The following is a 110,795-nucleotide window of genomic DNA, read 5'->3' as shown; positions in this document are numbered from 1 at the left end:
GTTCGGCTTCGGCGTGCTGATCGATTGCCACTCGATGCCGGGCAATGTCCGTGTTGCCGGCAGCAATGCGCGGCCGGATTTCATCATCGGCGATCGCTACGGCACCAGCGCCTCCGCGGACCTGTCGCGTGCCGCTGTCGCGATATTCGAAGAAATGGGCTTCACCGCGATCCGCAACAAACCTTATGCCGGCGGCTTCATCACCGAACATTACGGTCGCCCGTCGCGTGGGCTGCATGCACTGCAGATCGAAGTGAACCGGTCGATCTATGTCGACGAAATCACGCTGGAGAAGCGTGCCGATTTTGCCCTGGTTGCGGGCGCAATCACCGCCTTCATGCGGCAGATGGCGGTCTACGTGGCACAGTTCGCGACCGACTCCGCGCTCGCTGCCGAGTAAGCCTTCCGGATTGCCAAAAAAAGACCGCCTCGCGGCGGTCCAAGTCTAGGGAGGAAACACCCAAGGAGGGCATTTACAGTCAGAAGACTGTGAGCAAACGCTACTATTGCGGTGCACAATTGTCAATCAAAATTTTGCAGTGCAAAATTATTGTGCAGCCGGCTAAAGGCTGCCGCTCTCGTTTGCAACTCGCTGCAATTCCGCTATGAAAAGCGCCATTCGCGCGCCACAGATGGATTTCGCCATGTTGCCTGACCGTTCGTTCTTCAATCGTCTGGCCGAAGCCGCCAAGGCCGAAACGCTGCCGCGTTTCCGTTCTGGCCTCGACGTCACCAACAAGCTGTCGAGCGGCTTCGATCCGGTCACCGAGGGCGACAGGGCGGCGGAAGTCGCCATTCGCGCGCTGATCGAGGAGCACTTTCCCGATCACGGCATTCTCGGCGAGGAGCACGGCAATGTCGGTCTCGACCGTGAGTATGTCTGGGTTATCGATCCGATCGATGGCACGCGCGCCTTTATATCAGGCGTGCCCGTCTGGGGCACGCTGATCGGATTGCAGAGAAACGGTCGTGCGGTCATGGGCATGATCGAGCAGCCGTTTACCGGCGAGCGCTACTTCGCCGATGCGAACGGTTCCATCTACAGCGGTCCGGAGGGAGAGCGCCGACTGCAGGTTCGTGATTGCGGCACTTTGGGGAACGCCATTCTTTTCACCACCTCGCCGCATCTCTTCGCAGGCGCAGAGATGGAGAAATATCGGGAGATCGAGAGCCAGGTGAGGCTCTTCCGATATGGTACAGATTGCTATGCCTATGCGCTGCTTGCCGCGGGTCACGTCGATCTGGTGATTGAAAACAGCCTGAAGCCTTACGATGTCGGCGGCATCATTCCGGTCATCGAGAACGCCGGCGGGATCATCACGACCTGGGATGGCGGGCGTCCGGAAAATGGCGGCTCGATTATCGCCGCCGGCAGCCGCGCCGTCTACGAAGAGGCGATAGCAATCCTCGGACGGTAGATCGATCGGGATTTGTCGCGGTCTCGCGGATTGAGACCGGGCTACGTACCGAACCCTTCGACTTCCTCGACGGCTTCCGCGTCGCTGCCGGGAATGAAAGCGTGGAAAGCCGCAAGGGCGGCCTGGCGGTAGACATCGCGCTCCTGCAGCACCTCATGCCGCGCGCCGTTGATCGGCACGAACTGCGCAGCGCGAAAATAGCGTGAGATGCGCTCCTGCGCGATGTAGGGAACGATGGCATCGCGCGTCGGCGCGATGACCACCGTCGGAATGGTGATCGAGAACAGATGGCTCGGAGACGTGACGCGGTCAATCGTCCGGAAGGAGTCGTGCAGCCAGCGCGCAGTCGGCGGCCCCAGCGTCAATTCCGGATGAGCTGTAGCCACGGCAACGTTGCGCTCGAAGCGAGCTTCATCCGAGGTGAGGGGATTGTCGCGGAACGGCAGTTCCTTGAGCTTGCGTGCAAGCGGAAAGTTGCCGAGCCCGAGCGAACAGGCAAACCCGGAAAGCGCGCGGATGGTACCTTCCGATGCTGCTTGGCCGGAGAGGCCGATGAAGGGTGCAGTCAGCACCATCCGCTCGATGCGCGTCGAGAGGTAGGGCGCGGCGGATAGCGCAATCAGCGCTCCGGTCGAATGCGCCAGGATGAAGAACGGCAGACGAGTATCCGGCAGGACGATCTTCTCGAGGAACGTATCGAGGTCGTGTTCGTAGTCGATGAAGCGGCGGACATGGCCGTACGGACCCTTCTTCAGCACCCGGTCGGAGCCACCCTGACCGCGCAGATCGAAGGTTGCGACCCAAAGGCCCTGGGCTGTCAGGTCGCGGATGGTTTCGAAATACTTCTCGATAAATTCGTTTCGGCCCTGGAGAAGGACGACGGTGCCTTTCGCCACTGCTGCATTGGAGCGAAAAACGGCATAGCGCAGCCGAAGGCCGTCATGGGTTTCGAAGTAGCCTTCGGTGCGGTTTTCGGGTGCCGGGTTTTCGGGGGTCGAAAAAAGGACCTGTTCCATGGTCGACCAATCGTGTCCTTCGCGGATTTGCCTGTCGAGTAAAGCGGATAGGCGATTGCCCTGTCAAATCAAAGAAAAATGCACCTATACACCGGGCCTTTTCCAGGCTGAACGATTCAGTTTTTTGCAACATCCTTCGCTGCCATTATGCCTTGCCTACTCCCTTTTCGGTAGGGCCTAGCTCTATTCTGCGAAGTTCAATGCAATGCAACTTATTGTAACATAGGCGGGTATTACTCTTTTCAAAAGGACGCCCGCATGTCATCCACGGAAGATCCGAAGCTGCCACGCAATACCGCGCGCAGACATTTTCTAGGTGTTGCCGCTGCCGCCGGTGCGCGGCTCGCTGGTGTTGCGGCTTTGGCGACGGCAGCTTCCAAGTCTCCCGCGAGTGCAATGGGGCGGCGCTGGGGGCGTGGTCACTCTGGTGGAGGCGGGAATGGCTCCGGCGGACAGGGAGGCTCCGGTGGAGGCGGCGGTGGCGGCGGAGCACAGTGCTTCCTGCGTGGGACGGCGATCCTCACTGATTGCGGCGAAAAGCCTGTCGAGGATCTGCGCGTCGGCGATAACGTTGCCCTTCCGGACGGGAGCGCCCGCCCGGTCAAATGGGTCGGCCGCCAGGTCTTCAAGAAGAGCGGTGCGCGCTGGCATGAAGGCGTCGTGCCGATCCGCGTTTCCCGCCACGCGCTGGATAGCCGCACACCACATTCCGATCTCTACCTGTCGCCAGGCCATGCGCTGTTTCTGAATGGCGTGCTGATCCGCGTGAGGGATCTCGTCAACGGCACGACAATCGCGCCGATCGTTCCTGCCGATGACACCTCGATCGAGTATTATGCTGTCCTGCTCAGTACCCACGAGGTCATTCTTGCCGAAGGTGCTTCGGCCGAGACCTTCCATCCGTCGGAGAGCAATTACGAGAACTTCTCCAATTTTGCGGAGTACAAGCGCCTCTATGCCGAGGAGCGCACCGTGATGACATCCTACGCGCCCGTGGTGGGCGAGGAAGGTGGTTGGAAGCATCTGAAGGCGCTTCTTCAGCTTGGCGCTTCGCCTCTAGTGCCGATGTGCGATCCGTTCGGGGACGCCTGCGAGGCGATCAATACGCGAGCCAAAGAGCTATCGGTCTGACAGGCTGCAAGCTTCCTCGTCTTCGAGTTAGACCGCAAAAAAGACCGGCATGCGAAACTTGAGGGTTCCGCGATGCCGGCCGGAGATCGGGCTGAAGACGAAGGGACGATACACTCCAGCCATCGGGCCAGTGTCACCCGATGGCACTATTGCTATTCCTCCTGTCATGAACGGCTTCCGAACTGCATGTTCATATGCCGTTCACGCAAGGTAAGTTCGCTCTTCAGGCGAGGGGCTTGAACTCCACAAAAACCATCCCCACATCATTTCTGCAGGCGCCAAACGGGCCTGCTAAACCGTCCCGAAGCTGCCGAACAAGGGGTTTCAGGGGCAATTATCGCAAACACGTCGCTTCCTCAGGAGGACACCATGCGTCACGTAGACTTCTCTCCCCTTTATCGTTCCACCGTCGGTTTCGACCGCCTCTTCACCATGCTCGACAGCCTCGGTCAGCCTGACCAGGGCCAGACCTATCCGCCCTACAACATCGAGCGTACCGGCGAAAACACTTACCGCATTACCATGGCCGTTGCCGGTTTCGACGAGACCGAAATTTCCATCGAGTCGCAGGCCCACGCTCTGACCGTCAAGGGCGAGAAGAGCGAAGAAAAGGCTGAAGGTAGCGAGTTCCTTTATCGTGGCATCGCCAAGCGCGCCTTCGAGCGCCGCTTCCAGCTTGCCGACCACGTCGAGGTCACTGCCGCTTCGCTGAAGAACGGTCTGCTCCACATCGACCTGCTTCGCAGCATTCCGGAAGCCATGAAGCCGCGCAAGATCGCGATTGCGGCTGAGCCGGTGAGCGCGCCGAAGGCCATCGAGGCGCAGGTCGCCAAATAATCGGTCCTCCCAAGACCAATCCTGCAGGCGGCGCTCATCCGAGCGCCGCTTTTTTATTGGCCAACGTCAGGCGGGGCTTGCTGCTTCTTCGGCTTCTTCTTCGGTGATCCGGTGCGCGGCCTTTGCCGCATATTTCTGCGCGATCACGGCGCAGACCATCAGCTGTATCTGGTGGAACAGCATCAGCGGCAGCACGATCGCGCCGATCGATTGACCGGCGAAGATCACGCTCGCCATCGGCGCGCCGCTGGCGAGGCTCTTTTTCGAGCCGCAGAAGGTGATGGTGATCTCGTCGGCCTTGTTGAAGCCCAGCAAACGGCTCCCGTACATGGTGAAACAGAGCACGAAGGCGAGCAGAGCGGTGTCGGCGACGATAACCGCCGCGATGTCGCCGATCGAGAAGGTGTGCCACAATCCCTCGACGACGGCCGTGCTGAAGGCGAGATAGACGACCATCAGGATCGAGCCCCGGTCGACAGGCATCAACAGCTTCTTCTTTGCGCGGATCCAGCCGCCGATCCAAGGCTCCAGCACCTGGCCGACGACGAAGGGCAGCAACAGCTGCAAGAGGATCTGCTGCAGCGCATCCCAGGAGAAGCCGCCATGGCCGCCGACGGAAAACAGCAGGCCGACCAGCAGCGGCGTCAGGAACATGCCAAAGATGTTCGATGCCGAGGCCGAGCAAATAGCGGCCGGGACATTGCCGCCAGCCATAGAGGTGAAGGCGATCGAGGATTGCACCGTCGATGGCAGGACGCTGAGGTACAGGAGCCCGAGGTAGAGCGGCTTCGGCAAGATCCAATCAGGCACGAAACCGAGACCGAGGCCAAGGATCGGGAAGAGGCCGAACGTCGTCAGCAGGATAACGAGGTGGAGCCGCCAGTGCAGAAGACCGGCGATCACCACATCGCGGGAGAGGCGGGCACCATGCAGGAAGAAGAGGAGGGCGATGGCCAGGTTCGTCGCGATCCCGAAGTAGCCGGCGAAGGCCCCTCTCGCCGGTAACAGCGAGGCAAGGACGACCGTGCAAACCAATAGGGTTGTGAAGCTATCGGGCAGAAAGCGGCGCATGACGAATACTCTTCGTGAGCAGTGGATCATCTGTCTTTCTTCCATTATGATACAGGATGCAACGAATAACAGTTATCGTGTTTCTGGATTAACATGCTGGATCTTACGCAACTGCGTAGTTTTGTTGCCGTCGAACAGATGGGAAGCTTCACGCTTGCCGCGGAGCGGCTTGGCCTCGGACAGTCGACGGTCAGCCAGCATATCCAGCGGCTCGAAAGCGCCGTGGGCCGGCGTCTGCTGGCGCGTGACACCCATAAGGTCCTGTTGACCACCGACGGCGAGGCGCTGCTTAGCCATGCCCGGGCGATGCTGGCGATCGAGGCACAGGTCCACTCCCAATTCAGAGGGCAGAAGCTGCGCGGGAATCTTCGGCTCGGTGTGTCGGAAGATTTCGTGACCAGTCAGCTTCCGGCCGTACTCGAGGATTTCGTGCGTTCGCACCCCTCAGTCGATCTGGAGTTGACGGTGGCGCTCTCCGGTACACTCTACGAGATGCAGGACAATGGCGAGATCGACCTGGTGTTGGCGAAGCGCCGGCTGGGCGACGCCCACGGGCGTCTGGTCTACCGCGAGCCGCTCGTCTGGCTGGCGCGTGATCCGGAGCACGTGTTGGGCGCCGGGCCGCTGCCATTGATCGCCTTCCCGCCGCCGAGCGTGACGCGCAGCATTGCGCTCGAGGCGCTGGGCCGCACCCAAACCGCCTGGCGCATCGTCTGCACCTGCGGCAGCCTGAGCGGCCTGACTGCGGCGGCGCGGGCGGGCATGGGGGTGCTGGTACAGCCGCGAAGCATGGCGCCGTCCGGGTTGAAGGAAATCGGCAAAGGCAGGCTGCCCATGCTTGAGGATGTAGAGTTCGTGCTGGTGCCGCGCAAAGGAGCGGACCAGGCACTGGTGTCAGCGCTATCGGACGATATTCTCGGCAAGGTGCGTAGTCTTCGCACCAACGCATGACAGAAAGAAGCCGGTTGGCTGCCGAACAAACCGTTGGAAGCCGGTTTCACGACCTGTCTAGCGAGATCAGCGCCCCGTCACGTGGCGTTGAAACCGTCGTGGTAGCTGACTTTACCTGCGGGCGTGGGGCCGTCGAACACTAAGCGCATGAAATATTCGGGCGGAGCCGCCTCAAAGATCAGGTTGGCGTCATTCTGAAAGCCGAAGCGGGTGTAGTAGCCGGGATCGCCGAGAACGACGCAACCCTTGGCGCCGATATCTGTGAGCCGCGCCAGGCCGTCGCGAATGAGCTTTCCGCCAATGCCCTCGCCCTGGCGGTCGGGCATCACCGAAACCGGCCCAAGTCCATACCAGCCCATGTCTTCATCATCGATCGTAACGGGCGAGAAGGCGACATGTCCGATGACGGCAGCGTCTTCGACAGCGACGAGCGAGATTGTCAAAGCGTTCGCTTTGCGGAGTGCGTCAACGATCTCGGCTTCTGTTTGACTGCTGTACTCGATCTGCGCGAAGGCCACTTTGGTCAGCTGGCGGATCGCCACAATGTCGCTAGGCTGTTCAGGACGGATCTTCATCGGTATTTCTCGCTTTCCGGTATCAGGGCGCAGTCCGAGATAGCGCGGTTTTGGCGTGGCAGCCAGTGGGCCGATATTCAGTACCGCACACGCCAGGGCGATCTGAAGGGCGCAAGTTTCGATCGTACTCCCGCATAAAAGTTAATGGGCTGCTTACCATTTTAAGGCGCTCTCAACCCTGTAGCTTAGTCATCTGGTCAGGTTCGGCGCCTAGTCTCCCAATTCCCATGGTCGATCTTCGGGGCAAGGAGAACGGACCGATGACGTATGGCGTACTCTTCGTATCCGGGCTGGTTGCCTGTGTGATGCTGATTGTCGTGGCGGGACACGACGCGAAAACGACGGATAGCGGCAAGCCGCAATCCGCCGTGACGGGCCATCAGAATTGAGTCCGGGAATTCAGCCTGCAAGGCAGCCAAGGAAGCCGTCGACGTCCGCCTCTTCAGTCGCGAAGCTGGTGACGAGCCGGATCAGGGTTTGATCCGGGCCGACTAGCTGGGGTGTCGCCGGCGGAACCGGCCATGCATAGAACTTCGCGCCTTTTTCCTCTGCCCGTTTCGCAGCGCTTTTCGGAATGATGGCAAAGACTTCGTTGGCCGAGGTCGGCCAGGCAAGCCGTGACCCGTTGCTTGCCGTGATGCCGGCGCGCAGGCGATCGGACATGCCGTTTGCATGGCGAGCCAGATCGAGCCAGAGATCGTTCTCGAAATAGGCATCGAACTGGGCCGCGATGAAGCGGGACTTCGAGAACAGCTGGGCGGCGCGCTTGCGGATGAACGGCATTTCCCTCGCTTTCTCCGGATTGAAGAACACGATCGCTTCCGCGCACCAGCATCCATTCTTCGTGGCGCCGAAGGAGAGCATGTCTATGCCGCGCTTCCACGTCATCTCCGCCGGGCTGACGCCGAGGGAGACGAGGGCATTGGCAAAGCGTGCGCCGTCCATATGGAGAGGCAGCTTGTCTTTCTGGGCGATCTCGGCGATCTCATCGATTTCGGCGAGGGAATAGACGGTACCGGCCTCGGTTGCCTGGGTGATCGTAATCGCCGTTGCCCGGCCGTGTTGCACGGCCGTCTGTGGGAAGGCTGCGATCTTCTCCTTGAGCTTTTCCGGGTCGATCTTTCCCTCGGCGCCTGGAACGCCAAGCAGACGGGCGCCGCTGAAGAAGTCGGGGGCGCCGCATTCGTCGGCAATCACATGCGCCTCGGAATGACAGAAGGTGATGCCGCCTGGCCGTTGAACGCTCGCGAGCGAAAGCGAGTTCGCTGCCGTGCCGGTGCCAACGAAAAGCACTGCAACGTCGCGTTCGAAGACTTCCGCAAAGCGGCGCTCGACACGGCGGTCGAGATCACTTGCGCCATAGGCTGCGGCAAAGCCGTCGGACTCCCTGAGCAGACGTTCGGCGATGGATCGATGGGCGCCTGCCCAGTTGTCGGATGCAAAATACATGGATGGGGACCGCTTGGGATGTGGTGGGAGATCAGGTTCGGGCGGCGACATTACGCCAACATGTCGGCTGGTCAAAGGGCCGGCGCGGAATCCATCACAAAAATTGACTTCAGCAATCAATAAACAAAATGATGCTGAGTAGCGTAATTTTCTATCGCAAAAAACGATTCTGCTGGCAATATTCGGTCGCGAGGCGCCGATTTTTTGATTTTACCGTCTTGCATGGACCATATGTTTCTGGCATAGATCGAGTGAATTAGGACAGGGTTGCTGTCCTATTTGGCCGCGATGGCCGAGGAGATGCCAAAAAACCTTACACTTGTAGGGTTTCACGCTATAGTTCTCCAAAATACGGGCGAATGCCCGTGTGCGGAGGCGGAATGGCAGGCGCAGGAGCGCAACGGCTGCTTTCCCTGGAGAGCCTGCCGCCGGCGACCGGATCTTCGATTAATGCAACAGCGCTGTCACGCGCCGAACCTAGGATCAGGGACGGTGCGGGGCAAAGAGCCGCCGCAGCCCCCGCGGGCTCTGACAGGAGGGAAAGATGACGAAGACGCCATCCACGGGTTTTGACCAGTTCGCAGCAGCAACGACGCGCGCGACGGCCAATGCGCGTAAATTCGCCTCCGGTTTGCCGCGAAAACAGGGCCTCTACGATCCGCGCAACGAGCACGATGCCTGCGGCGTCGGCTTTGTCGCCCACATGAAGGGTCAGAAGTCGCACCAGATCGTCAAGGACGGTCTCTTCATTCTCGAGAACCTGACGCACCGTGGTGCTGTCGGCGCCGATCCGCTGATGGGCGATGGCGCCGGTATTCTCGTCCAGATCCCAGACCGCTTCTTCCGCGAGGAAATGGCCAAGCAGGGCATTACCCTTCCAAAGGCGGGTGAGTATGGCGTCGGTCATATCTTCATGCCGCGCGACGAAAAGCAGATCGCGCATTTCAAGAAGGTGATGCAGGACGTCATCTCCGAAGAGGGCCAGGTTCTCATCGGCTTCCGCGACGTGCCCGTCGACAACACGTCGCTGTCGAAGGCGCCCGATATCGCCGCTACCGAACCGCATCACTGTCAGATATTCATCGGCGCCGGCGACGATGCCGCGACCACCGATGAATTCGAACGCCGCCTGTTTACGCTGCGCAAGGTGATTTCCAACCGCATCTACGACGAATTCGACGGTGAGGAGAGCCACTTCTACCCGGTGTCGCTGTCGTCAGCGACGATTGTCTACAAGGGCATGTTCCTGGCCTACCAGGTCGGCGCTTACTACAAGGACCTGTCGGACCCGCGGTTCGAGAGCGCGGTCGCCCTCGTGCATCAGCGCTTCTCGACCAACACCTTCCCGTCTTGGAAGTTGGCGCATCCTTATCGCATGGTCGCCCACAACGGCGAAATCAACACGCTGCGCTCCAACGTCAACTGGATGGCGGCGCGCCAGGCATCGGTTTCCTCGCCGCTCTTCGGCGACGACATCTCCAAGCTTTGGCCGATCTCCTATGAAGGCCAATCGGACACGGCCTGCTTCGACAACGCGCTCGAGTTCCTCGTGCGCGGCGGCTATTCCATGGCGCATGCCGTGATGATGTTGATCCCGGAAGCCTGGGCCGGCAACCAGTCGATGTCGAAGGAGCGCAAGGCGTTCTACGAATATCACGCTGCCCTGATGGAGCCGTGGGACGGCCCGGCGGCTGTCGCATTCACCGACGGCAAGCAGATCGGCGCGACGCTTGACCGCAACGGCTTGCGTCCGGCCCGCTATCTCGTCACATCTGATGATCGCGTCATCCTCGCGTCGGAAGCCGGCACGCTGCCGGTGGCCGAAGAGGACATCGTCAAGAAGTGGCGCCTGCAGCCGGGCAAGATGCTGCTGATCGACATGGAAAAGGGCAAGATCATCTCCGACGAGGAGTTGAAGACCGAGCTTGCGACCAAGCATCCGTATGGACAGTGGCTCGATCGCACGCAGTTGATCCTGGAAGAGCTGAAGCCGGTGGAGCCGCGCGCGCTGCGCCGCGACGTGTCGCTGCTCAACCGCCAGCAGGCTTTCGGCTACACCACCGAAGACACCAAGATCCTGATGTCGCCGATGGCGACGACAGGACAGGAAGCTGTCGGCTCGATGGGCACGGATACGCCGATCTCGGCGATGTCCGAAAAGTCGAAGCTGCTCTACACCTACTTCAAGCAGAACTTCGCGCAGGTCACCAACCCGCCGATCGACCCGATTCGCGAAGAGCTCGTCATGAGCCTCGTTTCGTTCATCGGTCCGCGTCCGAACATTCTCGACCACACCGGCATGGCGAACGCCAAGCGCCTGGAAGTGCGTCAACCGATCCTGACCAACGGCGATCTCGAAAAGATCCGCTCGATCGGTCACACGGAAGACCGCTTCGACACCAAGACGCTCGACTTCACCTACGACGTCGAGCGTGGCGCCGAAGGCATGCCGGAGATGCTCGATCGCCTCTGCGAGCGCGCGGAAGCGGCGGTCAAGGGCGGCTACAACATCATCGTTCTCTCCGACCGCCAGATCGGGCCTGATCGTATCGCGATCCCGGCGCTGCTCGCGACCGCAGCCGTCCACCATCACCTGATCCGCAAGGGCCTGCGCACCTCGGTCGGGCTCGTCGTCGAGACCGGCGAGCCGCGCGAAGTGCATCACTTCTGCCTGCTCGCGGGCTATGGCGCCGAAGCGATCAACCCTTACCTTGCCTTCGACACGCTGCTCGATATGCATGCAAAGGGCGAGTTCCCGAAGGAAGTGGACGCGTCTGAAGTCGTCTATCGCTACATCAAGGCGGTCGGTAAGGGCATCCTCAAGGTCATGTCGAAGATGGGCATCTCGACCTATCAATCCTATTGCGGCGGCCAGATCTTCGATGCGATCGGCCTGCAGCAGGAACTGGTCGACAAGTATTTCTTCGGCACTGCGACGATGATCGAAGGCGTCGATCTCAAGGCGATCGCCGAAGAGACCGTTGCCCGTCACAACTCTGCCTTCGGCAAGGACCCGCTGCTGGCGACCACGCTCGATATCGGTGGTGAGTATGCCTACCGCATGCGCGGCGAAAGCCATGCCTGGACGCCGGATGCGGTGGCCACGCTGCAGCACGCCGTTCGCGGCAATGCTGAGGACCGCTACCGCGAGTTCGCCGAGATGGTGAACACCTCGGCGCTGCGCATGAACACGATCCGTGGCCTCTTCAACATCAAGAGCGCCGATCAGCTGGGCCGCAAGCCGGTTTCGGTCGACGACGTGGAGCCTGCCGCCGAGATCGTCAAGCGCTTCTCGACCGGCGCCATGTCCTTCGGCTCGATCAGCCGCGAGGCGCATACGACCCTGGCGATCGCGATGAACAAGATCGGCGGCAAGTCCAACACCGGCGAGGGCGGCGAAGAAAGCGACCGCTACATGCCGCTGCCAGACGGTTCGTCCAACCCGGAACGCTCGGCGATCAAGCAGATCGCATCGGGACGCTTCGGTGTGACGACCGAGTATCTCGTCAACGCCGATATGCTGCAGATCAAGGTCGCGCAGGGCGCCAAGCCCGGCGAAGGCGGCCAACTGCCCGGCCACAAGGTCGATGCAACGGTTGCCAAGACCCGTCACTCGACGCCGGGTGTCGGCCTGATCTCGCCGCCGCCGCACCACGACATCTACTCGATCGAAGATCTGGCGCAGCTGATCTACGACCTGAAGAACGTCAACCCGACGTCCGACGTGTCGGTCAAGCTCGTCTCGGAAGTCGGCGTCGGTACGGTTGCCGCCGGCGTTGCCAAGGCGCGCGCCGACCACATCACGGTCTCCGGTTTCGACGGCGGCACCGGCGCATCGCCGCTGACCTCGCTGAAGCACGCGGGTTCTCCGTGGGAAATCGGCCTTGCCGAGACGCAGCAGACGCTGGTGCTTAATGGCCTGCGTTCGCGCATCGCGCTACAGGTCGATGGTGGCCTGAAGACCGGCCGCGACGTCATCATCGGTGCGCTTCTCGGTGCCGACGAGTTCGGCTTCGCGACCGCGCCACTGATCGCCGCCGGCTGCATCATGATGCGCAAGTGCCACCTGAACACCTGTCCTGTCGGCGTTGCCACGCAGGATCCGGTTCTGCGCAAGCGCTTCAAGGGCACGCCGGAGCACGTCGTCAACTACTTCTTCTTCGTCGCCAACGAAGTGCGCGAGATCCTCGCCTCGCTCGGCTTCACCAGGCTCGATGACATCATCGGTGCTTCGGAGCTGCTCGAGAAGGACGAGATGCTGGCGCACTGGAAGTCCAAGGGTCTCGACTTCAGCCGCATCTTCCACAAGGTCGAAGCGCCGAAGGAAGCCACCTACTGGACGACGCGCCAGAAGCACCCGATCGACGACATTCTCGATCGCAAGCTGATCGCGGAAGCCGAGCCGGCACTTGCTTCGAAGACGCCTGTATCCTTCGAGGCCGATATCAAGAACGTCGACCGTTCGGCGGGCGCGATGCTGTCGGGTGAAGTTGCCAAGCGCTATAACCACCGTGGCCTCAAGGACGATACGATCAACGTGACGCTCAAAGGCACGGCCGGCCAGTCGTTCGGCGCCTTCCTGGCACGCGGCATCACCTTCAACCTGATCGGTGATGGCAACGACTATGTCGGCAAGGGCCTTTCGGGCGGCAAGATCATCGTGCGTCCTCCGGAGAATTCGAAGATCGTGGCCGAAGAGTCGATCATCGTCGGCAACACCGTTCTCTACGGTGCGACCGAGGGTGAGTGCTACTTCCGCGGTGTCGCGGGCGAGCGCTTCGCGGTCCGCAACTCGGGTGCGATCGCCATCGTCGAAGGCGTGGGCGACCACGGCTGCGAATACATGACGGGCGGTGTCGTTGTCGTTCTCGGCCAAACGGGTCGTAACTTCGCGGCCGGCATGTCCGGTGGCGTTGCCTACGTGCTCGATGAGGCCGGCGATTTCGCCAAGCGCTGCAACATGGCGATGGTCGAGCTCGAGCCGGTGCCGGAGGAAGACGACATGCTCGAGAAGCTGCATCATCACGGCGGCGACCTCATGCACAAGGGACGCGTCGACGTCTCCGGTGACATGACGCGCCACGACGAGGAGCGGCTCTACCAGCTGATCTCCAACCATCTGCACTACACGGGCTCCACCCGCGCCATGCAGATCCTGGACAACTGGGCCGACTACCGTCCGAAGTTCCGCAAGGTCATGCCGGTCGAGTACCGCCGTGCCCTGGAAGAGATGGAACGCGCCCGCATGGGAATTGCGGCGGAGTAATGCTCTTGAATCGCTAGGTCTACAGCTGCTCAGACGAGGGGCACAGAGATACCGGAAAGGACGCTGATGAAAAATCGATGGTCACTATTCCACCTCTTTATATCTCTGTGCCTCGCCGTCGCAGTTTTCGCCGGGACTTCATACCTCAGCGGTGACCTGAAAACGGAATTTATAGCCCTGGGTGCGGTCATGGGACTCGCCTACTGGTACTGGGGACCTCTGGGTCTTGGGCTTTGAGATGATGAGGGACGAAAATATGGGTAAGGTCACAGGGTTTCTGGAAATCGACCGGCAGGTGGCGAAGTATCAGCCTGCGTCGGATCGCATTCGGCATTTCCGCGAATTCACGATCCCGATGTCGGACCAGGAAGTACAGAAACAGGCCGCGCGCTGCATGGACTGTGGCATCCCGTATTGCCACGGTCCGACCGGTTGTCCGGTGCATAACCAGATTCCTGATTGGAACGATCTCGTCTACAACAACAACTGGGAAGCGGCGATCCAGAACCTGCATTCCACGAACAACTTCCCGGAGTTCACCGGCCGCGTCTGCCCGGCGCCCTGCGAGGAAGCCTGCACCCTGAACCTCGAAGACACGCCGGTTGCGATCAAGACCGTCGAACAGGCGATCGCTGACAAGGCCTACGAGCTCGGCTTCATCCGGCCGCAGCCGGCCACGATTCACACCGGCAAGAAGGTTGCGATCATTGGTTCCGGCCCTGCCGGCATGGCGGCTGCACAGCAGCTCGGTCGTGCAGGTCACGAGGTTCACCTCTACGAGCGCGAATCGAAGCCCGGCGGCCTGCTGCGCTACGGTATCCCCGACTTCAAGATGGAGAAGAACTTCATCGATCGCCGTGTCGAGCAGATGAAGGGCGAGGGCGTCACCTTCCACTGTGGCGTCAATGTCGGCGTCGACGTGAAGGTCGAGCAGCTGCTCGCCGACTACGACGCGGTGCTCTATTGCGGTGGTTCGGAAACGCCGCGCGAAGCGGGCATTCCCGGCATCGAGTTTTCCGGTGTCCACGATGCGATGCCGTACCTCGTACAGCAGAACAAGCGCGTCGGCCGCGAAAACATCGACAGCGTCGGCTGGGCGTCCGATCCGATCCTGGCAGGCGCCAAGCATGTCGTCGTCGTCGGCGGCGGCGATACCGCGTCGGACTGCGTCGGCACGGCGTTCCGTCAGGGCGCAGTGAAGGTCACGCAGCTCGACATCCGCCCGCAGCCGCCGGAGAAGGAAGACAAGCTCGCTGTCTGGCCGTTCTGGGCGACCAAGATGCGCACCTCGTCCTCGCAGGCCGAAGGCGCGATCCGGGAGTTCCAGGTCGCGACGCTCGAGTTCGTCGGCGAAGACGGCGTCCTGACCGGCGTCAAGTGCTGCGAAGTTGATGAGCGCCGCAAGCCGATCGCCGGCACGGAGTTCATCATCAAGGCCGATCTCGCCTTCATCGCGATCGGTTTCAGCGGCCCATTCAAGGACAGCGTGCTGAAGGAGCTCGACGGCAAGCTCACGCTCAACACCGACCGCCGCGGCTCGACCAACGTCGTTGCCAACGATAAGGACTACAAGACCTCGGTTGACAAGTTCTGGACGGCGGGCGACGTGCGCCGCGGCCAGTCGCTGGTGGTCTGGGCGATCCGCGAGGGCCGCCAGGCCGCGCGCTCCATCGACGAAGCGCTGATGGGTTCGACGGTTCTGCCGCGGTAAGCTACATAGTTGATGGTTGGATTTAGGGCCGCTTTGAGCGGCCCTTTTTCGTCGCATCCGGACCGGATTCAGCCGGCGCTTCCGCTGCAGTTGAGCTGCGTCAGGCGTCCGGACTATTTGATGGTGACCTGAGCCGTGGGCTTCATTGGTGCCATGCGGTAGTCATCAACGCGGCCCGCGGGGGGAGCCGCCATCTCGCCGTCCTGAACCAGTAGATCGCGTGGTGACTTGGTGGCGCTGACCGGGAAGGCTCTGCCGCCAAGAAGTTCCGCGCCGCCGTCCAGGTTGGGGTCGGAGAGGCTGATCGGTTCGGTGCGGCCGGGCATTGCCACGGCGTCGATCGCCGGTGCGTTGCCTGTGTCAAGGCGAACGAGGTCCGGGCTTGCCTGCACCCCGAGAATGCGGCGCACAGGCTTCTCGACATAGAAGGCAAGCTTGCGCCGGCCGGCCTCGGTGAGGTTGATACCGTCCGAAGTGCGCAGTCGCACCTGCTGGCCATTGATGTCGGACCCGGTGACGATAAACTCGCCGCCTTCGCTGACGAAACCGTCCCAGATATCGACAAACTCGCCGCCGACCCCCTCCATCTGCTTGCGGAACAGCTGGTTCAGCTGCACGGCATCGGCGGTCATCGCCGGCGAATCGAAGGCCGGCAGGCCGACCCAGAGCAACGGGATCTTGCGGCTGGTGACCTGCTGGCCGAAGGCTACGACGCGCCGCTGATATTCGGCATACCAACCATCGGTCCTGAACTTCTCCTTGCCGATATCCGTCACCATCTGCTGACGGTCATTCGCGCCGAGCATGACGATGACCATGGCGGGCTTTGCCTCGTCCATGAGCTTTGTCAGCTGTTGCGGCCAGTCATAGTAGTCGTCTCGGACCAGACCGGAGGCGACGTTGCTGTGTGTCTCGACGACGACGCCGGGCGAATCCTTGAAAGCGGCGTCCATGCCGACGCCGAGACCGCCAGCAAGAAAATCGCCGACGACGAGAATCTTCTGGGCATTGGCAAGCTTCTCGACGACCTTTTCCTCAACGACGGCGGGAGCGGCGGGACGGGGAGCTGCAGCCGCTTTCGGCGCTGCGGCCTTCTTCCTCGGCGCAGGCTGTCGCTGTGGCGCGTTCTGAGACGGCGCCTGCTGCGGCGGATACTCCTGGATGTAGCGGCGACCGAGGAAGAAATCGAGAATCGAGCGGCGATAGTAATAGCGCTCCTGGGCGTCGGCGACCTGCACCGGGAGAGCGCTGAAGAAAACCACCAGCGTCGCGGTGCCGATCGCACCCCAGCGGAGCGTTACCCGGTTTGCTCGTTTACGCATAATCAGCAGCCTCGCATCTGCCGGTATTCTGGCATGGAGCGGGAACTCGCGTCCACACCCCAAAATGCATGTTGCTGATTATTCCGTCTACTTGCGAAGCGCGTTGAGCAGCGGCAGCGATGGCTCGCCATCCTGCTGCATTCCCATGCGTGCCTGGACCGCCGCGATTGCGGCCTTGGATCCGCTGCCGAAGTTCCCGTCGACCTCGCCGTCGTAATAGCCGAGCGTCTTCAGGCGCGTCTGCAATTCGAACTTTTGCTTCATATCAAGCGTACCGTCCGGTCGCGGCCAGGGCTGTTTCATGCCACCGTAGCCGGCTATCTCATCAGCCAGCAGTCCAACCGCGATGGCGTAGCTGTCCGAGGCGTTATAGTTCTTGATGGTGAAGAAGTTGGCTGTCATCAGGAAGCCTGGGCCGTTTGGTCCGGCAGGCATTTTTAGCACGGCGTTGCTGCCGCCGTCACGGAAGCTCTTGCCGTTCGGGCGGGTCAGGCCAAGGGAGGCCCACTGTGCCAGCGTATGGGTCTTCCCAGCCTGCTTGCGTGCAGCGGGGGGTACTACGACCTCATATCCCCAGGTCTTGCCCGCGTCCCAGCCGTTCTTCCTCAGCAGGTTGGCAGATGTCGCCAGGGCATCCGGCACGGAGTTCCAGATATCGCGGTGACCGTTACCGTCGGCATCGACCGCGTATAGCAGGTAGCTCGTCGGAATGAACTGGGTGTGGCCCATCGCACCCGCCCAGGAACCGGTCATGCCATCCGGCGAGATATCGCCGTTCTGCAGAATCTTCAGCGCTGCAATCAGCTGCTTCTTGGCGAATTTCGCCCGCCGTTCGTCGGCGTAGGCGAGCGTCGCGAGCGCCCGCGGCACGTAGTGCAGGCGGTCATCCTTGTCGAGAACCGCACCATAGTTGGACTCCATCGACCAAATTGCGAGGAGAATCGTCTTGTCGACGCCGAACTGGCGCTGAACTGAATTCAGTGTCGAGGCGTATTTGACCGCCATCTGACGACCGATCTGAACCGTGTACGGATTTACACGGGAATCAACATAGTCCCAGATTTTCGTCGTGAATTCAGGCTGATAGGCCGCCTTTTCAAGGACCGTCGGGTCCGGATCGCTGACGCCTGCGAAGGCTTTGCGATAGGTTGCCTTGCTGATGCCATTTTGAGCGGCTGTTTGATAGAAGTCCGCGATCCACTTCTGGAACCGCTGATCGGCTTTCGCGTTGAGCGGAGCCAGACCGGCGGACGCGGTCACGATGAGTGCTAGAGCAAGACCACGAAGGGAGTTTCTGTGATTTTGAGTCATCGGCGGTCATCCGTCCTTTCGTTTCAGGCACAGCAGAGCGCGAGGTTCCGCTCAGGCCTGAGACTACCTGAACGAAGTCAACAAATTCTTTACCATGACCTAGGAACGCAGTCACCATTTGCAAAACCGTAGCAAATCTCATCTAGTCCAATCAAAATTGCCTTTTATTTCAAGCGATGAAATCATCGCAGGAGGATTGTGTGGCAGAGCATAAAAAAGTTCGCAAAGCTGTATTTCCGGTTGCGGGTCTCGGGACTCGCTTTCTCCCGGCCACGAAAGCCGTGCCGAAGGAAATGCTGACTGTCGTCGACAAACCGATCATTCAGTATGTGGTCGACGAAGCACTGGAAGCGGGCATCGAGCATTTCGTTTTCGTCACCGGCCGTAACAAGCACATCATCGAAGATTACTTCGATATCCACTTCGAGCTCGAGCAGACCCTGCGCGAGCGCAGCAAGCAGGCGGAAATGACGCTGCTTGCCGGCCAGCTTCCCAAGGCTGGTACGGTCAGCTTCACCCGCCAGCAGGAGCCGCTTGGTCTCGGCCACGCCGTCTGGTGCGCCCGCGAGATCGTCGGCAACGAGCCGTTCGCGCTGCTATTGCCCGACATGATCATGAAGAGCGAAGGCAAGGGCTGCATGAAGGGCATGATCGATCTTTATGCCCAGAGCGGCGGCAACATCATCGCCGTCGAGGAGTGCGCCCCCGATCAGGCTCACAAGTACGGTATCGTCGGTGTCGGCGACGCGGTCGGCGAGGGCTTCCGCATCACCAGCATGGTCGAGAAGCCGGCCAAGGGCACCGCTCCGTCGAACTACTTCATCAACGGTCGCTACATCCTGCAGCCTGAGGTGTTCAAGATCCTGGAAACCCAGGAACGCGGCGCCGGCAACGAAATCCAGCTGACCGATGGCATGTTGAAGCTCCTCAAGGATCAGACCTTCGCGGGCTATCACTTCCGCGGCACGACTTACGACTGCGGCGCCAAGGACGGCTTCATCCTGGCGAACGTGGCCTTCGCGCTGGAACGCGCGGATATTCGCCCGACGGTCGAAAGCGGCTTCAAGGAACTGCTGAAGGGCCTCTGAAGCAGGCCGCCGACTGAACGAACTGGATCCGCCTCCAAGCCTCCCACTTGGAGGCGGATTTCGTTTCAGCGCTTGAGTTTGAGGCCGACGCCGGCCCGCCACTGCTCGGAGTCGCTGCTCGTCTTGCGTGACGTCAGCTCGTAGCCGATGGTGCTGGTCAGATCGAGATATCGGTTGATGTTCCAGGTCAGGCCGGCACTCGTGGTGTAGACAGTTTCATCACTGGTCGGGCTGTCCGAAGGATAGTCGCGATAGGTAATGCCGCCAAGCACGGTGCCCGTCAGATTGTCTCGCAACTGATGCGTGACGCCCGTCGTCAAGGCATGGGATATGTAGCCGGATTCTCCGGCGGTCGTCGACGGGTTGATGCTGGTCAGCAGGCCGATGTTAACGTCGGTACCCCTCAGCGGCGACCACAGCAGTTGTGCGTCCACAACGGCTGTGTCGATGTCCGAGAGGCGGTCGTCGTCGAAGGTCGCAGTCTCATAGCCGATTCCAACCTCGCCGCGAAGTTTTTCGCCCATGTCGAGTTCGACACCGACCTTGGCGCCATAGCTGTCCCCCGAACGGCGGAAGCCGGCGGAGTCAACACTCTGGTCATAGACCGTCTTGCCGACATTGGCCTCGACAAACGGGATCAAGGCCGGGGACAGCTCATAGCCGATGCGGCCGCGGATCGTGCCGTTGGTCTCGTTGCGATCGCTGAGGGAAACCGTGGTGCCGTCCGCCAAGGTGGCGTCGGAGTAAATCGTGCGGACCAGATCGATGCCGGTGCTGCCACGCAGAATGCCGAAGTCGCGCTCGATCGAGGCGCCGGTGCTGAATTCCTGGACATCGGATTGCTTGTCGGCGTTCTGCAGGGCATTCGGATCATCTGTGTCTTCGCGGTAGAAATGGTAGCCACCGATTATGTGGGCTGTCGTGTCCTGCGGAAGGTCGAGGCGCAGATCACCGTTGATCCTGAAATCCGGCTGCTCCTCGCCTTCGCCGCTGACGTTCTTTTGCCAAGCGCCGTCGGTGGTCACCAAAAGCTGATGCAACGCCCAGTCCGAAGTCAGCGTCGCGTGCATGTCTGTTTCGAGAAACGCACGCGTCTGCTTGGTGCCGGCGTCTTTCTGGGTCTCGGTGTTGATGCTCTGGGTAACGGTCGGACGCAGCACGAAGGTGCCGATGTGGATGCCGGGCGTTTCCTCGGTTGCCGGGTTGGGTTCCGGTTTGCGGCTTGGCAGCCGCTCGTCGAGCGGCGCCTCGCGCGTGTTCAGGCGTATCATGTCCTCGTCGAGAATTGCGCCGGTGGTTTCATCGCTCGGCTTCTGATCGCCAGCTGCAATGGGGGCGGCGTTTGCTCCTGACGTCGGACTTTCGGCTACCGCCGGGATGGCGGTCGGTCCTTCAGGGATATCGCTTTCATCTTCCGCCGCCTTGGTAACCGGTGCATTGGACGAGCGTATCGCGCTGTTGGAGACCGGCGTCGACTGGGCAAATGCGGGTTGAGACGCGGAGACGGCGCCAACAGTCAGAGCTATGGATACGGCAAAGCCCGCCGCGCGGAGCGGCGTGTGACTGCTCGTATCCTTCCAATGGCCCATGTCTATCCTGGCATGCTTCGAAGCGTTACCCGAACGTAAAGGCTTGTGGTTAACCATTCGTTGCGCCGGTATGCCCTGCGGATCAGCCAATGGACTCAGCCGGTGAAAACCGCTAACGCAGTGCCATGACCAAAAGAGCGATAAATGTCATTGAAAACGGTGTCCTGGAGTCCGCCAGACGGACGATCGATACCGAGAGGCGGGCGCTTGAAGCATTGGAGCGCGCATTTGACGATGCTCTTGCGGACTCCTTCATGCGCGCAGTCGAGACGATCACCGGGATCGCCGGTCGTGTCATCGTTACCGGCGTCGGCAAAAGCGGCCATATCGGTGTGAAGATCGCTGCGACGCTGGCGTCAACAGGCACGCCCGCGTTCTTCGTCCACGCTGCAGAGGCCAATCACGGCGATCTCGGCATGATCGGCACGACTGATGTCGTGCTTGCCCTCTCCAAGGGCGGAGAGAGCGCTGAGCTTCGCAGCATCATCGCCTATACGCGCCGGTTTTCGATTCCGCTGATTGCGGTCACTTGCTCTGAGAAATCGTCGCTCGCCGCCGCCTCGGACATCATTCTTTTGATGCCGAACGAAGAGGAAGCCTGTCCGCATGGACTTGCGCCGACGACGTCGACGCTGATGCAGCTTGCCATGGGTGATGCGCTTGCCATTGCATTGCTCGAGGCACGGGGCTTCACGGCGCGCGATTTCCATGTGTTCCATCCGGGCGGAAAACTCGGCGCGAGCCTCAGCCATGTCGCTGATATCATGCACACGGGCGATCGTGTCCCGCTGGTGGCGAGGGGAACGCCGGTGCCGGTGGCGATCTCGACCTTGTCTCGCAAGCATTTCGGCTGCGTAGGCATTCTCGACGAAAACGAGCGCCTTTGCGGCATCATCACGGAAGGCGATCTGGCGCGTAATCTAACGCGCAACCTCTCCGAACTGGTGGTCGACGACATCATGACGCGGACGCCGAAGACAGTGAAGGCGACCGTGCTGGCGACGGCTGCTCTTGCAATGCTGAACCAGCACAGCATCGGTGCGCTGATCGTCGTCGATGATGACAATCGCCCGATCGGGCTCGTGCACTTCCACGATCTGCTGCGGATCGGCGTGGCCTGATCAGGCCGGCTCCACGGTCAGATCGCGGCCGCTGCTCGCCACGACCTTTACCCTGGTGCCGACTGGCAGATCGGGGCCGCTGACGCGCCAGACCGTATCGTCAAGGCGAATGCGTCCGCGCCCCTCGCGAATTGGCTCTGCCAAAGTCGCCGTGCGCCCGACGAGGCTTTCTGCCCGCTGATTGAGGAAAGGCTGGTCGGTCTCGCCATGCTGCAGGGTCAGCTTTCGGCCGATGAAAGTTGTCGCGACGGCAAGCAGCGCAAACAGGATGGCCTGAACCTGCCAGAACCAGAAGCTGTTATCCCAGAACAGCAGCGACAGAATGCCGACGATCAAGGCGGCAAGGCCGATCCAGATGAGGAAGAAGCCCGGCGCGACCAATTCTGCGGCCAACAGGATCAGGCCGGCGATCCACCAACTCCAGGGTCCGAGTTCCGCGACAAGGGCGGCGATCATGGCTCAACGCTCCGTTGGCGGGTTGAAAGGGTTGACGGCCGGAGCAGTACGCGGCGCTGACTGCGGGCGCGGCGCAGGCGGGGTCGGGTTATCGCCGAAGACCTCCTTGGCAATCGCGCCGATACCGCCAAGCGATCCGATAAGGGAAGACGCCTCCATCGGCATCAGCACGACCTTGGAATTGCCGGCGGTGCCGATCGACGCCAGCGCTTCGGTGTATTTCTGAGCTACGAAGTAGTTGATTGCCTGAACGTTGCCCGATGCAATTGCTTCGGACACCATCTTCGTTGCCTTGGCTTCAGCCTCGGCCAGACGCTCTCGCGCCTCGGCGTTGCGGAAGGCTGCTTCGCGCTGGCCCTCGGCCTGCAAAATGGCGGACTGCTTGGCGCCCTCGGCCCGCAGGATCTGGGAGTTGCGGGAACCTTCCGCTTCGAGCACCTGAGCACGTTTCTCGCGTTCGGCCTTCATCTGCCGCGCCATGGCGTCGACGAGGTCGCGCGGCGGCTGGATGTCCTTGATCTCGACGCGCGTCACCTTGATGCCCCACGGCTGCACCGCATCGTCGACGACGCGCAACAGCCGGTCGTTGATTGCGTCACGGTTCGACAGCAACTCGTCGAGATCCATGGAACCCATGACCGTGCGGATGTTGGTCATCGTCAGGTTCAGAATGGCATTCTCGAGGTGCGCGACCTGATAGGCCGCCTCGGCAGCGTTGAGAACCTGGAAGAAGGCGACAGCGTCGGTTGAGATGGAGGCGTTGTCCTTGGTGATGACCTCTTGCGTCGGCACATTGAGAACCTGCTCCATGACGTTCATGCGGGCGCCCACGCGCTCGATGAATGGGGTGATCAGATTGAGGCCCGGCTCGAGGGTTCGGGTGTAACGACCGAAGCGCTCGATCGTGTAGCGGTAGCCCTGCGGTACTGTCTTGATCCCGGCAAACAGCACGAGAATGACAAAGACTACCAGTGCAATGACGACGATATCGAAGCCGCCCAGAACCATAAAACTCCCCCGCGATAGAATCGACTGACGCAACCTTAAACGAGCCGACCTCAAACGCCAGTATCCTTGGGCCGGCAACGGCATTTACTGACGGATTCGATATGGGGAGTCTGCTGGCTATTCACAACGGGGCCGCTTTGGCCTAGAAGACCCGCAGGAAATACCGGTCGCAGCCCACCCGGTCAAAACAAGGGATCCTCATCATGAAGACTATCGTCATCTGCTCCGGCGGATTGGACTCCATTTCGCTTGCCCATAGGGTCGCAGCGGAGCATCAGCTTATCAGCCTGCTTTCGTTCGACTACGGACAGCGCCACCGCAAGGAGCTGGACTTCGCCACGGCCTGCGCCAAGCGGCTCGGCGTGCCGCATCAGATCATCGATATCCGGACCATCGGTCGGCACCTGACGGGATCGGCGTTGACCGACGACGTTGACGTGCCAGACGGGCACTATGCCGAGGAGACGATGAAGACGACCGTGGTGCCGAACCGCAACGCCATCATGCTGGCGATCGCTTTCGGCCTCGCGGCGGCCCAGAAGGCGGATGCCGTTGCTGTCGCGGTGCATGGCGGCGACCATTTCATCTATCCCGATTGTCGCCCAGGCTTCATCGATGCCTTCCAGGAGATGCAGAACCAGGCGCTCGATGGCTATGCCAGCGTTTCGCTGTTCGCTCCCTACGTTAACATATCGAAGGCCGATATCGTCACCGACGGTGCGAAACATGGGACGCCGTTTGCCGAGACGTGGTCCTGCTACAAGGGCGGCACGCGCCATTGCGGACGCTGCGGCACCTGCGTCGAGCGGCGCGAGGCTTTCCACCTGGCCGGCATCGCCGATCCGACGGAATACGAGGATCCGGATTTTTGGGAAGCCGCAACGTCTGGCTATTCGGCCAGGGAGGTGAAGTGATGTTTCGCATCACCAAGGAATTCCACTTCTCCGCTTCTCACCAGCTGACGCATCTGCCTGCCGATCACCAGTGTGCGCGGCTGCATGGGCACAATTACATCGTCGTGGTGGAACTTGCCGCCGCCGAGCTCGACGAGAACGGCTTCGTGCGCGACTATCATGAGCTTTCGCCTTTGAAGCGCTACATCGATGAACGCTTCGACCATCGGCACCTGAACGAGGTGTTTGGCCATGATCGCGTAACCTCGGAGTATCTTGCCAAGCACTTCTACGACTGGTGCAAGGAGCGGCTGCCGGAGACCTCGGCCGTGCGTGTCAGCGAGACGCCGAAGACCTGGGCGGAATACCGGCCATGAGCGGGGTTCGCGAGGCGCAGATCCGCGTCAGCGAGATCTTCGGGCCGACGATCCAGGGAGAGGGCGTGCTGATCGGCCTGCCGACCGTCTTCGTCCGCACCGGTGGCTGCGATTACCGCTGTTCGTGGTGCGACAGCCTCCATGCTGTCGATAGCGAGTATCGCGATCAATGGCTGCCGATGACTGTTGATGGCATATGGGCTGAGGTGATGCGGCTCTCCGGCGGCAAGCCGCTGATGGTCTCGCTTTCGGGTGGCAACCCGGCGATCCAGCCGCTTGGCGGTCTCATCGTGCATGGGCACGCGCAAGGCTACAAGTTCGCGCTGGAGACGCAGGGCAGCGTCGCCAAGGATTGGTTTGCCGACCTCGATGTGCTGGTGCTGAGCCCGAAGCCGCCGTCGAGCGGTATGGCGACGGATTGGGATGCGTTCGAGGACTGTCTTCGCTTGGCTGGCAAAGGACCCGAGATCGCGCTGAAGATCGTCGTTTTCGACGATCGCGACTATGCCTATGCGCGAGAAGCGGCGGCGCGTTATCCAGATCTCTCCGTCTATCTGCAGCCAGGGAACCATACGCCACCGCCGCCGGATGACGACGACGCGCGCGTCGATATCGACGGCATCATGGACAGGATGCTGTGGCTGGTCGACAAGGTGGCCGAGGACCGGTGGTTCGAGGCCCGCGTGCTGCCCCAGCTGCATGTGCTGCTGTGGGGCAACAAGCGCGGCGTCTGATCAGACCCAGCCGAGTAGTTCGCGGCGGACGACCTTTTCCAGCACCCGCATGCCGTCCTCGCTGTCGTTGAGGCAGGGGATGTGCGCGAACTTCTCGCCGCCGTTCTCGTGGAAGGAATGGGCGGCCTGCTCGGCGATTTCTTCCAAGGTTTCCAGGCAGTCGGAAACGAAGCCGGGGTTGAGGACGGCGATCTTCTTGACGCCGTCCTGTGCGAGCTTCTCGACGGTCTTGTCGGTGTAGGGCTGCAGCCACTCTTCCGGCCCGAAGCGGGACTGGAAAGTCACCATGAACTTGTCTTCGGGAAGTCCCAGCCGTTCGCGCAACAGGCGACCGGTCTTCTGGCACTGGCAATAGTAGGGATCGCCAAGCTTGAAGTAGGACATCGGAATGCCGTGGAAGGAAGCGACCACCATGTCCGGCTGCCAGTCGAGCGTCGCCAGGTGGTTCGTCACCGAATTGGCAAGCGCGTCGATGTAGGTCTCGTCGTCATGATAGTCGGGGACGGTGCGCAGCGCCGGCTGCCAGCGCATCTTGAGCAGATGCTGGAAGGCCTTGTCGTTGACGGTCGCCGTCGTTGCGGCGGCATATTGCGGATAGAGCGGGAAGAGCACGATGCGGTCGCAGCCTTCATCCTTCAGCGCCTGGATGCGCGAGGGAATCGAGGGCGTGCCGTAGCGCATCGCCCAATCGACCTTGACGTCAGGCAGGTCCTGCAGGCGCTCGGCCATGAGGTCGGACTGGTTGCGCGTGTAGGTGCGCAGGTAGCTTTCGTTCCTGTCGTTGTTCCAGATTGTCTCATAGGCCTTGCCCACCTTCTGCGGGCGCGTGTTGAGGACGATGCCGAACAGGATCGGGTACCATTTCCAGGGCGACCATTCGATGACGCGCTTGTCGGTCAGGAACTCCCGGAGGTAACGGCGCATCGAGGTGTAGTCGGTGCCATCGGGCGTGCCGAGATTGACGAGCAGGACGCCCACCTTGCCTGATTTCACGGGCGGGTGATCCGCCGGGCGGCGTGCAGTATCAACAGTCGTCATGTGAGCCCCGGTATCTTGTCTGCCCGGCTCATACGCAGCCGGGTCACGATGGTTCACCCTATAGAACAAAAGCCGGCTCGGGAAACCCCCGGACCGGCTCGTCGGATCGAGACAAATCGTCTTACTTCGACGGAATCTGCAGTTCCTTGCCGATCGCCAGATGTCGCGGCGCCGGCTTGCCGTTGGCTTCGGAGATCTTCTGCCAGAGCGCCCCCTCGCCGTAGAACTGCTTGGCGAGATCCCAGAGCGTGTCGCCGGCCGCGATCACGTGATTGGTCGGCGTGTTGGGAGCAAGTGCTGCCGGAGCTTCGGCGGGGGGCGCTGCCGGGGCTGCCGGAGAGGCGGGCGCGGGTTCCGTTGCGGCCGGCGCTTGCGTGCCGGAGGCTGCGACTTCGGTTACACGCCCGTCGGTGTAGGGCTTGTAGGGCGAGTGCGCTGCCAGGTATTCGGCCGTCACGTCGGCAAGGTCGGGTCCGAAGTCGTAGGCGTTCTTGCCTGCCGTCTCGAAGATCGAGTAGCCGTCGCCACCAGCGCGCATGAAGTTGTTGGTGACAACGCCGTAGGTCTTCTGATCGTCGAGCGGTACGAAAGCGTCGCCGTCCTTGACCTCAACCGAAACGAGGCGGCTGCCTGATGGTTTCGTTTTGTCGAAGGTGTATTTCAGGCCCGATACCTGCGGGAAGCGGCCGGCGCCCTCTTCGATCTTGCCGAGGCCGTTTTCCAATGCCTTGCGAATATCGGCGCCCGTCAGCTGGAAGGTCGCCAACGTATTCTGGAACGGCAGAACGGTGATGACTTCGCCCTGAGTGACGTCGCCCGCATCGATCGATGCGCGCAGGCCGCCGCCATTCTGGATGGCGATGGTCATGCCCTGGCTCTTGCCGCGGTCGAGCATGGCATCGGCCACGAGGTTGCCCATCGAGCATTCCTCGACACGGCAGACAGTGCGGTCGCCCTGGATCGGGGCTTCGCTGGAGCCGATGACCTTCTTGCGCAGCTCCTCGATCGGCTTGGCGAGTTCCGCGATCCGGGCGGTGAGCGTCGGATCAGGGGTGAACGAGGAATCGATCAGGATCGGATCGCCCTTGGCGCCCTTGACGACGCCATTGTCATCGAAGGTGACGACCAGATCGCCGAGATACTTGCTGTAGGACGCGGCCTGAACCACCGGCACTTTGTAGCCGCCGGGATTGTCGACCATCGTCGGGTAGGGGCCTTCCGCCTTCGGGTCGGTATTGGACAGCAGGCTGTGCGAATGGCCACCGACGACAACATCGACATCGGGAATCTTGGCGATGGCCGCGAGGTCGCGCGGATAGCCGACATGGGTCAACGCGATGATCTTGTTGACGCCCTGCTTCTTCAGGTCTTCGACGGCTGCCGTGATGGTCTGCACGTCGTCGGCGATCATCACCTTCGGGCCGGGGGAGGAGAGTTCTTCCGTGTCGTTGGTCACGGCGCCGACGATCCCGATCTTCTGGCCGCCGACATCGAGCACCAGCGAGGGCTTGATGCGGTCGCCGAGCTTGGAGCCGTCACCGGCCAGCACGTTGGCTGAAATGACAGGGAATTTCACCTTGTCGAGGAAGGTTGCCAAACCATCCTCGCTGTCGTCGAACTCATGGTTGCCGACGGTCATCACGTCGAACTTCATGTCGTTCAGCACTTCGGCTTCGGCGGCACCCTTGTAGGTCGTGTAGAAAAGCGAACCCTGGAAATTGTCGCCAGCGTTCAGCAGCAGCACGTTCTTGCCGTTGAGGTCGTTTCGGCGCTGGTCGATCGCGGTCTTCAGGCGGGCGGCGCCACCGAAGCATTCCTTCTTGCCTTCCTCCTCGGCAGAGCAGGTGGAATCGAACTTGTTGATCGACTCGATGCGCGAATGGAAATCGTTGATGTGAAGAATATTGAGTTCGTAATCGGCAAAGGCGGCACCGCTCGACAGCGCCAACATCGACGCGGTCAGCAGACCGAATTGAAATGATTTCGTCATCCTGCTCTCCTGATTTTTGGGGCGAAGCCTTTGACCCCTGCGCTCCGCCGTCCCTGCACGATCGATGTTTCCATCAAGCCCTTAGCGGCGGCAAGAGAAAAAGCTGTAACAGAAGCAGCGCATTCCAAGGGCGGTAAACGAAAAACCTCGCGAGAGGCTGCTTTCAACAAATCTTAGAGCTGCTTTCCTTTTTGGAACGACGAAAATCTGCTCAGGCTGCGAAAGCAGTCATCCTGTGAAACCGGCTTGTTGAGAATTTGAGGACGGCCAGCGTGATCTCGCGGCAGCAACGTGACGTCAATCGGTCGCCCGACCCCGTTCTATAAATAACGGCGGTCGCGTCCTCGGGCCTTTTGGCAGACCAGAGCCATTTAGTCCAACGCAAATCGAACTTTACAGCTCTACATGCGGCGCGCGAGCGTGAATTGGGAGCCGGCATCCGACGTGCAGTTGAGCTGGTTCTGGCTCACCAGAGCGCAGTTGACCTTGGACTGCGTCTTGCGCACCAGTGAGGTCATGTTGATCTCGACCAGCGACGGGGAGGTGTTCACATAGGTTCCCGAGGCGAGAAGCTGGTTGCTGTCGGTCGTGCGAGTGGTGAAGGTTCCGGCCTGGAATGTGGAGATGATGCCGTTCGGATCCGACCATGCACCCTCAACGCCTGTTTGAGCCGGGGTTGCTGCGACCGGCACCGGGCGTGGCGACGACGTATTGCAAGCAGTCAGGGCTGCGGCGGCGCCGAGAAGGACAAGGAGGGGTCTGATTTTCATGAGCTTCTCCCGGGGATTCGGAACGAGAACTATCCGTGTGGTTGTGAGACACATGGCGCGGGCCGCCGGGGAAGGCAAGGCTTCACGCTCTCCAGACGGCATTTATACAGCAGGCGTTACAAAAATGCCCGCCTTGCGGCGGGCATCTTCGAACGCGGGTTCGTCTGAGATCAGCGAACGAGGATATTCTTGAACTGCCAGGGATCCTTGGTGTCGATGTCTTCCGGGAAGAGACCTGGACGACCGTCGAGCGGAGTCCAGTCGGTGTAGTGACCTTCGACCGGGCCGAGGTACTGGCTCTGCACCTCGAGGCATCGCTTGTAATCGACTTCGTCGGCTTCGACGATGCCGGCACCGGGGTTTTCGAGTGCCCAGACCATCCCGGCGAGAACGGCGGAGGTCACCTGCATGCCCGTCGCGTTCTGGTAAGGCGCGATGCGGCGGGTTTCTTCCAGCGACAGGCGCGAACCGTACCAGTAGGCGTTCTTTTCGTGGCCATAGAGCAGGACGCCGAGTTCGTCGATGCCGTCCTCCAGCTCGTCCTCGTCGAGAACGTGGTGAACCGGCTGCGGGTTGCCGCCGTTGCCGAACATCTCATGCATAGAGAGAACCGCATCGTTCGCCGGATGATAGGCGTAGTGGCAGGTTGGGCGGAATGTGACTTCGCCGTCCTTGTCGCGAACGGTGAAGAAGTCGGCGATCGAGATCGCCTCGTTGTGTGTTACGAGGAAGCCGTACTGCGGGCCTGGCGTCGGGCACCAGGTGCGGACGCGGGTGTTGGCACCGGGCTGCTCGAGGTAGATCGCAGCCTTGCAGCCCTTCTTGTGCTTCTTGCCGTTCTTCGGCATCCAGTTTTCGTGGGTGCCCCAGCCGAGTTCCGCCGGCTGCAGCCCTTCGGAGATGAAGCCTTCGACGGACCAGGTGTTCCAGAAGACGTTGAGCGGCTTCGGATGCTTGGTGCGCTGCGTGTCGCGCTCGGCAATATGGATGCCCTTGACGCCTACCTTCTTCATCAGCTTGGCCCAGCCTTCGCGGTCATGCTGATCCGGCTCTTCGAACTTCAGGCCGATGTCGTTGGCGAGGTTGACGAGCGCCTGCTTGACGAACCACGAGACCATGCCCGGGTTTGCACCGCAGGTGGAGACGGCCGTCGGGCCGCCCGGGTTCTTGGTCTTTTCCTTGCGAAGGGTTTCGCGCAGAGCATAGTTGGTGCGGTCGGCATTCTTCATGCTCTTGTCGAAATAGAAGCCCAGCCACGGCTCGATGACGGTGTCGATATAGAGGGCGCCGAGCTTGCGGCAGAGCTTCATCAGGTCGACCGACCCGGTGTCGACGGAAAGATTGACACAGAAGCCCTGGCCACCACCTTCAGTCAGAAGCGGCTTCAGCAACTCCTTGTAGTTGTCCTTCGTGACATGCGCCTTGATGTGCTTCACGCCGTGCTTTGCCATGATTTCGGTGTGATCTGCGTCGTCGCGCGGGTCGATGACAACCATCCGGCTCTTGTCGAATTTGAAGTGGCGCTCGATCAGCGGCAGGGTGCCACGGCCGATGGAGCCAAAGCCGATCATGACGATCGGGCCGGTAATTTCGGCATATACCGGGTGGTTGTGTTCCGTCATTCTTTCTTTTCTCCTGTGGAAGGCGACGAAGGCGATAGCCTCTAAGAATTTATCTGAAAATGCGCAGATAATGCGAGATTATCGGCTCTAACCATAAAACCGCGTCACAATAAAGAGTGTTGGTCCCGGAACGCAAATATCAGACGGGCGAGAGGGCATCGGCTAGCGCCCGAAGCTTGGCCGCGAGTTCCGCTTTTTGCAGGGTGAGGCCCTTGTAGGCGGCTTGCTGCTCATCGAGCGCTTCCAGTTGCTCGGCGAAGCTTGCAGCGAGTCTGCCGGCGTTGGGGTGATGGGCGATTGCGGCGATCGGATCGACGTAGACACGGATGGTGAAGAGGATGTCGCCGGACTTCGGCAGCTTGCGCAGCGTCTGGCGCTCAACTCGGGCAAAACGCTCGGCGAGGGTAAAGGCGTCGGCAGAGGGCGGGCGGCGGTGCTTCGAAACAGGCAGGAAGAGATCGTCCGTGATATTGACCGACCAGTTCAGCCTTTCCACCGGCTGTGAAACCTGGAGGTTATCAAAGATGCGGGTGATGAGCGCCGCGTTGCGGGTGCCTTCGCCAAAACCGGGTACGTCGGCGTGGATCGCCTGCATCGGGCGACCGAACTTCTCCTGCAGCGACCAGGAGGAGGGAAAGGCGACGAAGCCGGTGACGAGACGCCAGCCGTCCTCCTTGCGGCGCATTAGGACGAGATCGTCTTGCACCAGCAGCCCGGCGCGCAGCAGGGGTGGGGTCTTGCAGTCGGCCGCGTCGTCCGAAAGCCCGGGATGGCGCTCGGCAAGGTGAGCCTGGAGGAGATCGTATGCCTCTTGTTGTGCCTCTTCGGTTCCGTCCTCGGCCACGAAGACCTCATCGCGATGGGCGTCGAGGAGCCTTCGCTTTTCGCCGACATAGCGCCCCCAATCGCCGTCCGGTTCGATCCAGCGAGCGAGATCGAGCGGCATCAAACCGATGGTGAATGGGCGGGCGGAACCGTCATAGGGCGTGTAGATCGGAAGCGTCATGACCGCACTCTATCCGGTCAACGTCCCCTGATGGAAGACCATGCGCCACTGGCCATCGGCGTCATGCCGCCAGATGGAGCTGCGCAGCGAGCTGACCGGCGGGCCAGCCGGGACGGTCCGCATCGCCCGGTAGGTGACGAGCGCCAGGTCGGAAGCGAGCAATAGCAGCTCGAAATCCGTCAATGTGCGTGTCGTCCCATCGGGGGGCTCCGCTAGCAGGCCGGCGACGATGTCCCTGTATCCATAGAGGCGACCGGATGCGCCGATTTCCCTGAATTCAGGCGAGAGCAGAGACTCAAGCGCTGTCACCGAGGCGCGGACTCCCGGCTCAAATAGCCGTTGTTCCAGAGATTGAAGATGCTCGGCGAGGTCGCTCATGCCGTCCCTGTTGTGGTTGTTCAGCTCTTCAGGATATCCAGCCCTTCGGTCGTGGTCGTGATGGCTACCTCAGTGATTTCGTATTCGGCGATGCCATGCACCGTGAACGGGTCCTCGGCGACATAGGCTTCGATTTCGGCGCGCTGACCGACGGCAAGGACGACGCCGCCGGTGCGCGGCACCTTGCGGCCGGAGGCGAGAAACCAGCCCCGTGCATAGCCTTCCCTGACCCAGGCCATATGCGGCTCCATGTGCTTGTCGGCTTCCTCGTTCGGCTTCACGTAAGTCAGGGCGAGGATGAACATCGCAGAATTTCCTTTCAGGGCGTTGCGTTCCGACGTATGTGAATATTCAATTGCCGTGGAGCCATCCATATTCTTTTTAGAATTCTGCTCCAGAGTGCGAACCGTTAATGTCAGCACGCCCGGAACAATCGGATGAACCAGATATCGGAGCGGCTTGCCGAGTTGCAGGAAGACAGCGCCGTCCTGATCGCTCTTTACGATCAGGAAGACCGGCTGCGCTATGCAAATCCGGCCTTTCGTTCGACCTTCGCCATCGAACCCGACGAAACACCCTTGTGGTCAGAGCTGATGCGGCGCAATACGCGCGCCGGCAAGGGGACAATCATTCGCACCGCTGATTTCGAGGTGTGGCTCGTTTCCGCGCAATCGCGCCGCGGCAAGTTGCCGTTCAGGGCTTTCGAAACCGATGTCGTCGATGGGCGCTGGTTCTGGATGACGGAGACAGTGCAGAAAGATGGCTGGATGCTTTGCATCGCCAGCGACATCACGCATCTGAAGCAGAGCGAGCGCGATGTGCGACAGGATCGTGATTTTGCGCTGCGGGCCTCGCAGACGGATGAACTCACCAGCATCTCCAACCGCCGCTTCATGATGGCGGCGCTGGAAAGCCTGATCGCGCGGCAAGACTCCACCAATCCCGGTATTGCCGGCTGCATCTGCATCATCGATCTCGACTTCTTCAAACGCATCAACGACGTCTACGGTCATCAGTTCGGCGATGACGTGCTGATTGATTTTTCGCGTCGCGTGCAGCCGGTCATCCGCCGGCGTGACAGCTTCGGGCGGATCGGCGGTGAGGAGTTCATGCTGATCCTGCCGGATACGACCCTGGCGCAGGCCGAGCTGATCATCGAGCGCATCATCGCAATGGTACGCGTAGCCCGTCCGATCCCGGCCGCACCGTCCTTCTCTTATACCTGCTCGGCGGGATTGGCCGAGTTGCGATCCGGCGAGACGGCACGTGAGGTCTATGCCCGGGCAGACGAAGCCTTGTATATCGCCAAGCAAAGCGGCAGGGACCGGCTGAAGATCGTGGCCTAGCCGACGATCTGGGCGGGGATCAGTCCGCGCAACGAATTGCCCATGTAGAGCTTTCCGGCCGTCAGATCGTCTACGGAGATCCGTCCAACGCGGGCCTTGCGTTGGCAAATCAGTTCCGTGCGCAAGACGCCTGATAGCAGGCCGCAGGAGATCGGCGGCGTGCGCAGCGTGCCCGAGCCGTCGTCGAGGAAGACCGAGGTGATCGTACCTTCGCAGACCTCGCCGCGCTCGTTCAGTAGCAGAACTTCGTCGGCTTCGGACATCGGATATTCTGCGCGAGCAGTCTCGTAAACGCCGCGCCGTGTCGTCTTCATTCGCAGCAGTTTATCGGCGGAATCGAGACGGGTTTTGGCAATTCGGACCTTCCATATGGTGCCCTCAGGCATCGGCGCGAAGGGAGCCGCGGTGACCTCGATTTCGCCCAACCGGTCAAACGTCAACCGCATTCGCAGGGCCGTTGTGGCGCCGACAACGGCCTCTTCCAGTTTCGCGGCAGCGTCTGTTGGATCGGGAAAGCCTATCCGGCGGGCGGAGCGGGAGAGGCGGGCAAGATGCAGGCGCAGCCTGACGAAACCGACTTCGGGCTCCCAGCGCAGAGTTTCGATCAGGGAGAAGTCGTTCATCGCGCGATCTCCTGATCGCCGATGGCAAACCGCGCCTTCAGCAGGCATTCCTCGTACTCGGCGTCGGCGGTGGAATCGAAGACGATGCCGCCACCGACGTTGAAGATCGCCTTGCCGCCGGAAAACAGGCTGACGGTGCGGATCGCGACGGAAAAGCGCATGGCGCCTGATGGAGCAATCATGCCGATCGCGCCGCAATAGGCGTCGCGCGGCGTGTCTTCCAGCGCGTGCAGGATCTGCATGGCGCTGAGTTTTGGCGCACCGGTGATCGATCCGCAGGGAAAGAGGGCGGAGAAGATATCGCGAATGGTCAGATCCGAGAGGAGTTTCGCCTGCACGTGGCTGACCATCTGGTGCACGGTCGGGTAAGTCTCGATGTCGAAGAGCTTCGGGACATCCAATGTACCGACCTCCGTGATACGCGATATGTCGTTGCGCAGCAGGTCGACGATCATCCGATTTTCGGCCTGGGTTTTGATGTCCTCGCGCATGGCGGCGATGATCGCCGCGTCCTCGGCGTCATCGGCTCCACGTTTTGCCGTTCCCTTCATCGGATGCGTTTCGATCCAGCCTTCCTCGTCGGTGCGGAAGAAGAGCTCGGGCGAGCGCGAAAGCAGGACGGGCCCGCCGAGATCGACGAGCGCGCCATATTTGACCGGCTGCCTTGAAATCAGCGACCAGAAGGCCGCGCGCGGATCGCCGTCCCAGCGGGTGGTGATCGGCATGGTGAGGTTTGCCTGGTAGCAGTCGCCCTGGCGCAAGTGCCAATGCAGACGGTCGAAACGCTCTTTATATGTAGCAAAATCCCAACCGGCCTTGGGGTCGCTGAGGAACTCACCATTCTCTGTGCGCTGTTTCGGCTGGCAAAGCGGGTGGGTATCCGTTTCAGGTGCATCGAAGATGCCGAAGGCCAGCAGCGGTGTCTCCCGGCCTTCCGGCAGAAACGCTTCCAGCTTTTCCTCGAAGATATAGCCAGCTTCATAGGCCATGTAGCCCGCCAGCCATTTGCCGGCGGCCTTTGCTTCTTCCATATGGGCAAGGCCGGCAAGGAACTCGGCGCGCGTCCGGGCAATGATGATCTCCGAGGGATCGGAAAAGAGCATCACTTGCCCGGTCGTGTCATCCCGGAACAGAACGTAGCGTTCAGCCTTGGTCATGCCTGCCTTTGGATCGAGAGCTCATGCGCTCTTATCAAGCGCTTCCAATTCGTCGATCAGCCCTTCGATCATCGACAACCCCTTGCTCCAGAACGACGGATCCGTGGCATCAAGGCCGAACGGCTTCAGGAGTTCGGAATGATGCTTGGTGCCGCCGGCCTTCAGGAGCTCGAAGTACTTCGCCTGGAAGCCCTTGTCGGCCTTCTGGTAGACGGCATAGAGCGAGTTCACCAGGCAATCACCGAAGGCATAGGCGTAGACGTAGAAGGGCGAGTGGATGAAGTGCGGGATATAGGCCCAGTAGGTCTCGTAGCCTTCCGAGATCTTGATCGCCGGCCCGAGGCTTTCCGACTGCACGGAGAGCCAGAGTTCGCCGATATCGTCCGATGTCAGTTCGCCGGCCTTTCGGGCTGTGTGGACCTTGCGCTCGAATTCATAGAAGGCGATCTGGCGCACGACCGTGTTGATCATGTCCTCGACCTTCTGCGCGAGCATCGCCTTGCGCTCGCGCTTGTCCTTTGTCTTGTCGAGGAGGGCGCGGAAGGTCAGCATTTCACCGAAGACGGAGGCCGTTTCGGCGAGCGTCAGCGGCGTCTGGCACATCAGCGCGCCCTGGGCGCCGGCCAGAACCTGGTGTACGCCGTGGCCGAGCTCGTGGGCGAGGGTCATAACGTCGCGCGGCTTACCGAGATAGTTGACGAGCACATACGGGTGCGCTGACGGAACGGTCGGATGGGCGAACGCACCCGGTGCCTTGCCGGGACGAACGGGAGCGTCGATCCACTGCTCGTCGAAGAAGCGCTTGGCGATCGCCGCCATCTCGGGCGCGAAGTCGCCATAGGCGGATAGAACCGTGTCCTTCGCCTCGTTCCAGGGGATGACGGCACTGGAGGTTTCCGGCAGCGGCGCGTTGCGGTCCCAGAAATTCATCTGGTCCATGCCGAGCCATTTCGCCTTCATCTTGTAGTAGCGGTGCGAGAGGCGGGGATAGGCTTCCTTGACGGCAGCCGCCAGCGCATCGACGACTTCGCGCTCGACGCGGTTGGCAAGGTGCCTGCTGTCGGCAATGTCCTCGAAGCCGCGCCAGCGGTCGGAGATATCCTTGTCCTTGGCGAGCGTGTTGGTGATCAGCGTAAAGATGCGCAGGTTTTCCTTGAAGGTCTGCGCCAGCGCCATCGCGCCCTTGTGGCGGATCTCCGGATCCTTTTCCTGCAGCATGTTAAGCGTGACTTCGAGCGGCAGCTTCTCGCCGTCGACGTCGAACCGCAGTTCGGCCATCGTCTCGTCGAACAGGCGGTTGAAGGCTGCGGCCGAGGTCATCGACTTTTCCAGGAACAGCTGTTCCAGCTTGTCTTCCAGCTGGTAGGGCTTGTCCTTGCGCAGATCGACGAGCCAGGGGCGATAGTGGCCTGCATCCGGGTCGTTTGCCATGCAGGTATCGATCACCGCGTCGTCGATGCGGTTAAGCTCGAGCGCGAAAAACAGGAGGTGGCTGGAGAACTCGGTGATCTTCGCCTGGGCGTCGCCATAGAGCTTGCCGTTCACCGGGTTCGACGTGTCGGAGAAATAGGTGAGGCCGGCAAAGGAGCCGAGGCGTCCGATGATGTCGTCCAGCGCCTCATATTCCTTCAGTGCCTGGCCGATACCCTCGGCACCTTTTTTGGTCGCGGCGGCGGCAAGCTTGCCCTTCCACTTCTCCTCGAAGGCGATTGCCTGCTTGCCGGCTTTTTCCATGTCGCCGGTGAAGGCGGTGGACGTTGCGGAGGGGTAGAGATCCTGCAGCTTCCAGGTCGGCAGCTCGCCGAGAGCGGCGTCGGTCGCGGAGGCAGCAGAACTTGCCGAAAACTTAATGGTGGTGCCGGAGAGCATGTTTTTCATCATCGGGGTCCTCTTCCTCATTTGCGACAGGCTTGACTGTCTATGCCGCTAAAGGCTTGGCATCAAGGGGCTTTCGCCTGCCCACAAGCTCCGTTTCGGGTCGGATTCGGCCTCGTCACAAACGTTAAAATGCAATTGTTTCTCAAAACTGGATGTTCAAGCCTTTCTGCGAGAGTGCCTCCAGGTTTCGCATGAAGTGAGGCAGCAATGACCGGTTACCATGAGCTCAAGGGTGCAGCGCAGATACTCGTCGTCGAGGACGACCCGATCCAGCGTCGACTGCTCAAGAACGCGATAGAGCGTCACGGCCACGTCGTCCATCAGGCGGAAAACGGCCGGATCGGGCTGGAGATGGTGAAGAGAGGCAGCGGCCTCTATAATGTCATCGTTCTCGACCTGATGATGCCGGAGATGACGGGCCTCGAATTCCTCGAGGCACTGCACGAATTCGGCACGCATGTGCCTGTCATTGTCCAGACAGGGCAGGGCGGTATCGAGACCGTGGTGCAGGCAATGCGCGCCGGCGCCTTCGATTTCGTCGTCAAGCCGGTCTCTCCGGAGAGGATTGCCAATTCGATCTCCAACGCACTGAAGCTCGATCAGCGCGAGGTCAAGGCACGGGCCGGCCGGCGCTCCCGGTCCGGCGCGGTCGGCTTCGACGACATCGTTTCGGCAAGCCCGGCGATGCTCCGCGTCATCGATCTGGCGCAGCGCGCAGCGCAATCGAACATTCCGGTCGTGCTTGAAGGCGAGTCCGGTGTAGGCAAGGAGCTGGTTGCTCGTGCGATCCAGTCCGGCAGCGACCGCTCCGGCAAGCCGTTCGTCACGGTCAATTGCGGCGCCATTCCGCACAATCTGGTCGAAAGCATTCTCTTCGGCCACGAGAAGGGTGCCTTCACCGGTGCCACCGAAAAGCACATCGGCAAGTTCATGGAGGCCGATGGCGGCACCATCTTCCTCGACGAAATCGGCGACCTGCCGCTCGATGTGCAGGTCAAGCTGCTACGCGCCGTGCAGCAGGGAGAGATCGAGACCGTTGGTGCGCGCACGGCGCACAAGGTCAATGTCCGGCTGATCTCGGCGACCAACAAGGATCTGATCGAAGAGGTCAAGAACGGGCATTTCCGTGAAGATCTGTACTATCGACTTAACGTTTTCCCGATCACCATTCCAGCACTTCGCAAGCGCAAGGAAGATATCCCGCATCTCGTGCGCGTCTTCACCGAGCGCTTCTCGAGCGAGCAGAAGGGCGGTCACCGCATGTCGGTGAGCGCCGGCGCGCTGGCCCTGCTCACTGCCTATGACTGGCCGGGTAACATTCGTCAGCTCGAGAATGCGATTTTCCGTGCGGTCGTCCTTGCCGAGGGCGGCGAACTGAGCGAAGCGGACTTCCCGCAGATTGCCGCCCAGCTACCGGAATACGATGTCGTCGATCATCTGGCGCTCGTCGCCGATAACGCGCGCCTCGACCGCCAAAGTGACGCCTCGGCCGCCACCTATCCGGCCCATCAGGCCAGCGTCGAAGAGGCCGTCGCACGAATCACGGAGGCGCCCGATAACGCGATTGCCAGCACAAACCCGGCCGGGGAAGTGCGAAAGCTTGCGGATGTGGAAGAGGAATTGATCCGATTCGCCCTTAAATTCTACCGAGGGCAGATGAGTCAAGTGGCTCGAAAATTGGGCATCGGACGATCCACATTGTACCGAAAACTCAAGGATTACGGCATAGATCCGGACAATCCGCAGAAGGACGCCGCATAATCGCCTAAATTAACTCTCCGGCAATCATCTTTTGTTACCAATCATAAACCACTTGTTAGTGGCCTGTTCATTATGTAAGGAAAAGGTTGATCACGTGTGGCATTTTTGCCATCGTGTGACCGCATTTAACAGCCAACGGTGTCAAAGAGGGACTATCGGCTGTCTGACGGGGATTGAGTTTGCCGGATCTGAATGGGAATACGAGACCTTCGCGCTTGAGCTGGCGCAATAGGTACACGGACCTTTGCGGAAAGGTGTTTAGGACGGCTATGGCCGCCCTTCTCGCACTCGCTGTTTCGTCGCCGGTTCTGGTCAGCTCGCCTTCCGAAGCGGCCGGCGAAACGCGTAGCCTCAAACTCTATTTCATTCACACCGGCGAAAAGGCCGTCATCACTTACAAGCGCAACGGCCGGTACGACCCGAAGGGTCTCGAGCAGCTGAACCGCTTCCTTCGCGATTGGCGCAAGAACCAACCGACGAGGATGGACCCGCGCCTTTTCGATCTCATCTGGGAAGTCTACCGGCAGAGCGGCTCGCGCGACTACATCAACGTCGTCTGCGGCTTCCGCTCGCCTGCCACCAATGCCATGCTGAAGGGTCGTTCCCGCAATTCCGGCGTCGCCGAGAAGAGCCAGCACATGCTCGGCAAGGCGATGGATTTCTTCATTCCTGACGTCAAATTGGCCACTTTGCGCGGAATCGGCATGAAAATGCAGGTCGGCGGCGTTGGATTCTATCCGAAATCCGGCTCCCCCTTCGTTCATATGGACGTCGGCGGTGTTCGCGCCTGGCCACGCATGAGCCGCGAGGAACTGGTTCGGCTCTTCCCGAACGGCAACACCATGCATATTCCCGCGGATGGCCGTCCGCTGCCGGGTTACGAGCAGGCCGTCGCCGACTACAAGCGTCGCGTGAGCTCGACGCAGGTGCAGATGGCCAGCTCCGGCGCCTATTCGGGCTCGTCGTCAGGCGATCAGCCCAAGCATAAGACACTGTTTGCCGCCCTATTTGGCGGCGGCGCGGACGAAGCCGAAGACAGTTCCGATGATGATAGCAGCGCAGCAGTGGCGGTCGCCAAGGCGTCGCCGCCGGCATCCAATATGCCGAACGCCGCCGACCCCGGCGAGCAGGCGCCCGCGCAGGCTACTGAAGTCGCAAGTGTCAATGCGCCGGTTCCGCAGGTGCGTCCGGCGTTCGCCAATCAGCCGGGCGGTAGCGAAGTCGCCAGCGCCCTCGTTGCTCCACAGTCCGGAAATGCAGCGCAACAGGCCCTTTCTGCTGTGACCGAGCAAGGTCAGCAGCAGTTTGCGGATCTGAGCGCCTACAGCGTACCGGTTCCATCTCTGCTCGGACCGCGCCGCTCTCCAGGCGATGCGGAAGTCGCTTCGGCCGATCCGTCTGCGATGACGGGGAATCTCGCAGCGGTTCCAACGCCGGGTGAACGACCGGCGCTTGCCGAAAAACTTCTGGCTGCGGCGGATGCCGATGCTGAAGCCGACGACGATGTGGCAGACCAGGAAGATACGCTTTCTCCGGCCGTTGCCGATGCCCTTGACCAGCAGAATGGTGATGGCGACCGTCAGGTCGCGTCCAACCAGCCGCCGGTCACGAGCGTCGAGCAGGCTATTAACGCGGCGATACCGCAAAAGGTTCCAAGCGAAAAGGCTCCGTTGCAGCTCGCTGCACTCGCGCCGGCTACGAAATCAGCAAGCTTTGGCGATGGCTTCGATGCGCCGAAGTCATCCGATGCTAGCGGTGTAGCTCAGGGTCTGCCGACCAAGGGTGGCCGCCCGACAAAGCATGAGGCCGCGGAGGCCGACGCCAGCCGGGCTACCGTTCGGACCGAACCGAAGCTGACGCAGAAGATCATCTCGCAGTGGGCGCTCACCAACTCCCGGATGGAGATGGTCACCAAGCCGGTGAAGGCGCCGCGTTTCGTCAGCCAGACACTTCGCGCCCAGCCGACTGCAGTCTATGCTGAAGGCTTTACCAAGACGGCGTCCATTGATCCTGGCCGCTTCAGCGGTAGTGCAGTCAACTTCATGGAAGTGCGGAAGTTCGTATCGAACTGATGGTTCCACAAGGAATTTCGAAAGAGCCGCCGGAGCGATCCGGCGGCTCTTTCGTTTCTTGGATGTGACGGAAAGTCGCGCGGCGAGGCGCGGTTTAAACAAGAGCTCGGGTTGATTTTCATTTCCAGATCGAGAATAAAGCGCCTCCGATATTCGCTGTAAGTGAAAATATGGATCTGTCCTCAATCGAAATCTTTCAGGCGGTCGCATCGACCTGCAGCGTCACGAAGGCCGCGGCGGCGATAGGCCGGGTACCGTCGAATGTCACGACGCGCATCCAGCAGCTCGAAGAGGATCTCGGGGTGGCGCTGTTCTCGCGCGATGGCAAGAAGATGTCGCTGACGCGTGAAGGCACGATCTTTCTCTCCTACGCGACGCGTCTTGCTGACTTGGCCGAAGAAGCAAAGCAGGCCGTGCGGCCGCTCGCTGCCTCGGGCGCGCTGCGTATCGGAACGATGGAAAGCACGGCCGCGAGCAGGCTCCCTGATGTCATCAGGCGTTTCGGATCGCTGTGGCCGGACGTCTCATTGCAATTGACGATGGGGGCGACACGGGAGCTCATGCAGAGCGTGCTAGCCCAAGAACTGGATTGCGCATTGGTCGCAAGACCGCCCGAGGCTGCGCTCGACGGGGCGCGCTATGCCGATCTCGACCTCGGCGGGTTCGATGCGCGACGGATCTATGTCGAGGAGCTGATCCTCGTCCTGCCGCCGAAGCATCCTGACGTCAAGGATGCAAGGAACCTTCGCCTCGACACACTTGCCGTCATGGAGCCAGGCTGTACCTATCGGCGGATGGCCGAGGAGTGGGCTGAAGGTGCTGCCTCGCTGCACACCCTCGAACTCGGCTCCTATCATGCGATCCTGGCGAGCATTGTCGCCGGCAATGCCTTTGGGGTGATGCCGCGCTCCGTGTTCGATCTCCTGCGATGGCCCGGTGATATCGTCACCCGCGAGATCGGCACGGTCGAGACCTTTCTCGTCCGCCGCAAAGGCGACCGGTCGGACTCGTTCGAAGCCTTTTACGATGTCCTGATTGCCTCGCGAGGCAAAGGCGGCCATTCACTTTCAAGCGCCTGACCCGGACGCGCTGCTTCTCCCCAAGACACTTCGTTTCACAAACTGTCGGTTCGTCATGTCAAATTCCAGCAATCCCAAGGTCGACCCAGCCCATCGCTTCAGTCGCCGTCTGTTCTCGCCGATCCTGGCCGGCGCAACATTGCGCGAGCGCATGCTTGCCAGCCTTGGCGCGCTGATCGCGATCGCACTGACGGGTATGGTTTGCGGCTACTTTTTCGGGCAAGGTGCGCACTTGCCGATGATCGTTGCGCCGATGGGTGCTTCGGCAGTGCTGCTTTTCGCCGTACCGGCGAGTCCGCTCGCGCAGCCGTGGTCGATCATCGGCGGCAACACGATCTCCGCGATGATGGGCATCCTCGCCGCGCACTTCATCCATGAGCCGATCATTGCGATCGGCGTTGGCGTATCGCTGGCCATCGCCGCCATGTCGTTTACCCGCTGTCTGCATCCACCCGGCGGCGCCGCGGCGCTGACTGCTGTGCTCGGTGGTCCTGCGGTGGCAAGCTGGGGCCTGCTTTTTCCCTTCGTGCCGGTGGCACTGAATTCCTGCATCCTGGTCGCGCTCGGCATTCTCTTTCACAAGCTCGGGCGGCGAAACTATCCGCACCTCGCCACCCCGGCGCCGGTCAATACGCATCAGACGATCGATCCGCCGTCCGCTGTGCGGATCGGTTTCCGCGAAGAGGACGTCGATGCGGCATTGGCGAAGTTCGAGGAAACCTTCGATATCGACCGCGGTGACCTCAGCCGCCTGCTGCGGCAGGTTGAGGTTGAGGCGGCCGTTCGTTCGCACGGCACCGTCAGCTGCGCCGACATCATGTCGCGCGATGTGATCGCGGTCGATGAGAACGCCACGGCGGAGAAAGCGCGCGCACTGCTTCTGAAGCACAACGTTCGCACATTGCCCGTGAAGGATGGAAGCGGGCGTTTGATCGGCACGGTCGGGCTGCGGGAACTGGTGCAGGCCGAGCGGCTTTCCGATCACATTGCGACAGCCGCGACCGCTTCCCCGGATGCACCGGCTATCAGCTTGCTGCCTGACTTGACCGATGGGCGCACCCACGCCGTCGTCATCGTGGATGCCGGCGGTTACGTGCTCGGGTTGATCTCGCAAACGGACTTGCTCAGCGCCATGGCCCATATGCTGCCGGAACAGAAGCCGCGCATCGCGGCCTGAATGATACCCGGAGAGCCTGCAGATCTCCGATTGGTAATCAGCGAGCGGATGTGCGCCAGCGCTGGCGCACCGTATCGTCCGAACGAGGATTGGGCCGAGCCGCAAATACCTCTCGCTACTTTGTCATACATTTGGTCCGAAATCTGAAATATCGACAATACGTCCCACGACCAGATTGCGTACGCCCTCGGTCGATGCCTCCCAATGTTTTCCGGCCGGGTGCGTCATAAACGCAAAAGGAGCGACCGCATGAACCGCCGTATCATTTCCACTTTCGCATTTGCCTTCGCCACCAGTGTCATCGCTTTCGCCGCCCAATCCGCCGAGATCAAGAATATCGTCATCGTTCACGGCGCCTTCGCCGACGGGTCCAGTTGGCGCAAGGCAACGGAAATCCTGGAGCGGCGCGGCTTTCATGTGACCGTCGTGCAAGAGCCTCTATCATCGCTCGCCGACGATGTTGCGGCAACGAAACGCGTTCTGGACCTGCAGGACGGACCTACACTGCTGGTCGGTCACAGCTACGGCGGCATGGTCATCACGGAAGCGGGGAATGATCCGCACGTCGAGGGACTTGTTTACGTAGCGGCCTTCCAGCCTGACAAGGGCGAAAATGTAGCCACGCTTGCCGGCTCCAAGCCGCCGGCTTCAAACAGCATCAGGGAAACCAAGGACGCCAAGTACCTCTATCTGGACCCAAGCGCCTTTCACGCCGATTTCGCCGCCGATGTGCCAAAGGCAGACGCTGCCTTTCTCGCCAAGTCGCAGGTCTTTGCAGCCAAAGAGGTCTTTGGCGCTAAAGTCGACGATCCAGCCTGGCGATCAAAGAAGAGCTGGTCAGTCGTGGCGACCGAGGACCGTGCCATCAACCCCGAACTTGAGCGGACAATGGCAAAGCGCGCCGGAAGCGCGGTGACCGAGATCAAGGCCAGTCATGCCGTCTTCGCGTCACAGCCGAAGAAGGTCGCCGACGTGATCGAGAAAGCCGCCGAGGAAGCCGGAAAATAAGCTCTGTTCGAGCGTGAGTCCGCACAAAAAAGCCGCCGATCGGGTCGGCGGCTTTAAAGGCATTGCTCTGAAAAATCAGCCTTCCGGCGGGGCCTCGATCATGCCGAGCGCATGCAGGTAGGTGTCGAGGATCGCGTCTTCTTCCATACGCTCCTGCTCGTCCTTCTTGCGAAGCGCAACGACCTTTTTGAGGATCTTGGTATCGAAGCCCATGCCCTTGGCTTCGCCGTAGACGTCCTTGATGTCGTCGGCGATGGTCTTCTTTTCTTCTTCCAGGCGTTCAATGCGCTCCACAAAGGCGCGAAGCTGATCGCGGGCGACGCCATGAGCATCAGACATCGTGTTCTCCTGATTGGGGGTGTGAAATTCGGATGGCGTTGACTGCCGCGAAGCGTGCCCGGGGTCAAGTCGATTCGAGACGCGAGGGAATTATTTGTGCGGCTTGTTCAGCTCGAATGCGGTTTTTTGCTCCGCCGAGGCCTCGTTCTGGTGGAGGTTTTTCCAATCCTCGTACGGCATGCCGTAGACGATTTCGCGCGATTCGTCTTTCGAGAGTGGAACCCCGTCCGCCTCAGCCGCCTCGCGATACCAGTTCGAAAGGCAATTGCGGCAGAACCCGGCGAGATTCATCAGGTCGATGTTCTGGACGTCGCCACGTTCACGCAAATGCTCCACGAGGCGACGAAAAGCCGCAGCCTCGAATTCGGTCTGCTGTTGTTTGCTCAGCGCGGCCATCTGGGTCTCCTTCATTCGTACGGTCCGGTGCGCGACACATGCACATTATACTCGTGCAATGCCGGATCGGCGTTCATTGTCTCAAAGATCGGCGCCAGACGCCGGGCCCATGCCGTAATACCCGCTTCGTCGCCGATCAGATCCTGGCGCACCTCGAGCAAAACGTGCGGGATGCCGGTCAGCATACAATGCCGATACATCGTGTCGCCCTTCAGCGCGCCATCATACGGCTCATTGTCTCCGACCACGAGATCGGGATCGCTGCGCAGCATGTCAAGCAGAGGCGCGACGGCACGATGGTCGTTGTCCCACAAAACCGCTGCATGCCAAGGGCGGGGGAAGGCTTTCCAGAACGGCGTGTAAGAGTGGAGGGATAGGACGAGCGGCGCTTTGCCGCTCTCGTTCGCGACCTTGTCGATCGTTTCGCTGACGGCGTTGTGATAGGGCCTGTGGAACGTCTCGATCCGATAATTCCACTCTTCGGCGGTAATCGGATGATTGCCGGGAACGACGGCGCCGTCCGAAATCTTCATGATCAGCGTTGGGTCGTCCTCGCCCCGATTCGGGTCGATCAGCAATCGTGAAAAGCCGCCCAGGACAGCCGGTACATCGAGCATCGCGGCGAGTTTGCGGACCAACCCCTCGATGCCGATGTCATAGGCGATGTGTCGCTCGAACGCGCTGTCCGGCAGGCCCAGCCTGCCGTAGCGCTCCGGTAGCCGGTTCATTGCATGATCGCCGAGCAGCACCAAGCCTTTGTCATGATCGCCGGCTAGTAGTTCAAATGATTTGAAAGAGCTCATGAGGGAAATGGCCGATCGTGGTTACGGGGCAGCCTCTGATCGCACGGGCCGCGGGCGCGTTCAAGCGTGCTGGCGAGCAAAGGCGATGGCGTGGTCCAAGTACAGTCGGCCATCCAGAATATAATCGATTAGCATTGCGTTGACATTCGCCGGGAGGCAGCGCAAGAAGGCACACCTAAAACAAAATAGTCGGGAGCCCATTGGAAGTCGTGTTGATTCAGACCGCGCCAAGTTTCCTTATGCGTTTCGGGCCGCTTGCCCGTTTTGCACTGTTTGTTCTTGCGGCTTTCTCGCCGTTTTTTATTGCTGATGCGGCTCGTGCCGATTTCCGCGTGTGCAACGGAACGCAGAATCTGGTGGGCGTGGCGATTGGGTATCGAGCCAAGGATGGCTGGATGACGGAAGGCTGGTGGCAAGTGCCGGCAACGACCTGCGCGACGCTGATCGAGGGAGAGCTGCAGTCCCGATACTATTATCTCTACGCCGAAGACGCTGCCCGGGGAGGCCGATGGACGGGTGACGTGCAGATGTGCGTGGCGGAAAACGAGTTCAAGATCACGGGTGTCAATGATTGCTACGCCCGTGGCTATCAGAAGATGGGGTTCAAGGAATATGACACGGGCCGCCAGGGCAGCTGGATGGTTCAACTTTCCGATACCCCCGGCACGCAAGAAAGCCCGAATTGATGAAGCGCAACCGCAAAGTTAAAATCCTCGCCACCCTTGGACCCGCCTCGTCCGAGGAATCGATGATCGAGAAGCTGCACCAGGCAGGTGCCGATGTCTTCCGTATCAACATGAGCCACGCCAGCCATGACGTGATGCGCATGCTGATCAAGCGTATCCGCGCCGTCGAAGCCCGCTCCGGCCGCCCGATCGGCATTCTCGCCGACCTGCAGGGCCCGAAGCTGCGCGTCGGAAAGTTTGCTGAAGGCAAGGTCGATCTGAAGCCGGGCGACACTTTTACGCTCGACAACAAGGATGTTCCCGGCGACGCGACCCGCGTATTCCTGCCGCATCCGGAAATCCTGGAATCGGTACAGCCCGGCCACCGCCTGCTGATCGACGACGGCAAGCTCGCCCTGCGCGCTGAAAAGTGCGACGGCAAGAGCATCGTCACCACGGTTATCTCTGGAACGAAGATTTCCGACCGCAAGGGTGTCAGCCTTCCCGACACGCTGCTGACCGTCGGCGTTCTGACCGATAAGGACCGTACCGACCTCGCAGCCGTTCTCGAAACCGATGACGTCGACTGGGTTGCGCTCTCCTTCGTGCAGCGCCCGGAAGATCTGGCCGAGGTGCGCAAGATCGCGCGCGGTCGCGTCGGCATCATGTCGAAGATCGAAAAGCCGCAGGCGATCGAGCGCATCGAGGAAATCATCGAGCTCTCCGACGCGCTCATGGTCGCCCGTGGTGACCTCGGCGTCGAAATGCCGCTCGAATCCGTTCCTGGTATCCAGAAGCAGTTGATCCGTGCCTGCCGCCGTTCGGGCAAGCCAGTGATCGTCGCCACGCAGATGCTGGAATCGATGATCACCGCACCGGTCCCGACCCGTGCCGAAGTGTCGGACGTCGCCACCGCCGTCTTCGAAGGCGCTGACGCTGTCATGCTGTCGGCCGAATCCGCGTCCGGCGACTATCCGGTGGAAGCCGTCTCGACGATGGCCTCGATCGCCAGCACCATCGAGCGCGAGCCGCACTATCCTGGCATCATCTACGCGCAGCGCGCGCAACCGGAAGCAACCGGCGCTGACGCGATCTCGCTGGCTGCTCGTCAGATAGCCGAAACGCTCCGCCTGTCCGCTATCGTCTGTTACACCTCGTCGGGCACGACGGGTCTGCGCGCCTCGCGCGAGCGTCCGCAGGTGCCGATCCTGGCGCTGTCGCCGGTCATTCAGACGGCGCGCCGTCTCGCCATCGTCTGGGGCCTGCACTGCGTCGTCACGCATGACGCAACCGACCTCGACGACATGGTCAACCGTGCGTGCCGCATCGTTGCCGACGAAGGCTTCGGCAAGCCGGGTGACCGCATCATCATCTCGGCCGGCGTACCGCTCGGAACGCCTGGCGCCACCAACATGCTGCGCATCGCCTATATCGGCTCCGACGGCCAGAGCGGCATCTAAGGCGCATTAGCCGCCATTCATCAGAGCCCGCTGCCTTAACAGGCGGCGGGCTTTTTGCTGTCCTGAACCATGGGTATCTTGCGGCTGGCGGGCGCACATGCAAGGGTCGGCCTCCATGTTCGGGAGGGCATCATGCACATTGTTACACTTCTCGCATTCGTAGCCGTCTCCTTCGTCGCGATTGCAACGCCCGGGCCGACAGTGCTTCTGGCGATGACCAACGGCTCTCGCTACGGCGTTCGCCGGGCGATCCCGGGCATGATCGGCGCGGTGCTGTCCGACTTCGTGCTCCTCGGTGCCGTGGCGATCGGTCTCGGTGCGCTGCTCGCGGCGTCGGAGTTCTGGTTCTCGATGCTGAAATATGTAGGCGCTGCCTATCTCGCCTTTCTCGGGATCATGATGCTGCGCACCAAGGGCGGCTTCAACGCGGCGCTGAAGCCTGAAAACGAGATGACCGGCGGAAACGCCTTTTCGATCGGCCTCAAGAGCTTCATGGTCGCCGTCACCAACCCCAAGGGTTACCTTTTCTTTTCGGCGTTCCTGCCGCAGTTCATCAATCCGGCGCTGCCCCAGGCGACCCAGTACACCGTTCTGGCGGTGGTCTTTGCGTCGCTGGATTTTCTGATCATGCTCGGTTACGCGGTCTTTGGTTCGCAGGCCGTCCGGCTGCTGAAGACGGCGGGCGCAATCTGGCTGGAGCGCGCCTGCGGCGGGGCGATGCTGGCGCTGGCGGGGTCGCTTGCGCTGTACCGCCGGGCAACGACCTGACGCCCTAGGGCAGAGATACGTGCCCGACGCGATAGATCTGGCCGGCGCCCGCGATCAACGGGGCCGAGCGATGCAGGCTGAAGCGCACGGCCGTCCAGCTTGTCGGCTCGAAGGCCGAGACCGAGGCGACGACGTCAGCCTGCGGCGCTTGTCTTTGCGCGCGTCCGATTTCCTCATCTCTGATTTCAGCAAGCGAGGAGTAGGGCTCGATGGCGATCGTTTCCTCGGTGGCGAACTTGGCCTCTGTCACCGCAGGCATGGTTTCCGCGTGCCAGACAATCCAGGTCTTCACCCGGGGCCAGCCGAAGGATTGCGTCAGTGCTTCGAAGCCGGGGCCGGTGAGGAAATCGCTGGCGCGCTCCGGCTGCTGCCAGAGATAGAAGGGTGCGTAGAGGTTTTCGCCGGATCCGAACTCACCCTTGCGGGCGCTGAGATAGGCCTTGAAGCCGAGACCGGGAAAGCCGTCCAGCATCGGCCCCTTGTCGCGGACGCGGCGGTCGATAATCGACATGTCGTAATCGGCCGGCAGGGTGAAGCTGTATTGCATCGCCATCATGAGAGAACCTCCACCGGCTCCAGCCAGTCGACGATACGGCCGGCCTCGGTTGCCTGGATACTGATGTAGCTGAAGGGGCCGTCAGCCGTCGCACCATGCCAGTGCTTCTCACCGGCGGCGAACAAGACGGCATCTCCGGCACGCAGTTCCTCCACCGCCCCGCCTTCGCGTCGCGCCAGGCCCTTGCCCGACAGAACATAGAGCAGCTGCCCGCGCGGATGCGTGTGCCAGCGCGTGATCGTACCGGGATCGAGGCTTGCTCGCATTGCGGTGTTTTCGCCATCTGCCGTGCCTTCCAGCAGCATCTCGACCCAGAAGGGCGCGGTGGCAATATCGGCGGGCGAGCGGACGGCGTTGCCCGGACGCCGAACCGTCATGCGTTCAGGGTTGCCCATCATGCGGCGCTCCCGAAGGCGCGGGCTTCCCAGCCAGACGCGATCATCTGCGCCTTTCCATCGCCGAAAGACCATTCATCCGGCGATGTGGTGGTGACGACGATCATGATGTCTTCCGGCCGGATGCCCGGCGATATCGCGAGAAGTTCGGCGGCGCGCTTGAAGAAGGCCTGTCGCGTTTCGGTCGAGCGCGGCTTGCCGGCGGTGATGGCGAAAAGCACGAAGTCGTCGGAACGCGGTCCGGCGAGATAGTTCGGGTCGAAGATCAGTTCGCCCGGTTCATGCTGGTGAATGACCTGGAAACGGTCGGTAGGCGGGACATTGAATGTCTCGACCATGGCCTGATGGATGCTGTCAGAAACGGCGCGAAGATAGTCCGGCGACTTGCCGCGCAGGAGAGAGATACGAACAAAAGGCATGACTGCCTCCTCTGAGTGAATTCTTGACAGGAGGAACATCGCACGTCACGATAATGCAGAAAAGCAGAATTAAATGAACTTATGATCCATAAAAACGGGATTATTGCGATGCGACGGACGATCTTCGATCTCGATGTGCTCAGGACCTTCGCGACCGGAATGGAGCTCGGAAATTTCGCGCGGGCAGCCGACCGGCTCGGTCGCTCGACTTCAGCCGTCAGCGCCCAGTTGAAGAAGCTGGAGGAGCAGGCCGGCACGCCGATCTTCCGCAGGGCGGGACGTGGTCTTGCGCTCACCGATGCCGGCGAGACGATGCTGGCCTATGCGCGTCGCCTGCTGGAACTCAACGACGAGGCGGCCGCGGCGGTGCAGCGCATCGAACTCGAGGGTTGGGTCAGGCTCGGATTGCAGGAGGATTTCGGCGAAACCCTTTTGCCCGACGTGCTCGGCCGTTTTGCGCGCGCGCACCCGAAGGTCCGCATCGAGGCGCGGGTGGTACGCAATGTCGAGCTGATCGAGCGCGTCACATCGGGCAAGCTCGATCTGGCGCTGGCATGGAGCGATGGCACGCTGACACCGCATTGCGAGAAGATCGCCGAGGTGCCGATGCGCTGGATCGGACCGACGGAAGGGGAAGTCGACTGGAAGCTCGATAGCGGCGAGCCGGTGCCGCTCGCCTCACTCGAGGCTCCGTGCCTGTTGCGCACCGCGGCGACCAAGGCGCTCGATACGGCAGGCATTCCCTGGCGACTTGCCTTCGTTAGTCCGAGCCTTGGGGGATTGTGGGCGGCGACGGCTGCCGGGCTTGGTATTAGCATCCGCACGCCGATCGGCCTGCCGCGAAAGGTGAAGCCGCTTGTCGACGCCGCCGCCAGCCTGCCTGAGCTTCCCTCGCTCGGTCTCGTGCTGCATCGTGCCGAAGCGGAGCCCGGGCCGGCGACGGCGCGGCTGGCGTCCATCATGCTGCAAGCGGTCAGCGAGGCTGTAGCCGATGCGGTGCCATCGGCCATCCAGCCGGCAGCGAGAGCCTATGCCTGATATTCGCGCTGGGCGTTTCGGCGGATCGCCTGCGGCGGCTGGCCGAAGGCACGCAGGAAGGCGCGGCGCATCCTTTCGCGATCGGCGAAGCCCGTTTCCGCGGCAACGACGTCGATCGGATGCCGGCCCTGTTCCATCATCAGGCGAGCCGCCTCGAGGCGCAGATTCTCCACGGCCTTGGCCGGCGACTGCCCAGTTTCCGCGCGAAACGTCCGGCTGAATTGTCGCGGGCTGAGCGCGGCTGCTTCCGCCAGTTCCTCGACGGACAGCGTGTTCTTCAGATTGCCACGCGCGTGGGCAAGGGCCTTCTGGATGCGGTCCGATTTGGGCTCTAGTTCCAATAGTGCCGAGAACTGCGACTGGCCGCCGGCGCGGCGATGGTAGACGACGAGCTTGCGGGCGACCGCACGGGCGACATCGGCGCCATGATCTTTCTCGATCATGGCAAGCGCCAGGTCGACCCCGGCCGTCATGCCCGCCGAGCTCCAGACCGAGCCATCGATGATGAAGATGCGATCCTCCTCGATCTTGATCTTTGGGTAGCGCGATTGCAGTTCGCGGGCGAGCAGCCAATGCGTCGTGGCGCGGCGGCCATCCAGGATGCCTGCGTCCGCAAGCAGAAAGGCGCCCGTACAGATCGAGGCGACACGACGGGAGGCGGCAAGCGCGCTGCGGATGAACTCGCTTTCGCGCGGGGTCGGAAGTTGGATTCCGACGGCGCCCGAAACCAATAGCGTGTCGAAGGCGGGATCGCCGAAGCGCTTCGTCTCAACGGTCATCCCGAACGAGCCGGGCACCGAGCCTCCGAACTCCGAGAGGTAGGAGATGTCGTAGACCTGTTCGTCGAGTTCGAGGTTGGTGAACTCGAATGCCGAGATCGCGGCAAGGCTCATCATCTGGAAGCCTGGGAAGAGAAGGACGGCGATGCGCTGCATGGCTGAAACTCCATTTGTCCTAAAAGGAGGCTTATATGACATTCAAGACATTGGCAATCGAGCGTATGACTCCTTCAAGCGAACAGCAGCCGCTGTTGCTCAACTCGGAGAAAGACCATGACAGAACAGCACAAAGGGACCGCGCTCGTCACCGGAGCGTCATCGGGTATCGGTGCCATCTACGCTCACCGGCTCGCCAAGCGAGGCTACGACCTCATTCTTGTTGCTCGCAACGCCGATCGTCTGGCTGAGCTTGCGACGAAATTGACCGCCGAAACGGGCAGGACGGTCGAGACGCTGGCCGCCGATCTCGGTAACCAGGCCGATCTGGCACGCATCGAGGGCGTGCTGAAGACGGACCGCAGCATCACGCTTCTCGTCAACAATGCCGGCTTCGGTGGCACCGCGCCGCTGCTGGCCTCGGACGTTGACAAGATGCAGGCGATGGTCGATCTCAACGTCACGGCTTTGATGCGACTTACCTACGCGGCCGTGCCGGGGTTTGTGGCCCGCGGCGGCGGCGCGATCATCAACATCGCATCGATCGTCGCGATCGCACCTGAAGTCCTGAATGGCGTCTATGGAGCGACCAAGGCTTTCGTTCTTGCCTTTAGCCAGTCGCTGAAACACGAACTATCCGACAAGAACATCCGTGTCCAGGCAGTCCTCCCCGGCGCGACCGCAACCGAGTTCTGGGGCATTGCCGGCACGCCGGTCGAGCACCTGCCGACCGAAATCGTCATGTCGGCGGAAGATATGGTGGATGCCGCCCTTGTCGGTTTCGATCAAGGTGAGCTCGCGACGATCCCGGCTCTTGAAGATGGAGGGCTGCTGACGGCCTACGAGGGTGCGCGTCAGGCATTGATGCCGCACCTGTCACGCTCGGCACCTGCGGCACGCTATAAGGCCGCCTAAGCGAGGTTGGAGGCAGGCTTTCGCCTGCCTTTATCCGTGCCGGGCCAATGCCTCGGCGAAGATATCGGCGTCGACATTGCCTCCCGAGGTAACGACGACGACGTTGTCGTCTTCCAGCTCATCGCCATGGAAGAGCGCTGCGGCAAGCGCCACCGCCCCACCGGGCTCGACGACGATCTTGAGCCGGACAAAGGCAAGGGCCATGGCGCGGAGCGCCTCCTCGTCCGTCACGACGATGCCGGCGCCGGCGAGGCGCTGCAATATCGGAAAGGTGATGTTGCCTGGCTGCGGCGTGATGATGGCGTCGCAGATCGAGCCGGTCATGGTGGCGTTGCGCTCGATCTTGCCTGATGCCAGCGACCGCGTGAAGTCGTTGAAGCCGTCTGGCTCGCAGGGGCGAACTCGGAACGCAGGCGCACTGGCTTCGAGCGCAAGCGCTATCCCCGAGGAAAGGCCGCCGCCGCCGCAGGGGACCAATACCTCGGCCGAGCTGATGCCTTCCTCGTCTGCCTGTTCGGCAATTTCGAGACCTGTCGTACCCTGTCCGGCGATCACCTGCGGTTCGTCGAAAGGCTTGATCAGCGTCAGTCCGCGCGCAGCAGAGAGTTCAGCGCCAATGGCGTCGCGATCCTGTGTCGCGCGATCGTAGAGCACGACTTCGGCGCCGAGCGCACGCGTGTTGGCGATCTTCAGTTTTGGCGCGTCCGACGGCATGATGATGACGGACGGCACGCCATGCAGCTTGGCGGCGAGCGCCACGCCCTGCGCGTGATTGCCTGAGGAAAAGGCGATGACGCCGCGGCTGCGAACGGCAGGATCGAGCGCGGAGACGGCGGACCAGCCGCCACGGAATTTGAAGGAGCCGGTGTGCTGCAAGCACTCGGCCTTCACCAATACCCGCCGTCCGGCAAGCTCATCGATAAAGGGAGAAGAAAGCAGCGGCGTGCGGCGCGCATGTCCGCGCAGGCGGGCGCGGGCGGCAACGATCATTTCAATGCTGGCCATGGAGACTCTTTCGAATGACGGTACGCCCTTGCATAGGGTGGCACGCGCTTGATGTGAACGACGACTTTGTCACCGTGACACGAAAAGCGTTGGCCGTGTATCGCTTGCTTCGGGCTTGTGGTTGCCGTGTCTGCGGAACTCTGTCGGGTTGGTGCCGGCAACGCGCAAAAACTCGCGATTGAAATTCGATTTGCTGATGAAGCCGCAATCGAACATCAGCCGTGTGACGGGTTCATCGGTATTCTTGAGCGCATCACAGGCGGCGCGGATGCGATAATCATTCACATATTGCGAGACGCTCATGCCGTGGACGCGGTTGACGGCCATCGAAACGCGACGGGCCGGCAGGTTCAGCTTGCGTGCGATGCGACCGAGATTGAGGTCCGCATCACGATAGATCTGCCGGGACTGCATCAGGCTTTCCAACGCACGGGCAATGGCATCGTCTTCCTCACTCGGGGCGGGTGGAGCGGCGGCTTCCGCGGGCTGTGCTGCGAGCGACTGGCTGCCGCTCGCAATCGACGCTGCCGTGCCGAGGATCAGAAGCGTAATGACATTGCCGACCGCGACGATTGCCCCTGAATGGATGCCGCCGCTCTGTTGGAGGTCAAGGCTGATCGCGATATCGGCGATTGACGAGGCGATCAGTGCCAGGCCGGTGATCACCAACGAGCGATAAGACAGAAGAGCGCCATCAAGCCGTGAGGAGACGAGGGCATCCGGTCCGCTGCGGGCGAGCCAGAGGAGGGCGGCGCCGTAGCCGAGGAAGGTCGCCGTCACGGCTGGGCCGACCGGGTCGCGCCAGAAGATCAGAAGCGCGACGATCAAGAGGCTCGGCAGGATATGCGGCCAGAAGCGGAGGAGCGATGTCTGGTGTTCCGCGGCAAGGTTGCGAAAGCTGATCCAGGCGAGCGCCGCGATCATCGCCGCGACGACGGGCTGGACCGGCAGGATGTCGAGCACGTCGTACCCCCAGCGGATCCCGATGATGATCGATTGCAGCGTGTAGGCACCGATCAGGAGCAGGAATGGGCGCTTTGCCTGTTCGGCCCAGTCGTTCTGCCTGACCATCCGCACGAGCAGGATGACGAGAAGGAGAGCGACGACAAAAGGAAGCGGGACGAAGATCATGGTGGTTGGGCTCGATGAGACGCGTTTAATAACTGCACGACTATGACCTTGATCGCAATCGCGGGCGACCCGGATCACGATCGAGGTCTCAAGATCGCGTCCCCGTCTTCACCTTGCATGCAATCGCCAGCCGCCGGCCGGCGCTTCAAGGAGAAACCGATGACACTGATCCTTTTCATCCCCGCATTCCTTCTGACGCTTGCCTCTGCGTTTGCCGAACCGCGCATGGCGGGAGAAACGCTCGACATCTCGGCCGTCCGATCCGTCGTCATCAGCGGTGAGGCAAGTGAGGTCAGGCTAACCGCTGACGGTGCAGGGCCCTATAGGGCGAATGCAAGCGCGCGGCGCAACGGCTGGTTCTCAAGCTTTTACTCCAGCTGGTTTTTCAATGGTTGCCGCGATCGAAGCGCGATGCGCATCGAGGGAACGGTCCTGAAAATCGAGGTGCTGCAGACAGGGTGGGCGGATTTGTCCGATTGCACGCCGGAGATTTCGGCGAACGTCGCGCCTGGCGCCACCGTGCGCATCGACCAGCAGGCGCTGAAAGCAGAACTGGATGGCGATTTCGCCAATGTCGTGATAACAAGTAAGGCTGCTGACATCGCCTTTGACGGGCACGCGGCCGGGATGGACATTCTCGGGACGGCGGTGCGTGCGCATCTGCGGTACGACAGCATCCGGCAGGACGAGACCGTCAGCATCACCGCGCAATCGCTGCAGACGGACCTCACCTTCGGAAGCGGCGTGCCGCTGGACTACTCGGTGATCGCCAAGGCTTCCTATGTCGATAGCCTGCAACCGAGCGTACCCGGCGCCCGGCCGCGGGTGAGCATCAAGGGCGACTATGTCCACGCGCGTATCCGGTGATCAGTATCCGCTGGCGGAACCTTCGGCGGCGCGGCTGTCCATCGCGCCGTAATAGCGTGCTCCGCCGCCCTTCGCGATATCGGCAAGGCTCTTGCCGCCGACCAGGATGCCAGCGGCCTGTCCCCATTGTGGCGGGCCGCTGCCATCGTCCAGCGTGTGCCCCATGGCGATCAATGCCCGGATCGTATCGGGCGACAAGGTGTAGGGCTCGAAGTAGATCTTGTCCGGTTGCCATTGGTGGTGAATGCGCGGGGCGTTGACCGCCTGACTGATGTCCATGCCGAAATCGATCACGTTGAGGATGGCCTCTAGCGTGATGGTGATAATGCGCGAGCCACCGGGGCTGCCGATGACCATGAAGGGTTTGCCGTCCTTGGTCACGATCGTCGGGCTCATAGAGGAAAGCGGCGTCTTCTTCGGTGCGATCGCATTGGCCTCGCCTTGGATGAGCCCGTAGAGATTGGGAACGCCGGGCTTCGAAGTAAAATCGTCCATTTCATTGTTGAGCAGAACGCCGGTACCGGGGGCAACGACGGCAGCGCCGAAGTTGCCGTTCAGCGTATAGGTGACGGCGACGGCGTTTCCTTCGTCGTCGATAATCGAATAATGCGTGGTCTCGACGCTTTCCTTGACGCCTAGGGGCTTCAGGTTGGCCGAGGTGCCCGACTTGTAAGGATCGATCTTCGCGCGGATCGCCTTGGCGTAACCCTTGTCGAGCATTGTCGAGACGGGGTTGTCGACGAAATCGGGGTCGCCAAGAGCGGCGTTGCGATCGGCATAGGCATAGCGCATCGCCTCGACCATCAGGTGCACCGTCTCGGCTGAGCCGTAGCCGAGGAAGGAAAGAGGATAGTCTTCCAGAACGTTGAGGATTTCGCAGATGATGACGCCGCCCGAGGAGGGGGGCGGCGAGGAGATAATGTCGTAGCCGCGGTAATTGCATTCGATCGGCTTCAGCTCACGTACCGCGTACTGCTCGAAATCCTCCTTGGCGAGTATGCCTCCCTTCGCCTGGCTCGCCTTGACGATCGCCTCTGCCGGCATGCCCTTGTAGAAAGCGTCGGGTCCTGTGTCAGCGATGCTGGATAGAACGGCGGCAAGGTCGGGTTGCACAAGCTTCTCGCCGACGGCGTACGGTTTGCCCTCCGCTTTCAGAAAGATCTTTGCCGCGGCCTCGTCCTTGGCGAGCCGCTTCGCGCTACCGCCAATGCTGGCGACGTCGCCCTGTTCCAGCGTGAAGCCTTCCTTGGCGTAGCGGATGGCGGGCGCCAACAGATCCTGCCGCGACTTGGTGCCGTACTTCTCGCGGGCCATCTCGAAGCCCTTTACGGATCCTGGCACGCCGACGGCCAGATAGCCGTCAAGGCTGGCACGGGGAACGATATCGCCCTTGCCGTCAAGATACATGGTCTTGGTGGCTGCCAATGGCGCGCGCTCGCGGAAATCGAGGAATGTCGTCTTGCCGTCCTTCAGCCGGATTGTCATGAAGCCGCCGCCACCGAGATTGCCGGCCGTCGGATAGACGACGGCGAGCGCGTAGCCGACGGCGACCGCGGCGTCGACGGCATTGCCGCCATTCTTCAGCACATCGACGCCGACATCGGTCGCCAGGTGCTGGGCGGTTACGACCATACCGTGCTCGGCCTCGACCGGCGCCGGTGAAGCGGCGAACGCCGATGGCGCGAGAACAAATGAGAGCGCCGCGACGACGGCAGATATCCGAAAATAGGGGTGATCCATGACTTCCCTCAAAGCATGATAGTGCAATGGATATGGGACGCAGCCAGCGCTCGGCAATGTGGGCAACCGCCGAGGTTGGTACATTAGAACGTGCTGTTTATCAGTTTCCCGTTGTTACCGGCGGCGTCAGCCCCGCCGGGTGGCCGAAAGGCGCAACGGTGTCCGCCGGTTGTGCAGGTTCTTCAACGATCAGGCGACGTTCTGCCTGGCGCGCGAGGGCCTGCAGGTCGCGAGCAGCGCCGCCGATCTTCTCCATGGCGGCAACGGCGACATCGGTGACCACGTAGTCCGGCTTATGGCCGAGGCCGCGGATTCTAACCAGCTCGGAGCCGGCGATATCACGGGCCAGGCCCTGCGAATGAAGGTGTTCCCAAACGATGCCGTCGCTGTCACCGGTGACGATGACGGTTGGCGCGGTGATATTGGCGTACTGCGGAGAATGGGCCTTGAGATAAGGCAGGAGGCGCATGCAATCGACGGCGTTGTTGTAGAAGGCAGTTGGGCGTAGCACCAGGGTCGGTCCCGTCTTTGCGATGTAATCATCCGGGCGTGGATTGGGCCGGAAGACATTCAATGTCGCTTGTTCGAGGCGCCGCAGGCCGAGCGGCACGACGATTGTGTGGTTGAAGAGCCAGCCAAGCACGGGCATCACCGCGACATTATAGTACCAGTCCAGTCCGCCAGGCCAGGGATGCGTCGCTGGAGCGAGGAAGAGCAGGCCCTCGGTCATCTCGGGGTGGCGGACGCCGAAAGCGGCGGCAATGGCGCCGCCGAAGGAATGACCGACGATAATGGCCCGCTTGATGCCTCGTTTTTTCATCAGTTTCGCGATCGCGTCCGCCTGCCCCGAGGGCAGGGCATTCTCTGAACCGCCGCGCTCCGAATATCCATGACCCGGGCGGTCGACGAACAGCATTTCCGCGCGGCCCTCCAACGGCTGCAGGAAGGCACCGACTTGGTCAAGCAGATTTCCGGCCGCACCGTGGATGAACACGAGCGGCGGCAGATCGGCAGTTTTGGGGCGAGGGACGTGAAAGGCATTCAGCCGATATCCGCCGATATCCGTCAGTTGGCCGATGTTCGGACAATCGGCCTCGAACCGCCGTTCCTTGTAGGCGGAGTAGCCAAGAGCGGCGGCAACAGAGGCAATGAAAACGGAAGCTTCGGCAAGCATGGCAATATCTGCTGAGATCACGTAACCGACGCGTAAGATTGGGCTGCTGGCGCTGGCGTCAAGATCAGGTGCGGCTGCCGGCCAGCTTTTCAGAGAGCGTATTCATCTGCTCCTGGGCGCTTCGATTGGCTGGATAGATCTCCAGGAAACGTTCCCAGGCTTTCAGGGCCAACTGGTCGTTGCCGGTTTCGGTGAGAATGGCGGCCATGCCGGAAAGCGCGCCGAAGTGGCGTGGCTCGAGGTCGAGCACATGCTCGATGTCAGACATCGACTTGCGATAGCTGTCATTGGCATAGTTGAGGGTCGCGCGGCGATTCCAGCTTTCGGCGTAATCTGGCTTGAGGGCGATCGCCTGGTCGAGGAAATCGAGGGCGGCGGCAGTACGCTTCTCCTCGATCGCCTTGTCGGCCCATTGCATCAGGAGGTTGACGGTCGCACTGCCGGAGTCGTTCCATTCGGTACGGATTTCATTGGCGATGCCGCTCGCCTTGTCCGGATCGCGTTCCCGCTTCAGCTGTGCATAGAGCTGATCCAGATGCTGCCTGGGTGTAAGGTTTGCGTCCGGTTGCTCGACAATAACTTCCTTTTCCGCGGCGGCGGCAGGAACAACGGGAGCGAGCAGAACAAGGGATAGCGGCAGCGCCGCGCACGTCATAGCAAAAAAGCGCATGGCGGGCATAGTAGCCCGCCATCGCTGAAGATCAAAGCAATTTGATTTGATTGCCGAGGCAATCCCCGGGCAGTCGCGGGCAAATGCCACGAACCGTCCAGGCGCGCTAAATCAGCCCTGGCGAGCCTTGTAGCGCGGGTTCAGCTTGTTGATGATGTAGATGCGGCCCTTGCGGCGAACCAGGCGGTTGTCACGGTGACGAGCCTTGAGCGACTTGAGCGAATTCTTGATCTTCATTGTTTTGATCCGCGATGTTTGAGGGGGAATTCACATTCGCCCGTATCTATTACATTCAAAAGCGCGCTCAGGGCGCGCTCTTCAGGTTGGGCGTGCAGATAACCCGACGACTTCCCCGTGTCAACCACGTGACCGTGTTTTTCCCATGGCCGAAGCGGCTTTTGTCAGGGGAAAACCGGCAATTTCGCGGTCAACGTCGTGACGTGCCCCATCTTGCGGCCAGGACGCGATTCCGTCTTGCCGTAGAGATGAACAAGCGTATCCGCCCGCCGCAGCCAGTCCGGGAGCGCCAGAATATCGTCGCCGATCAGGTTCTGCATCACGCAGTCCGAGTGGCGGTCGGCATTGCCTAGCGGCAGGCCGGCAACCGCCCGGATATGCTGCTCGAACTGCGAGATGACGCAGGCGGCTTCCGTCCAATGACCGGAGTTGTGAACGCGAGGGGCCATTTCATTGGCGATCAGGCTGCCGTCCGCGAGCACGAAGAATTCGATGCCGATAACACCGACGTAGCCGAGGGCCGTCAGGATCTTTCCGGCCGCCTCGCGGGCGTCGGCTGCCGCAGTCGCCGGGACGGAAGCCGGCACCGTTGAGGTGTGCAGGATGCCGTCGCGGTGAACGTTTTCGGCGGGATCGTAGCAAACGATAGTGCCGTCGGTTGCACGCGCTGCAATGATCGAGATCTCGCGCTCGAAAGAAACGAAGCTCTCGAGAATGAGTGGCACGCCGCCGAGGGCGGCAAAGGCGCCATCCGGCGTGTCAGCCACAGAGCGGAATACCTTTTGCCCCTTGCCGTCGTAGCCAAGCCGACGGGTCTTGAGGACGCCGCGGCCGCCGAAACCGCTGAGCGCCGCCTCGAGGTCGGCCTGACTGTCGACGGCGTGAAAGCCGGCCGTCGGAATGCCACATTCGTTGATGAAGCGCTTTTCGACCAGGCGATCCTGGGCAGCCTCGAGCGCCTTCGGCGGTGGATAAACCGGGACCGTGCTCGCAAGCGCTTCCGCCGCGGCAACCGGGACGTTCTCGAACTCGTATGTGACGACGTCGCACGCCGTCGCAAGCTCGGTGAGCGCGGCAGGATCATCGTAGGCGGCGGTAATCTGTTCGTTGGCGACCTGCGCTGCCGGACAGTCGGGCTGCGGTTCCAGGACGACGGTGCGGAAGTTCAGTCGCGCTGCGGCCATGGCAAGCATTCGGCCAAGCTGACCGCCACCGATGATGCCGATTGTTCTTACAGTCATAGGTCGTCCATCGGATATTCGGCAACGGCCGCGCTCTGGCGCTCGCGCCAGTCATCAAGCCGCTCGGCAATATCCTCGTCCGACAATGCCAAGACTGCAGCAGCCAGAAGCGCTGCATTGATCGCTCCGGGCTTGCCGATGGCAAGTGTACCGACCGGAATTCCGCCCGGCATCTGGACGATGGAGAGGAGACTATCCTGACCGGACAGCGCCTTCGATTGAACGGGGACGCCGAAAACGGGAAGCGGCGTCATGGCTGCGGCCATGCCCGGCAGATGAGCTGCGCCGCCCGCGCCGGCGATAATCACCTTGAAGCCCTCATCGCGTGCGGTCTTGGCGAAGTTTACCAGGCGATCCGGCGTGCGATGGGCCGATATGATGCGCGCATCATAGGGAATTTCGAGCGCCTCAAGCGTGTCCGCAGCATTCTTCATGGTCTCCCAATCGGATTGGCTTCCCATGATGATGGCAACGGGCGGTCTGTCTGTCATCGTCACGGCGTTCCCCTCAGGCGATGATATCAGGGATGATCTGGTCTTCGAGCTTCGTCAGCTTGTCTTTGATCACCAGTTTCTTCTTTTTCATACGCTGGACGCGCAATGCATCACATCCGGTGGCAATCATGGCATTGATCGCGGCATCGTAATCTTCGTGCTCCTGGCGCAGTCGCGCCACTATGAGCCTGATTTCTGCCTGTTCCTGATCGGCCATATGCATTCCCCATAACCGTCTTCGGACATCGTCCGTTTTGCCGATGATTTCCGCAAGCTCCTATCACCAAATGGAGGTAACGGCTAGCGGCTGTTCGTCATGATTTTGCCACGTGTTCTCCTTGTTTTCACCTTCGACAAGCCTTCAAAAATATGTCACAGTCAAAAGGTTGACGCCTTGGATCTCCGGCGGTGTTGGCCGGGGAGAGGTAAGAGGAAGGAAGGGTCAAATGACTGTTCAAGCTCATCTTGAGTCACTCCAGAAAAAGCATGTTGCTCTCGAGGAGGAGTTGCATACGCTTATGATATCCCCCTCCCGAAACGATAATGAAGTTGCTGAGTGCAAACGCAGAAAATTGCGGATCAAGGACGAGATTGAGCGCCTGAAATCATCTTTCCATTGAGAACGATGCATGAATTACCGAGTGCGGTCCTAAACGGAGAAGGCAAAAGTCCAATTTCATCAGAAGTTTAGATGAGTTCGTGCTCGACAGGCAAATATACGCCGGTTCCGACGGAAAGTCGCGAGCCGGCGTTTTTCGTTTGAGGGAGCTGTCAGGCCCAGAACTGATCGAGCCAGAGATTGAGCTTGTCGAAACCACGATTGTTGACCGCGTAGATGCGTCGCGTGCCCTCTGCGGTGACCGAAACCAGATTGCAATCCAGCAGCGCCTTGAGGTGCTGGGAGACGGCAGGGCGGCTGATGGGAAGCCCCTCGGCAAGCTCGTTCACGGTCTTCGGCGCACGTCGAAGTTCTTCCAGCAGGAAGCGCCGGTGGGGATCGGCTATCGCAGTGAAGGGATCCGTGTTCGACATGCCGGAAAGCTACGTCAAACGGCGCAATCGGGCAAGGAAATTGTGCGGCGCAACGAAACCCAAAATTGTTAGAAACCGGCGCCTTCCTTAGCGATCAAAACCGCCGCAACGAGAGCCATCGCATACATGAAAGGATAGAAGATCGCCGGCTTCATACGACGCACGCACCAGGCGCCGGCAATCGTCGCAAGCGGGGCAAACGGCAGAAGCGTGGCGGATGTGGCGAGGTTCTGCGTGTCGAGCTGGCCAAGCGCGAAGTACGGAATGAGCTTTACGGCATTGAGGATCGCGAAGAAGCGGACGCTCGTGCCGGTATATTCGCGGGGTTGCATCTGCAGCGGCAGCGCATAGATCTGGAACGGCGCGCCGCCGGCATGGGCGACGAAACTACCATAGCCGGAGAGGCTTCCCCAGATCGTCGCCAGCAGCGGTCGCTGGCCGTGGGGTGGTGTGTGCTTTCCGGCGGCGGGGCCAAAGTTGTTCCAGAAATAGCGCAGGCAAAAGAGGATAGTGACGACGCCAATGACGACGCGAAGCACATTGCCCGGCACGAGGGCGGAGGTTGCCCAGCCGAGAGCAATCCCGAACAGCGCTCCCGGCAGCATGATCTTCAGCGTTGTCCAGTCGCCGTGCTTGCGCCAGATCACGAGTGAGATCATGTCCATGAAAATGAGGATCGGAAGCAGGATTGCAGCCGCCTGAACGGGTGAGACAACGAGGGCGAGAAAGGGTAGTCCGATCAGTGACAGCGCATCGCCCATGCCGCCCTTTGCAAGTCCAACCAGAATGACAGCGGGAACGGCGGCGTAATAAAATGACAGGTCCATCGGCATGCTTTTGAAAATCCTCCCCTTGCCAGCCCCGTCTAACGGAATTACTCACACAGGACGAGTGCAGATCGGCCGCAAAACGGCCTGTTCCGCTGTAAATGGAAAGAGTTCATGACCGAACCGGAAAACCGCTGCCGCCTAGTTCTGATTGCTCCCGACCTTGCCGATGCTGATGAGCAGGCAAAGGTCGTCGGCGATGCCTTGAAGGGCGGTGACGTCGCCTCGGTGATCGTGCCGCAATACGCTCTCAACGATGGCGAGTTTCAGAAGCATGCCGAAAAGCTGGTTCCAATCATCCAGCACGCGGGCGCTGCAGCGCTACTTGCGGGCGACAGCCGCGTTGTCGGGCGCACCAAGGCGGATGGCCTGCATCTGACCGGTCCGGCCAGCGAAATTTCTGAGGCGATCGACAAGTATGCCGATAAGCTGATCGTCGGCGGCGGCAATGCCGCCGACCGCCATCATGCACTGGAAATTGGCGAGAAACGCCCGGATTATATCTTCTTCGGCAAGCTCGACGGCGACATCAAGCCGGAGGCGCATCCCAAGAACCTCGCACTCGGTGAGTGGTGGGCTTCGATGATCGAGATCCCCTGCATCGTGATGGGTGGAACGGATCCGGCTTCCGCGCTCGCGGTGGCGGAGACTGGGGCTGAGTTCGTGGCGTTGCGGCTTGCGGTTTTCGGCGACGCCGGACGTGCACCAATCATCGTCGCCGAGGTCAATGCGCTCTTGGACGAAAAAGCGCCACGGTTTGAGGATTGATATCGCGCACATGCCGATCCTGTCCCGCTCCCTGCGCGTTTCCGCTGCCTTTGCCGTCGTCATCCTGGCGGGGCTGACGCATGGCGTTTTCGCTCAGACGGTCGACAACGTCGTGACGCGGCCGCTCTCGACCGCCCCGGAGACACTGAAAACAGGACGGCCCCAGGCAGACGGCACTGGTCCATCGACCGGCGTCGGGGTCTTTGACCGCATGGGCGCCAAGCTGCCCGATCTGCCGCCGGAAAAGGACTATAAGGGACAGGTTGACGAGGCCTACGGAGCCTATCAGCGTGGCTATTATCTGACGGCGATGGAAAGAGCTCTGCCGCGCGCCCAGCTTGGCGATCCGGCCGCGCAAACGCTGATGGGTGAACTCCTGGCGGACGGTCTGGGTGTCAAGCGCGACATGAAGAACGCGGCTTTCTGGTACAGCAAGGGTGCGGAAGGCGGCGACCCTGCGGCGATGTTCAAGTATTCGCTGATGCTGATCGAGGGGCGGTTCGTCAAACGCGACAAGGCCAAGGCCGACGAATATATGCACAAGGCGGCCGACGCCGGAAATTCGTCTGCACAGTTCAATTGGGGCCAGATCCTGACGGCCGACAATCCGGGTGACAAGGGACTGAAGCTCGCGCTGCCGTACTACGAGAGGGCTGCCGAACAGGGCATCGCCGACGCGCAGTATGCGGTGGCCGAGATTTACGCCTCGCTGCCCGACCTGCCGGACGAAAAGAAGCAGCTGGCGCGCGAATGGATGGCGCGCGCTGCGCATGCGGGCTACGACACCGCCCAGGTCGATCTTGGCATCTGGTTGGTCAACGGTCAGAATGGGCCGCGCGATTTCGTCAAGGGTTTCCAATGGTTGCGGCTTGCGGCCAATCGCGGCAACGTGGTGGCTCAAAACAAGCTGGCGCACCTCTACATCAACGCCCTCGGTACCAAGCCGGACCCGGTCGAGGCCGCGAAATGGTATGTGCTATCGCGTCGCGCCGGCCTGCCTGACCCGGCCCTCGAAGATTTCTACCTCGGCATCGAGGAAGACCAGCAGAAGGCGGCCATCGATGCCGCCAACAAGTTCCGCCGGTTCCAGTAATTTAGAAAAGGGCGTCTGCGAAGAGGTCTTCGACCAGATCGCCCGTGAGGTCCTGATCACTCAGCCGAGTTTTGAACGTCCCGCGGCCCGGGCCGCCGGCATTGCTCAGGCCAGATAGCCACCGTCGATTGTCAGGCCGGCGCCGGTGATGAAGGAAGCTTCCGGGCTTGCAAGGTAAGCCACGAAGCTTGCGATTTCTCGATCCTCCCCGAGGCGGCCGAGTGCCATCAAGCCCTTCAACATGTCGTTTGAATGCGGGTCAGGATTCATGTCGGTTTCTGTGGGGCCGGGCTGGATGGCGTTGACGGTGATGCCTCGCGGACCGAGATCGCGTGCGAGGCCACGTGTCATGGCGGCGACAGCGCCTTTGGTCATGCTGTAAACGGCGGATGTCGGAAAGCCGCTGCGCTCGGCAACCACGCTACCGATGTTTATGACGCGGCCGCCGGTTTGCATGTATTTTGCCGCCGCCTGCGTGCCGGCAAAGACCGCTCTGACGTTGACTGCAAACATACGATCGAAGTCCTCAAGCGGGAAATCTTCTAGGCTATTCAGCAACAGAATTCCTGCATTGTTCACGAGAATGTCGAGCGTGCCGAAATGGTCGACGGCCGTGTCGATGGCCCTTTGCACCGCCGCCGCGTCCGCGCTGTCGGCGTGAATTGCAAATGCCCTGCCGCCCTTCGCCTCGATTTCACTGACGATCGCCTCGGCCTTGTCTTTCGAGTTGGCAAAGGTGAAGGCGACCGAGGCGCCATCCGCAGCCAGTCTCCGCACGATCGCCGCGCCGATGCCGCGCGAGCCGCCTGTCACGATTGCGACTTTTCCTTCAAGTGGTTTGGTCATCTTGTTTTTCTCCTTATTGGACTGTTTAGTCTAGAATCGAACATGGGAAGTCATCCTTCTTCGATTGATCTGTTATCGTAAGCTGCGGATAGCGAGACCGGCGATGGCGCGCAGCGTTTCGGTGCTGGCACCGTTGCGGGCGCTGACCTTCATACCGGAGAGAGTAGCACCAAGGAACTGGGTGGCGGCCTCTGGGTCAATTTCGGCGGACAGCTGTCCTTTCGTCTGGCTGTCCAGGAGGAGCGCATGGATTGCCTTGCCCAGCACGGTGGAGGCGCTGTCGGTCAGAAGCGACACCTCGGTATCGGTCCGGCCGAACTCGCAAATCGCGCTGACACCAAGGCAGCCTTTCGACGCCTCCGATGTTGGTCTCGATGCAAAGGCAAAGAGGGCGCCCTCCAGCGCGTCAAGCGGCTGGTCGCTGTCCTGCATGTCGGCGATGATCTGCTGAATGCTGGCGGTATTGTAGCGTTTCAGAGCCTGCAGATAGAGGCTGCGCTTGTCGCCGAACGTATCGTACATGCTCTGGCGGCTGATCTTCATCGCTGACAGCAGCGCGTCGGTGGAGCTTCCCTCATAGCCATGCTGAGCGAAGACGCCGATCGCGGCGTCGAGAGCCTTGTCCTTTTCGAATTCCTTGTGTCTTGCCATGGCGTACAAATAGCGATTCTAGATCGTTCTGTCCAGAATATTATTGCGGTCATTTGTGCGAGTGATGGGCGGCGCGGCGGTCTCCTCTTGAAATTTTCCCTATTTTGTGGTCTTGAGGCCGCCAATCTTATAAGCGCTGCCCTATCTGGCGATCAGGGACCCACCCCGCCCTGACAGCGCGTACCGTATTATCGCTCAAGGAAAAGTGCTCACATGGCTCGTTCAGCTCTCCTCAATGTCATGGTTCAGGCTGCCATCAAGGCAGGCAAATCGCTGGGGCGTGATTTCGGGGAAGTACAGAACCTGCAGGTTTCGGTGAAGGGCCCGGGTGACTTCGTCTCCAATGCCGACCGCAAGGCGGAGAAGATCGTCAAGGACGAGCTTCTGAAGGCGCGCCCCACCTACGGCTTTCTCGGCGAGGAGAGCGAGGAGATCAAGGGCACGGACGGCGCGCATCGCTGGATCGTCGATCCGCTCGACGGCACGACCAACTTCCTGCACGGCATTCCAATGTTTGCAGTCTCAATCGCGCTCGAGCGCAACAATGAGATCGTCGCCGGCGTCGTCTTCAATCCGGCAACGGACGAACTCTATACCGCCGAGCGCGGCGGCGGCGCCTTCCTGAACGATCGCCGGCTGCGCGTCGGCGCTCGGCGCGTGCTTTCGGACTCCGTCATTGCCTGCGGTGTCCCGCATCTCGGTCGCGGCAATCACGGCAAGTTCCTCGTTGAGCTTCGCCACGTGATGGGTGAAGTTGCCGGCATTCGCCGCATGGGCGCCGCGTCGCTGGATCTTGCCTACGTGGCGGCGGGTCGCTTCGACGGTTACTGGGAAACGGGGCTGTCGGCCTGGGATATTGCGGCGGGCATCCTCCTTATCCGCGAAGCCGGTGGCTATGTCTCGGATTGGGATGGCGGTTCGTCCATTCTCGAAACCGGTTCGGTTGTCGCGGGCAACGAATATATCCAGAAGGCACTACTTGAAGTAGCCAAGCGTCCGGTTCCCGCACGGTAAATCGCTGTTGTAAAGACACGGTTTTCGTTCCCGCATACTTCAATTCGGCGCAATGTTGCTCTAGTCTCCGGCTGAAATGAATCCGGAGGCTGCGGAACCTATGGAAAATGTGAATGTGGCGGAGTTCGGCTCGACCGAAAAAACCACGGGCAATTACAGCTATAAACTTTCCAGTCCGATGCCGTTTCTTTGGACGATGGTGCTGTTTCTGATCATCGTCGGGTTCATTGCCGCCATTCTATTCCGGCAAGCCCAGACTGCCTTCATGCACAATCCCGGCCTCAACGGTTTGATCCTCGGGGTCTTGGCCGTCGGCATCATCCTGGTTTTCAGCCATGTGCTGTCGCTCAGGCCGGAAGTGCGGTGGTTCAATTCATTCCGTGCTGCGGGCAGCGCCGACAAGGTCGGCCGCAACCCGAAGCTGCTCGCGCCGATGCGGACTCTGATTGGCAACCGCAGCGCTTCGGCAGGCATTTCGACCGCGGCATTCCGCTCCATTCTCGATTCCATTGCCAACCGTCTCGATGAATCGCGCGACGTATCGCGCTATCTGATCGGCCTCCTGGTGTTCCTCGGTCTGCTCGGCACCTTTTGGGGTCTTATCGGTACGATCGGCTCGATCAGTTCGGTCATTCAGACGCTTGACGCGGGTTCGAATGGTTCGACCGATGTTCTCGGTGCACTGAAGGAAGGGCTGTCGATGCCGCTTTCCGGCATGGGCCAGGCGTTCTCGTCTTCGCTGCTTGGTCTGTCCGGCTCGCTCATCCTGGGTTTCCTCGATCTGCAGGCAGGCCGTGCGCAGAACCGCTTCTACATGGAACTGGAGAACTGGCTTTCGTCGGTGACAGATGTCGGCTCGGATGTGGCCATGCCCGCGATCAGTCCCAACTCGGCAGTCTCGCCGGACGACGTTCGCGCGCTTTCCGAATATATGCGCAGGATCTCGGAAGAGGGCAGCGGCGGCACGCAGAGGTCGGTTGCGGCAATGGCGAACCTTGCCGAAGGCATTCAGGGTTTGGTCAAGAACATGCGAAATGAGCAGCAAATGCTGCGTGACTGGATCGAGGCCCAGCAAGACGAGACGAAAGCGATGCGCCGCACTCTCGATCGCCTAGCCGAGCGGATCGGCGCCCAAGAAAAGCACGGTTCGAACGAACGCTCTCAACGCGTGCCGCAAACCGAAAAGACCGAGGGCAAGTAACCCATGGCTCTCGCCCGCAATCGTCGCCCTCAGCGCGCGATAGACTATTGGCCAGGTTTCGTCGATGCACTGTCGACGCTGCTGATCTCCATCATGTTCGTGCTGACCGTTTTTGTGGTCGGCCAGTATATCCTGAGTCGTGAAATCTCCGGCCGGGACGAGGTTCTCAACCGTCTGAACAGCCAGATCAACGAGTTGACGCAGCTTCTGGCGCTGGAGAAGGGAAGCAATCAGGATCTTGAGGACAGTGTCGCCAATCTGCAGGCGGCCCTGTCGTCGGCTGAAGGCGAGCGATCGCGGTTGAAGGCGCTGCTTGATGCCGGCTCGGGCGGCCAGAGCGCTGCGGAAGCGCGTGTCGGTAATCTGACAAAAGAGCTCGACGAACAGAAGCAGATGAGCGACCGGGCGATGAGCCAGGTCGAGTTGCTGAACCAGCAGATTGCTGCCCTGCGTAGCCAGATTGCCGCCATTGAAGCCGCGCTACAGGCCTCCGAGCAGAAGGACCAGAGCTCGCAGACGAAGATCGCGGATCTTGGCCGTCGCCTGAACGTCGCGCTCGCGCAACGCGTGCAGGAGCTCAACCGCTACCGCTCCGATTTCTTTGGGCGCCTGCGCGAAATTCTGTCCGATCGCGAAAACATCAGGATCGTCGGTGACCGGTTCGTCTTCCAGTCGGAAGTACTGTTTCCTTCCGGCGGCGCGGACCTCAATCCGGATGGGCAGGTCGAGATGGAAAAGCTTGCGACCGCGCTTCTCGACGTCGCCAAGGAAATCCCGCCCGAGATCAACTGGGTGCTGCGTGTCGACGGGCATACCGACAACGTCCCGCTCGCCGGCACCGGTCGTTATGGCGACAACTGGCAGCTGTCGTCCGCGCGTGCGATCTCGGTCGTCAAGTTCCTGATCTCCCGCGGCGTGCCGGCCGACCGTCTTGTCGCCGCCGGTTTCGGCGAGTTCCAGCCGATCACGCCAGGCGATACGCCGGAGGCGCGCGCCACCAACCGTCGTATCGAGCTGAAGCTGACCGAAAAGTAGGTTTATGCGACGCCCGTTCGAACGTTCGCGAGGCGATCGAGGAGAAAGCCACGCACAGCGGGGCTGTCGCTGAGGCCGATTGCCGAGAGATAGGCGGTCTCCGCTTCCCGATAGTTCCTGACTTCCGTCAGCAGATGCGCGCGAACGGCCCAATAGGGTTGATAGGCTTTGATTTCCTTTGCGTCCATGCTGGCCAGGCAATCCAGTCCGGCTTGGGCGCCTTTGGTGCGGCTGAGGACGGCAGCACGGCTGACGCGGGCGCCGACCGTTGGCTGCATCATCAGCAGGGCGTCATAGAAGGTTAGGAGAGCGTCCCAATTCGTCGTGCCGGTCAGACGACGCGCAGTATGTACGGACTGAATGGCGGCCATGCATTGGAACGGACCGAAGCGGTTGACCGCACCTGCCTTGCGGAGCAGCGCGTCAGCTTCGGCAAGCATGATCGCATTCCAGCGCTCCGTCGACTGTTGTTCCAGTGCGACGTAGTCACCCTCGGCATTGCGCCGCGCGGCCCGCCGACCTTCGCAATACAGCATCAAGGCAAGCAACCCGTTAACCTCCGGTTCGTCGGGAAGCATCGAAAGCAGCGCGCGGCAGAGCCAGATGGCTTCACTGGAAAGTGCACTGCGACCGCCATCGGCACCATCGAGATCGTCCCAACCAAGCCCGTAGGCGGCGTAGATTGCAGAGAGCACGGCGGACAGACGCTCGGGCAGCGAGCGTCGATCGGGTATCGCAAATCCAATGCCGATATCGCGAATGTTCGCCTTGGCCCGGACCAACCTCTGCCCCATTGCAGCAGGAGAAATGACGAAGGCCTGCGCGATGGCTTTTGCGTCAATGCCTAGCACGACTTGCAGCATCAGCGGGGTGTGGATGCTCTTTTCGATTTGCGGATGGGTGCAGACGAAAAGCAGCTTCAGGCGGTCGTCCGGAAATGCATCGGCAGCAGCGTCGTTCATCCTCGCCTCCGCCTCCTCGAAGGCCAGGGCGATGGTCGGGCGAGCATTTTCCTGGACACTTCGGTGGCGCGCCCCCTGCATGAGATTGCGCCGCGCAGCGACCAGCAGCCACGCCTCCGGCCTGTCGGGAATGCCGCGCTCCGGCCAGACCCGCAGGGCATCGACGAGCGCTTGCGACAGCGCATCCTCGGCGGCCGACAGATCACGGGAGCGGGCCGCCAGAAAGGCAACCAACTTGCCATAGGATTGGCGCGCCACCCTTTCGGCGGCGCGCTCGGCTTCGGCGGTCATGCCCACCTCACATTTGAAGGCGAGGGCGCACCTCGACCGAGCCTTCTGCGGAGACCGGAACACGGGTCGCCCATTCGAGCGCCGTGTCGAAATCCGGAACGTCGATCAGATAGAAGCCACCCAATTGTTCCTTACCTTCGGGATAGGGGCCGTCCTGCACATCGTGGTCCTCGCCCTTGCGTCGCACCACCGTGCCGGTTTCGGGTGCGGTCAGCCCGGCGCCGCCGGTCATGATGCCGGCCTGAATCAGAGCCTGCGTGTAGGCGATCCAGCCGTCGCGATAGGTGGGATCGGTGCGGCGGGCAAAATCCCGCGATGATTCACGAACGATGAGCGCATATTGCATGTGGCATTCCTCCAGATTCGTTGCGTTGACCGGCGTGCAGGCATCTAAGAACCAAAACTGAAAAGCTGCAACGTTCGGGGATCGGCGGAAGACCGTTCCGATACAATGAGACGTGACATCAGCCCATTTCGACATCCGGCCAAAAAAATCTCGGTGACAAAAAAGTGGCGTTGTCGCCAAGCGGGGCTCCGCGTAGGCTCGCGGAGATTTGGGGGAGAATGCTTTTGATTGAATGCGATGTGCTGGTCATCGGCGCGGGTCTTGCCGGCCTGGTGGCGGCGGCGGAAGCGGCGGATCGCGGGCGGAAGGTCTGCATCGTTGAACAGGAAGGCGAACAAAGCCTCGGCGGGCAGGCCTTCTGGTCGTTGGGCGGATTGTTTTTCGTCGACAGCCCGGAACAGCGGCTGATGGGGATCCGTGACAGCCTTGGCTTGGCACGCCAGGATTGGATGGGGTCAGCGTCGTTTGACCGACCGGAAGACTATTGGCCGCGCCGCTGGGCGGAAGCCTATCTCGAATTTGCCGCAAGCGAAAAGCGTTCGTGGCTTCATCAGTACGGCATGCGCTGGTTCCCGGTCGTCGGCTGGGCCGAGCGGGGAGGCGGGTTGGCGCATGGCCACGGAAATTCCGTGCCACGCTTCCATGTGACGTGGGGAACCGGGCCTGCTGTGCTTGCACCATTTGTCCGTCGGGTGCGTGAAGCGGAAGCAAAGGGTCTTTTGACGCTTTTGTTCCGGCATCAGGTGGATGATCTCCTTGTTCAGGACGGCGTTGTCTGCGGCGCCCGCGGCACCGTCCTTCAGTCCGACGCCTCCGTGCGAGGGCGGGAGACGAACCGCATTTTTTCGGGGCTCTTCGAGGTTCGGGCCGATGTGACGATCGTCACATCAGGAGGTATCGGGGGCAATCACGACGCGGTGCGCAGGAGATGGCCGGTAGACAGACTAGGGCGGCCCCCGGCCGATATGGTCGCTGGCGTGCCTGCCCATGTGGATGGTCGAATGATCGAGATCTCCGAACGCGCAGGTGGCCGCGAGATCAATTCGGACCGGATGTGGCACTATACGGAGGGGCTGAAGAACTGGGATCCCATCTGGCGCAATCACGGGATACGTATCCTGCCGGGTCCGTCCTCCTTCTGGTGTGATGCCAATGGGAACCGCTTTGATGCGCCTGCCATGCCCGGCTTCGATACGCTGGCGACGCTCAAAGCCATCTGCGCGACTGGGCATGACTACAGCTGGTTCATCCTCACCAAGGCGATCATCAAGAAGGAGTTTGCCCTTTCTGGTTCCGAGCAGAATCCTGACATTACGGGTAAGGACATTCGCCTGCTTCTCAAGCGGTTGGGCAAGGAGCCGCCAGGGCCGGTCCAGGCGTTCATGGATAGGGGCGAGGATTTCATCGTTCGCGACACGCTCAAAGCGCTTGTTGATGGCATGAACGGACTGACCGGCGAGAAGCGTGTGGACGCGAGCCGCCTCAGGACGCAGATCGAGGCGCGTGACCGGGAGATCGCCAATGCCTTTTCCAAGGACGGCCAGGTCACCGCCATCCGCGGTGCGCGACGATACCTGGGGGACAAGCTGATGCGGACGGCGAAGCCGCACGCGCTGCTTGACCCGCGGGCTGGGCCGCTCATTGCCGTGCGACTGCACATCCTGACACGCAAGTCGCTGGGTGGTCTGGAGACGGATCTATCCGCGCGCGTGATCGGCCATGGCGGCGATCCTATTCCAGGGCTTTATGCCGCGGGCGAAGTAGCAGGTTTTGGTGGTGGAGGTATGCACGGATACAATGCGCTCGAGGGAACTTTCCTCGGCGGTTGCATCTTTTCCGGCAGGGTCGCCGGACGAGCAGTGTAGAGGCGGCGCTTTTAGCGCCGCCTGATGGGTCAGGCCTCAGCCTTCGTCGTGTCGACGACTTCTGCGCCGGGAGAATTCTTCTTGATGGATTCGATGGCGCTCAGCGCCGATGCCTTGGCCTTATAGCCTTCGGAGCCGAACATGGATTCGCCGTTCGGCGCTTTGAAACGGAAACGGAACTCGCCAGCCTTGTCCTTGTAAACTTCGAACTTATACATCGATTTTTCTCCCGGAATCAGGATGTTGTCCTATCTACAGCCGCAGCGTAGAACAAAAAACGCAACTATTCCATCGGGATATTTGCGCGCTTTGCAACCGACGCGACTGACGGGTCCTGCAAAGGAAATCGCTGGTATCACGGCTTGAAGATCGAGAAGACCGACGAGAACTTGTTAATCAGGTATGGCGCGAAAAGCACGAGGCCGGAATAGAAGAAATTTGCCGCCTTCGTCATGTCGGGTATCTCGTTGACGCTGGCAAAGCGATAAAGACAGGCAAGGCCGAAGCCGACGTATAGCATCAGTATCGCGACGGTTCCGACAAGGGCGATGAAACGGCTCGAACTCGCTTTCATCATCGTGACGGTTAGTGGGAGCTGCCCTGCGGCGAGAGGGATGCCAGCGGCGTCGATGGGGGTTCCGGCTGCGTCAGTTTTCGTCAACTCGACTTCCTCAGACAGGGCGTCGGTCAGCGACCAATCGTGGGCCTCCCGGAGCGAGCGGTAGCACAGCAGCATCGATATCACCACGGCGATGGCGACGAGCACAACCAACATATTGGCAAAGCTTATTAAATTCACCAGAGCCTCCCTCAGAGCGCTGCGACATGAATCTGTCCATGAAACCGAGTGTAATCTTTGCGTGTATTATGTCAATATACACGCAAAGATTACACGCCGATGCAACCGTCGCAGGCTGCTCGCTGAGAAGGGACGTGTAATTCGATGATCACTTCACGGCGGCAAGAAAGTCGCCGGCGCCAGTTTCGAACTGCAGCTTGGCGAGCTTGGCGTAGATGCCCCCATCTCGAATGAGGGTCTGATGCGTTCCCTCTTCGACGACACGACCCTGATCCATAACGAGAATCCGGTCAGCCTTCAGCACGGTGGCGAGGCGATGGGCAATGACAAGCGTCGTGCGCCCGGTCATGAGCCCATCGAGGGCCTTTTGCACAAGTGTTTCGCTTTCGGCGTCCAGCGCGGACGTCGCCTCGTCGAGCAGGAGCACTGGTGCATCTTTCAGAATGGCACGGGCGATCGCGATCCGCTGACGTTGACCGCCGGAGAGCGTGATACCGCGCTCGCCGACTTCCGTGTCATATCCCTTCTCCAGGCGGGCGACGAATTCGTCTGCCTGAGCAGCAATGGCTGCCGCACGCACCTCTTCGCGCGTGGCCTCTGGACGACCGAAGGCGATGTTGTCGTGAATCGAAGCCGCAAAAATGGTGACATCCTGCGGCACGATCGCGAGGCGTTTGCGCAGTTCGTCGGGATCGGTGCTCGTCGCTTCGATACCGTCGATCTTCACCGCGCCCTGCTGCGGGTCGTAGAAACGGAGCAGCAGCGAGAAGACTGTACTTTTGCCGGCGCCGGAGGGGCCGACAATCGCAACGGTTTCGCCGGGAGCTACGTCGAAGCTCAGGCCATGCAGCGCTGATCGTTCGGGGCGTGATGGATAGGCGAAGTGCACGTCACTGAACTGCACACGGCCAAGCGCAGGAGCCGGCAGCGCAACAGGCGCTGCTGGCGCCGCGATCGGGGAAACCTCGTCGAGCAGTTCCGTCAGCCGGTCAGCCGCACCCGCGGCCTGCGAAAGCTCGCCCCAGACTTCCGACAGAGCGCCGAGCGAGCCGGCGGCGATAACGGCGTAGAGAAGGAACTGGCCGAGCGTGCCCGCAGAGAGCGTGCCCGCGAGAACGTTGTGGGCTCCGACCCAGAGAACAGCGACGACGCTGCCGAAGATAAGGGTGATGGCGATTCCCGTCAGCAGGGCGCGCGAGCGGATCGCGGCACGGGCGGCAGCATAGGCCGTTTCGACGGCCGATCCATAACGGTCCGCCGCAGCGTTTTCTCCGCCAAAAGCCTGGACGGTGCGGCTGGCGGCGATGGTCTCGTTGGCGAAGGCGGAGGCATCGGCCAGTGTATCCTGGGCAAAACGCGAGCGTTTCCGCACCGAGCGGCCGAAGCCGACGAGCGGGAAGACGATCAGCGGGATCGCACCGATCACCAGGCTGGACAGCTTTGGAGAGGTCACGATCATCATGCCCATCGCGCCGAGACAGAGGATGAGATTGCGTAGGGCCACAGAGGCTGTTGCACCGACGGCCGACTTGATCTGCGTCGTATCTGCCGTCAGGCGCGAGACGATCTCGCCCGACTGGTTGACGTCGAAGAACGCCGGCGACAGCCGCGTCACGTGACTGAAGACGTCGCGGCGAAGGTCGGCGACGACGCGCTCGCCAAGCGTGATGACGAAGTAATAGCGAAGGGCGCTCGCAACGGCTAGCACGACCGCCATGATCATCAGCATGAGGAAATAGCTGTTGATGAAGCTGCCATCGGCCTGCGTGAAGCCGTGATCGATCATGCGGCGGACGGCGAGCGGCAGGGCGAGCGAGGTCACGGCCGCAAGCGCAAGCGACGCGAGAGCGCCGGCGACCAGGCCGCGATAGCGCACGACATAGGGCGTCAGCCGGCCTAGCGGCTTCAGCGATCGCGACTTCTTTTCCCCTGCTTGACCCGCGTATGCCAATTCGTCTCCGATCCCCTACAACACCGCTCATCCGCGGCTGATGGCTCTTGTTATCCTGCCGGCCTTCATGTATAGGCAGCCCATCCTAATGGGAAGCCGTAGCCTTTGCGTCTGCGGCTTCATTTATTCAATCGGTCCTCTTGTCGCAACGAATATGCGTCAAATTGGACGTTGCATGGCAGGAAGATTGTTATGAAGGCAGATATCCATCCCGACTATCACACGATCAAGGTAGTCATGACCGACGGCACCGAATACGAAACCCGCTCGACCTGGGGTTCTGAAGGCGCAGTCATGAACCTCGAAATCGACTCCAAGTCGCATCCGGCATGGACTGGTGGCAACCAGCAGCTCATGGACCGCGGCGGCCGCGTTTCCAAGTTCAACAAGCGTTTCGGCGGCCTCGGCCTCTAATCGCTGCCGCTTGGTGGAATTGAAAGAACCCCGCTTCCGGCGGGGTTTTTTGTTGCGTGCTTTCTGCCCGCGAGACTGTTTGCTTTCTTGGACCCGCGTTGCGGCCTCTTGGAAATCCGTTCGATCCAAGACAAGATCATCCAGCTCCAGCTTTGAAGGGGGACTGGGATGGAAAACCACGAGCCGTTTCTAAGAGAAGCGATCGCGCTTTCGAAATCTGCGATGGAACGGGGTGACGAGCCGTTTGGCTCAGTGCTGGTCAAGGACGGGACGGTCATTCTGTGCGCCGAAAACAGCGTATTCACCGGCCGCGACATGACGAACCACGCCGAGTTGAACCTGATCAAGCTCGCTGCGCAGAAGTACGATGCTGCTTTCCTGACGGATTGCACGCTCTACACCAGCACCGAGCCGTGTGCGATGTGTTCCGGGGCGATTTACTGGTCGGGGATCGGGCGCATGGTGTTTGCGTGCTCCGAGACGCGACTTGGTGAGATTGCCGGGATCGGCCTGAACGTTCCGAGCCGGGCAATATTGGAAACCGGCGCGCGCATCGTCGTCGTCGATGGCCCGAACATCGAAGACGAAGCTGCTGCCGTCCATCAGGAATTCTGGCCAAAGCATCTGGGTAAAACGTAGCGGCTGAAAGCTCATGGCGCGCAAAAGAAAAACCGGCCGCGCACGACGCAGCCGGTTTCATGAATGCGGTATCGAGGCGGCTTAGTTGTTGCTGAAAGCCGTCTGCAGCAAGCTAAGCTGAGCCTGGACGCTATTCTGGTTGTCAGGAACGATCGGGGCTTCGGCCGGACGGTAGATTTCGCGGTCGAGCAGGGCGACGCGGTTCTGCAGGCGCAGCGAGCGTTCGATCAGATCGCGGAAGGATTCCGGCAGGTCGCCCCAGCCCGGCGCGTTGCGATCGACGTTGAAACCGTCGAGGCGAACCTTGTTCTTCTCGGCCAAAACCTGATCGCGCGACATCTCGCCGTTGTTGACGGCGCGCTGCAGCAGCAGCCAGGACGCCATTTGCATCAGGCGGGTGGTGAGGCGCATCGATTCAGCGGCGTAGAGAACGGATGCCATGCGCGGCAGAACCTTCGAGGCTGCGCGACCCTGGCCATCGAGATAGGCGGCGGTTTCTTCAACCAGCGACATGCCTTCCGAATACAGTGTCTTGAACTGCGAGGATGAGGCAGCGCGACCTGCAAAACTGATCGTGTTCAATCCAAGCTCTGACATTTAAATAGTCCCTGTTGCACGCATCTACTTATGGTCAGGTAACGTCGACCGAAGGCAAAAGGTTCTCCGGCCGCTCTTTATGCTTTTAAGATGGTAGCTTTAGCGGAATTGCGCAAGGCGTTTCTTAAGAAAGGGTTAACTTCCACAGTTTCATGGAAATGGTCCCCAACGCAATAAAAAAGAAGAGCCGCAAAAGCGGCTCTCAAGGTAAAACAGGGAGAAAAATCAGACCAATTCACCGCATGGAAAACTGTCTGAGATCCAGAGAAGATCTGGATGAGTACAGTAATACCTTATAAAGCTTAATCGCGGCTTAAACCTGTCCCGGTTTAGTCCTTTCCGGCAACATGATTTGCTGCTTTAGCCAACCGCCGATCAGGAGCGGAAGAGGCTTTCGGCCGCTGATCTTGTCGAGGTCTTGCTGGCCACCTCAGCTTCGATTCTCACGATCTCGGCCTTGAGCAGCTCAATGCGCGATCTCAATTCGTCGACCGAGACGGCGGAAAGATCGCCACCGATCTCATGCGCAATCTTCTTCTGCGGCCGGTCGTCATCGATGAAGCTCATCTCAATCCTCCCTTGTCTGCCTCAGTTATATTTTAGGGCAGGATCGCCGGTTTCGGGAGTCTTGGCGGTTCCGCGGTCGGCAAGCGACATGCTTTCGGGCGTTAGCGTTTGTGAGGTGGCAGTCGAAAGAGTCGTAAACGCGTCGCGGTCGCCGACCGGAACGGCGGCGCGCATGCGGCTGCGGATGATGGCATAGGCGGTGATCAGCACATGGGCGATCGCCGTCACTAGGAAGAGGGCATGCGGGTTGATCATCGACATCACGGGCCCGCCAATGGTCGGGCCGATGATCGTGCCGATGCCGTAAAGGAGCAGCAACCCGCCGGAGACTTTTACGAAGTCCTCTGCGGAGGCAAAGTCGTTCGCGTGCGCAACGGCGATCGGATAGAGCGTGTTGGCAACGGCGCCATAAAGCACGACGAGACCGATAATGAAGTAGGGCGAGTCGGGGTGCAGGATCGCCAGCAGCAGGCCGGCGACAGCGGCAATCGCCGACATTGCCGCCAGTACGTAGCGACGGTCGATACGGTCCGAGAGGCGGCCGGCCGGCAGTTGCATCACGGCGCCGGCGAAGATCGTCGAGCTCATCATGATGGCGATGCTGGTATCGGAGAGGCCAGCGCCAGCACCAAAGACGGCGCCCAGCGTACCGTAGGCGCCGTTGGCGATACCGACGAGGAGAATGCCAAGGCAAGAGACGGGAGAGTTGCGGTAAAGGGCCGGCAGATCGAGCTTGACGGCCTTCAGCGGCTGCGGGGAGGCCGCGGTCGAGAGCGTCGTCGGAAGCATCGCGATGCAGTAGAAGATGCCGCAGATCATGAAGAGCACGGGCGTGCGTACATCCTCCAGCGGAATCATCATCTGGCCGGCCACGACGCCGAAGAGCGTGATGGATATATAAAGCGAGAAGATCGCGCCGCGGCTTTCGTTGGTGGCGCGCTCGTTCAGCCAGCTCTCGATGATCATCGACGTGCCGGCGGTCGCAAAGCCTGTCACGGCGCGCAAGAGCACCCACCAGACCGGGTGGATAATGATGCCGCTGACCAGCGCGATGATCGCGATAATCGCAATGAAGCCGGAGAAGGCGCGAACGTGGCCGACACGGCGCACCAGTTTGGGGGCAACGAGGCAGCCGATGACGAAGCCGGCCGCCCAGGAGGTGCCGAGCAGCCCAAGGGTGGTCGTTGCGTAACCTTCCAGGTTGCCACGCACTGGAAGCAGGATGCCCTGCAAGCCGTTGCCCATGAAGAGAAAGAGCGTCCCGAAAAGAAGTGAGGCGACGGACAGCAGATTTCTTTTCATATACCCAGACTCTATGCGTTGAATGTCAAAGGACATATGGCAACACACGGGTGTCGCCCAGCCTCGAGAAGATTGATTGTGCCCCCAAATGCCTTTACGGCATGAATAAATGCAGTCGTGACGCGAAAAAATGTCGGTCCTGTGACAATCAGAAGAGATGGAAAAATAAAGACATGACCAAGCTGATCGCCCTGCTGCTCATCCTGGCGATGGCGATCCAGTTGATCAAGCCGCTGGGTGTCCCAGGGCTGCGTCGGCGCATGGATTTCTGGAAGATCGCGCTGATCGCCTTCGCAATCTGGGCGCTGGCGCTGATCGGCCGCGACCTCTTCGTCTAATACGCGATTTCGCCGCCCATGACTGGCGCGCAGCTTCCGGAAATCGTGACGTCGGTGACCGTCCCCTCCTGCTTGACCACGTCGATCCCGATGAGGCTGCGGCGTCCCATTTCGACGCCTTGCTCTATGGTCAGCGAAACGCTCATAGTCGCATCCGGCTCCAGCGAAACGAGGTAGGCGCCCAAGGCTGCCGAGGCGCTGCCGGTTGCCGGATCCTCCGGCACGTTGTCGAGCGGCGCAAACATCCGTGCGCGGATCATCCACGGGTTTTCCTGCGAGCGGACGTAGACGAACAGCGAGAAGTCGTGGTTGCCTTCAATGGTCGACCCTGCCGCATCCTGAAAATATGAAAGGTTCGGTCGGGCGCGGCCGAGGGCGGCAAGGTCCGCGAGTTCGGCGACTACGAAACTCAGCCCAGCCGATAGGACAACAGGTCCATGCGTGGACACGCGGATTTCGTCTGGTTCGATGGCGATGCAGCGGGCAACGGTGTGCCCCGAGATTGTGTCGCCGACAGCAAGCGGTCTCGGCGCGCGAATGGATGCGGACAGCACCTCGCCACGGTCCCGCTTGAGGACAACTTCGACGAGTCCCGCCTTCTCCTCGAAGCGCAGCTTGTCTCCGGTGGGCCGACCGAACACCTCGCCCTGCCGCCCAAGCACATAGGCGGTACCAACGTTCGGATGGCCCGCAAAGGGCACCTCCATGGTCGGCGTGAAGATACGGATACGGGCGGTATTGTCGGGATCCTCCGGCGGCAGCACGAAGGTGACTTCCGAATAGCCGAACTCCGCGGCGATGTTCTGCATGTCGGTATCGGTCAAACCACGCGCGTCACTCATGACAGCCAGCGGATTGCCTTCGAAACGGGTGGAGGTGAAAACATCGACGGTCGTGAAGGCAACGGTTTTCATGGCGGCTCCGAACGGGCTGATGCCTTGATCCTTACTTGCGAACGGCTGGCTGCAGAAGCTGGAAACTTGTCGCTGTTACAATAGAAAAACCGGCCGCTTTGGGCGGCCGGTTCTGTTTGTCTTGTAAGCCGAGAAGGGCTTAAGCGGCCTGTTCGAGGTCCTTCTTCCAGCTGCCCTTGGCAGCGAGGCTGTTCATCTCGGCGCGGTGGGCGAAGGCACGTTGTCCGGCGGCGACATTCTCCGCTTTGCCACCCCAGGCCTTGAGGGCCGTATCCTGCAGGGCGCGGCCATAGGAGAAGGTGACAGCCCAGGGCAGGTCGTAGCCCGAGTTGATCGCAGATAGATGCGCCGACGCTTCTTCGGTCGACTGGCCGCCGGAGAGGAAGGCAATGCCGGGAACGGCGGAGGGAACGGTGCGCTTCAGAACTTCGACGGTACGCTCGGCGACTTCGGCGACAGACGCCTTGCGGGCGTTCTTGCCGTCGATGACCATGTTCGGCTTCAGGATCATGCCTTCGAGGCTGACACGGGCATCGGCCAGTTCCTCGAAGACGGTGCGCAGCGTCCATTCGGTGACCTCCGCGCAGCGGTCGATGTTGTGGTCGCCCGGCTTGCCATCCATCAGGCATTCCGGCTCGACGATCGGAACGATGTTGGCCTGCTGGCAGAGTGCGGCATAGCGGGCAAGCGCGTGCGCATTGGCCTTCATGGAGCCCCAAGTCGGCAGCGAGGAGGAAATTGCGATGACGCCGCGCCACTTGGCGAAGCGAGCGCCGGCTTCATAATACTTCGCCAGGCGATCTGCGAGGCCGTCCAAACCTTCGGTGATGGTTTCGCCGGGATAGGCTGCCATCGGTTTTGCGCCGATATCGACCTTGATGCCCGGAATGCTGTCTGCTGCGCGGATGATGTCAACGAAGGGCGTGCCGTCTGTGGCTTTCTGGTGGAGGGTCTCTTCGTAGAGAATGACGCCGGAAATATACTGACGCATCGCCTCGTCGGTACGGAACAACATCTCGCGGTAGTCACGGCGGCTCGTTTCTGTCGATTCAAGTCCAATCGTATCGAACCGCTTGCCGATTGTGCTCGTCGATTCATCCGCTGCAAGCAGCCCACGGCCACCTGTTACCATACGCACGGCAATGTCTTCCAAACGTTCGCTCATATCGTTCTCTCCACAGCAAAGAAAAATCGTCAACCGGTGAATATAGGTCGCGGATAACAGAAGTTTATGGTCGGGAAAACGGCAGCAAAATTCTTTGAAACGTTTGAATTTTTTTTAATCGTTTGAAAGTTCGGGCTTTTGTCCTCTCTTTGAGCAAAAGACCGCGGCGCTTTAGCGCCACGGTCTATCTACATGTAAAATCTGTTAAATTTGGCTGCTCGGATCATTTGGCCTTGTTGAGGACCGCGACACCCGGAAGGACTTTCCCCTCCATCCATTCAAGGAAGGCACCACCCGCGGTCGATACATAGCTGAAATCATCGGCAACGCCGGCATGGTTCAGCGCGGAGACCGTATCACCACCACCGGCGACCGAGGTAAGCTTGCCAGCCTTGGTGCGCTCGGCCGCAAACTTCGCTGCCGCGACGGTTGCCTTGTCGAACGGTTCGATCTCGAACGCGCCAAGCGGACCGTTCCAGACGAGCGTATTGGCGCGCTCGATCCAGGCCTTGATCGCCTCGACCGACTTCGGACCGACGTCCAGCACCATCGCGTCGCTGGGGATCGCATCGATCGCGACCGTCTCGTTGGCGGCGTTTGCTTTGAACTCGCGGGCAACAACGCCGTCTTCGGGGAGAATGATGGCGCAGCCCGCCGTGGCCGCTTCGATCATGATCTGCTTTGCGGTGTCGGCAAGGTCGTGCTCGCAGAGCGACTTGCCGACATTGGTGCCACGCGCGGCGATAAAGGTATTTGCCATGCCGCCGCCGATTACCAGCGCGTCGACCTTCTTTACGAGGTTCATCAAGAGATCAATCTTGGTCGAGACCTTAGCGCCGCCGACGATGGCAACGACCGGTCGGGCCGGATTGCCGAGGCCGGTCTCAAGTGCTTCGAGCTCAGCCTGCATGGTGCGGCCGGCATGAGCGGGAAGATGATGGGCGAGGCCTTCCGTCGAGGCGTGCGCACGGTGGGCGGCGGAGAAGGCATCATTGACGTAGATGTCTCCCTGCGCGGCTAGCGCCTTGACGAAATCCGGGTCGTTCTTCTCTTCGCCCTTATGGAAGCGCGTATTTTCCATGAGCAGGATATCGCCGTTCTTCATCGCCGCAACGGCGTCGCTAGCCACGGCACCAATGCAGTCGCCGGCGGTCGAGACCGAGTGGTCAAGGACTTCCTCGACGGAGGGCGCAATCAGGGACAGCGAAAGATCCGGCGACGGGCCATCCTTGGGGCGACCGAAATGCGCGAGCAGGATGACCTTGGCGCCCTTCTTCGACAGTTCCAGGATCGTCGGGGCAACACGCTCGATGCGCGTGGTGTCGGTCACTTTGCCGTCTTTGACCGGGACGTTCAGGTCAACGCGAACGAGGACGCGCTTGCCGGCAATGTCGTTGAGGTCGTCGAGGGTCTTGAAGGAAGGCATGGAGAAGTCCGTTCGTTATTGCCCAAAAGATGCGGGGACCATAGCAAGGATGACTGCAGACGCAAGGCGGTCATTGCCGCTTTTCATCACCCTTGCCGGACGTCGCTGCGGCGGCTGCTTCACGGTTCTTGCGACCTTTAAAGCGGTCACGGACGCGGTCGATGATGTCATGCAGATTAAGGAAGATCGGCAGGGCGGTGGCGGGCTCGAGAGCCTCGAGCGACATGCCGACCGAAGTGATGTGGTCCTGGTCGTCGAGATCGCGGACGATCAGGATAATGGAGCCGAGGCGCACCCGGTCGGCATAGTCGGCCTTGCCACCGAGACGATGCTTCATCAACTCGGCGATCGTCAGTCCCTTCTCGGATTCGTTCAGCAGTCCAGGGCCGTAGGCGGCGTCGAGATCTGCGGCGGGGCGAGCCGGTGAAAGTGCGAAGGCGCCGAAGAAATCCGCATCGTCCTCCTCGACGGGAACTCGGCTGGCAAAGAGCTTGTCGAGCAGCCGCGAATAGGAGGGAACGACGAAGAGATAGACGAGATCGTTTTCGCGCAGCCGTCCGGCATACTGATAGCGCATCGACTTGCCATCTCGGATGACGAGCGAGGGCGTTGCCCAACGCGGGATACGCTCACCGCGCAAGACCGGGCTATCCTTGACGACGCGGTAGGAGAGAAGCTCATGGTTTGCCGCGCCCGGTAGATCCACTTCCACCTTGTCGACGGCACCCATCCGCGGTGGGGTGATGAGCCCGAGCTTCTTGGCAACCGGTTTGATCGTCCATCCTTGTACGAGCAGCGAGACGAGCACGATGATGAAGGCGGTATTGAAATAGACCTGGCCATTCTCCAGTCCGCCAAGGATGGGCATGATCGCAAGCAGGATCGACACTGCGCCACGCAAGCCGACCCATGCGACAAAGCCAATCTCTTGCTGCGTGTAGTCGAAGGGCAGCAGAGACAACCAGATGGCAAGCGGGCGCGCGACGAAGATCAGGAACAGGGCAAGCAGTATCGCTGGAATGGCGATCGACGGAAACTGCGACGGTGTTGCAAGGAGCCCGAGAACGAGGAACATAATGATCTGTGCAAGCCAAGTCATGCCGTCCTGGAAGCGCTTGATGGCGGCATAACCGTGGAGTTTGCGGCTGCCCGCGTAGATGCCGGCAACATAGACGGCGAGGAAGCCGCTGCCGCCGACCGCGCCTGTCGCTGAAAAGACCAGCAGCGCCAGGGCCAGCACGAAGATCGGTGTCAGGCCGCGATCCGTCTCCAGCCTGCTGACGATCAAAACGATCATCATGCCGCCGAGCAGGCCGAGGATGACGCCGAGGCCCATCTGCTGCACGAACATGGCAAGCATGCCGATGTTGATGCCGTGATACCGTTCGCCGCTCGCAAGAACCTCAACGAGCGCAATGGTCAGGAAGATCGCCATCGGGTCGTTGGAGCCGGATTCCACTTCAAGGGTCGAGCGCACTTTGTCGCGGATATTGATGCCGCCGATGCGCAGCAGGAAGAAGACTGCCGCCGCGTCGGTAGAGGCAACGATGGAGCCGAGCAGCAGTCCTTCCAGCCACGTAAAGTTCAGCAACCACATGGCGACGACGCCAACCAATGCAGCCGTTATCAGGACACCGACCGAGGCAAGTGTCAGCGAGGGCACGGCGGCGAGCTTGAACGACTGCACTGGCGTTCCAAAGCCGGAGTCGAACAAGATGATCGCGAGCGCGATGGAACCGAGGATATAGGCGAGATAGTTGTTGGTGAATTCGATGCCCAGGCCATCCGTTCCGGCAAGCAATCCGATCGCCAGGAAGAGCAGGAGGAGGGGGGCGCCGAAGCGGAACGCGAGCAGGCTGGAGAATGCGGCGAGGAGCACGAGCGTCGTCGACACCAGTACGACGATATAGAACGCTTCCATGCCTATCCCCTTACCTGCAATTCAATGCAGACCGCCCCCGGTCCCGCAGCCCATTCCCAGTCGCCCTTTCGTCGTCATCCATGCTTGCTGCGAGTAAACGGCAAAACAAACGGGATGGGTAGGCCTTGCGGTCGAACCCCTGCTGTTTTGCGGCTTCATGCTGCTGTTTTGGCGTGCCGAACGGCAAAGCCGGATGAGCGCTCACGAAGGAGCTTGAAAAGAGTGTATGAGCAAATCGGGCGATAGCAGGGCAGAAGCGGCGCTCGCGCGCTTTTCCTGGCGATCAGTTTCTTGTCGGAAGTGAACCGCGTCGAGGCCTCAGCTCAGACGTCGTCGTCCTCATCACCTTCGTCATCGCCCATGTCGGAAATTGGAACCAGGAAGACGACGAATTCGTCATCGATGGTGCGCTCCGGATCGTCGTCGAACTCGTAGGCGTGCTCGACTTCGCTCGCCTCTTCGGCGGTTGCCTTGCGCAGGCTGAGCGGAGCAACTCCGTCCCAAACCGGCTTGCCTTGAGATTGCAGGACCGTCAGATCCTCCCGGAAATCCTCAGCCTCGAAGAAGGACTTGGCATCGTCGGCGTTCTCGGAGCGGAAGCTTGCGACTGGTTGTCCATCGATTTCGATCGTAAAGTAGTCCATCAGAATTCCTTCGCCTGCGCACCATCCGCGTTTACAGCGACAGTACGGTGATCGAACACCCCGCGCCAGCCCTATCCTTTAAGGATAACGATTATCGCGGTCCCATGACCTGCGTGGACGCCAGCAGCGGTTGCCCCTCCGCGATCTGCTTGGAACTGCGACCGCCAACGAGGCTCAAGCTCAGCACGCTCGCGATCATGCAAACAACAATGATCGTCATGAGAATTTTCATGGGGGACTCGTCGGCAATCCGGCATCTCTTATGCCTGTGACGCTAGCCAGTTTGACGATGGGACGCAAGCGGAAGGACCCACTCGCCACGGCCATCGGACTGGCCATAAGAAAAGCGGCCCGGTTGTCTGGGCCGCCTTCCGAGATAATTCTGCAGGCTGTTAGATGAGCTTCGCGAAAGCGACGGCCGTGTCGGACATGCGGCTGGAGAAGCCCCACTCGTTGTCGTACCAGGACAGGACACGCACGAAGTTGCCTTCCATGACCTTGGTCTGATCGGTTGCGAAGATCGAGGAGTGGCTGTCGTGGTTGAAGTCGCGGGAAACGAGCGGCTCGTCGGTGTAGCCGAGAATGCCCTTCAGTTTGCCGTTCGCGGCCGCCTTGATCGCTTCGTTGATTTCGCCGACCGTCGTGGCCTTCTTGGAGACGAACTTGAAGTCGACGACCGAGACGTTCGGGGTCGGAACGCGGATCGACGTACCGTCAAGCTTGCCCTTCAGATGCGGCATGACGAGGCCAACGGCCTTGGCTGCGCCCGTCGACGTCGGGATCATGGACAGGGCTGCGGCGCGGGCGCGGTACAGGTCCTTGTGCATGGTGTCGAGCGTCGGCTGGTCGCCGGTGTAGGAGTGGATCGTGGTCATGAAGCCGTGGTCGATGCCGACCGCGTCATCGAGAACCTTCACAACCGGTACGAGGCAGTTTGTCGTGCAGGATGCGTTGGAGATGACCAGGTGCTCCTTGGTGAGCTGGTCGTGGTTGACGCCGAAAACGACGGTCAGGTCAGCACCGTCGGCAGGGGCCGAAACGATGACGCGCTTGGCTCCTGCAGCCAGGTGCAGGGCGGCCTTTTCACGCGAAGTGAAGATGCCGGTGCATTCCATCGCGATGTCGACGCCGAGTTCCTTGTGCGGCAGCGTCGCCGGGTCCTTGATCGCCGTCACCTTGATCGGCTTGCCACCGCCAACAGTGATCGTGTCGCCTTCGACCTTCACCTCGGCTGGGAACTTGCCGTGGATGGAGTCGTAGCGCAGCAGGTGGGCATTGGTCTCGACCGGGCCGAGGTCGTTGATCGCGACAACCTCAATGTCGGTGCGGCCGGATTCGACGATCGCGCGGAGAACGTTGCGGCCGATGCGGCCGAAGCCGTTAATGGCAACCTTTACAGTCATGTGCATTCACTCCCTAGAGATGGGGCTTGCGGATTGAGTTGGAGAGCGCTTGTGCGCTCCCTTTATAGCTTTGCTTCTGCGGCCGCGACCACGGCGTCCGCGGTGATGCCGAAATGTTCGAAGACCTTCTTTGCAGGGCCCGATGCGCCGAAGCCCTTCATGCCGACGAAGCTACCTTCCGGACCGATGAACGCATCCCAGCCTTCGCGGACGGCGGCTTCAACGGCGACCTTGACCGGCGAGTTGCCGATGACTTCCTTGCGGTAGGCCGCCGGCTGGTCAAAGAACAGTTCCGTGCAGGGAACCGAGACGACGCGGGTGGAAACACCCTTGCCTTCGAGCGTTGCGCGGGCCGCAACGGCCAGTTCGACTTCGGAGCCCGAAGCGAAGATCGTCACCTTCGCGTCGGCATTGCCAGCCAGCGTGTAGGCACCCAACTCGCAGAGGTTCCTTTCGCTGTACTCGGTACGCACCGGCGTCAAATTCTGGCGGGTCAGCGCGAGGGCGGACGGGTGGTTTTTCGTCTTGATGGCGATCTGCCAGCACTCGGCCGTCTCGGTCGGGTCGGCCGGACGGAAGACCCGCAGGTTCGGAACGGCACGCAGGCCGGCGATCTGCTCGACCGGCTGGTGCGTCGGGCCGTCTTCGCCGACGCCGATCGAGTCGTGCGTCAGGACGTGGATGACCCGGATGCCCATGAGGCTGGCGAGGCGGATCGGTGGGCGGCAATAATCCGAGAAGATCATGAAGCCGCCGCCGTAGGGAATGAGACCGCCGTGCAGCGCGATGCCGTTCATCGCCGAAGCCATGCCGTGTTCGCGGATACCCCAGTGCATGTAGCGTCCGGCGAAATCCGTCGGCGTGATCGAATGCATCTGGCTGGTCTTGGTGTTGTTCGACGGCGTCAGGTCGGCCGAACCACCGAGCGTTTCCGGCAGGAAGCCATTGATAACTTCGAGGGCGTCTTCCGATGCCTTGCGAGTGGCGATGACTGGCTTGGTCTCGATGAGCTTCTTCTTGTAGTCGCTGATCGCTGCGTCGAAGCCTTCCGGCAGGTCGCCGGCAAAGCGGCGAGTGAACTCAACCTTGTGTGCGGATTTGGCGAGACCGTCTTCCCACGACTTGACAAGGTCAACCGAACGGCTGCCGGCTGCGCGCCATGCGTCGAGGATGTCAGAGGGAATGACAAAGGGTTCGTATTCCCAATTCAGCGCCTTGCGGGTGGCTGCGATTTCATCGGCGCCGAGCGGGTTGCCGTGGACCTTGTGAGTGCCCTGCTTGTTCGGAGCGCCGAAGCCGATGATCGTCTTGCAGGCGATGAAGGTCGGACGGTCGGATTTGTGGGCGGCTTCGATGGCGGCGGAGATGGCAGCCTGGTCGTGGCCGTCGATCTCGATCGTGTTCCAGTGAACGGCCTTGAAGCGGGCAATCTGGTCGGTCGAGTCAGAGAGCGAGACAGCGCCGTCGATGGTGATCGAGTTGTTGTCCCAGAAGAGAACGAGCTTGTTGAGCTTCAGGTGGCCGGCAAGCGCAATCGCTTCATGGCTGATGCCTTCCATCAGGCAGCCGTCGCCGCAGATCGCATAGGTGTAGTGATCCTGCAGTTCTGCCCCGAACTCCTCGCGCAGCTTGCGCTCGGCGATCGCCATGCCAACGGAATTGGCAATGCCCTGGCCAAGCGGTCCGGTCGTCGTCTCAATGCCGGTCGCATGGCCATATTCGGGATGGCCGGCGGTCTTCGAGCCGAGCTGGCGGAACTGCTTCAGGTCTTCGACCGTCATGTCGGGATACCCGGTCAAATAGAGCAGCGAGTACAACAGCATCGAGCCGTGGCCGGCCGACAGCACGAAGCGGTCGCGGTTTGGCCAATGCGGCTTCTTCGGGTCGAACCGGAGATACTTCGTGAAGAGGATGGTCGCTACGTCGGCCATGCCCATCGGCATGCCAGGGTGCCCGGAATTTGCCTTTTCGACTGCATCCATGGCGAGGAAACGGATCGCATTTGCCATCCGGTCGTTTTGTTCAGGAGAGGTCATGGCTGTTCCACGGGGTTCCGGTGTCGGGGGATGGCCTCAAGCCTGTGGAGACCATCAATGAGAGCGGGTGACACATAGCAGTTGGAACGGCCAAGTCAATAAAATGAAGGCGTAGCAAAAGCCGCTCCAATCGATTTTAGACATTTGACCATCAATTCTTACAAAAGTTGAATGCCACACGCGGCAGCGATTGATTTTTGTCATCCACAGAATAGGTCTGCGGCTGCGGTACCGGCTTTATTGACGCGCCGTTGGCGAGGTGCGTATCCTTTTGAAAATACTGAATCGGGCGCACGCGCCGATTCGCGGGTCTTGCGCGGGGAACCGGAGAGACATGACGCCTACAGGCAAAATCATGGAAGCGGCACTGAACGAGCTGCGGCAAGCGATATCGGGGCTCGAGAACGCAGTCGACATGCGTATCGAGCACCAGCGAGAGCAGGGCGAGGTCGAAGGCGAGGTTCGCCGGATCCACGCGGATCGCTCTAAGCTTGCCCAGGAATTGGACCAAGCCGAATTCCGCGCGAACCGGCTGGAAGAAGTCAATCGCGAGGTCTCGCGGCGGCTGGTGACGGCCATGGAGACTATTCGCGCGGTTCTCGACCGATAGAAAGGCGCGGCAGATGGCGCAGGTAACGGTAACGATCGACGGCAAGGCCTATCGTATGGCTTGCGAGGAAGGGCAGGAAGATCACCTGACGGATCTCGCAACGCGCTTCGACAATTACGTCGGCCACCTCAAAGGCCAATTCGGTGAAATCGGCGACCTGCGCATCACCGTCATGGCAGGCATCATGGTCATGGACGAGATCTCCGAGTTGACCCGCCGGATTGCGGATCTTGAGTCCGAACTGGGCGCCTTGCGCAACAGCAGCGATACCGTGCTGGCGGCGAACGCCCGCACCGAAGAGACGCTTGCGGCTGCACTCGGCGAGGTGACGAGCCGCATTCGCGGTATCACCGACAAGCTGAACGGCAGAGCGCCAGCCGAGCTCAATTAAATCGGAAGGGCGTTCCGGGTCCCCTCTGGCGCGCCGCGGAAATCAGTCTTATATATCGGGTGCGGTCTGCGCCTCTCGACAGGAACCACAATCCCTGGGGCCATACTCGATCCAAAGGGAGCTGTCCCTGACCAGGCTCGTGGGCCTGGACACACGGTGCCCACCTACGTTTGTAGGCACCCAGGATCGTAAACATCCATCGGTTGCCGTGGATCGCGCTTCCCTCGCCGTCTCCGTTGCTTTTTGCGCGTGTGCTCGCACGGCAGACCCGTTCGTCGAATACGGCATCAATCTGCGGGAAGGTTTCTTCCTCAGTGAGATGCGGGGCGATCAGGCGACCGCGCCGGAATATTGAACGGCGAGACCGAGCCTCCCGCCTTGGAATTCTGTTGTTTCAGCTCGGTCGCCGGAATTGTCTGATCCATGCGACAGAGAGTTCGCTTGCTTGCTGCATAGCGAGTGCTAGTTTCCGCATCATATCGATTTAATTTCCAGGAGATTTGAGATGCAGCTTGGGATGGTAGGTTTGGGCCGCATGGGCAACTACATGGTTCAGCGATTGATGCGCGGTGGCCATGAATGCGTCGTCTACGACGCCAAGCCGGAGAGCGTTGCCGATCTCGTCGGCAAGGGGGCTGTCGGGACCGCCTCGCTTGAGGAATTCGTCTCGAAGCTGTCGCGCCCGCGCGCGATCTGGCTGATGCTGCCGGCGGCGATCACGGACAAGGTCATCGCCCAGATCGTGCCGTTGCTGCACGACGACGACATCATCATCGACGGCGGCAACTCGTACTATCACGACGACATCCGACGTGGCGCCGAACTCATCACCAAGGGCATCCACTACGTCGATGTCGGCACCAGCGGCGGCGTATTCGGTCTCGAACGCGGCTATTGCCTGATGATCGGCGGCGAGAAAGGAATCGTCCAGTCGCTGTCGCCGATCTTTGCATCCCTGGCGCCCGGGCAGGGAGATATTGCTCCTTCGGCGGGGCGCAGCGCGCATCCGGATAGCACTGCCGAACAAGGCTTCCTTCATTGTGGTCCGCACGGCGCCGGTCATTTCGTCAAGATGGTGCATAACGGCATCGAATACGGCCTCATGGCCGCTTATGCGGAAGGACTGAATATCCTGAAACATGCGAACATCGGTGCGACGACCCACGAGGTTGACGCGGAAACCGCGCCATTGGCCCACCCCGAGTATTACCGCTATGACCTCAACCTGCCTGACATTGCCGAAGTATGGCGTCGTGGCAGCGTGATCACATCCTGGCTGCTCGATTTGACCGCCGACGCGCTGCATGCCGATCCGGTCCTCACCAAGTATGCCGGTCGCGTTTCCGATTCTGGCGAGGGCCGCTGGACGATCATGGCGGCAATCGATGAAAGCGTGCCGACGCCGGTGCTCAGCGCCGCGCTGCATGGCAGGTTCTCGTCGCGCGACAATGACGAGTTCGCCAACAAGGTGCTCTCCGCTATGCGCGCAGGTTTCGGCGGACACGTCGAGAAGCCGAAGAGCTAGGTCGCAACTTTTCGTTTTCCACGCCCGCGCAGCGATGCCTGTGCGGGCTTTTCTTTTAAACAGCACGATATATTGTCGGGGGATCGCATCGAGGGGGCAAGGAATGATGGGTCCTGCAATTAGCGCACGCGGCATGATGCAGCTGCTGGTATCGATGATGTTCCTGTTCGCGTTTGCCGGCGCCTCCGCCGCCCAGACCGCTCCCGCTTCAACACCCTCCGCGACGATCGCTGCCGAACCGCCAGCGGAAGTGCGGCAAATACTCGAACTGATGCAGAAACCGCAGGTGAAAGAGTGGATGGCGACGCAGACGAAGCCTGCGCCGACCGCACCCACACAGCCGCAGACCGGCGAAATGTCGGCGCTTTCCGAGCTTGTCGGTCACGCCCGCCGTCATGTCGAGATGGTCTCGGACGCGGCGATGGAGTTTCCTGGCGAAGTGGAAACCGCCTCTGAGGTCGTTGAACGCGAGGTCGTTCCCAGCGGCTGGCTGCTGATAACCGCGGAGGTCGTTGCTCTGTTCCTTGCCGGCTTGGCTGTCGAGCTGGTCTTCCGCCTTATCGTGCCCAAGCCACGGATCCGGCAGACAGACGACGGGGCTGTGACCGTTGCCCATCATGCAACGGCAAATCTGCTTTATCGCATTGTTCCGGCGATCGTCTTTGCCATTGCGACGCTTGTTCCGCTGCTTGCCTTCAGTTGGCCGCCGATCACGCGCTCCATGGCGATCGCAATCGCGATCGCGCTCATCGTCGCCCGCTTTACCGTCGCATTGGGGCGGCTGCTGGTAGCTTTGGTCACCTTGCCACGCGCGGATGGCGAACGCCAGATCTCACGGGCACGGGCGCTTTTCTGGTTCCGCCGCTGCGCGGTCTTCGTCATCTACTTCGCCTTCGGCTGGGCAGTGATTCAACTCATGGCGCCGCTCGGCTTTTCCGAAGGCGCGCGCTATTTCGTCGGCTACATCCTCGGTCTTGGACTGTTTGCTATCGCGGTTGAGGCCGTTTGGTCCCGCCCTGTGGAAGAGGGAGAGCACCGTAGCCTGTCCCTTTCCTGGGGGCTGACGCTCTATTTCGGTCTGCTTTGGCTTCTCTGGGTTTCGGGATTCAACGTACTGCTTTGGATCGGCATCTATGTCGTGCTTCTGCCGCGTGCCCTTAGTGTTGCGACGCTCGCCGTTCGTTCCCTACATCAGGCGGAGGCAGGCTTTCTTGCAGGGCGACGCATCGCTACTGTATTGCTTGATCGCGGCGTTCGCGCCCTCATCATCGCGCTCGCAGCTTTCTGGCTGGGGCGCATGATCGGGCTTGCCGCCGACAGGATGGCGGCGGGAGAAACAATGATCGATCGGATCGCCCGTGGTGCGATCGGTGGCATCGTCATCCTGCTTGCTGCCGATCTGCTGTGGCATCTGGCGCGGGCCTACATTAACGGCAAGCTCGACGACTCTCGTATCGACGGGGCGCTTACGGATGAGGACAAGGCCAGCCGCGCGAGGTTGCAGACGCTGCTGCCGATCTTCCGCAATATTCTCGCCGTCGTCATCGCCGTCATTGCTGTGCTGATGGTGTTGTCGGGCCTCGGCGTCGAGATCGGTCCGCTGATCGCCGGTGCCGGGGTGGTCGGCGTTGCCGTTGGTTTCGGCGCGCAGACCATCGTGAAGGATGTGATCAGCGGTATGTTCTACCTGTGGGACGACGCCTTCCGCGTCGGTGAGTATATCGAAAGCGGCAGCCACAAGGGTGTCGTTGAGGCCTTCAGCCTGCGATCGGTTCGGCTCAGGCATCACCGTGGACCACTGACGACGGTACCGTTTGGTGAGCTCGGCGCAGTCAAGAACCTGAACCGCGACTGGACGATCGACAAGATCACCCTCAACGTGACCTACGACACCGACCTCGTGAAGGTGAAGAAGGTGATCAAACAGATTGGGCAACAACTGCTGGACAATCCCGATTACAGCCCGCACATCATCGAAACGTTGAAGATGAAGGGCGTGGAGCAGTTTGGCGACTTCGCGATCGTCATCCGGCTGGCAATGATGACCAAGCCCGGCGAGCAGTTCGTCATCCGGCGCAACGCATTGGCAATGATCCGCAACGCCTTCAAGGAAAACGGCATCGAGTTCGCTGTGCCGACCGTGCAGGTATCGAGCGAGAGCCACGAGGCTGATCATGCGGCCGCTGCCCGCCATCTGTCGCAGCTCTCGGGTTCGGGCGAGCCAGCGGCATAGCCCGGCGCTCGACCCCAGTCCGATCAACGTTACGAAATTGCAATGCGCAGAGCTGCGTCTTGCGCCAAATTTGCCCCAATTGGAGATGAAGGAGGCGACAACGGACGGGCTTGGGTCGGGGCAGACGCGCATTCATAGAGCTTGCATGCCGCCTATGTTACGTGCTTCGAACATCATCCGCTAAACAGGAAATTGTGACGGTACGAGATGTCGGGGCACGGCAAACTAGACGAAATCGAAGACGCCGACGAATCTGCAATACGCGGGTTCTTCAGGCGCTATCGCGCGCACCTGACGGCCCTGGTGACGCTCGCCCTCTTCTGTCTCGTCGGCTTCGCGATCGTGCAGCTCACGAACGAAGTGCGTTACGACGACGTTGTGCAGGCACTGGCCGACACCAAGGTCAGCTCGATCCTGTTGGCCCTGGTGTTCACGGGCCTGAGCTTCCTTGCCCTTGTTTTCTACGATGTGAATGCCATCGAATATGTTGGCCGCAAGCTGCCATTTCCGCAGGTGGCACTGACGGCTTTCAGCGCCTATGCGGTTGGCAACACGGCGGGATTCGGTGCGTTGAGCGGCGGCGCGATCCGGTATCGCGCCTACTCGCGCCTTGGCCTGACGCCGGAAGAGATCGGCCGCGTCATCGCCTTCGTGACGCTGTCTTTCGGGCTCGGTCTCGCCGGTGTCGCGGCGATCGCGCTTCTGATCATCGCCGATGAGATTGCGCCTCTGATCGATGTCGGTAGCCTTACGCTGCGGCTGCTGGCCGGTGCGGTGATCGCCGGCTTGGGCGTCATAATGTTCATGGGGCGCGACGGGCGCGTAATTCATCTCGGTCCGGTCGAGGTCCGGTTGCCGGACTCGCGGACATGGTCCCGGCAGTTCCTGGTCACCGCTTTCGACATCGCCGCCTCGGCGACGGTCCTCTACGTCCTTCTGCCGCAGGCGGCGATCAGCTGGCCGGTGTTCCTGGCCGTCTATGCGATCGCCGTCGGGCTTGGCGTCCTAAGCCACGTGCCGGCCGGTCTCGGCGTATTCGAGACCATTATCATCGCCTCGCTTGGCAGTGCGGTGAACATCGACGCAGTGCTCGGCTCGCTGGTGCTCTATCGCCTCATCTACAATGTTCTGCCGCTGCTGATCGCGGTCCTTGCCGTTTCGGCGACCGAACTTCGTCGGTTCGCGGATCATCCGGTTGCCTCGGGTATCCGGCGGATCGGGATCCGGCTGATGCCGCAGTTGCTCTCGACGCTGTCGCTGCTTCTCGGCGTCATGCTCATCTTCTCGAGCGTCACCCCGACACCCGACCAGAATCTCGAGTTTCTTGCCAACTACCTTCCCCTGCCGATCGTCGAAGGCGCGCATTTCTTGTCGAGCCTGCTCGGGCTAGCGCTGGTCGTTGCCGCCCGCGGCCTCGGCCAGAAGCTTGACGGCGCCTGGTGGGTATCGATTCTGTCGGCCGCGGCCGCGCTCACCTTGTCGCTACTGAAGGCGATCGCGCTGGTCGAAGCCTGTTTCCTTGGCTTCCTGATATTCGGCCTTTTCGTCAGCCGCCGGCTGTTCCGGAGGCATGCGTCCCTTCTCAACCAGACGCTGACGGCCTCGTGGTTGACCGCCATTGCTGTGATCTGCGTCGGCGCCATCGTCATCCTGCTCTTCGTCTATCGGGACGTCGAGTACAGCAGTGAGCTGTGGTGGCAGTTCGAATTTGCCGGCGAGGCGCCCCGCGGCCTGCGTGCGGTGCTCGGGTTGACGATCATTTCCTCGGCGATCGCGATCTTCAGCCTGCTTCGCCCTGTAGCGATCAAGCCAGAGCCTGCTTCGGCGGACTCTTTGCAGCGGGCGGTCGAGATCGTCGAAAAACAGCGATATGCCGACGCCAATCTCGTACGCATGGGCGACAAAAGCATCATGTTCTCCGAGAAGGGCGACGCCTTCATCATGTACGGACGGCAGGGTCGCTCCTGGATCGCTCTCTTCGATCCGATCGGCGAGCGCAGTGCGATCCCGGAACTCGTCTGGCGCTTCGTGGAGTCGGCGCGCGCAGCCGGCTGTCGCGCTGTGTTCTATCAGATCTCCCCGGCGCTTCTTTCCCACTGCGCTGATGCGGGGCTGCGGGCCTTCAAGCTCGGCGAGCTTGCCGTCGCCGATCTGAAGACCTTCGAGATGAAGGGCGGCAAGTGGGCGAACCTACGGCAGACCGCGAGCCGTGCGCAACGCGACGGCCTGGAATTCGAAGTGATCACACCGGAAAACGTTCCGGCAGCGATGGATGAGCTCGCTGCGGTTTCGAATGCCTGGCTTGAGGACCACAATGCCAAGGAGAAAGGCTTCTCGCTCGGTGCGTTCGATCCGGACTATATCCTTGCGCAGCCGGTTGGCATTCTCAAGCTCGAGGGCAGGATCGTGGCATTCGCCAACATCCTGATAACGGCGGCGAGGGACGAGGGCACGATCGATTTGATGCGCTTCTCTCCGGATGCGCCGAAAGGATCGATGGACTTCCTCTTCGTCCAGATCATGGAGTATCTGCGCGGCGAAGGCTTTGCGCATTTCAACCTCGGCATGGCGCCGCTCTCGGGCATGTCGAAGCGCGAGATTGCGCCGGTGTGGGACCGTGTCGGCAGCACCGTCTTCGAGCACGGTGAGCGCTTCTATAACTTCAAGGGTCTTCGGGCCTTCAAATCAAAGTTCCATCCACACTGGCATCCGCGGTATCTTGCGGTTTCCGGTGGAGGCAATCCGATGATCGCTCTCATGGACGCGACATTCCTGATCGGCGGCGGATTGAGAGGGGTAGTGAGAAAATGATGAAGAGACACCTTCTTGCAGCCGTCTTCGCCCTGTCTTTGTCCGCCCCGGCGGCAATGGCCGCGACCGAGACGACGCAGAGCTTTGAGACAGGGACAATTCCTTCCCCGCACATCTTCCTGCCCGATGGAGATGTGAAGGGGGCGGTCGTCCTGATTTCCGATGGCGCCGGCTGGGGCGACAACGAGAAAGCGGAGGCTGATCGGCTCGTCCAACAGGGCGCCGTCGTCATTGGCATCGACTTTACGACCTACATGGATGCGCTCAGGAATTACGACGTCAGCCAGAATGACGGCTGCATCTACATGGTGTCCGACCTTGAATCGCTGAGCCAGCAGGTGCAGCGCGCGGCGGGCAACAGCGCATACCATCTGCCGATCGTTGCCGGCGTCGGCGAGGGCGGCGCGCTGGCACTGGCGATTGCGGCGCAGACCCCGGATGCGACGATCGGCCAGACGCTGGCGATCGATCCGGCTGCCGGCATTCCGCTCACCAAGGAACTATGCACGCCGGCGAAGAAGCAGACGGTCGGCGATCGCATGGTATACGGGCTTAGCGATATAGCTCTTCCGGACCCGATCATCGCTTCGTTCACAGCGTCGGCGAACAAGGACGGTCGTGCGCACGTCGAAGAACTCAAGAAGCAGCACTCGGGCATCGATATCCGCGATTCCGGGGACGATGCCCAGACGACGCTCGCCGATACGCTCTCGGACCTGATCGATGCCTCCGGCAGCGCCGACAATCCGCTCGGTTTGCCGCTCACCATTCTCGATGCCAAGCCTGCCTTCGACACAATGGCGATCATTTACTCCGGCGATGGCGGATGGCGCGATATCGACAAGGAGGTCGGTGCGGCGTTGCAGAAGCAGGGCGTCCCTGTCGTTGGCATCGACTCGCTGCATTACTTCTGGTCGGAGCGCCAGCCGCAGCAAACGGCAGACGATCTCGGCAAGATCATCGAGCTTTATCGCAAGCAGTGGCAAGTGAAGCATGTTCTGCTGATCGGCTATTCATTCGGTGCCGATGTCGTGCCTGCTGCCTATACGCGACTGAAGCCGGCTGCGAAGGGATCCATCGCGCAGATGTCGCTCCTATCGCTCTCGCATGAGGTGGATTACCAGATCTCCGTCATGGGCTGGCTCGGCCAGAAGACGGAAGGTGCAGGCGGCGATCCCGTTGATGACCTGAAAAAGGTCGACGCGAAGATCGTCCAGTGCATCTACGGCAAGGAAGACGACGACGAGGTGGCTTGCCCTGACCTCAAGGATAGCGGTGTCGATGTGATCGCGCTTGCCGGCGACCATCACTTCGATGAGAATTACGAACTCTTGAGCAAGACGATCATCGACGGACTGAAGGCGCGACTTCAGGACTAGGCTGCACTCCGCGCCTTGCCGCTAGCGCATCAAATAGTCTTCACTCCAGCCGAGAGCGGCGATATCGGCGCTCCGGAAGCGGCCATCATCGGCGACAATGAATTCATCGAGTTGTGGTGGTGATACGCTCGTTCCTGCCAACATGGCATGGACCTGGCCGCGATGGTGTGTCTGGTGCTGGAACAGGTGGTTCAAAACGTCTTCCATCCGCTCGCGCTGAATGCGCCCAGAACGATGGAGCTCGGTCGTCGATGCCAGCTTTTCCGGCGTTGCCGCCTCGCAAAGGGCAACCAGCCGACAATCGACCTTGGCCTGCTCTGCGGCAAGCGCCGCGATGTCGCCGAATGGCTCCTCGACGTCCCAGGCGGCAGGCCCTAGTGTGCCGCCTTCTAAGGCATCGACGTAGAACCAGTCGACGGTCAGAATATGGTTGAGCGTTGCCTTGATCGACGGGAAGAAGCTTACCCGAGTTGCCTCGAACTCTCCCGGCATCAACTTGCTACAGGCTTCATGCAGGCGATGGTTCGCAAGCGCATTGTTGTAGGCGAGCTTGCGTGCGGTTCTACAGGGGTCGAACGTGGGCATCGGTTAACTCCGTTTTGACGCCCTTCCGCAGCATCAGTCGTCTTCCTGAAACAAGCGGAACTGCGCGGCCTCGAGATCCTTTGGGGGCTGCATGCCGAGGTGCTTCCAAGCAGTTGCCGTGAGCACGCGACCGCGCGGCGTACGCTGAATGAAACCTTGCTGGATCATATAGGGCTCGATGATGTCCTCGATCGCATCGCGCGGTTCGGAAAGACCGGCGGCGATGGTTTCGATGCCAACCGGGCCGCCGCCGAAGTTGACCGCAATCATGTTGAGGTAACGTTTGTCGAGCTGGTCGAGGCCCATGTTGTCGACGAGCAGGCGGGTCAGCGCCTCATCGGCAATCTCGCGGGTGACGGCTTCGGCCTTCGCTACTTCGGCGAAGTCGCGCACACGCCGCAGCAGGCGACCGGCGATACGCGGCGTGCCGCGGGCGCGCCGGGCAATTTCGCGCGCACCCTCGTCGGTCATCGGCAGGTTCATCAAGCGCGCGCCGCGACGAACGATCAATTCCAGTTCCTCTACCGTGTAGAAGCTCAGGCGGACGGGAATGCCGAAACGGTCGCGCAGCGGCGTTGTCAAAAGGCCAAGGCGTGTCGTTGCGGCAACGAGGGTGAATTTGGACAGGTCGATCTTGACGGAGCGCGCCGCGGGGCCTTCGCCGATGATGAGGTCAAGCTGAAAGTCCTCCATCGCGGGATAGAGGATTTCCTCGACGGCCGGATTGAGCCGGTGGATTTCGTCGATGAAGAGCACATCGCGTTCTTCGAGATTGGTCAGGAGGGCTGCGAGATCGCCCGCCTTGGCGATGACCGGGCCGGAGGTCGAGCGGAAATTGACGCCGAGTTCCTTCGCCATGATCTGCGCCAGGGTGGTCTTTCCGAGGCCGGGCGGGCCCACGAAAAGGACGTGGTCGAGCGCCTCGCCGCGGTTCTTCGCCGCCTCGATGAACACCTTCAGGTTTGCGCGTGCTTCCGCCTGGCCGGTGAACTCGTCCAGCGATTGCGGCCGCAGCGTCACATCCAGGTCTTCGCCTCGTTTCTCGGCCGATATCAGGCGCGCGGCTTCACTCATGCTGGCATTTCCCAATCTTCAAACGCTCGTGACCAATACACCAAGCCGAACGCTTTTGGCACCCGCTCGGGCAATTGGATCAGCGAGCCAGTTCCTTCAAGCCGAGACGGATGAGCTTGGCGCTGTCGGCACCTTCACCGGCGGTCTTCATGGCCGCTGCAACGGCGTTGGCCGCCTGATCGCGGGAGTAGCCGAGGTTCGTCAGTGCGGAGACCGCGTCGGCGACCGGAGCAGCTGCGACGCCTTCGCCCAACTCCTGCTTGAGGCCGATGGTGCCGGACGCTTCACCGGCAAAGGCCGGCGCCTTGTTCTTCAACTCGGTGACGATACGCACTGCGACCTTGGGTCCGACACCCTGAGCGCGGGCGACTGACGTGCGATCCTGCAGCGCAATGGCGTTCGCCAGTTCGCTTGGAGGCAGCGTCGAGAGCACGGCGAGAGCCACCTTTGCACCAACGCCTTGTACGCTTTGCAGGAGGGTGAACCATTCCCTCTCGAGCGCGGTCATGAAACCGAAGAGTTTCAACTGGTCTTCGCGAACATAGGTTTCGATGAAGAGCACACAGGCTTCGCCCACCGAGCCGAGGCGAGACAGGGTGCGCGCCGAGCAGAAGGCGACGTAGCACACGCCGTGGACATCGACGAGGACATAGTCGTCGCCGATTTCTTCGATGGTGCCTTTGAGCTTGCCGATCATGCAAATGGTCCGTTCGGTGGGTTGTCAGTGAAGATTAGCCGGCAAGTGCTGCCTGCCGCATGCGGTTGCTGCCGCGGTTGTGCGCATGGCAAATTGCGATCGCCAACGCGTCGGCGGCGTCGTTGCCTTTGAATTCGACCTTGGGCATCAGGATTTTCAGCATCATGTGGATTTGCTGCTTCTCGCCGTGGCCGACACCGATGACCGCCTTCTTGACCGCGTTCGGCGCGTATTCAGCGACCGGCAATCCGGCACGGGCAGGGACCAGCATGGCAATGCCGCGCGCCTGACCGAGTTTCAGCGTCGCGACGGCATCCTTGTTGACGAAGGTCTGTTCTACAGCGGCCTCATCCGGCTTGTAGCTATGGACGACATCCGCCAGACCGTCATGCAGTTGGCAGAGGCGCGAAGCCAGGTCCATGTCGCCATCCGAGGTGACGGTGCCGGACGCGACAAAGCGCAAGGAATTGCCGAGTGTGTCGATAATTCCCCAGCCGGTGCGGCGCAGGCCCGGATCAACGCCGATGATGCGAATCGTATTTTGCATGCTTCACCCTATTGCACTCGCAAAATAACTGCCATCGATATGTGAACAAAACAAAAACATTCCTTGTTTTTCAGCCGTGCTGTTTACGGCAATTTAAGCTCCGTAGCCGACTTTTGATCCACAAAATGTCAGAGGAGCTCCCTTCTTCAGGAGGTAAGGCTCCCGTGTTCTGTTTACAGGTCAGCCGGCAGGGCGTTCCCGTTCCGCCGGTATGAGCCGTTCCGGAAGGGTTCGTCGTTCATGGTTCAGAGATTTCAATCCCTGTCCTTTAAGGTCATTGCTACATTCATTCTGCTCACCGCGTTGTCGATCGCGGTCATCAACGTCCTCGCTTATTTCGCCAGCAGCCGCATATCCGGCGAGCAGGCGCTCAAGGCAAAGGAGAGCGTGCTGATCTTCCGTGGCGACATGCTGCAGGATCAGCTTCAGCAGCTGGAAAATCAGGCGAACTCGATTGCGCGCATCGAAGCGCTGCAGATGTCGATCACGAGCCTGAAGAGCGGTTGGAAGACAATCGAGAAGACGTCAGGCGATGCGCGCGCCGAATTGAAAAAGGTGTTCATCACCAACAATCCAAATCCGGCAGACCAGCGCGAAAAACTGATCAAGCCGGAAGCTCCGAGCGGCTTCTACTTCTCCAATCACGAAACGACGCAGGGCGAGGTGGCCCGCGACCTCGAGAACACCGCCTTCAGCGACCTGCTGATTGCCGATCTCGATGGCAACGTTCTCTATTCCTACAAGAAGAACGACGACTTCGCCGAAAACCTGAAGACCGATGCGTGGAAGTCGACCGGTGCCGGTCTCGCCTTTGCCAAGGCCATCGAGAACACCGCCAAGGCGAAGGACGATTCCGCGCCGACCGGCTTTTCAGGTCTTCGCGTCGACGCAGCAAATGGCAAGTCGGCAATCTTCTACGCCGTGCCGATCGTCAAGCTCGGCGCTCCCAAGGGCGTGATGCTCTTCAAGGTGCGCGATGACATCATTACCAGTATTCTCGCCAAGGGTATCGTGGCCGGCAGCACCGCACAGGCCGCGATCATCTCGGAAGATGGCTCGGCTGTTGGCGTGAACAGCGCTGGCCAGCTTGTCATGCTGGATACGGCGCCGTTCACGTTCGCTAAGGACGCGCTTTCGGCAAAGGGGATGACGGTCGACGACTTCGATCGCGCCGATGGTCAGGCGCGCGCCTATGTCCGTGGCATCGACTATCAGGGCTCACGTTTCCTTGTCGTGGAAAGTGTACGTCTCAGCGAGCTCAACGCCGGCTCGCTCGAAATCGCGACCCTGCTGACGATGATCGCATTTGGCGTTCTGGTCGTCATGGCGGTGGCGACCTGGATGATCACCAAGCTGCTGTTCTCGCCACTCGCCCGTCTTGCCGGCGTCACCCGCGACGTTGCCGATGGCAACCTCGACGTCGAGATCGGCAGCCAGAACCGCGGCGACGAGATCGGCACGATGGCCAACGCGCTGGCGCGGTTCAAGCAATCGCTGGTCGAAAGCCGCGAGCTGGAAGCTGCCAGCAATGAAACCCGGGCGCGCGCCGAGCGGGATCGCCGGCAACATATGGCCGAGCGCGAGGCCGAGGCCCAGACACTGCAGGAAGTCGTCCAGGCGATCGACGAGGGTCTGCATCATCTCGCCAACGGCGATCTTGCCTATCAGATCGAAACCCGCTTCCCGAGCGAACTCGAGGGCCTGCGCGTCAATTTCAATCAGGCGCTGGCAGCGCTCAGCGAAACGATGACGGCTATCGGCGGCAACTCCATGGCGGTGCGTGCGGGCTCCGAGGAAATGCGCACCGGCGCCGACGAGCTTGCCGGTCGTACCGAGCGCCAGGCCGCTTCGATCACCGAGACTGCAAATGCGATCGATGCGATCACCCAGTCGGTTCGCGTTCAGATCGAGCGCGCCGAGCAGGCCGAGCGCATTGCCCGCGACGCCAAGCGCGAAACGACCGGCTCCAGCCAGATCATGCAGGAGACGATCGCTGCAATGGAAGCGATCCAGGCCTCTTCGCGGCAAATCAATTCTATCATCGCGGTGATCGACTCGATCGCCTTCCAGACGAACCTGCTGGCGCTCAATGCCGGCGTCGAAGCAGCGCGAGCAGGGGAGTCCGGCAAGGGCTTCGCTGTCGTCGCCATGGAAGTGCGCGAACTGGCGCAGCGTTCGTCGAGCGCAGCAAAGGAAATTGGGAGCCTGCTGCAAAAATCCACGAACGAGGTGGAAATGGGTGTCTCGCTCGTCGAGCGCGCCGGCGACGCGTTGACCGGGATCGGCAGCCACGTCGAGGCGATCAACGGCCAGATCAGCGAGATCATGGAAACGACCCGTGAAGAGGCGGACACGCTGCGCCAGATCAACACGGCGGTGTCCGAGCTGGACGCGATGACGCAGCAGAATGCGGCAATGGTCGAGGAAACCACCGCGGCTATTCACCGGCTTGCTACGGAAGCGGTCGAAATGGATCGGCAACTGGCGAATTTCACACTGGCGCATGAGCATCAGAGCGCTGAGGTGCACGTGCTGAGACGTCGGGCCTGAACCGAGCGTTGACAAAACAAGGGGCCGGGCGACCGGCCCTTTTCTTTGCCGGCCCGTTTGGAATGGAAGAAGAGCACACCTACATAGACGTGTCCTTCCAACCACCGACAGGCTTCGCCATGGTTCCCTTTTCCATTCTCGATCTCGCTCCGGTGCCAGACGGCGGGACGATCCGCCAGTCGCTCGAGAGTTCGGCGCGCATGGCGCAGAAGGCCGAAGAGTTCGGGTACAACCGCTTCTGGCTTGCGGAGCATCACGGCATGCCGGGGATCGCCAGCGCAGCGACGGCGGTTGTCATCGGCCATGTCGGCGCGGCGACCAAGCGCATCCGTATCGGCTCCGGCGGCATCATGTTGCCGAACCACTCACCGCTTGTCATTGCCGAGCAGTTCGGAACGCTGGAGGCGCTGTTTCCAGGGCGAGTCGATCTCGGTCTTGGACGCGCGCCCGGCACCGACATGCGAACTGCCCAGGCGCTGCGCCGCAATCTGGACGCCGGGGCGCAGAGCTTCCCGAATGATGTGGTCGAATTGCAGCAGCTACTCGGAGCGCCAATCGAGAACCAGGCGATCCTCGCTGTCCCGGGCATGAATTCCAATGTGCCGATCTGGCTGCTGGGCTCCAGCCTCTATAGCGCACAGCTCGCGGCAATGCTCGGGCTACCCTATGCCTTCGCTTCGCATTTCGCGCCGGATTCGCTGCTTGATGCGATCGATATCTATCGCAGCCGCTTCACGCCGTCCGCCGTGCTCGACAAGCCCTATGTCATGGTCGGAGTCATGGGTTCCGTCGCCGCGACCGACGAGGAGGCACAATATCATTTCACCTCCGCCCAGCAGCAGTTCGTCAATCTGCGCCGAAATGTGCGCGGCCAGTTCCCACGCCCGGTCAAGGACATGGAGAGCTTCTGGTCGCCGATGGAGAAGCTGACGGTGGAACATACGCTGCGGTACGCCGTCGTCGGCTCCCAGAAAACGGCAGAGGCGAAGCTCACCGAGTTCCTGGCGGAGACACAGGCCGACGAAGTCATCATCTCGATGCCTATCCACGACATAGAGGCGAGATTGACGTCGGTGGAGCTTTTTGCCGGGCTTGGAAACTTCCTTAGCGCTGCGGCGTAATGCCGCGTGTCCCGGCTAGGTCGGACTCCACAGCCATTTGTGCGAATTGACTTAATGCAACCGCACCATAGCTTCGTCTGATTGCACGGTCGTTTGCAGAGTTGCGGCGATGCAGGTGCAATGGGACGGCGCGCCAAAAATGGTGCGGCCGGTTTCGAGCAACCTTTGGAGGATGAGGATTGCTATGCGTTACCGTGGTCTTGCTGTTTTGATTTCACTGCTCTGTCTTTCCACCTCGGCCGCTATCGCCCAAGAAGGTGATGCGGCGGCCGGGGAAACGGTATTCAAAAAATGCGCGATCTGTCACATTGCCGACAGCGACAAGAACAAGGTCGGACCGTCGCTGAACCACGTGTTCGGTCGCACCGCCGGAACCCATCCGAATTTTGCCTATTCGTCGGCCATGAAGGCTGCGGGCACAGCCGGACTGGTCTGGGATGACGCGACGCTGCGCGATTATCTTCACGACCCCAAGTTGAAGGTAAAGGGAACGAAGATGGTGTTCGTCGGCCTAAAGGATGATGGCGAGATCACCAATCTGATTGCCTACCTCAAACAATTCTCGAAATAAAATCAGCCGATTGCGACCGAGCCCACTGATTTGGGAGGCTCGCTCGCGCCATTGCCGTGATGCTTTGTTTATGAGATAGTCCTAACGCAACTGCCGACGATTGCGGGTAATTTCCGCACATTGTGGCGGTTTGGGAGGAACGCATGGTTGTCGTGCTGGTTCTCGTTCTGATCGTCGTCGGGTCGGTGGCATTCCATCTGCTCAGCCCGTGGTGGTGGACTCCGATCGCCTCGAACTGGAGCTACATCGACCACACCATCACCATCACGTTCTGGATCACTGGCTTTGTCTTCGTCGCGGTGATCTCCTTTATGGCCTATTGCATCTTTCGTTTTCGCCATCGGCCGGGCAACCGAGCGGCCTATGAACCAGAAAACAAGCGTCTGGAATGGTGGCTTGCCGGCAGCACCGCTCTCGGGGTGGGTGCGATGTTAGCACCTGGTCTCTTCGTATGGCACCAGTTCGTGACTGTCCCGGCGGATGCTGGGGAAATCGAAGTCGTCGGGCAGCAGTGGCTGTGGAATTTCCGGTTGCCGGGAGTGGATGGCAAGCTTGGCAGGGCTGACAATCGAGCGGTGACAGCAGACAATCCGCTCGGCGTCATCAGGAGTGATCCGGCGGGCCTCGATGACATCATCATTTCAGGTGGCGAACTGCATTTGCCGATCGGAAAACCGGTTCGCGTGCATCTGCGATCGGTTGACGTCTTGCATGATTTCTATGTTCCCGAGTTCCGGGCGAAAATGGACATGATCCCCGGCTCGGTCACCTATTTCTGGTTCACGCCGACGCGGACGGGCACATTCGAAGTGCTATGCGCGGAGCTTTGCGGTGTTGGACACCCGCAGATGCGAGGGACTGTCGTTGTCGACGAGGCGGACGCCTATCAGGCGTGGCTCGCGCAGCAGCAGACGTTCTCGCAGCTGATGGCAGCGGTTGAACCGGCCAACTAGGCCGGCGTTGCGACCGGGGGAGCGGTCGTAACGGGAGGAGGAAGGAAAGCATGCGATGGTTGATATTCCAACCAGTGCCGCCGACGTCATTCCGCCAGCCGAAGTGGCGGATGTAGAACTTTACCATCCGAGGAGCTGGTGGACGAAATACGTCTTCAGCCAGGATGCCAAGGTCATTGCCATCCAGTATTCCATGACGGCGTTCGCGATCGGTTTCGTGGCGCTCGTCCTCTCCTGGCTGATACGTCTGCAGCTCGGCTTCCCCGGCTATTTCTCCTTCATCGACGCCGATCACTACTATCAGTTCATCACGATGCACGGGATGATCATGGTGATCTATCTGCTGACCGCGCTCTTCCTCGGCGGCTTCGGCAACTATCTCATTCCCCTGATGGTCGGCGCTCGCGACATGGTGTTCCCTTATGCGAACATGCTGAGCTACTGGCTCTACCTGCTCGCCGTGATCGTGCTTGTCGCCGGTTTCTTTGCGCCCGGCGGGCCGACGGGTGCCGGCTGGACGCTCTATCCGCCGCAGGCATTGACATCAGGTACGCCGGGCGGGCGCGACTGGGGTATTATCCTGATGCTCTCATCGCTGATCATCTTCATCATCGGCTTCACGATGGGCGGGCTGAACTATGTCGTTACCGTGCTGCAAGGACGGGCGCGCGGCATGACTTTGATGCGAATGCCGTTGACCGTATGGGGCATCTTCACCGCCACCGTCATGGCGCTGCTGGCTTTCCCGGCATTGTTCGTCGCCGCGGTAATGATGCTGTTCGACCGGCTGCTCGGCACCAGCTTCTTCATGCCTGCGATTGTCGAGATGGGCGAACAGCTGAAGTCGGATGGCGGAAGCCCGATCCTGTTCCAGCACCTCTTCTGGTTCTTCGGGCATCCGGAGGTCTACATCGTTGCGCTTCCGGCATTCGGCATCGTCTCCGATCTGATCAGCACGCATGCGCGCAAGAACATCTTCGGCTACCGCATGATGGTTTGGGCGATCGTGATCATCGGGGCGCTGAGCTTCATCGTCTGGGCGCACCACATGTATGTCAGCGGCATGAACCCGAATTTCGGGTTCTTCTTTGCCACGACAACGCTCATCATAGCCGTGCCGACCGCGATCAAGGTCTACAACTGGGTCTTGACGCTTTGGCGGGGCGATATTCACCTGACTTTGCCGATGCTGTTTGCCATCGGCTTCATCGTGACCTTCGTCAACGGTGGGTTGACCGGGCTTTTTCTCGGCAATGTGGTGGTTGACGTGCCGCTGTCCGACACGATGTTCGTCGTCGCGCACTTCCACATGGTCATGGGTGTGGCCCCCATCATGGTGGTCTTCGGCGCCATCTACCACTGGTACCCGAAGATTACCGGGAGGATGCTCGACGAGGTTCTCGGGCGGATCCATTTCTGGGTCACCTTCATCGGCGCCTACGCGATCTTCTTCCCAATGCACTATGTGGGTCTCGTGGGTGTGCCGCGCCGCTACTTTGAGCTTGGCGACACGGTATTCATTCCGCCGTCAGTCCATGATTTGAACATGTTCATTTCCGTCGCAGCGCTGATTGTCGGTGCGGCCCAACTCGTCTTTTTGTTCAATGTCGTCTGGAGCCTGTTCCATGGTCGAGAGGCGGGTGGCAATCCGTGGCGGGCGACGTCGTTGGAATGGCAGACGCCCGAGACGCCGCCGGCCCATGGCAATTGGGGCAAGGAGCTGCCGGTCGTCTACCGCTGGGCATACGACTATAGTGTCCCCGGCGCTGCCGAAGACTTCATACCGCAGAACCAGCCGCCGACGGCCGGACTGTCGAGGGCGCCAGCATGAGCGTCGTGCTGATTTTCCTCGCAGGCGTTGCCGCCATCGTCATCTGGTGGATATCCGGACAGCGGTTGATGTCGAAGCCATGGTTGGAGGTCGGCACGCTCGACGATATCCACCAACCGGCTAAGCCGCCGATCCCGACGGCCAAGATCGGCCTCGGTATTTTTCTTGCGGTTGTCGGGGCCCTCTTTTCCTTGCTGGCCAGCGCCTATCTCGCCCGGATGAGCGGCGCCGATTGGTGGGCGATCCCCATTCCGCGGCTTCTTTGGGCGAATACGGCGGTGCTGATCTTGAGCTGCGCGGCCCTGCAGTGGACGGTGGTTCAAGTGCGGCGGGGCGCCGATGACGGTGTACGACTGGGCCTCGATGCAGCACTGGCGACAGCAGTGCTGTTTCTTGCGGGGCAGATTGTTGCCTGGCTGCAACTCGTTGCGGCCGGTTATGTGCTTGCCGATAACCCGGCAAACAGCTTCTTCTACATGCTGACCGGGCTGCACGGTCTCCACATCCTCGGCGGGCTGGCGGTCCTTGCACGGACGCGGGTGAGAACGCTCGCGGGCAGCGCCACGGCGCCCGCCAGGCTGCGCCTCGGCATCGAGCTCTGCGCCACCTACTGGCACTTCATGCTCGTCGTGTGGCTGCTTCTCTTTGCGCTCTTTACTGGCTGGGCAAACGACTTTGTCGACCTCTGCCGTCAACTCGTTTCTTAAGGGGCAGACAATGGCCGAACTCACCCGAGTTGAAACAGAACCCGTCGCCCATGGCAGCCATACCGGCGGTCTGAGTGGTGTGGCTGCGGATTTTGCCTCGGATCAGCGAGCGTTCAAGAACGTGTCCTGGGGCAAGGCCATGATGTGGATCTTCCTCCTCAGCGACACCTTCATCTTCGGCTGTTTCCTGCTTGCCTACATGACGGCTCGGATGTCGACGCCGATCGCATGGCCCAATCCGAGCGAGGTCTTTGCACTTGAGATCGGCGGGCAGCAGGTTCCGCTGATCCTCATCGCCATCATGACCTTCATCCTGATCAGCAGCAGCGGCACGATGGCCATGGCCGTCAATTTCGGTTATCGCCGCGAGCGCGGGAAGACGGCAGCGTTGATGCTTTTGACCGCGCTGCTCGGCGCCTCCTTCGTCGGAATGCAGGCTTTCGAGTGGACAAAGCTTATCACCGAAGGCGTGCGCCCCTGGGAGAACCCGTGGGGTGCGGCGCAGTTCGGATCATCCTTCTTCATGATCACCGGGTTTCACGGTACGCACGTGACCTTCGGCGTGATCTTCCTTTTGATTACGGCGCGCAAGGTATGGCGCGGAGACTTCGATACGGGCCGGCGGGGCTTCTTCACAAGCCGCAAGGGTAATTATGAGATCGTCGAGATCATGGGCCTCTACTGGCACTTCGTCGATCTCGTCTGGGTTTTCATTTTCGCGTTCTTCTATCTGTGGTGAGGCGCATCATGGCACAGGCACAAGCGCATTCCGGCCAGCAGCATCCGATCAGGCTTTACCTCGTGGTCTGGGGGTTGCTGTTCGTCCTCAGCACGTTCTCCTATCTGGTCGATTATCTCGGCATCCAGGGCTACCCGCGCTGGACGCTCATCATCGTTTTCATGATGCTGAAGGCCGGCCTGATCGTTGCCATCTTCATGCATATGGCCTGGGAACGGCTGGCGCTGGTCTACGCAATCTTGCTGCCACCGCTCCTCGTCCTGGTCTTCGTGGCGATGATGGCATCGGAGTCGCATTATACGATCTTCACCCGGCTGACATTCCTCGGCGGCGCTGGTCCCTAGTGGACCATGGCGGGCTACATGATCTTCTCGTTCGGAAACGGGGCACGCGAAGCCCCGTTTCGCGCTCGACGAACCGTTGGACCTGATCGACTGTTGCGGGGTTGGAGCGGCTGATGTCGGTTAGCTGGCGAGCATGATGCCGAGCAAGCAGCCCGCGGCCAGCACGCCGAGCCGGCGTGCTGCGGGGTACCGTGACATGGCTTAGTTGCAGGATGCCATGCGCTTCAGGGCCGCGGTCACCCCATTCAAGGAATAGGTGTAGGTCGTCGCCGTGCCGCGCTGGGAGATGGCTTCGACCGTCATGTCGCTGCCGGAACGCATGGCGCCGATGACGTCAGGTTCGCGGGACTCTTCAAGCACCCACGCGGACTTGCCCCTGGTGAACATCGTGAACGTCTCGTCGCCGATTGCGACCTTGACCCGCGAGCCCGGCTTCAGTTCGTAGCCCATGATTGCCTGCGGCTCATACCCGGCACTCGGCGCCCGGCCGATCACGAAGAAATTGCTGCCATGATCAACGCTTGCCGGTTGCTTGGTTGTCGGAACAGTCAGCAAATAGCACACTGTCTGCCCGCCCTTGCTGTAGGAATAGACGCCCCAATC

At 60.8% G+C, this 110,795-nt stretch carries 109 protein-coding genes, 1 other RNA gene and 1 pseudogene (2 of these 111 only partly in view); 51 read left to right on the top strand and 60 right to left on the bottom strand.

What is annotated here, in order from left to right:
* Together FHT77_RS15195 and hisN are read left to right on the top strand one after the other, a co-directional pair.
* Positions 1 to 400, top strand: partial view of an N-formylglutamate amidohydrolase gene (locus tag FHT77_RS15195; protein ID WP_183755798.1) — the 3' portion only. It extends 482 nt beyond the left edge of the window; 400 of the gene's 882 nt are visible here — the last part of the coding sequence; its start codon lies off the left edge, out of view; the stop codon is at positions 398 to 400.
* Between the two features lie 244 nt (positions 401 to 644).
* Positions 645 to 1,418, top strand: coding sequence for a histidinol-phosphatase (hisN, locus tag FHT77_RS15190; protein ID WP_183755797.1), 774 nt, complete (start codon positions 645 to 647; stop codon positions 1,416 to 1,418).
* A gap of 41 nt (positions 1,419 to 1,459) precedes the next feature.
* Here hisN and FHT77_RS15185 read toward each other — a convergent pair whose 3' ends face one another.
* Positions 1,460 to 2,434, bottom strand: a complete 975-nt coding sequence (locus FHT77_RS15185; protein ID WP_183755796.1) for an alpha/beta fold hydrolase — start codon at positions 2,432 to 2,434, stop codon at positions 1,460 to 1,462.
* 258 nt (positions 2,435 to 2,692) lie between these two features.
* On the opposite strand from FHT77_RS15185, the gene FHT77_RS15180 reads away from it, so the two are divergent.
* The gene (locus FHT77_RS15180) at positions 2,693 to 3,565 is read left to right on the top strand and encodes a Hint domain-containing protein (RefSeq protein ID WP_183755795.1); all 873 of its coding nucleotides are present in this window, start codon (positions 2,693 to 2,695) and stop codon (positions 3,563 to 3,565) included.
* A 369-nt stretch (positions 3,566 to 3,934) separates the two neighbouring features.
* Entirely contained in the window at positions 3,935 to 4,402 is a 468-nt protein-coding gene (locus tag FHT77_RS15175) for an Hsp20 family protein (RefSeq protein WP_183755794.1), read from the top strand.
* 66 nt (positions 4,403 to 4,468) lie between these two features.
* Here FHT77_RS15175 and FHT77_RS15170 read toward each other — a convergent pair whose 3' ends face one another.
* Positions 4,469 to 5,473, bottom strand: coding sequence for a bile acid:sodium symporter family protein (locus tag FHT77_RS15170; RefSeq protein WP_016557099.1), 1,005 nt, complete (start codon positions 5,471 to 5,473; stop codon positions 4,469 to 4,471).
* A gap of 93 nt (positions 5,474 to 5,566) precedes the next feature.
* Here FHT77_RS15170 and FHT77_RS15165 point away from each other — a divergent pair, with 93 nt between their 5' ends.
* Positions 5,567 to 6,424: a LysR substrate-binding domain-containing protein gene (locus FHT77_RS15165; RefSeq protein ID WP_183755793.1), complete on the top strand. Its 858-nt coding sequence runs from the start codon at positions 5,567 to 5,569 to the stop codon at positions 6,422 to 6,424.
* A gap of 77 nt (positions 6,425 to 6,501) precedes the next feature.
* Here the strand turns inward: FHT77_RS15165 and FHT77_RS15160 are convergent, their stop codons facing one another.
* Positions 6,502 to 6,999, bottom strand: coding sequence for a GNAT family N-acetyltransferase (locus FHT77_RS15160; protein ID WP_183755792.1), 498 nt, complete (start codon positions 6,997 to 6,999; stop codon positions 6,502 to 6,504).
* Between the two features lie 260 nt (positions 7,000 to 7,259).
* Between FHT77_RS15160 and FHT77_RS31915 the strand changes: the two genes are divergently transcribed.
* On the top strand, positions 7,260 to 7,388 hold the full coding sequence (locus tag FHT77_RS31915) for a hypothetical protein (RefSeq protein WP_259128832.1): 129 nt from the start codon (positions 7,260 to 7,262) through the stop codon (positions 7,386 to 7,388).
* Between the two features lie 10 nt (positions 7,389 to 7,398).
* On the opposite strand, the gene FHT77_RS15155 is transcribed toward FHT77_RS31915, so the two are convergent.
* The gene (locus tag FHT77_RS15155) at positions 7,399 to 8,448 is read right to left on the bottom strand and encodes a threonine aldolase family protein (RefSeq protein WP_183755791.1); all 1,050 of its coding nucleotides are present in this window, start codon (positions 8,446 to 8,448) and stop codon (positions 7,399 to 7,401) included.
* Between the two features lie 544 nt (positions 8,449 to 8,992).
* Here FHT77_RS15155 and gltB point away from each other — a divergent pair.
* A complete protein-coding gene (gltB, locus tag FHT77_RS15150; protein WP_183755790.1) occupies positions 8,993 to 13,714 on the top strand; it encodes a glutamate synthase large subunit in 4,722 nt (1,573 codons plus the stop codon).
* A gap of 256 nt (positions 13,715 to 13,970) precedes the next feature.
* Positions 13,971 to 15,425 carry a glutamate synthase subunit beta gene (locus FHT77_RS15145; RefSeq protein ID WP_183755789.1) on the top strand — a complete coding sequence of 485 codons (1,455 nt, stop codon included), beginning with the start codon at positions 13,971 to 13,973 and terminating at the stop codon, positions 15,423 to 15,425.
* A gap of 113 nt (positions 15,426 to 15,538) precedes the next feature.
* Here FHT77_RS15145 and FHT77_RS15140 read toward each other — a convergent pair whose 3' ends face one another.
* On the bottom strand, positions 15,539 to 16,747 hold the full coding sequence (locus tag FHT77_RS15140) for a DUF459 domain-containing protein (RefSeq protein WP_183755788.1): 1,209 nt from the start codon (positions 16,745 to 16,747) through the stop codon (positions 15,539 to 15,541).
* A gap of 87 nt (positions 16,748 to 16,834) precedes the next feature.
* A complete protein-coding gene (locus FHT77_RS15135) occupies positions 16,835 to 18,058 on the bottom strand; it encodes a lytic murein transglycosylase (RefSeq protein ID WP_183755787.1) in 1,224 nt (407 codons plus the stop codon).
* 200 nt (positions 18,059 to 18,258) lie between these two features.
* Between FHT77_RS15135 and galU the strand changes: the two genes are divergently transcribed.
* Positions 18,259 to 19,146, top strand: a complete 888-nt coding sequence (gene galU, locus FHT77_RS15130) for a UTP--glucose-1-phosphate uridylyltransferase GalU (protein WP_016557108.1) — start codon at positions 18,259 to 18,261, stop codon at positions 19,144 to 19,146.
* A gap of 65 nt (positions 19,147 to 19,211) precedes the next feature.
* Here the strand turns inward: galU and FHT77_RS15125 are convergent, their stop codons facing one another.
* Positions 19,212 to 20,735 (bottom strand): outer membrane beta-barrel protein, encoded by a 1,524-nt coding sequence (locus tag FHT77_RS15125; protein WP_183755786.1) that lies wholly within the window; start codon positions 20,733 to 20,735, stop codon positions 19,212 to 19,214.
* 125 nt (positions 20,736 to 20,860) lie between these two features.
* Between FHT77_RS15125 and FHT77_RS15120 the strand changes: the two genes are divergently transcribed.
* Complete coding sequence (locus tag FHT77_RS15120) at positions 20,861 to 21,856, top strand: SIS domain-containing protein (RefSeq protein ID WP_183755785.1); 996 nt, start codon at positions 20,861 to 20,863, stop codon at positions 21,854 to 21,856.
* On the opposite strand, the gene FHT77_RS15115 is transcribed toward FHT77_RS15120, so the two are convergent.
* Together FHT77_RS15115 and FHT77_RS15110 are read right to left on the bottom strand one after the other, a co-directional pair.
* A complete protein-coding gene (locus FHT77_RS15115) occupies positions 21,857 to 22,312 on the bottom strand; it encodes an NfeD family protein (RefSeq protein ID WP_183755784.1) in 456 nt (151 codons plus the stop codon).
* Positions 22,313 to 22,315: 3 nt separating this feature from the next.
* The gene (locus FHT77_RS15110) at positions 22,316 to 23,320 is read right to left on the bottom strand and encodes an SPFH domain-containing protein (protein ID WP_183755783.1); all 1,005 of its coding nucleotides are present in this window, start codon (positions 23,318 to 23,320) and stop codon (positions 22,316 to 22,318) included.
* A 203-nt stretch (positions 23,321 to 23,523) separates the two neighbouring features.
* Here FHT77_RS15110 and queC point away from each other — a divergent pair, with 203 nt between their 5' ends.
* Genes queC through queE form a run of 3 tightly spaced genes read left to right on the top strand, consistent with a single transcriptional unit; the run spans position 23,524 to position 25,324 of the window.
* Positions 23,524 to 24,234, top strand: coding sequence for a 7-cyano-7-deazaguanine synthase QueC (gene queC, locus FHT77_RS15105; RefSeq protein ID WP_183755782.1), 711 nt, complete (start codon positions 23,524 to 23,526; stop codon positions 24,232 to 24,234).
* Complete coding sequence (gene queD, locus FHT77_RS15100) at positions 24,234 to 24,590, top strand: 6-carboxytetrahydropterin synthase QueD (protein ID WP_088693321.1); 357 nt, start codon at positions 24,234 to 24,236, stop codon at positions 24,588 to 24,590. The genes queC and queD overlap by 1 nt, the downstream gene beginning before the upstream one ends.
* Positions 24,587 to 25,324, top strand: coding sequence for a 7-carboxy-7-deazaguanine synthase QueE (gene queE / locus FHT77_RS15095; protein ID WP_183755781.1), 738 nt, complete (start codon positions 24,587 to 24,589; stop codon positions 25,322 to 25,324). Before queD ends, queE begins: the two co-directional genes overlap by 4 nt.
* Here the strand turns inward: queE and hemH are convergent, their stop codons facing one another.
* From hemH to FHT77_RS15060, 7 genes are all read right to left on the bottom strand, one after another.
* Positions 25,325 to 26,362 (bottom strand): ferrochelatase, encoded by a 1,038-nt coding sequence (gene hemH, locus FHT77_RS15090; protein ID WP_183755780.1) that lies wholly within the window; start codon positions 26,360 to 26,362, stop codon positions 25,325 to 25,327.
* A 121-nt stretch (positions 26,363 to 26,483) separates the two neighbouring features.
* Positions 26,484 to 28,352 carry a 5'-nucleotidase C-terminal domain-containing protein gene (locus FHT77_RS15085; protein ID WP_183755779.1) on the bottom strand — a complete coding sequence of 623 codons (1,869 nt, stop codon included), beginning with the start codon at positions 28,350 to 28,352 and terminating at the stop codon, positions 26,484 to 26,486.
* A 401-nt stretch (positions 28,353 to 28,753) separates the two neighbouring features.
* Positions 28,754 to 29,122 carry an outer membrane lipoprotein Omp10 gene (gene omp10 / locus FHT77_RS15080; RefSeq protein ID WP_183755778.1) on the bottom strand — a complete coding sequence of 123 codons (369 nt, stop codon included), beginning with the start codon at positions 29,120 to 29,122 and terminating at the stop codon, positions 28,754 to 28,756.
* Between the two features lie 170 nt (positions 29,123 to 29,292).
* Positions 29,293 to 30,744 carry a homospermidine synthase gene (locus FHT77_RS15075; protein WP_183755777.1) on the bottom strand — a complete coding sequence of 484 codons (1,452 nt, stop codon included), beginning with the start codon at positions 30,742 to 30,744 and terminating at the stop codon, positions 29,293 to 29,295.
* A 139-nt stretch (positions 30,745 to 30,883) separates the two neighbouring features.
* Positions 30,884 to 31,750, bottom strand: coding sequence for a DUF3445 domain-containing protein (locus FHT77_RS15070; RefSeq protein ID WP_183755776.1), 867 nt, complete (start codon positions 31,748 to 31,750; stop codon positions 30,884 to 30,886).
* A gap of 9 nt (positions 31,751 to 31,759) precedes the next feature.
* Positions 31,760 to 32,128 carry a DUF4440 domain-containing protein gene (locus FHT77_RS15065; RefSeq protein WP_183755775.1) on the bottom strand — a complete coding sequence of 123 codons (369 nt, stop codon included), beginning with the start codon at positions 32,126 to 32,128 and terminating at the stop codon, positions 31,760 to 31,762.
* A gap of 20 nt (positions 32,129 to 32,148) precedes the next feature.
* The gene (locus FHT77_RS15060) at positions 32,149 to 32,433 is read right to left on the bottom strand and encodes a YciI family protein (RefSeq protein WP_183755774.1); all 285 of its coding nucleotides are present in this window, start codon (positions 32,431 to 32,433) and stop codon (positions 32,149 to 32,151) included.
* A gap of 132 nt (positions 32,434 to 32,565) precedes the next feature.
* Here FHT77_RS15060 and FHT77_RS15055 point away from each other — a divergent pair, with 132 nt between their 5' ends.
* Positions 32,566 to 33,474, top strand: coding sequence for a sensor domain-containing diguanylate cyclase (locus FHT77_RS15055; protein ID WP_183755773.1), 909 nt, complete (start codon positions 32,566 to 32,568; stop codon positions 33,472 to 33,474).
* On the opposite strand, the gene FHT77_RS15050 is transcribed toward FHT77_RS15055, so the two are convergent.
* The 3 genes from FHT77_RS15050 to FHT77_RS15040 are packed head-to-tail and all read right to left on the bottom strand — an operon-like array spanning position 33,471 to position 37,132.
* Positions 33,471 to 34,097 (bottom strand): aminotransferase class IV family protein, encoded by a 627-nt coding sequence (locus FHT77_RS15050; protein WP_183755772.1) that lies wholly within the window; start codon positions 34,095 to 34,097, stop codon positions 33,471 to 33,473. The two genes, FHT77_RS15055 and FHT77_RS15050, sit on opposite strands and share 4 nt — an antisense overlap.
* Positions 34,094 to 35,254, bottom strand: coding sequence for an aminodeoxychorismate synthase component I (locus FHT77_RS15045; protein ID WP_183755771.1), 1,161 nt, complete (start codon positions 35,252 to 35,254; stop codon positions 34,094 to 34,096). Before FHT77_RS15045 ends, FHT77_RS15050 begins: the two co-directional genes overlap by 4 nt.
* Before the next feature lie 21 nt (positions 35,255 to 35,275).
* Positions 35,276 to 37,132 (bottom strand): M3 family oligoendopeptidase, encoded by a 1,857-nt coding sequence (locus tag FHT77_RS15040; RefSeq protein WP_183755968.1) that lies wholly within the window; start codon positions 37,130 to 37,132, stop codon positions 35,276 to 35,278.
* A gap of 207 nt (positions 37,133 to 37,339) precedes the next feature.
* Between FHT77_RS15040 and FHT77_RS15035 the strand changes: the two genes are divergently transcribed.
* The 5 genes from FHT77_RS15035 (at position 37,340) to FHT77_RS15015 (ending at position 44,229) form a co-directional block, all read left to right on the top strand.
* Positions 37,340 to 38,893: a sigma-54-dependent transcriptional regulator gene (locus FHT77_RS15035; protein WP_183755770.1), complete on the top strand. Its 1,554-nt coding sequence runs from the start codon at positions 37,340 to 37,342 to the stop codon at positions 38,891 to 38,893.
* Positions 38,894 to 39,072: 179 nt separating this feature from the next.
* Positions 39,073 to 40,965, top strand: coding sequence for a DUF882 domain-containing protein (locus FHT77_RS15030; RefSeq protein ID WP_183755769.1), 1,893 nt, complete (start codon positions 39,073 to 39,075; stop codon positions 40,963 to 40,965).
* 170 nt (positions 40,966 to 41,135) lie between these two features.
* Entirely contained in the window at positions 41,136 to 42,044 is a 909-nt protein-coding gene (locus FHT77_RS15025) for a LysR family transcriptional regulator (RefSeq protein ID WP_183755768.1), read from the top strand.
* Between the two features lie 55 nt (positions 42,045 to 42,099).
* Positions 42,100 to 43,221: an HPP family protein gene (locus tag FHT77_RS15020; protein ID WP_183755767.1), complete on the top strand. Its 1,122-nt coding sequence runs from the start codon at positions 42,100 to 42,102 to the stop codon at positions 43,219 to 43,221.
* Positions 43,222 to 43,470: 249 nt separating this feature from the next.
* Positions 43,471 to 44,229 (top strand): alpha/beta fold hydrolase, encoded by a 759-nt coding sequence (locus tag FHT77_RS15015; protein WP_183755766.1) that lies wholly within the window; start codon positions 43,471 to 43,473, stop codon positions 44,227 to 44,229.
* A 75-nt stretch (positions 44,230 to 44,304) separates the two neighbouring features.
* Here FHT77_RS15015 and FHT77_RS15010 read toward each other — a convergent pair whose 3' ends face one another.
* The 3 genes from FHT77_RS15010 to FHT77_RS15000 all read right to left on the bottom strand — a co-directional run bounded on the left by FHT77_RS15010 (position 44,305) and on the right by FHT77_RS15000 (position 45,767).
* The gene (locus FHT77_RS15010) at positions 44,305 to 44,568 is read right to left on the bottom strand and encodes a DUF2312 domain-containing protein (protein WP_007527482.1); all 264 of its coding nucleotides are present in this window, start codon (positions 44,566 to 44,568) and stop codon (positions 44,305 to 44,307) included.
* A gap of 90 nt (positions 44,569 to 44,658) precedes the next feature.
* Positions 44,659 to 44,964, bottom strand: coding sequence for a DUF1244 domain-containing protein (locus FHT77_RS15005; protein ID WP_183755765.1), 306 nt, complete (start codon positions 44,962 to 44,964; stop codon positions 44,659 to 44,661).
* Positions 44,965 to 44,975: 11 nt separating this feature from the next.
* The gene (locus FHT77_RS15000; RefSeq protein WP_183755764.1) at positions 44,976 to 45,767 is read right to left on the bottom strand and encodes an N-formylglutamate amidohydrolase; all 792 of its coding nucleotides are present in this window, start codon (positions 45,765 to 45,767) and stop codon (positions 44,976 to 44,978) included.
* 200 nt (positions 45,768 to 45,967) lie between these two features.
* Here FHT77_RS15000 and FHT77_RS14995 point away from each other — a divergent pair, with 200 nt between their 5' ends.
* The 3 genes from FHT77_RS14995 to FHT77_RS14985 all read left to right on the top strand — a co-directional run bounded on the left by FHT77_RS14995 (position 45,968) and on the right by FHT77_RS14985 (position 48,660).
* On the top strand, positions 45,968 to 46,453 hold the full coding sequence (locus FHT77_RS14995) for a DUF1036 domain-containing protein (RefSeq protein ID WP_183755763.1): 486 nt from the start codon (positions 45,968 to 45,970) through the stop codon (positions 46,451 to 46,453).
* Positions 46,453 to 47,892, top strand: coding sequence for a pyruvate kinase (gene pyk / locus FHT77_RS14990; RefSeq protein ID WP_016557135.1), 1,440 nt, complete (start codon positions 46,453 to 46,455; stop codon positions 47,890 to 47,892). Before FHT77_RS14995 ends, pyk begins: the two co-directional genes overlap by 1 nt.
* A 132-nt stretch (positions 47,893 to 48,024) precedes the next feature.
* Entirely contained in the window at positions 48,025 to 48,660 is a 636-nt protein-coding gene (locus tag FHT77_RS14985) for a LysE family translocator (RefSeq protein ID WP_183755762.1), read from the top strand.
* A 4-nt stretch (positions 48,661 to 48,664) separates the two neighbouring features.
* Here FHT77_RS14985 and FHT77_RS14980 read toward each other — a convergent pair whose 3' ends face one another.
* From FHT77_RS14980 to FHT77_RS14970, 3 genes are read right to left on the bottom strand one after another with little or no spacing between them, the layout of a single operon-like run.
* Positions 48,665 to 49,216, bottom strand: a complete 552-nt coding sequence (locus FHT77_RS14980; protein ID WP_183755761.1) for a DUF4865 family protein — start codon at positions 49,214 to 49,216, stop codon at positions 48,665 to 48,667.
* Complete coding sequence (locus FHT77_RS14975) at positions 49,213 to 49,614, bottom strand: cupin domain-containing protein (protein ID WP_183755760.1); 402 nt, start codon at positions 49,612 to 49,614, stop codon at positions 49,213 to 49,215. Before FHT77_RS14975 ends, FHT77_RS14980 begins: the two co-directional genes overlap by 4 nt.
* A complete protein-coding gene (locus FHT77_RS14970) occupies positions 49,611 to 50,030 on the bottom strand; it encodes a tautomerase family protein (RefSeq protein ID WP_183755759.1) in 420 nt (139 codons plus the stop codon). The genes FHT77_RS14975 and FHT77_RS14970 overlap by 4 nt, the downstream gene beginning before the upstream one ends.
* Before the next feature lie 108 nt (positions 50,031 to 50,138).
* On the opposite strand from FHT77_RS14970, the gene FHT77_RS14965 reads away from it, so the two are divergent.
* A complete protein-coding gene (locus tag FHT77_RS14965) occupies positions 50,139 to 51,068 on the top strand; it encodes a LysR substrate-binding domain-containing protein (protein WP_183755758.1) in 930 nt (309 codons plus the stop codon).
* On the opposite strand, the gene FHT77_RS14960 is transcribed toward FHT77_RS14965, so the two are convergent.
* Complete coding sequence (locus FHT77_RS14960) at positions 51,059 to 52,003, bottom strand: GlxA family transcriptional regulator (protein WP_183755757.1); 945 nt, start codon at positions 52,001 to 52,003, stop codon at positions 51,059 to 51,061. The genes FHT77_RS14965 and FHT77_RS14960 overlap by 10 nt on opposite strands.
* 117 nt (positions 52,004 to 52,120) lie before the next feature.
* Here FHT77_RS14960 and FHT77_RS14955 point away from each other — a divergent pair, with 117 nt between their 5' ends.
* Positions 52,121 to 52,918, top strand: coding sequence for an SDR family oxidoreductase (locus FHT77_RS14955; RefSeq protein WP_183755756.1), 798 nt, complete (start codon positions 52,121 to 52,123; stop codon positions 52,916 to 52,918).
* Positions 52,919 to 52,948: 30 nt separating this feature from the next.
* Here the strand turns inward: FHT77_RS14955 and FHT77_RS14950 are convergent, their stop codons facing one another.
* Positions 52,949 to 53,923: a threonine/serine dehydratase gene (locus tag FHT77_RS14950; RefSeq protein ID WP_183755755.1), complete on the bottom strand. Its 975-nt coding sequence runs from the start codon at positions 53,921 to 53,923 to the stop codon at positions 52,949 to 52,951.
* Between the two features lie 69 nt (positions 53,924 to 53,992).
* On the bottom strand, positions 53,993 to 55,054 hold the full coding sequence (locus FHT77_RS14945) for a helix-turn-helix domain-containing protein (protein ID WP_183755754.1): 1,062 nt from the start codon (positions 55,052 to 55,054) through the stop codon (positions 53,993 to 53,995).
* A gap of 159 nt (positions 55,055 to 55,213) precedes the next feature.
* Here FHT77_RS14945 and FHT77_RS14940 point away from each other — a divergent pair, with 159 nt between their 5' ends.
* Positions 55,214 to 55,921 carry a hypothetical protein gene (locus FHT77_RS14940; protein WP_183755753.1) on the top strand — a complete coding sequence of 236 codons (708 nt, stop codon included), beginning with the start codon at positions 55,214 to 55,216 and terminating at the stop codon, positions 55,919 to 55,921.
* Here the strand turns inward: FHT77_RS14940 and ggt are convergent, their stop codons facing one another.
* The 7 genes from ggt to FHT77_RS14905 form a co-directional block, all read right to left on the bottom strand.
* Positions 55,922 to 57,661, bottom strand: coding sequence for a gamma-glutamyltransferase (ggt, locus tag FHT77_RS14935; protein WP_183755752.1), 1,740 nt, complete (start codon positions 57,659 to 57,661; stop codon positions 55,922 to 55,924). It lies immediately after the preceding gene.
* A gap of 100 nt (positions 57,662 to 57,761) precedes the next feature.
* Complete coding sequence (locus FHT77_RS14930) at positions 57,762 to 58,835, bottom strand: alpha/beta fold hydrolase (protein ID WP_183755751.1); 1,074 nt, start codon at positions 58,833 to 58,835, stop codon at positions 57,762 to 57,764.
* A gap of 64 nt (positions 58,836 to 58,899) precedes the next feature.
* Complete coding sequence (locus FHT77_RS14925) at positions 58,900 to 59,514, bottom strand: hypothetical protein (protein ID WP_183755750.1); 615 nt, start codon at positions 59,512 to 59,514, stop codon at positions 58,900 to 58,902.
* 102 nt (positions 59,515 to 59,616) lie between these two features.
* Positions 59,617 to 59,742: a type B 50S ribosomal protein L36 gene (ykgO, locus tag FHT77_RS14920; RefSeq protein ID WP_003582204.1), complete on the bottom strand. Its 126-nt coding sequence runs from the start codon at positions 59,740 to 59,742 to the stop codon at positions 59,617 to 59,619.
* 164 nt (positions 59,743 to 59,906) lie between these two features.
* Positions 59,907 to 60,983, bottom strand: coding sequence for a 5-(carboxyamino)imidazole ribonucleotide synthase (locus tag FHT77_RS14915; RefSeq protein ID WP_183755749.1), 1,077 nt, complete (start codon positions 60,981 to 60,983; stop codon positions 59,907 to 59,909).
* Complete coding sequence (gene purE / locus FHT77_RS14910) at positions 60,980 to 61,474, bottom strand: 5-(carboxyamino)imidazole ribonucleotide mutase (RefSeq protein WP_016557149.1); 495 nt, start codon at positions 61,472 to 61,474, stop codon at positions 60,980 to 60,982. The genes FHT77_RS14915 and purE overlap by 4 nt, the downstream gene beginning before the upstream one ends.
* Positions 61,475 to 61,490: 16 nt before the next feature.
* Complete coding sequence (locus FHT77_RS14905) at positions 61,491 to 61,694, bottom strand: YdcH family protein (RefSeq protein ID WP_016557150.1); 204 nt, start codon at positions 61,692 to 61,694, stop codon at positions 61,491 to 61,493.
* A 229-nt stretch (positions 61,695 to 61,923) separates the two neighbouring features.
* Here FHT77_RS14905 and FHT77_RS14900 point away from each other — a divergent pair, with 229 nt between their 5' ends.
* Positions 61,924 to 62,097 (top strand): YdcH family protein, encoded by a 174-nt coding sequence (locus FHT77_RS14900; protein WP_016557151.1) that lies wholly within the window; start codon positions 61,924 to 61,926, stop codon positions 62,095 to 62,097.
* A 151-nt stretch (positions 62,098 to 62,248) separates the two neighbouring features.
* Here the strand turns inward: FHT77_RS14900 and FHT77_RS14895 are convergent, their stop codons facing one another.
* On the bottom strand, positions 62,249 to 62,509 hold the full coding sequence (locus tag FHT77_RS14895; protein ID WP_016557152.1) for an ArsR/SmtB family transcription factor: 261 nt from the start codon (positions 62,507 to 62,509) through the stop codon (positions 62,249 to 62,251).
* Between the two features lie 68 nt (positions 62,510 to 62,577).
* Positions 62,578 to 63,342, bottom strand: coding sequence for a sulfite exporter TauE/SafE family protein (locus tag FHT77_RS14890; protein ID WP_183755748.1), 765 nt, complete (start codon positions 63,340 to 63,342; stop codon positions 62,578 to 62,580).
* A gap of 108 nt (positions 63,343 to 63,450) precedes the next feature.
* Between FHT77_RS14890 and FHT77_RS14885 the strand changes: the two genes are divergently transcribed.
* Together FHT77_RS14885 and FHT77_RS14880 are read left to right on the top strand one after the other, a co-directional pair.
* The gene (locus FHT77_RS14885; RefSeq protein WP_183755747.1) at positions 63,451 to 64,104 is read left to right on the top strand and encodes a thiamine phosphate synthase; all 654 of its coding nucleotides are present in this window, start codon (positions 63,451 to 63,453) and stop codon (positions 64,102 to 64,104) included.
* A 10-nt stretch (positions 64,105 to 64,114) separates the two neighbouring features.
* Positions 64,115 to 65,197, top strand: coding sequence for a tetratricopeptide repeat protein (locus FHT77_RS14880; protein WP_183755746.1), 1,083 nt, complete (start codon positions 64,115 to 64,117; stop codon positions 65,195 to 65,197).
* A 105-nt stretch (positions 65,198 to 65,302) separates the two neighbouring features.
* On the opposite strand, the gene FHT77_RS14875 is transcribed toward FHT77_RS14880, so the two are convergent.
* Together FHT77_RS14875 and FHT77_RS14870 are read right to left on the bottom strand one after the other, a co-directional pair.
* Entirely contained in the window at positions 65,303 to 66,043 is a 741-nt protein-coding gene (locus FHT77_RS14875; RefSeq protein WP_183755745.1) for a 3-oxoacyl-ACP reductase family protein, read from the bottom strand.
* Positions 66,044 to 66,115: 72 nt separating this feature from the next.
* Complete coding sequence (locus tag FHT77_RS14870; protein WP_183755744.1) at positions 66,116 to 66,694, bottom strand: TetR/AcrR family transcriptional regulator; 579 nt, start codon at positions 66,692 to 66,694, stop codon at positions 66,116 to 66,118.
* A 213-nt stretch (positions 66,695 to 66,907) separates the two neighbouring features.
* Here FHT77_RS14870 and FHT77_RS14865 point away from each other — a divergent pair, with 213 nt between their 5' ends.
* From FHT77_RS14865 to FHT77_RS14855, 3 genes are all read left to right on the top strand, one after another.
* Positions 66,908 to 67,708 carry an inositol monophosphatase family protein gene (locus tag FHT77_RS14865; RefSeq protein WP_183755743.1) on the top strand — a complete coding sequence of 267 codons (801 nt, stop codon included), beginning with the start codon at positions 66,908 to 66,910 and terminating at the stop codon, positions 67,706 to 67,708.
* 100 nt (positions 67,709 to 67,808) lie between these two features.
* Positions 67,809 to 68,909, top strand: a complete 1,101-nt coding sequence (locus FHT77_RS14860; RefSeq protein WP_183755742.1) for a flagellar motor protein MotA — start codon at positions 67,809 to 67,811, stop codon at positions 68,907 to 68,909.
* Positions 68,910 to 68,912: 3 nt separating this feature from the next.
* The gene (locus tag FHT77_RS14855) at positions 68,913 to 69,944 is read left to right on the top strand and encodes a peptidoglycan -binding protein (RefSeq protein ID WP_183755741.1); all 1,032 of its coding nucleotides are present in this window, start codon (positions 68,913 to 68,915) and stop codon (positions 69,942 to 69,944) included.
* A gap of 2 nt (positions 69,945 to 69,946) precedes the next feature.
* Here FHT77_RS14855 and FHT77_RS14850 read toward each other — a convergent pair whose 3' ends face one another.
* Positions 69,947 to 71,197, bottom strand: coding sequence for an RNA polymerase sigma factor (locus FHT77_RS14850; RefSeq protein ID WP_183755740.1), 1,251 nt, complete (start codon positions 71,195 to 71,197; stop codon positions 69,947 to 69,949).
* 7 nt (positions 71,198 to 71,204) lie between these two features.
* A complete protein-coding gene (locus FHT77_RS14845; protein WP_016557162.1) occupies positions 71,205 to 71,543 on the bottom strand; it encodes a YciI family protein in 339 nt (112 codons plus the stop codon).
* A gap of 218 nt (positions 71,544 to 71,761) precedes the next feature.
* Here FHT77_RS14845 and FHT77_RS14840 point away from each other — a divergent pair, with 218 nt between their 5' ends.
* Positions 71,762 to 73,408 carry an FAD-binding dehydrogenase gene (locus tag FHT77_RS14840; protein WP_409527455.1) on the top strand — a complete coding sequence of 549 codons (1,647 nt, stop codon included), beginning with the start codon at positions 71,762 to 71,764 and terminating at the stop codon, positions 73,406 to 73,408.
* Between the two features lie 29 nt (positions 73,409 to 73,437).
* Here the strand turns inward: FHT77_RS14840 and FHT77_RS14835 are convergent, their stop codons facing one another.
* The 3 genes from FHT77_RS14835 to FHT77_RS14825 form a co-directional block, all read right to left on the bottom strand.
* Complete coding sequence (locus FHT77_RS14835; protein WP_007527415.1) at positions 73,438 to 73,626, bottom strand: YegP family protein; 189 nt, start codon at positions 73,624 to 73,626, stop codon at positions 73,438 to 73,440.
* 137 nt (positions 73,627 to 73,763) lie between these two features.
* A complete protein-coding gene (locus FHT77_RS14830; RefSeq protein WP_183755739.1) occupies positions 73,764 to 74,207 on the bottom strand; it encodes a hypothetical protein in 444 nt (147 codons plus the stop codon).
* A gap of 148 nt (positions 74,208 to 74,355) precedes the next feature.
* Positions 74,356 to 76,158 (bottom strand): ABC transporter transmembrane domain-containing protein, encoded by a 1,803-nt coding sequence (locus FHT77_RS14825; protein ID WP_183755738.1) that lies wholly within the window; start codon positions 76,156 to 76,158, stop codon positions 74,356 to 74,358.
* A gap of 192 nt (positions 76,159 to 76,350) precedes the next feature.
* On the opposite strand from FHT77_RS14825, the gene rpmE reads away from it, so the two are divergent.
* Together rpmE and FHT77_RS14815 are read left to right on the top strand one after the other, a co-directional pair.
* Positions 76,351 to 76,572, top strand: a complete 222-nt coding sequence (rpmE, locus tag FHT77_RS14820) for a 50S ribosomal protein L31 (RefSeq protein ID WP_007527409.1) — start codon at positions 76,351 to 76,353, stop codon at positions 76,570 to 76,572.
* 168 nt (positions 76,573 to 76,740) lie between these two features.
* Positions 76,741 to 77,211 carry a nucleoside deaminase gene (locus FHT77_RS14815; RefSeq protein ID WP_183755737.1) on the top strand — a complete coding sequence of 157 codons (471 nt, stop codon included), beginning with the start codon at positions 76,741 to 76,743 and terminating at the stop codon, positions 77,209 to 77,211.
* 81 nt (positions 77,212 to 77,292) lie between these two features.
* Here FHT77_RS14815 and FHT77_RS14810 read toward each other — a convergent pair whose 3' ends face one another.
* From FHT77_RS14810 to FHT77_RS14800, 3 genes are all read right to left on the bottom strand, one after another.
* Complete coding sequence (locus FHT77_RS14810; protein ID WP_016557168.1) at positions 77,293 to 77,808, bottom strand: DUF1465 family protein; 516 nt, start codon at positions 77,806 to 77,808, stop codon at positions 77,293 to 77,295.
* Positions 77,809 to 78,183: 375 nt separating this feature from the next.
* A complete protein-coding gene (locus tag FHT77_RS14805) occupies positions 78,184 to 78,375 on the bottom strand; it encodes a DUF1192 domain-containing protein (RefSeq protein ID WP_183755736.1) in 192 nt (63 codons plus the stop codon).
* Positions 78,376 to 78,396: 21 nt separating this feature from the next.
* Positions 78,397 to 79,677 (bottom strand): MFS transporter, encoded by a 1,281-nt coding sequence (locus FHT77_RS14800; protein WP_183755735.1) that lies wholly within the window; start codon positions 79,675 to 79,677, stop codon positions 78,397 to 78,399.
* 173 nt (positions 79,678 to 79,850) lie between these two features.
* Here FHT77_RS14800 and FHT77_RS14795 point away from each other — a divergent pair, with 173 nt between their 5' ends.
* Positions 79,851 to 80,015 (top strand): hypothetical protein, encoded by a 165-nt coding sequence (locus FHT77_RS14795; RefSeq protein ID WP_016557171.1) that lies wholly within the window; start codon positions 79,851 to 79,853, stop codon positions 80,013 to 80,015.
* Here FHT77_RS14795 and FHT77_RS14790 read toward each other — a convergent pair.
* From FHT77_RS14790 to tkt, 8 genes are all read right to left on the bottom strand, one after another.
* Positions 80,012 to 80,929: a PhzF family phenazine biosynthesis protein gene (locus tag FHT77_RS14790; protein WP_183755734.1), complete on the bottom strand. Its 918-nt coding sequence runs from the start codon at positions 80,927 to 80,929 to the stop codon at positions 80,012 to 80,014. The genes FHT77_RS14795 and FHT77_RS14790 overlap by 4 nt on opposite strands.
* 139 nt (positions 80,930 to 81,068) lie before the next feature.
* Entirely contained in the window at positions 81,069 to 82,094 is a 1,026-nt protein-coding gene (locus FHT77_RS14785; protein WP_183755733.1) for a class I fructose-bisphosphate aldolase, read from the bottom strand.
* A 223-nt stretch (positions 82,095 to 82,317) separates the two neighbouring features.
* Positions 82,318 to 83,520 carry a phosphoglycerate kinase gene (locus FHT77_RS14780; RefSeq protein ID WP_183755732.1) on the bottom strand — a complete coding sequence of 401 codons (1,203 nt, stop codon included), beginning with the start codon at positions 83,518 to 83,520 and terminating at the stop codon, positions 82,318 to 82,320.
* A gap of 70 nt (positions 83,521 to 83,590) precedes the next feature.
* A complete protein-coding gene (locus tag FHT77_RS14775; RefSeq protein ID WP_114714517.1) occupies positions 83,591 to 85,441 on the bottom strand; it encodes a potassium/proton antiporter in 1,851 nt (616 codons plus the stop codon).
* Positions 85,442 to 85,764: 323 nt separating this feature from the next.
* A complete protein-coding gene (locus FHT77_RS14770) occupies positions 85,765 to 86,085 on the bottom strand; it encodes a hypothetical protein (protein WP_183755731.1) in 321 nt (106 codons plus the stop codon).
* A gap of 91 nt (positions 86,086 to 86,176) precedes the next feature.
* The gene (locus FHT77_RS14765) at positions 86,177 to 86,317 is read right to left on the bottom strand and encodes a hypothetical protein (protein WP_183755976.1); all 141 of its coding nucleotides are present in this window, start codon (positions 86,315 to 86,317) and stop codon (positions 86,177 to 86,179) included.
* A 160-nt stretch (positions 86,318 to 86,477) separates the two neighbouring features.
* On the bottom strand, positions 86,478 to 87,488 hold the full coding sequence (gene gap, locus FHT77_RS14760) for a type I glyceraldehyde-3-phosphate dehydrogenase (RefSeq protein WP_183755730.1): 1,011 nt from the start codon (positions 87,486 to 87,488) through the stop codon (positions 86,478 to 86,480).
* A gap of 62 nt (positions 87,489 to 87,550) precedes the next feature.
* Entirely contained in the window at positions 87,551 to 89,524 is a 1,974-nt protein-coding gene (gene tkt / locus FHT77_RS14755) for a transketolase (RefSeq protein ID WP_183755729.1), read from the bottom strand.
* A 334-nt stretch (positions 89,525 to 89,858) separates the two neighbouring features.
* On the opposite strand from tkt, the gene FHT77_RS14750 reads away from it, so the two are divergent.
* From FHT77_RS14750 to FHT77_RS14715, 8 genes and pseudogenes are all read left to right on the top strand, one after another.
* Positions 89,859 to 90,134: a DUF4164 domain-containing protein gene (locus FHT77_RS14750; RefSeq protein WP_114714520.1), complete on the top strand. Its 276-nt coding sequence runs from the start codon at positions 89,859 to 89,861 to the stop codon at positions 90,132 to 90,134.
* Between the two features lie 13 nt (positions 90,135 to 90,147).
* The gene (locus FHT77_RS14745) at positions 90,148 to 90,525 is read left to right on the top strand and encodes a cell division protein ZapA (RefSeq protein ID WP_183755728.1); all 378 of its coding nucleotides are present in this window, start codon (positions 90,148 to 90,150) and stop codon (positions 90,523 to 90,525) included.
* A 60-nt stretch (positions 90,526 to 90,585) separates the two neighbouring features.
* Positions 90,586 to 90,744, top strand: a non-coding RNA gene (ssrS, locus tag FHT77_RS14740) — 6S RNA.
* Between the two features lie 52 nt (positions 90,745 to 90,796).
* A pseudogene (locus FHT77_RS14735) lies at positions 90,797 to 90,880 on the top strand (ATPase); the annotation flags it as partial.
* Positions 90,881 to 91,030: 150 nt separating this feature from the next.
* On the top strand, positions 91,031 to 92,050 hold the full coding sequence (gnd, locus tag FHT77_RS14730) for a phosphogluconate dehydrogenase (NAD(+)-dependent, decarboxylating) (protein ID WP_183755727.1): 1,020 nt from the start codon (positions 91,031 to 91,033) through the stop codon (positions 92,048 to 92,050).
* 106 nt (positions 92,051 to 92,156) lie between these two features.
* Positions 92,157 to 94,283 carry a mechanosensitive ion channel family protein gene (locus tag FHT77_RS14725; RefSeq protein WP_183755966.1) on the top strand — a complete coding sequence of 709 codons (2,127 nt, stop codon included), beginning with the start codon at positions 92,157 to 92,159 and terminating at the stop codon, positions 94,281 to 94,283.
* Between the two features lie 207 nt (positions 94,284 to 94,490).
* A complete protein-coding gene (gene mprF, locus FHT77_RS14720) occupies positions 94,491 to 97,094 on the top strand; it encodes a bifunctional lysylphosphatidylglycerol flippase/synthetase MprF (RefSeq protein WP_183755726.1) in 2,604 nt (867 codons plus the stop codon).
* Complete coding sequence (locus FHT77_RS14715) at positions 97,091 to 98,473, top strand: virulence factor family protein (protein WP_183755725.1); 1,383 nt, start codon at positions 97,091 to 97,093, stop codon at positions 98,471 to 98,473. The genes mprF and FHT77_RS14715 overlap by 4 nt, the downstream gene beginning before the upstream one ends.
* Before the next feature lie 21 nt (positions 98,474 to 98,494).
* On the opposite strand, the gene FHT77_RS14710 is transcribed toward FHT77_RS14715, so the two are convergent.
* The 4 genes from FHT77_RS14710 to ruvC all read right to left on the bottom strand — a co-directional run bounded on the left by FHT77_RS14710 (position 98,495) and on the right by ruvC (position 101,376).
* Positions 98,495 to 99,058 (bottom strand): DinB family protein, encoded by a 564-nt coding sequence (locus tag FHT77_RS14710; RefSeq protein WP_183755724.1) that lies wholly within the window; start codon positions 99,056 to 99,058, stop codon positions 98,495 to 98,497.
* 33 nt (positions 99,059 to 99,091) lie between these two features.
* A complete protein-coding gene (gene ruvB, locus FHT77_RS14705; RefSeq protein ID WP_007527359.1) occupies positions 99,092 to 100,132 on the bottom strand; it encodes a Holliday junction branch migration DNA helicase RuvB in 1,041 nt (346 codons plus the stop codon).
* Between the two features lie 79 nt (positions 100,133 to 100,211).
* On the bottom strand, positions 100,212 to 100,829 hold the full coding sequence (gene ruvA, locus FHT77_RS14700; RefSeq protein WP_183755723.1) for a Holliday junction branch migration protein RuvA: 618 nt from the start codon (positions 100,827 to 100,829) through the stop codon (positions 100,212 to 100,214).
* 34 nt (positions 100,830 to 100,863) lie between these two features.
* The gene (ruvC, locus tag FHT77_RS14695; RefSeq protein ID WP_088693257.1) at positions 100,864 to 101,376 is read right to left on the bottom strand and encodes a crossover junction endodeoxyribonuclease RuvC; all 513 of its coding nucleotides are present in this window, start codon (positions 101,374 to 101,376) and stop codon (positions 100,864 to 100,866) included.
* Positions 101,377 to 101,616: 240 nt separating this feature from the next.
* On the opposite strand from ruvC, the gene FHT77_RS14690 reads away from it, so the two are divergent.
* The 8 genes from FHT77_RS14690 (at position 101,617) to FHT77_RS14655 (ending at position 110,192) form a co-directional block, all read left to right on the top strand.
* Positions 101,617 to 103,926 carry a methyl-accepting chemotaxis protein gene (locus tag FHT77_RS14690; protein WP_183755722.1) on the top strand — a complete coding sequence of 770 codons (2,310 nt, stop codon included), beginning with the start codon at positions 101,617 to 101,619 and terminating at the stop codon, positions 103,924 to 103,926.
* Positions 103,927 to 104,045: 119 nt separating this feature from the next.
* Entirely contained in the window at positions 104,046 to 105,047 is a 1,002-nt protein-coding gene (locus FHT77_RS14685) for an LLM class flavin-dependent oxidoreductase (protein ID WP_183755965.1), read from the top strand.
* A gap of 184 nt (positions 105,048 to 105,231) precedes the next feature.
* Entirely contained in the window at positions 105,232 to 105,618 is a 387-nt protein-coding gene (locus tag FHT77_RS14680; protein WP_183755721.1) for a cytochrome c family protein, read from the top strand.
* Positions 105,619 to 105,761: 143 nt separating this feature from the next.
* Positions 105,762 to 106,571: a cytochrome c oxidase subunit II gene (locus tag FHT77_RS14675; RefSeq protein WP_183755720.1), complete on the top strand. Its 810-nt coding sequence runs from the start codon at positions 105,762 to 105,764 to the stop codon at positions 106,569 to 106,571.
* Positions 106,572 to 106,626: 55 nt separating this feature from the next.
* A complete protein-coding gene (gene ctaD, locus FHT77_RS14670) occupies positions 106,627 to 108,402 on the top strand; it encodes a cytochrome c oxidase subunit I (RefSeq protein WP_183755719.1) in 1,776 nt (591 codons plus the stop codon).
* A complete protein-coding gene (locus FHT77_RS14665) occupies positions 108,399 to 109,109 on the top strand; it encodes a cytochrome c oxidase subunit 3 (RefSeq protein WP_183755718.1) in 711 nt (236 codons plus the stop codon). Before ctaD ends, FHT77_RS14665 begins: the two co-directional genes overlap by 4 nt.
* Before the next feature lie 10 nt (positions 109,110 to 109,119).
* Entirely contained in the window at positions 109,120 to 109,848 is a 729-nt protein-coding gene (locus FHT77_RS14660; protein ID WP_183755717.1) for a heme-copper oxidase subunit III family protein, read from the top strand.
* Between the two features lie 8 nt (positions 109,849 to 109,856).
* Positions 109,857 to 110,192, top strand: a complete 336-nt coding sequence (locus tag FHT77_RS14655; RefSeq protein ID WP_183755716.1) for a cytochrome C oxidase subunit IV family protein — start codon at positions 109,857 to 109,859, stop codon at positions 110,190 to 110,192.
* A gap of 201 nt (positions 110,193 to 110,393) precedes the next feature.
* Here the strand turns inward: FHT77_RS14655 and FHT77_RS14650 are convergent, their stop codons facing one another.
* Positions 110,394 to 110,795, bottom strand: partial view of an invasion associated locus B family protein gene (locus FHT77_RS14650; protein ID WP_183755715.1) — the 3' portion only. Its footprint extends 87 nt past the window's final position; the window shows 402 of its 489 coding nt (coding positions 88-489); its start codon lies beyond the right edge, outside the window — the gene reads right to left on this strand; the stop codon is at positions 110,394 to 110,396.

Origin of the sequence: Rhizobium sp. BK181, assembly GCF_014193305.1 — a bacterium.
In the GTDB taxonomy this organism is placed as follows: Bacteria; Pseudomonadota; Alphaproteobacteria; order Rhizobiales; family Rhizobiaceae; genus Rhizobium.
This window is presented reverse-complemented; position numbering and strand designations above follow the sequence as displayed.

What these genes read in the sequence shown, in the direction of transcription:
- hisN (WP_183755797.1), top strand. Translation starts at nt 645, where the DNA reads ATGTTGCCTGACCGTTCGTTCTTCAATCGTCTGGCCGAAGCCGCCAAG.
- FHT77_RS15185 (WP_183755796.1), bottom strand. Translation starts at nt 2,434, where the DNA reads ATGGAACAGGTCCTTTTTTCGACCCCCGAAAACCCGGCACCCGAAAAC.
- FHT77_RS15180 (WP_183755795.1), top strand. Translation starts at nt 2,693, where the DNA reads ATGTCATCCACGGAAGATCCGAAGCTGCCACGCAATACCGCGCGCAGA.
- FHT77_RS15175 (WP_183755794.1), top strand. Translation starts at nt 3,935, where the DNA reads ATGCGTCACGTAGACTTCTCTCCCCTTTATCGTTCCACCGTCGGTTTC.
- FHT77_RS15170 (WP_016557099.1), bottom strand. Translation starts at nt 5,473, where the DNA reads ATGCGCCGCTTTCTGCCCGATAGCTTCACAACCCTATTGGTTTGCACG.
- FHT77_RS15165 (WP_183755793.1), top strand. Translation starts at nt 5,567, where the DNA reads ATGCTGGATCTTACGCAACTGCGTAGTTTTGTTGCCGTCGAACAGATG.
- FHT77_RS15160 (WP_183755792.1), bottom strand. Translation starts at nt 6,999, where the DNA reads ATGAAGATCCGTCCTGAACAGCCTAGCGACATTGTGGCGATCCGCCAG.
- FHT77_RS31915 (WP_259128832.1), top strand. Translation starts at nt 7,260, where the DNA reads ATGACGTATGGCGTACTCTTCGTATCCGGGCTGGTTGCCTGTGTGATG.
- FHT77_RS15155 (WP_183755791.1), bottom strand. Translation starts at nt 8,448, where the DNA reads ATGTATTTTGCATCCGACAACTGGGCAGGCGCCCATCGATCCATCGCC.
- gltB (WP_183755790.1), top strand. Translation starts at nt 8,993, where the DNA reads ATGACGAAGACGCCATCCACGGGTTTTGACCAGTTCGCAGCAGCAACG.
- FHT77_RS15145 (WP_183755789.1), top strand. Translation starts at nt 13,971, where the DNA reads ATGGGTAAGGTCACAGGGTTTCTGGAAATCGACCGGCAGGTGGCGAAG.
- FHT77_RS15140 (WP_183755788.1), bottom strand. Translation starts at nt 16,747, where the DNA reads ATGCGTAAACGAGCAAACCGGGTAACGCTCCGCTGGGGTGCGATCGGC.
- FHT77_RS15135 (WP_183755787.1), bottom strand. Translation starts at nt 18,058, where the DNA reads ATGACTCAAAATCACAGAAACTCCCTTCGTGGTCTTGCTCTAGCACTC.
- FHT77_RS15125 (WP_183755786.1), bottom strand. Translation starts at nt 20,735, where the DNA reads ATGGGCCATTGGAAGGATACGAGCAGTCACACGCCGCTCCGCGCGGCG.
- FHT77_RS15120 (WP_183755785.1), top strand. Translation starts at nt 20,861, where the DNA reads ATGACCAAAAGAGCGATAAATGTCATTGAAAACGGTGTCCTGGAGTCC.
- FHT77_RS15115 (WP_183755784.1), bottom strand. Translation starts at nt 22,312, where the DNA reads ATGATCGCCGCCCTTGTCGCGGAACTCGGACCCTGGAGTTGGTGGATC.
- FHT77_RS15110 (WP_183755783.1), bottom strand. Translation starts at nt 23,320, where the DNA reads ATGGTTCTGGGCGGCTTCGATATCGTCGTCATTGCACTGGTAGTCTTT.
- queC (WP_183755782.1), top strand. Translation starts at nt 23,524, where the DNA reads ATGAAGACTATCGTCATCTGCTCCGGCGGATTGGACTCCATTTCGCTT.
- queD (WP_088693321.1), top strand. Translation starts at nt 24,234, where the DNA reads ATGTTTCGCATCACCAAGGAATTCCACTTCTCCGCTTCTCACCAGCTG.
- queE (WP_183755781.1), top strand. Translation starts at nt 24,587, where the DNA reads ATGAGCGGGGTTCGCGAGGCGCAGATCCGCGTCAGCGAGATCTTCGGG.
- hemH (WP_183755780.1), bottom strand. Translation starts at nt 26,362, where the DNA reads ATGACGACTGTTGATACTGCACGCCGCCCGGCGGATCACCCGCCCGTG.
- FHT77_RS15085 (WP_183755779.1), bottom strand. Translation starts at nt 28,352, where the DNA reads ATGACGAAATCATTTCAATTCGGTCTGCTGACCGCGTCGATGTTGGCG.
- omp10 (WP_183755778.1), bottom strand. Translation starts at nt 29,122, where the DNA reads ATGAAAATCAGACCCCTCCTTGTCCTTCTCGGCGCCGCCGCAGCCCTG.
- FHT77_RS15075 (WP_183755777.1), bottom strand. Translation starts at nt 30,744, where the DNA reads ATGACGGAACACAACCACCCGGTATATGCCGAAATTACCGGCCCGATC.
- FHT77_RS15070 (WP_183755776.1), bottom strand. Translation starts at nt 31,750, where the DNA reads ATGACGCTTCCGATCTACACGCCCTATGACGGTTCCGCCCGCCCATTC.
- FHT77_RS15065 (WP_183755775.1), bottom strand. Translation starts at nt 32,128, where the DNA reads ATGAGCGACCTCGCCGAGCATCTTCAATCTCTGGAACAACGGCTATTT.
- FHT77_RS15060 (WP_183755774.1), bottom strand. Translation starts at nt 32,433, where the DNA reads ATGTTCATCCTCGCCCTGACTTACGTGAAGCCGAACGAGGAAGCCGAC.
- FHT77_RS15055 (WP_183755773.1), top strand. Translation starts at nt 32,566, where the DNA reads ATGAACCAGATATCGGAGCGGCTTGCCGAGTTGCAGGAAGACAGCGCC.
- FHT77_RS15050 (WP_183755772.1), bottom strand. Translation starts at nt 34,097, where the DNA reads ATGAACGACTTCTCCCTGATCGAAACTCTGCGCTGGGAGCCCGAAGTC.
- FHT77_RS15045 (WP_183755771.1), bottom strand. Translation starts at nt 35,254, where the DNA reads ATGACCAAGGCTGAACGCTACGTTCTGTTCCGGGATGACACGACCGGG.
- FHT77_RS15040 (WP_183755968.1), bottom strand. Translation starts at nt 37,132, where the DNA reads ATGAAAAACATGCTCTCCGGCACCACCATTAAGTTTTCGGCAAGTTCT.
- FHT77_RS15035 (WP_183755770.1), top strand. Translation starts at nt 37,340, where the DNA reads ATGACCGGTTACCATGAGCTCAAGGGTGCAGCGCAGATACTCGTCGTC.
- FHT77_RS15025 (WP_183755768.1), top strand. Translation starts at nt 41,136, where the DNA reads ATGGATCTGTCCTCAATCGAAATCTTTCAGGCGGTCGCATCGACCTGC.
- FHT77_RS15020 (WP_183755767.1), top strand. Translation starts at nt 42,100, where the DNA reads ATGTCAAATTCCAGCAATCCCAAGGTCGACCCAGCCCATCGCTTCAGT.
- FHT77_RS15015 (WP_183755766.1), top strand. Translation starts at nt 43,471, where the DNA reads ATGAACCGCCGTATCATTTCCACTTTCGCATTTGCCTTCGCCACCAGT.
- FHT77_RS15010 (WP_007527482.1), bottom strand. Translation starts at nt 44,568, where the DNA reads ATGTCTGATGCTCATGGCGTCGCCCGCGATCAGCTTCGCGCCTTTGTG.
- FHT77_RS15005 (WP_183755765.1), bottom strand. Translation starts at nt 44,964, where the DNA reads ATGGCCGCGCTGAGCAAACAACAGCAGACCGAATTCGAGGCTGCGGCT.
- FHT77_RS15000 (WP_183755764.1), bottom strand. Translation starts at nt 45,767, where the DNA reads ATGAGCTCTTTCAAATCATTTGAACTACTAGCCGGCGATCATGACAAA.
- pyk (WP_016557135.1), top strand. Translation starts at nt 46,453, where the DNA reads ATGAAGCGCAACCGCAAAGTTAAAATCCTCGCCACCCTTGGACCCGCC.
- FHT77_RS14985 (WP_183755762.1), top strand. Translation starts at nt 48,025, where the DNA reads ATGCACATTGTTACACTTCTCGCATTCGTAGCCGTCTCCTTCGTCGCG.
- FHT77_RS14980 (WP_183755761.1), bottom strand. Translation starts at nt 49,216, where the DNA reads ATGATGGCGATGCAATACAGCTTCACCCTGCCGGCCGATTACGACATG.
- FHT77_RS14975 (WP_183755760.1), bottom strand. Translation starts at nt 49,614, where the DNA reads ATGATGGGCAACCCTGAACGCATGACGGTTCGGCGTCCGGGCAACGCC.
- FHT77_RS14970 (WP_183755759.1), bottom strand. Translation starts at nt 50,030, where the DNA reads ATGCCTTTTGTTCGTATCTCTCTCCTGCGCGGCAAGTCGCCGGACTAT.
- FHT77_RS14965 (WP_183755758.1), top strand. Translation starts at nt 50,139, where the DNA reads ATGCGACGGACGATCTTCGATCTCGATGTGCTCAGGACCTTCGCGACC.
- FHT77_RS14960 (WP_183755757.1), bottom strand. Translation starts at nt 52,003, where the DNA reads ATGCAGCGCATCGCCGTCCTTCTCTTCCCAGGCTTCCAGATGATGAGC.
- FHT77_RS14955 (WP_183755756.1), top strand. Translation starts at nt 52,121, where the DNA reads ATGACAGAACAGCACAAAGGGACCGCGCTCGTCACCGGAGCGTCATCG.
- FHT77_RS14950 (WP_183755755.1), bottom strand. Translation starts at nt 53,923, where the DNA reads ATGGCCAGCATTGAAATGATCGTTGCCGCCCGCGCCCGCCTGCGCGGA.
- FHT77_RS14945 (WP_183755754.1), bottom strand. Translation starts at nt 55,054, where the DNA reads ATGATCTTCGTCCCGCTTCCTTTTGTCGTCGCTCTCCTTCTCGTCATC.
- FHT77_RS14940 (WP_183755753.1), top strand. Translation starts at nt 55,214, where the DNA reads ATGACACTGATCCTTTTCATCCCCGCATTCCTTCTGACGCTTGCCTCT.
- ggt (WP_183755752.1), bottom strand. Translation starts at nt 57,661, where the DNA reads ATGGATCACCCCTATTTTCGGATATCTGCCGTCGTCGCGGCGCTCTCA.
- FHT77_RS14930 (WP_183755751.1), bottom strand. Translation starts at nt 58,835, where the DNA reads ATGCTTGCCGAAGCTTCCGTTTTCATTGCCTCTGTTGCCGCCGCTCTT.
- FHT77_RS14925 (WP_183755750.1), bottom strand. Translation starts at nt 59,514, where the DNA reads ATGCCCGCCATGCGCTTTTTTGCTATGACGTGCGCGGCGCTGCCGCTA.
- ykgO (WP_003582204.1), bottom strand. Translation starts at nt 59,742, where the DNA reads ATGAAGATCAAGAATTCGCTCAAGTCGCTCAAGGCTCGTCACCGTGAC.
- FHT77_RS14915 (WP_183755749.1), bottom strand. Translation starts at nt 60,983, where the DNA reads ATGACTGTAAGAACAATCGGCATCATCGGTGGCGGTCAGCTTGGCCGA.
- purE (WP_016557149.1), bottom strand. Translation starts at nt 61,474, where the DNA reads ATGACAGACAGACCGCCCGTTGCCATCATCATGGGAAGCCAATCCGAT.
- FHT77_RS14905 (WP_016557150.1), bottom strand. Translation starts at nt 61,694, where the DNA reads ATGGCCGATCAGGAACAGGCAGAAATCAGGCTCATAGTGGCGCGACTG.
- FHT77_RS14900 (WP_016557151.1), top strand. Translation starts at nt 61,924, where the DNA reads ATGACTGTTCAAGCTCATCTTGAGTCACTCCAGAAAAAGCATGTTGCT.
- FHT77_RS14895 (WP_016557152.1), bottom strand. Translation starts at nt 62,509, where the DNA reads ATGTCGAACACGGATCCCTTCACTGCGATAGCCGATCCCCACCGGCGC.
- FHT77_RS14890 (WP_183755748.1), bottom strand. Translation starts at nt 63,342, where the DNA reads ATGCCGATGGACCTGTCATTTTATTACGCCGCCGTTCCCGCTGTCATT.
- FHT77_RS14885 (WP_183755747.1), top strand. Translation starts at nt 63,451, where the DNA reads ATGACCGAACCGGAAAACCGCTGCCGCCTAGTTCTGATTGCTCCCGAC.
- FHT77_RS14880 (WP_183755746.1), top strand. Translation starts at nt 64,115, where the DNA reads ATGCCGATCCTGTCCCGCTCCCTGCGCGTTTCCGCTGCCTTTGCCGTC.
- FHT77_RS14875 (WP_183755745.1), bottom strand. Translation starts at nt 66,043, where the DNA reads ATGACCAAACCACTTGAAGGAAAAGTCGCAATCGTGACAGGCGGCTCG.
- FHT77_RS14870 (WP_183755744.1), bottom strand. Translation starts at nt 66,694, where the DNA reads ATGGCAAGACACAAGGAATTCGAAAAGGACAAGGCTCTCGACGCCGCG.
- FHT77_RS14865 (WP_183755743.1), top strand. Translation starts at nt 66,908, where the DNA reads ATGGCTCGTTCAGCTCTCCTCAATGTCATGGTTCAGGCTGCCATCAAG.
- FHT77_RS14860 (WP_183755742.1), top strand. Translation starts at nt 67,809, where the DNA reads ATGGAAAATGTGAATGTGGCGGAGTTCGGCTCGACCGAAAAAACCACG.
- FHT77_RS14855 (WP_183755741.1), top strand. Translation starts at nt 68,913, where the DNA reads ATGGCTCTCGCCCGCAATCGTCGCCCTCAGCGCGCGATAGACTATTGG.
- FHT77_RS14850 (WP_183755740.1), bottom strand. Translation starts at nt 71,197, where the DNA reads ATGACCGCCGAAGCCGAGCGCGCCGCCGAAAGGGTGGCGCGCCAATCC.
- FHT77_RS14845 (WP_016557162.1), bottom strand. Translation starts at nt 71,543, where the DNA reads ATGCAATATGCGCTCATCGTTCGTGAATCATCGCGGGATTTTGCCCGC.
- FHT77_RS14840 (WP_409527455.1), top strand. Translation starts at nt 71,762, where the DNA reads ATGCTTTTGATTGAATGCGATGTGCTGGTCATCGGCGCGGGTCTTGCC.
- FHT77_RS14835 (WP_007527415.1), bottom strand. Translation starts at nt 73,626, where the DNA reads ATGTATAAGTTCGAAGTTTACAAGGACAAGGCTGGCGAGTTCCGTTTC.
- rpmE (WP_007527409.1), top strand. Translation starts at nt 76,351, where the DNA reads ATGAAGGCAGATATCCATCCCGACTATCACACGATCAAGGTAGTCATG.
- FHT77_RS14815 (WP_183755737.1), top strand. Translation starts at nt 76,741, where the DNA reads ATGGAAAACCACGAGCCGTTTCTAAGAGAAGCGATCGCGCTTTCGAAA.
- FHT77_RS14810 (WP_016557168.1), bottom strand. Translation starts at nt 77,808, where the DNA reads ATGTCAGAGCTTGGATTGAACACGATCAGTTTTGCAGGTCGCGCTGCC.
- FHT77_RS14805 (WP_183755736.1), bottom strand. Translation starts at nt 78,375, where the DNA reads ATGAGCTTCATCGATGACGACCGGCCGCAGAAGAAGATTGCGCATGAG.
- FHT77_RS14800 (WP_183755735.1), bottom strand. Translation starts at nt 79,677, where the DNA reads ATGAAAAGAAATCTGCTGTCCGTCGCCTCACTTCTTTTCGGGACGCTC.
- FHT77_RS14795 (WP_016557171.1), top strand. Translation starts at nt 79,851, where the DNA reads ATGACCAAGCTGATCGCCCTGCTGCTCATCCTGGCGATGGCGATCCAG.
- FHT77_RS14790 (WP_183755734.1), bottom strand. Translation starts at nt 80,929, where the DNA reads ATGAAAACCGTTGCCTTCACGACCGTCGATGTTTTCACCTCCACCCGT.
- FHT77_RS14785 (WP_183755733.1), bottom strand. Translation starts at nt 82,094, where the DNA reads ATGAGCGAACGTTTGGAAGACATTGCCGTGCGTATGGTAACAGGTGGC.
- FHT77_RS14780 (WP_183755732.1), bottom strand. Translation starts at nt 83,520, where the DNA reads ATGCCTTCCTTCAAGACCCTCGACGACCTCAACGACATTGCCGGCAAG.
- FHT77_RS14775 (WP_114714517.1), bottom strand. Translation starts at nt 85,441, where the DNA reads ATGGAAGCGTTCTATATCGTCGTACTGGTGTCGACGACGCTCGTGCTC.
- FHT77_RS14770 (WP_183755731.1), bottom strand. Translation starts at nt 86,085, where the DNA reads ATGGACTACTTTACGATCGAAATCGATGGACAACCAGTCGCAAGCTTC.
- FHT77_RS14765 (WP_183755976.1), bottom strand. Translation starts at nt 86,317, where the DNA reads ATGAAAATTCTCATGACGATCATTGTTGTTTGCATGATCGCGAGCGTG.
- gap (WP_183755730.1), bottom strand. Translation starts at nt 87,488, where the DNA reads ATGACTGTAAAGGTTGCCATTAACGGCTTCGGCCGCATCGGCCGCAAC.
- tkt (WP_183755729.1), bottom strand. Translation starts at nt 89,524, where the DNA reads ATGACCTCTCCTGAACAAAACGACCGGATGGCAAATGCGATCCGTTTC.
- FHT77_RS14750 (WP_114714520.1), top strand. Translation starts at nt 89,859, where the DNA reads ATGACGCCTACAGGCAAAATCATGGAAGCGGCACTGAACGAGCTGCGG.
- FHT77_RS14745 (WP_183755728.1), top strand. Translation starts at nt 90,148, where the DNA reads ATGGCGCAGGTAACGGTAACGATCGACGGCAAGGCCTATCGTATGGCT.
- gnd (WP_183755727.1), top strand. Translation starts at nt 91,031, where the DNA reads ATGCAGCTTGGGATGGTAGGTTTGGGCCGCATGGGCAACTACATGGTT.
- FHT77_RS14725 (WP_183755966.1), top strand. Translation starts at nt 92,157, where the DNA reads ATGGGTCCTGCAATTAGCGCACGCGGCATGATGCAGCTGCTGGTATCG.
- mprF (WP_183755726.1), top strand. Translation starts at nt 94,491, where the DNA reads ATGTCGGGGCACGGCAAACTAGACGAAATCGAAGACGCCGACGAATCT.
- FHT77_RS14715 (WP_183755725.1), top strand. Translation starts at nt 97,091, where the DNA reads ATGATGAAGAGACACCTTCTTGCAGCCGTCTTCGCCCTGTCTTTGTCC.
- FHT77_RS14710 (WP_183755724.1), bottom strand. Translation starts at nt 99,058, where the DNA reads ATGCCCACGTTCGACCCCTGTAGAACCGCACGCAAGCTCGCCTACAAC.
- ruvB (WP_007527359.1), bottom strand. Translation starts at nt 100,132, where the DNA reads ATGAGTGAAGCCGCGCGCCTGATATCGGCCGAGAAACGAGGCGAAGAC.
- ruvA (WP_183755723.1), bottom strand. Translation starts at nt 100,829, where the DNA reads ATGATCGGCAAGCTCAAAGGCACCATCGAAGAAATCGGCGACGACTAT.
- ruvC (WP_088693257.1), bottom strand. Translation starts at nt 101,376, where the DNA reads ATGCAAAATACGATTCGCATCATCGGCGTTGATCCGGGCCTGCGCCGC.
- FHT77_RS14690 (WP_183755722.1), top strand. Translation starts at nt 101,617, where the DNA reads ATGGTTCAGAGATTTCAATCCCTGTCCTTTAAGGTCATTGCTACATTC.
- FHT77_RS14685 (WP_183755965.1), top strand. Translation starts at nt 104,046, where the DNA reads ATGGTTCCCTTTTCCATTCTCGATCTCGCTCCGGTGCCAGACGGCGGG.
- FHT77_RS14680 (WP_183755721.1), top strand. Translation starts at nt 105,232, where the DNA reads ATGCGTTACCGTGGTCTTGCTGTTTTGATTTCACTGCTCTGTCTTTCC.
- FHT77_RS14675 (WP_183755720.1), top strand. Translation starts at nt 105,762, where the DNA reads ATGGTTGTCGTGCTGGTTCTCGTTCTGATCGTCGTCGGGTCGGTGGCA.
- ctaD (WP_183755719.1), top strand. Translation starts at nt 106,627, where the DNA reads ATGGTTGATATTCCAACCAGTGCCGCCGACGTCATTCCGCCAGCCGAA.
- FHT77_RS14665 (WP_183755718.1), top strand. Translation starts at nt 108,399, where the DNA reads ATGAGCGTCGTGCTGATTTTCCTCGCAGGCGTTGCCGCCATCGTCATC.
- FHT77_RS14660 (WP_183755717.1), top strand. Translation starts at nt 109,120, where the DNA reads ATGGCCGAACTCACCCGAGTTGAAACAGAACCCGTCGCCCATGGCAGC.
- FHT77_RS14655 (WP_183755716.1), top strand. Translation starts at nt 109,857, where the DNA reads ATGGCACAGGCACAAGCGCATTCCGGCCAGCAGCATCCGATCAGGCTT.